At 69.5% G+C, this 114,574-nt stretch carries 100 protein-coding genes and 4 pseudogenes (2 of these 104 only partly in view); 41 read left to right on the forward strand and 63 right to left on the reverse strand.

The genetic code is table 11. The annotated features are described in order from the left end of the window. The 17 genes and pseudogenes from AB0H86_RS08135 to AB0H86_RS08215 form a co-directional block, all read right to left on the reverse strand. A protein-coding gene (locus AB0H86_RS08135) for an Nramp family divalent metal transporter (RefSeq protein WP_362434423.1) crosses the window boundary here: on the reverse strand, nt 1-104 show its 5' portion. The gene continues 1,327 nt to the left of window position 1, outside the view; only the first 104 of its 1,431 coding nucleotides appear in the window; its start codon is at nt 102-104; its stop codon lies off the left edge, out of view. A 148-nt stretch (nt 105-252) separates the two neighbouring features. Continuing rightward, the gene (locus AB0H86_RS08140) at nt 253-1,206 is read right to left on the reverse strand and encodes a phosphoglycerate dehydrogenase (protein WP_362434426.1); all 954 of its coding nucleotides are present in this window, start codon (nt 1,204-1,206) and stop codon (nt 253-255) included. Further along, complete coding sequence (locus tag AB0H86_RS08145; RefSeq protein ID WP_362434429.1) at nt 1,206-1,991, reverse strand: aldolase/citrate lyase family protein; 786 nt, start codon at nt 1,989-1,991, stop codon at nt 1,206-1,208. The genes AB0H86_RS08140 and AB0H86_RS08145 overlap by 1 nt, the downstream gene beginning before the upstream one ends. A gap of 31 nt (nt 1,992-2,022) precedes the next feature. Further along, entirely contained in the window at nt 2,023-3,003 is a 981-nt protein-coding gene (locus tag AB0H86_RS08150; RefSeq protein WP_362434431.1) for an aldo/keto reductase, read from the reverse strand. Nucleotides 3,004-3,521: 518 nt separating this feature from the next. Beyond that, nucleotides 3,522-3,647, reverse strand: a pseudogene (locus AB0H86_RS08155) (TetR family transcriptional regulator); the annotation flags it as partial. A gap of 162 nt (nt 3,648-3,809) precedes the next feature. After that, a complete protein-coding gene (locus AB0H86_RS08160; protein WP_362434433.1) occupies nt 3,810-4,973 on the reverse strand; it encodes an XdhC/CoxI family protein in 1,164 nt (387 codons plus the stop codon). A gap of 4 nt (nt 4,974-4,977) precedes the next feature. Then, a complete protein-coding gene (locus AB0H86_RS08165) occupies nt 4,978-5,748 on the reverse strand; it encodes an Asp/Glu racemase (RefSeq protein WP_362434435.1) in 771 nt (256 codons plus the stop codon). A gap of 70 nt (nt 5,749-5,818) precedes the next feature. After that, complete coding sequence (locus AB0H86_RS08170) at nt 5,819-6,301, reverse strand: MarR family winged helix-turn-helix transcriptional regulator (protein WP_362434438.1); 483 nt, start codon at nt 6,299-6,301, stop codon at nt 5,819-5,821. Between the two features lie 105 nt (nt 6,302-6,406). Beyond that, nucleotides 6,407-7,267 carry an alpha/beta hydrolase gene (locus AB0H86_RS08175; RefSeq protein WP_362434441.1) on the reverse strand — a complete coding sequence of 287 codons (861 nt, stop codon included), beginning with the start codon at nt 7,265-7,267 and terminating at the stop codon, nt 6,407-6,409. Continuing rightward, nucleotides 7,264-7,923 (reverse strand): isochorismatase family protein, encoded by a 660-nt coding sequence (locus tag AB0H86_RS08180; RefSeq protein ID WP_362434444.1) that lies wholly within the window; start codon nt 7,921-7,923, stop codon nt 7,264-7,266. Before AB0H86_RS08180 ends, AB0H86_RS08175 begins: the two co-directional genes overlap by 4 nt. Next, entirely contained in the window at nt 7,920-8,621 is a 702-nt protein-coding gene (locus AB0H86_RS08185; protein WP_362434446.1) for an SRPBCC family protein, read from the reverse strand. Before AB0H86_RS08185 ends, AB0H86_RS08180 begins: the two co-directional genes overlap by 4 nt. A 3-nt stretch (nt 8,622-8,624) precedes the next feature. Beyond that, nucleotides 8,625-9,245 carry a (2Fe-2S)-binding protein gene (locus tag AB0H86_RS08190; protein WP_362434449.1) on the reverse strand — a complete coding sequence of 207 codons (621 nt, stop codon included), beginning with the start codon at nt 9,243-9,245 and terminating at the stop codon, nt 8,625-8,627. Between the two features lie 5 nt (nt 9,246-9,250). After that, on the reverse strand, nt 9,251-11,602 hold the full coding sequence (locus AB0H86_RS08195) for a xanthine dehydrogenase family protein molybdopterin-binding subunit (RefSeq protein ID WP_362434451.1): 2,352 nt from the start codon (nt 11,600-11,602) through the stop codon (nt 9,251-9,253). Further along, a complete protein-coding gene (locus AB0H86_RS08200; RefSeq protein ID WP_362434454.1) occupies nt 11,599-12,447 on the reverse strand; it encodes a xanthine dehydrogenase family protein subunit M in 849 nt (282 codons plus the stop codon). Before AB0H86_RS08200 ends, AB0H86_RS08195 begins: the two co-directional genes overlap by 4 nt. Before the next feature lie 110 nt (nt 12,448-12,557). Then, on the reverse strand, nt 12,558-13,955 hold the full coding sequence (locus AB0H86_RS08205; RefSeq protein WP_362434457.1) for an MFS transporter: 1,398 nt from the start codon (nt 13,953-13,955) through the stop codon (nt 12,558-12,560). A gap of 129 nt (nt 13,956-14,084) precedes the next feature. Continuing rightward, nucleotides 14,085-15,353, reverse strand: a complete 1,269-nt coding sequence (locus AB0H86_RS08210; RefSeq protein ID WP_362434459.1) for an FAD-dependent monooxygenase — start codon at nt 15,351-15,353, stop codon at nt 14,085-14,087. 53 nt (nt 15,354-15,406) lie between these two features. After that, the gene (locus AB0H86_RS08215) at nt 15,407-16,438 is read right to left on the reverse strand and encodes a hypothetical protein (RefSeq protein ID WP_362434461.1); all 1,032 of its coding nucleotides are present in this window, start codon (nt 16,436-16,438) and stop codon (nt 15,407-15,409) included. A gap of 670 nt (nt 16,439-17,108) precedes the next feature. Here AB0H86_RS08215 and AB0H86_RS08220 point away from each other — a divergent pair. Then, nucleotides 17,109-17,279: pseudogene (locus AB0H86_RS08220) on the forward strand (NUDIX hydrolase); the annotation flags it as partial. A 210-nt stretch (nt 17,280-17,489) separates the two neighbouring features. Next, nucleotides 17,490-17,876, forward strand: coding sequence for a RidA family protein (locus AB0H86_RS08225; RefSeq protein WP_362435241.1), 387 nt, complete (start codon nt 17,490-17,492; stop codon nt 17,874-17,876). A gap of 255 nt (nt 17,877-18,131) precedes the next feature. Here the strand turns inward: AB0H86_RS08225 and AB0H86_RS08230 are convergent. From AB0H86_RS08230 to AB0H86_RS08275, 10 genes and pseudogenes are all read right to left on the reverse strand, one after another. Continuing rightward, nucleotides 18,132-18,245: pseudogene (locus AB0H86_RS08230) on the reverse strand (chloramphenicol phosphotransferase); the annotation flags it as partial. 61 nt (nt 18,246-18,306) lie between these two features. Beyond that, nucleotides 18,307-19,128 (reverse strand): fumarylacetoacetate hydrolase family protein, encoded by an 822-nt coding sequence (locus tag AB0H86_RS08235; RefSeq protein WP_362434464.1) that lies wholly within the window; start codon nt 19,126-19,128, stop codon nt 18,307-18,309. Further along, nucleotides 19,097-20,662 (reverse strand): HAMP domain-containing sensor histidine kinase, encoded by a 1,566-nt coding sequence (locus tag AB0H86_RS08240; RefSeq protein WP_362434466.1) that lies wholly within the window; start codon nt 20,660-20,662, stop codon nt 19,097-19,099. The genes AB0H86_RS08235 and AB0H86_RS08240 overlap by 32 nt, the downstream gene beginning before the upstream one ends. Continuing rightward, nucleotides 20,659-21,411, reverse strand: coding sequence for a response regulator transcription factor (locus AB0H86_RS08245; RefSeq protein ID WP_362434468.1), 753 nt, complete (start codon nt 21,409-21,411; stop codon nt 20,659-20,661). The genes AB0H86_RS08240 and AB0H86_RS08245 overlap by 4 nt, the downstream gene beginning before the upstream one ends. A 169-nt stretch (nt 21,412-21,580) precedes the next feature. Continuing rightward, nucleotides 21,581-23,248 (reverse strand): CotH kinase family protein, encoded by a 1,668-nt coding sequence (locus AB0H86_RS08250; RefSeq protein WP_362434470.1) that lies wholly within the window; start codon nt 23,246-23,248, stop codon nt 21,581-21,583. Then, complete coding sequence (locus tag AB0H86_RS08255) at nt 23,248-23,925, reverse strand: DUF4956 domain-containing protein (RefSeq protein WP_362434473.1); 678 nt, start codon at nt 23,923-23,925, stop codon at nt 23,248-23,250. Before AB0H86_RS08255 ends, AB0H86_RS08250 begins: the two co-directional genes overlap by 1 nt. After that, a complete protein-coding gene (locus AB0H86_RS08260; protein ID WP_362435244.1) occupies nt 23,922-24,764 on the reverse strand; it encodes a polyphosphate polymerase domain-containing protein in 843 nt (280 codons plus the stop codon). The genes AB0H86_RS08255 and AB0H86_RS08260 overlap by 4 nt, the downstream gene beginning before the upstream one ends. 266 nt (nt 24,765-25,030) lie before the next feature. Continuing rightward, nucleotides 25,031-25,969 (reverse strand): sigma-70 family RNA polymerase sigma factor, encoded by a 939-nt coding sequence (locus tag AB0H86_RS08265; RefSeq protein WP_362434475.1) that lies wholly within the window; start codon nt 25,967-25,969, stop codon nt 25,031-25,033. 3 nt (nt 25,970-25,972) lie between these two features. Then, nucleotides 25,973-27,346: a carotenoid oxygenase family protein gene (locus AB0H86_RS08270; protein WP_362434477.1), complete on the reverse strand. Its 1,374-nt coding sequence runs from the start codon at nt 27,344-27,346 to the stop codon at nt 25,973-25,975. A gap of 90 nt (nt 27,347-27,436) precedes the next feature. Beyond that, the gene (locus AB0H86_RS08275; protein ID WP_362434479.1) at nt 27,437-28,012 is read right to left on the reverse strand and encodes a hypothetical protein; all 576 of its coding nucleotides are present in this window, start codon (nt 28,010-28,012) and stop codon (nt 27,437-27,439) included. 768 nt (nt 28,013-28,780) lie between these two features. Here AB0H86_RS08275 and AB0H86_RS08280 point away from each other — a divergent pair. Continuing rightward, nucleotides 28,781-29,413, forward strand: coding sequence for a VOC family protein (locus AB0H86_RS08280; protein ID WP_362434481.1), 633 nt, complete (start codon nt 28,781-28,783; stop codon nt 29,411-29,413). A gap of 57 nt (nt 29,414-29,470) precedes the next feature. Beyond that, complete coding sequence (locus AB0H86_RS08285; protein ID WP_362434483.1) at nt 29,471-29,605, forward strand: hypothetical protein; 135 nt, start codon at nt 29,471-29,473, stop codon at nt 29,603-29,605. Nucleotides 29,606-29,714: 109 nt separating this feature from the next. Here AB0H86_RS08285 and AB0H86_RS08290 read toward each other — a convergent pair whose 3' ends face one another. The 4 genes from AB0H86_RS08290 to AB0H86_RS08305 are packed head-to-tail and all read right to left on the reverse strand — an operon-like array spanning nt 29,715 to nt 32,845. Beyond that, a complete protein-coding gene (locus AB0H86_RS08290) occupies nt 29,715-30,485 on the reverse strand; it encodes an SDR family NAD(P)-dependent oxidoreductase (RefSeq protein WP_362434485.1) in 771 nt (256 codons plus the stop codon). Further along, the gene (locus tag AB0H86_RS08295) at nt 30,482-31,243 is read right to left on the reverse strand and encodes a VOC family protein (RefSeq protein ID WP_362434488.1); all 762 of its coding nucleotides are present in this window, start codon (nt 31,241-31,243) and stop codon (nt 30,482-30,484) included. The genes AB0H86_RS08290 and AB0H86_RS08295 overlap by 4 nt, the downstream gene beginning before the upstream one ends. A gap of 48 nt (nt 31,244-31,291) precedes the next feature. Beyond that, the gene (locus AB0H86_RS08300; RefSeq protein WP_362434490.1) at nt 31,292-32,047 is read right to left on the reverse strand and encodes an SDR family oxidoreductase; all 756 of its coding nucleotides are present in this window, start codon (nt 32,045-32,047) and stop codon (nt 31,292-31,294) included. A gap of 36 nt (nt 32,048-32,083) precedes the next feature. Then, nucleotides 32,084-32,845 (reverse strand): SDR family oxidoreductase, encoded by a 762-nt coding sequence (locus AB0H86_RS08305; RefSeq protein WP_362434493.1) that lies wholly within the window; start codon nt 32,843-32,845, stop codon nt 32,084-32,086. A 190-nt stretch (nt 32,846-33,035) separates the two neighbouring features. Here AB0H86_RS08305 and AB0H86_RS08310 point away from each other — a divergent pair, with 190 nt between their 5' ends. Beyond that, nucleotides 33,036-33,896, forward strand: coding sequence for a helix-turn-helix transcriptional regulator (locus AB0H86_RS08310; RefSeq protein ID WP_362434495.1), 861 nt, complete (start codon nt 33,036-33,038; stop codon nt 33,894-33,896). 135 nt (nt 33,897-34,031) lie between these two features. Here the strand turns inward: AB0H86_RS08310 and AB0H86_RS08315 are convergent. After that, nucleotides 34,032-34,415, reverse strand: a pseudogene (locus AB0H86_RS08315) (phosphotransferase); the annotation flags it as partial. Nucleotides 34,416-34,770: 355 nt separating this feature from the next. Here AB0H86_RS08315 and AB0H86_RS08320 point away from each other — a divergent pair. After that, the gene (locus AB0H86_RS08320) at nt 34,771-35,463 is read left to right on the forward strand and encodes an alpha/beta hydrolase (protein WP_362434498.1); all 693 of its coding nucleotides are present in this window, start codon (nt 34,771-34,773) and stop codon (nt 35,461-35,463) included. Nucleotides 35,464-35,573: 110 nt separating this feature from the next. Here AB0H86_RS08320 and AB0H86_RS08325 read toward each other — a convergent pair whose 3' ends face one another. Next, on the reverse strand, nt 35,574-36,041 hold the full coding sequence (locus AB0H86_RS08325; protein WP_362434501.1) for a MarR family transcriptional regulator: 468 nt from the start codon (nt 36,039-36,041) through the stop codon (nt 35,574-35,576). A 166-nt stretch (nt 36,042-36,207) separates the two neighbouring features. Here AB0H86_RS08325 and AB0H86_RS08330 point away from each other — a divergent pair, with 166 nt between their 5' ends. From AB0H86_RS08330 to AB0H86_RS08345, 4 genes are all read left to right on the forward strand, one after another. Continuing rightward, nucleotides 36,208-37,428, forward strand: a complete 1,221-nt coding sequence (locus AB0H86_RS08330) for an MFS transporter (RefSeq protein ID WP_362434503.1) — start codon at nt 36,208-36,210, stop codon at nt 37,426-37,428. Between the two features lie 53 nt (nt 37,429-37,481). Then, the gene (locus tag AB0H86_RS08335; protein WP_362434505.1) at nt 37,482-37,898 is read left to right on the forward strand and encodes a heme-binding protein; all 417 of its coding nucleotides are present in this window, start codon (nt 37,482-37,484) and stop codon (nt 37,896-37,898) included. A gap of 158 nt (nt 37,899-38,056) precedes the next feature. Further along, nucleotides 38,057-38,881 carry an aldo/keto reductase gene (locus tag AB0H86_RS08340; protein ID WP_362434507.1) on the forward strand — a complete coding sequence of 275 codons (825 nt, stop codon included), beginning with the start codon at nt 38,057-38,059 and terminating at the stop codon, nt 38,879-38,881. A 236-nt stretch (nt 38,882-39,117) separates the two neighbouring features. Further along, a complete protein-coding gene (locus tag AB0H86_RS08345) occupies nt 39,118-39,912 on the forward strand; it encodes an SDR family oxidoreductase (RefSeq protein WP_362434509.1) in 795 nt (264 codons plus the stop codon). Nucleotides 39,913-40,185: 273 nt separating this feature from the next. Here the strand turns inward: AB0H86_RS08345 and AB0H86_RS08350 are convergent, their stop codons facing one another. Next, entirely contained in the window at nt 40,186-41,025 is an 840-nt protein-coding gene (locus AB0H86_RS08350) for a GntR family transcriptional regulator (protein ID WP_362434511.1), read from the reverse strand. Between the two features lie 270 nt (nt 41,026-41,295). Between AB0H86_RS08350 and AB0H86_RS08355 the strand changes: the two genes are divergently transcribed. From AB0H86_RS08355 to AB0H86_RS08375, 5 genes are all read left to right on the forward strand, one after another. After that, complete coding sequence (locus AB0H86_RS08355; protein WP_362434514.1) at nt 41,296-42,564, forward strand: extracellular solute-binding protein; 1,269 nt, start codon at nt 41,296-41,298, stop codon at nt 42,562-42,564. A 29-nt stretch (nt 42,565-42,593) separates the two neighbouring features. Further along, on the forward strand, nt 42,594-43,589 hold the full coding sequence (locus AB0H86_RS08360) for a sugar ABC transporter permease (protein WP_362434516.1): 996 nt from the start codon (nt 42,594-42,596) through the stop codon (nt 43,587-43,589). Beyond that, nucleotides 43,586-44,425, forward strand: a complete 840-nt coding sequence (locus AB0H86_RS08365; RefSeq protein WP_362434519.1) for a carbohydrate ABC transporter permease — start codon at nt 43,586-43,588, stop codon at nt 44,423-44,425. Before AB0H86_RS08360 ends, AB0H86_RS08365 begins: the two co-directional genes overlap by 4 nt. A 42-nt stretch (nt 44,426-44,467) precedes the next feature. Then, complete coding sequence (locus AB0H86_RS08370) at nt 44,468-45,982, forward strand: beta-N-acetylhexosaminidase (RefSeq protein ID WP_362434521.1); 1,515 nt, start codon at nt 44,468-44,470, stop codon at nt 45,980-45,982. Between the two features lie 63 nt (nt 45,983-46,045). After that, on the forward strand, nt 46,046-47,473 hold the full coding sequence (locus tag AB0H86_RS08375; RefSeq protein WP_362434523.1) for a cellulose binding domain-containing protein: 1,428 nt from the start codon (nt 46,046-46,048) through the stop codon (nt 47,471-47,473). 158 nt (nt 47,474-47,631) lie between these two features. On the opposite strand, the gene AB0H86_RS08380 is transcribed toward AB0H86_RS08375, so the two are convergent. Further along, nucleotides 47,632-49,101 carry an MFS transporter gene (locus AB0H86_RS08380; protein ID WP_362434526.1) on the reverse strand — a complete coding sequence of 490 codons (1,470 nt, stop codon included), beginning with the start codon at nt 49,099-49,101 and terminating at the stop codon, nt 47,632-47,634. A gap of 145 nt (nt 49,102-49,246) precedes the next feature. Here AB0H86_RS08380 and AB0H86_RS08385 point away from each other — a divergent pair, with 145 nt between their 5' ends. Next, nucleotides 49,247-49,813, forward strand: a complete 567-nt coding sequence (locus tag AB0H86_RS08385; protein WP_362434528.1) for a TetR/AcrR family transcriptional regulator — start codon at nt 49,247-49,249, stop codon at nt 49,811-49,813. 118 nt (nt 49,814-49,931) lie between these two features. Next, nucleotides 49,932-50,090, forward strand: coding sequence for a hypothetical protein (locus AB0H86_RS08390; RefSeq protein ID WP_362434530.1), 159 nt, complete (start codon nt 49,932-49,934; stop codon nt 50,088-50,090). Between the two features lie 64 nt (nt 50,091-50,154). Here AB0H86_RS08390 and AB0H86_RS08395 read toward each other — a convergent pair whose 3' ends face one another. Further along, the gene (locus AB0H86_RS08395) at nt 50,155-53,070 is read right to left on the reverse strand and encodes an alpha-L-rhamnosidase (RefSeq protein WP_362434532.1); all 2,916 of its coding nucleotides are present in this window, start codon (nt 53,068-53,070) and stop codon (nt 50,155-50,157) included. A 342-nt stretch (nt 53,071-53,412) separates the two neighbouring features. On the opposite strand from AB0H86_RS08395, the gene AB0H86_RS08400 reads away from it, so the two are divergent. After that, on the forward strand, nt 53,413-55,275 hold the full coding sequence (locus tag AB0H86_RS08400) for a glycoside hydrolase family 76 protein (RefSeq protein ID WP_362434535.1): 1,863 nt from the start codon (nt 53,413-53,415) through the stop codon (nt 55,273-55,275). Between the two features lie 209 nt (nt 55,276-55,484). Here AB0H86_RS08400 and AB0H86_RS08405 read toward each other — a convergent pair whose 3' ends face one another. From AB0H86_RS08405 to AB0H86_RS08450, 10 genes are all read right to left on the reverse strand, one after another. Further along, nucleotides 55,485-56,243 (reverse strand): VCBS repeat-containing protein, encoded by a 759-nt coding sequence (locus tag AB0H86_RS08405; RefSeq protein WP_362434537.1) that lies wholly within the window; start codon nt 56,241-56,243, stop codon nt 55,485-55,487. A gap of 348 nt (nt 56,244-56,591) precedes the next feature. After that, entirely contained in the window at nt 56,592-56,789 is a 198-nt protein-coding gene (locus tag AB0H86_RS08410; protein WP_362434539.1) for a hypothetical protein, read from the reverse strand. A gap of 161 nt (nt 56,790-56,950) precedes the next feature. Next, on the reverse strand, nt 56,951-57,769 hold the full coding sequence (locus AB0H86_RS08415; RefSeq protein ID WP_362434541.1) for a hypothetical protein: 819 nt from the start codon (nt 57,767-57,769) through the stop codon (nt 56,951-56,953). Then, complete coding sequence (gene dgoD, locus AB0H86_RS08420; protein WP_362434543.1) at nt 57,766-58,911, reverse strand: galactonate dehydratase; 1,146 nt, start codon at nt 58,909-58,911, stop codon at nt 57,766-57,768. The genes AB0H86_RS08415 and dgoD overlap by 4 nt, the downstream gene beginning before the upstream one ends. After that, nucleotides 58,908-59,645, reverse strand: coding sequence for a FadR/GntR family transcriptional regulator (locus AB0H86_RS08425; RefSeq protein WP_362434545.1), 738 nt, complete (start codon nt 59,643-59,645; stop codon nt 58,908-58,910). The genes dgoD and AB0H86_RS08425 overlap by 4 nt, the downstream gene beginning before the upstream one ends. Before the next feature lie 345 nt (nt 59,646-59,990). After that, nucleotides 59,991-62,060: an alpha-galactosidase gene (locus tag AB0H86_RS08430; RefSeq protein ID WP_362434548.1), complete on the reverse strand. Its 2,070-nt coding sequence runs from the start codon at nt 62,058-62,060 to the stop codon at nt 59,991-59,993. After that, nucleotides 62,057-62,905, reverse strand: a complete 849-nt coding sequence (locus AB0H86_RS08435; protein WP_362434550.1) for a carbohydrate ABC transporter permease — start codon at nt 62,903-62,905, stop codon at nt 62,057-62,059. Before AB0H86_RS08435 ends, AB0H86_RS08430 begins: the two co-directional genes overlap by 4 nt. Beyond that, nucleotides 62,905-63,840 carry a sugar ABC transporter permease gene (locus AB0H86_RS08440; RefSeq protein ID WP_362434553.1) on the reverse strand — a complete coding sequence of 312 codons (936 nt, stop codon included), beginning with the start codon at nt 63,838-63,840 and terminating at the stop codon, nt 62,905-62,907. The genes AB0H86_RS08435 and AB0H86_RS08440 overlap by 1 nt, the downstream gene beginning before the upstream one ends. A gap of 1 nt (nt 63,841) precedes the next feature. Then, on the reverse strand, nt 63,842-65,131 hold the full coding sequence (locus tag AB0H86_RS08445) for an extracellular solute-binding protein (protein ID WP_362434555.1): 1,290 nt from the start codon (nt 65,129-65,131) through the stop codon (nt 63,842-63,844). Between the two features lie 115 nt (nt 65,132-65,246). Further along, a complete protein-coding gene (locus AB0H86_RS08450) occupies nt 65,247-67,361 on the reverse strand; it encodes a glycoside hydrolase family 27 protein (RefSeq protein ID WP_362435247.1) in 2,115 nt (704 codons plus the stop codon). 372 nt (nt 67,362-67,733) lie between these two features. Between AB0H86_RS08450 and AB0H86_RS08455 the strand changes: the two genes are divergently transcribed. Beyond that, entirely contained in the window at nt 67,734-71,813 is a 4,080-nt protein-coding gene (locus tag AB0H86_RS08455) for a discoidin domain-containing protein (protein WP_362434557.1), read from the forward strand. Between the two features lie 56 nt (nt 71,814-71,869). On the opposite strand, the gene AB0H86_RS08460 is transcribed toward AB0H86_RS08455, so the two are convergent. Continuing rightward, a complete protein-coding gene (locus AB0H86_RS08460) occupies nt 71,870-72,787 on the reverse strand; it encodes a LysR substrate-binding domain-containing protein (protein ID WP_362434559.1) in 918 nt (305 codons plus the stop codon). A 140-nt stretch (nt 72,788-72,927) separates the two neighbouring features. Here AB0H86_RS08460 and AB0H86_RS08465 point away from each other — a divergent pair, with 140 nt between their 5' ends. Together AB0H86_RS08465 and AB0H86_RS08470 are read left to right on the forward strand one after the other, a co-directional pair. Then, a complete protein-coding gene (locus tag AB0H86_RS08465; protein ID WP_362434561.1) occupies nt 72,928-73,944 on the forward strand; it encodes an aldo/keto reductase in 1,017 nt (338 codons plus the stop codon). 35 nt (nt 73,945-73,979) lie between these two features. Continuing rightward, nucleotides 73,980-74,411 (forward strand): SRPBCC family protein, encoded by a 432-nt coding sequence (locus AB0H86_RS08470; RefSeq protein ID WP_362434564.1) that lies wholly within the window; start codon nt 73,980-73,982, stop codon nt 74,409-74,411. Nucleotides 74,412-74,475: 64 nt separating this feature from the next. On the opposite strand, the gene AB0H86_RS08475 is transcribed toward AB0H86_RS08470, so the two are convergent. Continuing rightward, nucleotides 74,476-75,864 (reverse strand): pyridoxal-dependent decarboxylase, encoded by a 1,389-nt coding sequence (locus AB0H86_RS08475; protein ID WP_362434566.1) that lies wholly within the window; start codon nt 75,862-75,864, stop codon nt 74,476-74,478. Between the two features lie 85 nt (nt 75,865-75,949). On the opposite strand from AB0H86_RS08475, the gene AB0H86_RS08480 reads away from it, so the two are divergent. Continuing rightward, nucleotides 75,950-77,323 (forward strand): PLP-dependent aminotransferase family protein, encoded by a 1,374-nt coding sequence (locus AB0H86_RS08480; RefSeq protein ID WP_362434568.1) that lies wholly within the window; start codon nt 75,950-75,952, stop codon nt 77,321-77,323. Nucleotides 77,324-77,407: 84 nt separating this feature from the next. On the opposite strand, the gene AB0H86_RS08485 is transcribed toward AB0H86_RS08480, so the two are convergent. Next, nucleotides 77,408-78,889: an MFS transporter gene (locus AB0H86_RS08485; RefSeq protein WP_362434570.1), complete on the reverse strand. Its 1,482-nt coding sequence runs from the start codon at nt 78,887-78,889 to the stop codon at nt 77,408-77,410. 69 nt (nt 78,890-78,958) lie between these two features. Between AB0H86_RS08485 and AB0H86_RS08490 the strand changes: the two genes are divergently transcribed. After that, nucleotides 78,959-79,618 carry a TetR/AcrR family transcriptional regulator gene (locus AB0H86_RS08490; protein WP_362434572.1) on the forward strand — a complete coding sequence of 220 codons (660 nt, stop codon included), beginning with the start codon at nt 78,959-78,961 and terminating at the stop codon, nt 79,616-79,618. Nucleotides 79,619-79,739: 121 nt separating this feature from the next. On the opposite strand, the gene AB0H86_RS08495 is transcribed toward AB0H86_RS08490, so the two are convergent. Continuing rightward, nucleotides 79,740-80,483 (reverse strand): class I SAM-dependent methyltransferase, encoded by a 744-nt coding sequence (locus tag AB0H86_RS08495; protein WP_362434575.1) that lies wholly within the window; start codon nt 80,481-80,483, stop codon nt 79,740-79,742. A gap of 423 nt (nt 80,484-80,906) precedes the next feature. On the opposite strand from AB0H86_RS08495, the gene AB0H86_RS08500 reads away from it, so the two are divergent. From AB0H86_RS08500 to AB0H86_RS08510, 3 genes are all read left to right on the forward strand, one after another. Beyond that, a complete protein-coding gene (locus AB0H86_RS08500; RefSeq protein WP_362434577.1) occupies nt 80,907-82,274 on the forward strand; it encodes a lectin in 1,368 nt (455 codons plus the stop codon). Nucleotides 82,275-82,301: 27 nt separating this feature from the next. After that, on the forward strand, nt 82,302-84,482 hold the full coding sequence (locus AB0H86_RS08505; RefSeq protein ID WP_362434579.1) for an RICIN domain-containing protein: 2,181 nt from the start codon (nt 82,302-82,304) through the stop codon (nt 84,480-84,482). Between the two features lie 86 nt (nt 84,483-84,568). Continuing rightward, nucleotides 84,569-85,273: an NPP1 family protein gene (locus AB0H86_RS08510; RefSeq protein ID WP_362435250.1), complete on the forward strand. Its 705-nt coding sequence runs from the start codon at nt 84,569-84,571 to the stop codon at nt 85,271-85,273. 441 nt (nt 85,274-85,714) lie between these two features. Here AB0H86_RS08510 and AB0H86_RS08515 read toward each other — a convergent pair whose 3' ends face one another. The 3 genes from AB0H86_RS08515 to AB0H86_RS08525 form a co-directional block, all read right to left on the reverse strand. After that, nucleotides 85,715-86,116 carry a nuclear transport factor 2 family protein gene (locus AB0H86_RS08515; protein ID WP_362434581.1) on the reverse strand — a complete coding sequence of 134 codons (402 nt, stop codon included), beginning with the start codon at nt 86,114-86,116 and terminating at the stop codon, nt 85,715-85,717. A 16-nt stretch (nt 86,117-86,132) separates the two neighbouring features. Continuing rightward, entirely contained in the window at nt 86,133-86,981 is an 849-nt protein-coding gene (locus AB0H86_RS08520) for an alpha/beta hydrolase (protein WP_362434583.1), read from the reverse strand. Nucleotides 86,982-87,055: 74 nt separating this feature from the next. After that, complete coding sequence (locus AB0H86_RS08525) at nt 87,056-87,547, reverse strand: helix-turn-helix domain-containing protein (RefSeq protein WP_362434585.1); 492 nt, start codon at nt 87,545-87,547, stop codon at nt 87,056-87,058. Nucleotides 87,548-87,925: 378 nt separating this feature from the next. Between AB0H86_RS08525 and AB0H86_RS08530 the strand changes: the two genes are divergently transcribed. The 7 genes from AB0H86_RS08530 to AB0H86_RS08560 all read left to right on the forward strand — a co-directional run bounded on the left by AB0H86_RS08530 (nt 87,926) and on the right by AB0H86_RS08560 (nt 96,274). Further along, the gene (locus AB0H86_RS08530) at nt 87,926-89,368 is read left to right on the forward strand and encodes an aldehyde dehydrogenase family protein (RefSeq protein WP_362434587.1); all 1,443 of its coding nucleotides are present in this window, start codon (nt 87,926-87,928) and stop codon (nt 89,366-89,368) included. Nucleotides 89,369-89,411: 43 nt separating this feature from the next. Continuing rightward, nucleotides 89,412-91,376 (forward strand): 3D-(3,5/4)-trihydroxycyclohexane-1,2-dione acylhydrolase (decyclizing), encoded by a 1,965-nt coding sequence (iolD, locus tag AB0H86_RS08535; protein ID WP_362434590.1) that lies wholly within the window; start codon nt 89,412-89,414, stop codon nt 91,374-91,376. Then, a complete protein-coding gene (locus AB0H86_RS08540; RefSeq protein WP_362434593.1) occupies nt 91,373-92,197 on the forward strand; it encodes an aldolase/citrate lyase family protein in 825 nt (274 codons plus the stop codon). Before iolD ends, AB0H86_RS08540 begins: the two co-directional genes overlap by 4 nt. Then, a complete protein-coding gene (locus AB0H86_RS08545) occupies nt 92,194-93,411 on the forward strand; it encodes a Gfo/Idh/MocA family oxidoreductase (RefSeq protein WP_362434595.1) in 1,218 nt (405 codons plus the stop codon). Before AB0H86_RS08540 ends, AB0H86_RS08545 begins: the two co-directional genes overlap by 4 nt. A 4-nt stretch (nt 93,412-93,415) precedes the next feature. Next, a complete protein-coding gene (locus AB0H86_RS08550) occupies nt 93,416-94,375 on the forward strand; it encodes an NAD(P)-dependent oxidoreductase (protein ID WP_362434598.1) in 960 nt (319 codons plus the stop codon). Further along, a complete protein-coding gene (locus tag AB0H86_RS08555; RefSeq protein ID WP_362434601.1) occupies nt 94,372-95,259 on the forward strand; it encodes a sugar phosphate isomerase/epimerase in 888 nt (295 codons plus the stop codon). The genes AB0H86_RS08550 and AB0H86_RS08555 overlap by 4 nt, the downstream gene beginning before the upstream one ends. Before the next feature lie 157 nt (nt 95,260-95,416). Next, on the forward strand, nt 95,417-96,274 hold the full coding sequence (locus tag AB0H86_RS08560) for a sugar phosphate isomerase/epimerase family protein (protein ID WP_362434604.1): 858 nt from the start codon (nt 95,417-95,419) through the stop codon (nt 96,272-96,274). Nucleotides 96,275-96,359: 85 nt separating this feature from the next. Here AB0H86_RS08560 and AB0H86_RS08565 read toward each other — a convergent pair whose 3' ends face one another. Both AB0H86_RS08565 and AB0H86_RS08570 read right to left on the reverse strand, forming a co-directional pair. Next, nucleotides 96,360-97,136: a GntR family transcriptional regulator gene (locus AB0H86_RS08565; RefSeq protein WP_362434607.1), complete on the reverse strand. Its 777-nt coding sequence runs from the start codon at nt 97,134-97,136 to the stop codon at nt 96,360-96,362. Continuing rightward, the gene (locus AB0H86_RS08570) at nt 97,136-97,330 is read right to left on the reverse strand and encodes a hypothetical protein (protein WP_362435300.1); all 195 of its coding nucleotides are present in this window, start codon (nt 97,328-97,330) and stop codon (nt 97,136-97,138) included. The genes AB0H86_RS08565 and AB0H86_RS08570 overlap by 1 nt, the downstream gene beginning before the upstream one ends. A 323-nt stretch (nt 97,331-97,653) precedes the next feature. Here AB0H86_RS08570 and AB0H86_RS08575 point away from each other — a divergent pair, with 323 nt between their 5' ends. The 5 genes from AB0H86_RS08575 (at nt 97,654) to AB0H86_RS08595 (ending at nt 102,826) form a co-directional block, all read left to right on the forward strand. Continuing rightward, nucleotides 97,654-98,673 carry a sugar ABC transporter substrate-binding protein gene (locus AB0H86_RS08575; protein ID WP_362434610.1) on the forward strand — a complete coding sequence of 340 codons (1,020 nt, stop codon included), beginning with the start codon at nt 97,654-97,656 and terminating at the stop codon, nt 98,671-98,673. A gap of 99 nt (nt 98,674-98,772) precedes the next feature. Then, nucleotides 98,773-99,789 carry a sugar ABC transporter substrate-binding protein gene (locus tag AB0H86_RS08580; RefSeq protein ID WP_362434613.1) on the forward strand — a complete coding sequence of 339 codons (1,017 nt, stop codon included), beginning with the start codon at nt 98,773-98,775 and terminating at the stop codon, nt 99,787-99,789. Next, nucleotides 99,789-100,868, forward strand: a complete 1,080-nt coding sequence (locus tag AB0H86_RS08585) for an ABC transporter permease (protein WP_362434616.1) — start codon at nt 99,789-99,791, stop codon at nt 100,866-100,868. Before AB0H86_RS08580 ends, AB0H86_RS08585 begins: the two co-directional genes overlap by 1 nt. Nucleotides 100,869-100,876: 8 nt before the next feature. After that, on the forward strand, nt 100,877-101,779 hold the full coding sequence (locus AB0H86_RS08590; protein WP_362434619.1) for an ATP-binding cassette domain-containing protein: 903 nt from the start codon (nt 100,877-100,879) through the stop codon (nt 101,777-101,779). Between the two features lie 27 nt (nt 101,780-101,806). Continuing rightward, nucleotides 101,807-102,826: a Gfo/Idh/MocA family oxidoreductase gene (locus AB0H86_RS08595; RefSeq protein ID WP_362434622.1), complete on the forward strand. Its 1,020-nt coding sequence runs from the start codon at nt 101,807-101,809 to the stop codon at nt 102,824-102,826. 65 nt (nt 102,827-102,891) lie between these two features. On the opposite strand, the gene AB0H86_RS08600 is transcribed toward AB0H86_RS08595, so the two are convergent. Genes AB0H86_RS08600 through AB0H86_RS08615 form a run of 4 tightly spaced genes read right to left on the reverse strand, consistent with a single transcriptional unit; the run spans nt 102,892 to nt 106,914 of the window. Further along, entirely contained in the window at nt 102,892-103,911 is a 1,020-nt protein-coding gene (locus AB0H86_RS08600) for a Gfo/Idh/MocA family oxidoreductase (protein WP_362434624.1), read from the reverse strand. Next, the gene (locus AB0H86_RS08605; RefSeq protein WP_362434626.1) at nt 103,908-104,912 is read right to left on the reverse strand and encodes a Gfo/Idh/MocA family oxidoreductase; all 1,005 of its coding nucleotides are present in this window, start codon (nt 104,910-104,912) and stop codon (nt 103,908-103,910) included. The genes AB0H86_RS08600 and AB0H86_RS08605 overlap by 4 nt, the downstream gene beginning before the upstream one ends. Before the next feature lie 30 nt (nt 104,913-104,942). Continuing rightward, nucleotides 104,943-105,719 carry an SDR family oxidoreductase gene (locus AB0H86_RS08610; RefSeq protein ID WP_362434628.1) on the reverse strand — a complete coding sequence of 259 codons (777 nt, stop codon included), beginning with the start codon at nt 105,717-105,719 and terminating at the stop codon, nt 104,943-104,945. 16 nt (nt 105,720-105,735) lie between these two features. After that, nucleotides 105,736-106,914 (reverse strand): phytanoyl-CoA dioxygenase family protein, encoded by a 1,179-nt coding sequence (locus AB0H86_RS08615; protein WP_362434630.1) that lies wholly within the window; start codon nt 106,912-106,914, stop codon nt 105,736-105,738. A gap of 108 nt (nt 106,915-107,022) precedes the next feature. Between AB0H86_RS08615 and AB0H86_RS08620 the strand changes: the two genes are divergently transcribed. Further along, entirely contained in the window at nt 107,023-108,069 is a 1,047-nt protein-coding gene (locus AB0H86_RS08620; RefSeq protein ID WP_362434632.1) for a LacI family DNA-binding transcriptional regulator, read from the forward strand. 47 nt (nt 108,070-108,116) lie between these two features. Here AB0H86_RS08620 and AB0H86_RS08625 read toward each other — a convergent pair whose 3' ends face one another. Then, a complete protein-coding gene (locus AB0H86_RS08625; protein ID WP_362434635.1) occupies nt 108,117-109,508 on the reverse strand; it encodes a hypothetical protein in 1,392 nt (463 codons plus the stop codon). Nucleotides 109,509-109,842: 334 nt separating this feature from the next. On the opposite strand from AB0H86_RS08625, the gene AB0H86_RS08630 reads away from it, so the two are divergent. Next, entirely contained in the window at nt 109,843-111,231 is a 1,389-nt protein-coding gene (locus AB0H86_RS08630; protein WP_362434638.1) for a PHB depolymerase family esterase, read from the forward strand. 132 nt (nt 111,232-111,363) lie between these two features. On the opposite strand, the gene AB0H86_RS08635 is transcribed toward AB0H86_RS08630, so the two are convergent. After that, nucleotides 111,364-112,092 (reverse strand): TetR/AcrR family transcriptional regulator, encoded by a 729-nt coding sequence (locus tag AB0H86_RS08635; protein ID WP_362434641.1) that lies wholly within the window; start codon nt 112,090-112,092, stop codon nt 111,364-111,366. Between the two features lie 89 nt (nt 112,093-112,181). Here AB0H86_RS08635 and AB0H86_RS08640 point away from each other — a divergent pair, with 89 nt between their 5' ends. Further along, complete coding sequence (locus AB0H86_RS08640) at nt 112,182-113,042, forward strand: SDR family oxidoreductase (protein WP_362434644.1); 861 nt, start codon at nt 112,182-112,184, stop codon at nt 113,040-113,042. Nucleotides 113,043-113,400: 358 nt separating this feature from the next. On the opposite strand, the gene AB0H86_RS08645 is transcribed toward AB0H86_RS08640, so the two are convergent. After that, nucleotides 113,401-114,021 carry a DUF6461 domain-containing protein gene (locus AB0H86_RS08645; RefSeq protein WP_362434646.1) on the reverse strand — a complete coding sequence of 207 codons (621 nt, stop codon included), beginning with the start codon at nt 114,019-114,021 and terminating at the stop codon, nt 113,401-113,403. Nucleotides 114,022-114,195: 174 nt separating this feature from the next. Then, nucleotides 114,196-114,574: the final stretch of a family 43 glycosylhydrolase gene (locus AB0H86_RS08650; RefSeq protein ID WP_362434649.1), read on the reverse strand. 944 nt of this gene lie beyond the right edge of the window; only the last 379 of its 1,323 coding nucleotides appear in the window; the start codon falls outside the window, past its right edge; it ends in the stop codon at nt 114,196-114,198.

Below are 114,574 nucleotides of genomic sequence, written 5' to 3' on the forward strand. Positions count from 1 at the left end.
AAGTTGTCGGGAGCCGGGCGGGCGTCTTCGGCGCGCAGCGCGTACGGGTCGGGCTGCGCGGGGGGCGGCGCCGCCGCGGCACCGTCGGTCGACGTGATGGCCATGTTCAGGTCCTAGGGGATCTTCCGGCGTCGTCACCGGAATTCGGCAGGGGGGAACAGATGTGTGTCGTGATGCCTGGTGTGTGATCTGGTGTGTGATGGGGAATCGGACTCGGCCGCCATTGGCCGGCCGGGCCTGGATCTGACGGGCTCAGCGGGCCTGGTGGTGTGGCGCCTCGCCTGCCAGTACGCGGACGACGTCCTCCGCCACCATCGCGCCCATGGCCTGGTTGGCCTCCGGAGTGCAGGCGGCCATGTGCGAGGTGAGGAGGGCGCGGGGCGCCTCGCGCAGGGGGTGGCCGGCGGGCAGAGGCTCGATGCTGAAGGCGTCGAGGGCCGCGGCCCCGAGGTGCCCGGAATGCAGCAGGGCGGCGAGCGCACTCTCGTCGATGAGGCCGCCGCGCGCCGCGTTGACCAGAACCGCGCCCGGCCGCATCGCCTCGAGGCGGGCGCGATCCAGCAGCGGCGTGCCGGACGGGTCGGGCGGGGTGTGCAGGCTGACGGCGTCGGCGCGGGCCAGCAGGTCCTCGAGGGCGGCCGGTTCGGCGCCGTGCGCGCGGATGTCGTCGCCGGGGACGTACGGGTCGTGGGCGAGCACATGCATCCCGAAGGCGCGGGCGTAGCCGGCGAGCAGACGGCCGATGCGGCCGAAGCCGACGATGCCGAGCGTCCTGCCGTGCAGTTCGGGGCCGAACAGCTTCGGCCAGCCGCTCGCCGCCACCTCGGTGTGCGAGGCGGTGATGGAACGCGTCGCCGACAGGAGCAGACCGAAGCTGTACTCGGCCACCGCGCGGGAGTTGCTGCCCGGTGCGCACACGACCGGTATGCCGCGCGCGTGGGCCGCGGCCACGTCGATGGTGTCCACGCCGACGCCGTGTTTGGCGATCACCTTGAGGCGCGGGGCAGCGTCCAGTACCTGGGCGGTGATGGGGTCCATGCCGACGATCAGGGCATCCGCTTCGGCGGCGTGGGTGAGGAGTTCGGCGGTGGGCAGGGCCGCGTCGGCGCAAGGGCGGAGCGGTCCCGCCCCGGCCTCCTCGAGGATCTGCCAGGGGCGCGCCGAATGCCGTGCGAAGGTGGGCGTCGTGATGAGCGTGGTCGGCATCAGTACGCTCCACCGCGCGCCGCATCGAGGTGGGACGTGGCGACCTGCTGCAGGTGGACGATGTCGGCCGCGACCGTGGCGAACGTGTAGCCCTCGGCGAGGCGGCGGGCGGCGCTCGCGCCGTCGGCGTTGTGGATGCCGGCCGCGATGCCCGCAGCCTCGGCCGCCTTGCTGATACGGGCCAGGGCGTGTTCGAACTCCTCCTGTACGGACGGGTCGGTGGACGTCGCGCCGCCGATGGCCAGGCGCAGGTCGGACGGGCCGACGTAGATGCCGTCGAGGCCGGGCGTCGCGCAGATCTCCTCCACGTTGGCGAGGCCGTCGGCCGTCTCGATCATGGCGAGGACGGCGGTCTGCTCGTGGGTGTCGGCCGGGTCCGGGCCGATACGGAGTTGGGCGCGCATCGGCCCGTACGAGCGGCGGCCCAGCGGAGGGTAGCGGACGGCGGCGACGGCGTCGGCGGCGTCCTGCGCGTTGTCGATCAGCGGGACGATGACGGCGGTCGCGCCGGCGTCGAGCGCCTTGCCGATGTAGGTGAGGTCGTTGGCCTCCACGCGCACCATGCCGACGGCGGTGCTGCCCTTGGTGTCGGTGGCCAGGAGGTTGCCCAGCATTCCCTGGTAGCCGAAGAGTCCGTGCTGGGCGTCGAAGGCGAGGTAGTCGTAGCCGACGCGGGCGAGGCGCTCGGCGGCGATCGGCGAGTCGAGCAGGGACCAGTAGCCGATGAGCTGCTCGCGGGCGCGCAGGGCGGCGGTGAACTCGGCTGAGGTGCGGCCGGTTGCCATGGATGTCTCCGTAATGGTGAGGGTGGGGAGGTCAGCGGTTGTAGGCGGGCATCGGGCCGCGCAGGCGGGAGCCCACCTCGTCGCAGGCGGCCAGGACGTCGGCGGGCAGCTCTCCCGCGGCGGCGGAGGCGATGTTGGCCTTGAGGTGGTCGACCTTCGAACCGCCGAGCAGCAGCGCGTCGGTGGAGGGGCGGGACAGCAGCCAGCGCAGGGCGAGGGCGGTCAGCGGCAGGCCCGCGTCGGCGGCTATCCGGGTGAGGTCGGTGACGGCGCGGAACAGGTCCTCGTTCCAGTAGCGTTCGCGGTACATCGCGGCCAGTTTGGAATCGCCGAAACGGCCGCTTTCCGGGGCCTGTTCGAAGGTGTGGCGGCCGGTGAGCAGGCCGCCGCCGAGCGGGTTGTAGACCATCGTGCGCAGGCCGGTGACGGCGGCGTACTCGACGTACTCCTCCTCGATGCGCCGCGCGAGCAGGTTGTGCAGCTGCTGGGCGACGACCGGGCGGGGCGCGCCGACCTCGTCGGCCACGCTGCTGAGCTCGGCGATCTGCCAGGCGGCGAAGTTGGAGACGCCGAGAGCGAGGACCTTGCCCTCCCGTACGAACTCGGCGACGGTCGCCAGGGTGTCGGCCATCGCCGTCGCACGGTCCGGCTGGTGCAGGTAGAAGAGGTCCACGTGGTCGGTGCCCAGGCGCTTGAGGCTGCCGTCGAGCGCGGCGCGCAGGCCCTCGGGGGAGAGCGGCGCGTGGTCGCCCTGGTCGGGGTGCGGGATGCCGGCCTTGGTGGCGAGGACCATCCGATCGCGGCGGCCGGGCAGGAGCTCGGAGAGGATGCGCTCGCTCTCGCCGCCCGCGTAGCCGTTGGCGGTGTCCACGCCGGTGATGCCCGCCTCGAGCGCGGCGTCCAGCATCGACGCGGCCGTCGTGCGGTCCGCGGTGTCGCCGAAGGTCATCGTGCCGAGGACGAGACGGGACAGCGGGACGGGGACGTGCGGGAGTTCGATGCCGACGGTCACGGCGTTTCCTTCCGGGGCGGGTGGTGCGAGCGGTGCCAGTGGTGCGATGTCGGGTGCGATGCGCGTATCGCGGGTGGTGTCGTACGTGAGCCGATTCGGCGGCATGCCGGGGTGCGGTCCGGCGATGCGATGAGGGCTGGGGCGGGACGCGGGCGGGTGGTGCGTCTGATACGCGACTGTCGGACGCCTGGTGTGCGTCTGACGTGCGCCTGGCGCGCGCAATGCGCAAGTGGCGTCGCCGTCCGGGGTGACAGGCGTCGGCGCCACCAGGAACGCTCGCATGACTGCACGAATCACGCAAGGGTTCTCGCGCGTTCCGCGCAACATGTGCCATCATCCGAGCCGGATCATCACCCCATGCACGGCGCCGACTGCTCCGGGCGTGGGCGCCGCCGACCGAGGTGGTCGCGCCTCCGCGTGGCGGCACCGCAGAACTGCGCGAGGAACTTCTCGAGCGGGCGGCGGAGACAGCCGAGGTTGCAGGCCGGTTCGAACAGGCCGTGGACGCCCGGGTCCTGACGCAGGGCGGCGGCGACCAGGCCTTCGAGGGCCTCGCGCGGTACTTCGCCGCCGCTGACCAGCCGGTCGAAGACCAGTCCGTCGATACAGGTCAGCAGGATGCGAGAGCGATTCTCGACGTCCGTCGCGGTGCGGGGAGAATACGGGCGGCCCTTCCTGGCGTACGCAGGGTTTGGGGGCGGATCGGTGAACGGCCGCCTCCTGGTCGGGGTCGACATTGCGGAGCCCGTCCGGCGCCGCCGACGTCCTGCGGCTTGCGCCCCTGGGTACGTCGCCAAGGGCGGGCCCTATCGAGGACTGCCCGGGCCCTGGGCCGTCAGCCCGTCCGGCACCCGGCGTGGGTGGATGGACGCGGTCGTCATCGTGCTCAGGGCGTGTCCCATGGCGCCCGAGCGCAGCGCGATGATCTCCGCCACGATGGACACGGCCGTCTCCTCCGCGCTCCGGCCTCCCAGGTCGAGGCCGATCGGGGAGCGCAGCCGTGCGAGAGCCGCATCGGGCACGCCGGCCTCCCGCAGGCGGCGCAGCCGGTCCTCGTGGGTGCGGCGGCTGCCCATCGCTCCCACGTAGGCGGCTCCGGTGCGCAGCGCCACCTCCAGCAAGGGGATGTCGAACTTCGGGTCGTGCGTCAGTACGCAGATGGCGGTGCGCTCGTCGACCTCCGCGCCGGCCAGCCAGCGGTGCGGCCAGTCGACGACGACCTCGTGTGCGTCCGGGAAGCGGGCGTGCGTGGCGAACACGGGCCGTGCGTCGCACACCGTCACCCTGTGCCCGAGGAAGGCGCCGAGCCGTGCCAGGGCTCCCGCGAAGTCGATCGCACCGAAGATCAGCATGCGTGGGGGTGGGGCGAAAGACTCGACGAGGACACGCGTCCCGTCCGCGAGGCGGCGCGTCGTGGCCCAGTCGGTCTCCCCGCCGAGGCGCGGGCCCGACAGCCCGTCTCCCGTGGCAAGCGGGCGTAGCAGGTCCGTGGCCTCCGCCTCCCGGTTCCGCCCGCCGAGCGTGCCCATGACGCCGGCGTCGTCCAGCACGAGAAGGCGCGCTCCGGCCGGCGCGGGACCCGACAGCACCGTCACCGCCGCCGCCCCACGGCCGTGGCGCACCGCGTCCGCGAGGGCTGACCACTGGGCGAACTGCCCGTCACCCACGGGACGTACGGTGATCTCCAGCGAGCCTCCGCAGGTCAGACCCACCGCGAAGGCGTCGTCGTCACTGACACCGAAGGTCTCGCCGGACGGCTCCCAGGTGTTGAGGGCCTGCTGCGCCAGCTCGTACACCGCGCTCTCGACGCAGCCGCCCGACACACTGCCCGCCACCTCGCCGTACTCGGACACGGCCATGGCCGCGCCGGGCTGCTTCGGCGACGAGGACCAGGTGCGGACCACACTGGCCACGGCGAAGCGGGTGCCCGCCGTGCACCAGGCGTCGATCGTCTCGAGGATGTCCCGCATCGGATCAGACGGCCGCGGGGCTCGGAACGCGGCCGCTCAGCAGGCTGCCCGCGTCGGGGACGACCGTGGGCAGGCCCAGCTCGGCCAGGAGGCAGTACGCCGTGGCGGTGGCCGCCGAGAGTACGGGCAGGCCGGCCGCCTCCTCCACCGGCTGGATCGACGACAGGGAGGGCATCTGGACGCACGCGGACAGGACCAGCGCGTCGGCCCGGGCGAGGTTCAGTCGCCGCCAGTGCTCGCGCAGGTCGGCGGGGTCGAGGCGGGCGACGGCCAGATTGTCCGGCACCTCCAGGCTCAGCGCGTCCACGACCTCGATGCCCGCGTCCTCGATGTAGTCCGCGACCAGCTGCGTGAGCGGCTTCATGTACGGCGTGAGGATGGCGACCCGCCCGGCCCCCAGGGCCCTGATGCCGTCGAGCAGGGCGCCCGCGCTCGACACCACCGGCGCCTCCGCGCCCTGGGCCCGCAGCACCCCGGTGATCTCGTCCTCGGCGGTGCAGTGGTGCCCCGGGCCCTGCGCCATGATCGCCACGAGGCAGGCCGTCGCGACCACGTCGGGCCGGGCGTCGGCGAGTTCCAGGGCCGCGCGTTCGGTCTGCGCGTTCATGGCGCGCAGTTGCTCGGGGGTGACGTGCTGCATGCGCATGCGGCTGCTGTGGAAGACGAAACGGTCTTCCGGGACCACGGATTCGCGCTGCCGCATCATGCGCGGCAGCTCCGTCTCCATGGTCAGGTTCGAGCTGGGCACGATCATGCCGATGTGGTGGTCGGTCACGGGATCCTCCGGGTGTCCGGCGTACGTACGGTCGTCGGTGACCGGGGATCCGCTGCCCGCCGCGGCGGGGTCAGAAGTCCTCGGTCAGTCCCTCCCAGTGGTCGGCGAGGGACGTGAGCAGGTGCATGATTTCTTCGCGCCGCTCGGGTCCGAACGGCGCGAGGAGCCGTTCGTCGAGCCGCCGGGCGCGGAGGTTCGCGTCGTGGAGGGTCTGCTTGCCCTCCTCGGTCAGATAGAGCAGCTTGCGCCGGCCGTCGTCCGCGGCCGTCCTGCGGACGATCAGGCCCCGGGTCTCCAGCCGCCGGGCGACGTCGGCCATCGTGGACGTGTCCAGGGCGACCGCCGACGCCATGGACCGCTGGTCGTGCCCCGGTGCCGCCTCCACGGCCTGGAGCACCGCGAACTGCGGCCCGGTGAGCGTCGGGTCGACGGCACGGATCCAGACCGCGAGGTACGCCTGGTAGAGGCGGCGGACCTGGTAGCCGGGCGCTGCGGTGAGCGCGGGGGGCGGCCCGGGAGGCGTGGACGTCGTGGTTGCGGTTTCGTCACCCATGGAGCCCACTTAAGCACGGCACTTGATCGGATCGGCAGTCCGGTCGGCAGTCGGATCGGCCATCGGTTCGACGGTCCTCCGCCTCCGGAAACTCGCACGCCGCCGTCAGCCCAGCATGGAGTGCAGTGCCTCGCGCAGGGCCGCGAGTGCGGTGGGCGGGTTGTCCCAGAACAGCATGTGTCCGGCGGCCGGGATCTTGGTCAGTACGGCCGAAGGCAGCAGCCGGGCCGCCTCCGCGGCGCCCTCCGTGGTGACGACGGGACTGTCCGCGCCGTACAGCAGCGCCGCGGGGCCGGGGACCGAGGGCCACCAGTCGAAGAAGTCCTCGTTCTCGAAACCGCGGTGCGTGGCCGCGACGGCATCCGTGTCGCAGCTCGCGAGCCAGCGGGCCCGCAACTCCTGCTCACGGCGCGGCCAGCGCGGCCAGGACCGGGACACCTCGTCGGCGTCGGTGCCGCGCCGTGCCTGTGCCAGCTGGTCCAGGAAGGCGTCCAGGGCGGTGGGGTAGGGCCCGCGCCCGGGCCCGCTCATCGGGGGATCGCCCAGCACCGTGCCTCGTAGCCCCACCTTCGCCCGGACAGCGGTGACGGCCGCGATCCGCGCGCCCATGGAGTGCCCGAAGAGGACCGGCCGGTCGAGGCCGAGGCTCGTGACGACGGCCTCGGTGTCCTCGGCGTACTCCTCCAGTCCATATGAGCCGCCGCCGTCGGACAGTCCTCGCCCGCGGACGTCGACGACCAACGGCCTGACGAGACCCGTCAATTCACGTGCCACGAAGTCCATGGTGACGGCGGGGCTGGTGATGCCGGGCAGCACGACGAGCGGGACGTTGTCACCCCCGTAGTCCAGGACGTGCAGACGCGTGGCGCCCGAACGCACCCAGCGACTGGTGGCGGGAACGTCGGCCAGATCGGCGAGGGCGGGCTGCGCCAGCAGCCGGGTGGGCGAGGGCAGCGGCGGGGTCATGTTGTGCTCCGTAGTCCGTCGAGGTACGAGACGGCGTCCTTGACGCCGATCACGTCGCCGTACTTGGCCTGGATGTCGAAGAGGTTCGCCTCGTGCGGACCCGGCGCCCGGTCCCCGACGCACTCCCGGGGCACCAGCACCGAGAACCCGGACTGCACGGCGTCCACGGCGGTGGCCCGTACACAGCCGCTCGTCGTCGCCCCGCACACCAGCACCGTGTCGCAGCCGGCCCCGGTCAGCAGGGCGGCCAGAGAGGTGCCGAAGAACGCGGAGGCGCCCTTCTTCACGATCAGGTGGTCCTTCGGACCTCGCGACAGCCGCGGATCGAGGGCGACCTCCTCGCTGCCCTCGGCCATGCTCCGCATGCCCGGAACCTTGTCCAGCCAGGTGACGGCTTCGCCCGTCGCCTCGGCCGGCGTGTAGGCGATCGTGGTGAACACGACCGGCACCCCGGCCGGACGCGCCGCCGCGATCAACTCGCCCGTGGCACCGACCACGTCGGTGAGATCGGCTCCCGAGGGGAAGCCCGCCTCGGTGAAGCCGCGGGTGAGGTCCACCACGAGGACGGCGGGCCTGCTGCCGCGGCGCACGGGCGCGCCGAATCCCGCCCGCTGGTAGGTCCGCTCGGTCTCCCGCCCGTACCGCGCGCCGCTCATGACGCCCTCCGCAGGGTCCGCAGCTCCCGCGCCTGGGCGCCGAGCCGGCCGAGCAGCCAGCCTTCGAGGAGTCCGAACGCGAACGCCCCGGCCACCAAGCCGTACTTCGCGGCCGAAGGGCCGAGCAGCATCGCCAGGCCGTCGAGGTCGGAGTCCGCAGCGAGGGCCGGCCGCGCCACGGCGGGAGCTGTTGCGGACGCGGACGAGAAAGGCACGGGCGAAGGGGCCTCGGGCAGGGAGGTCCCGGTGACCCGGTCCTGGTCCAGCAGACTCCCCAGGTTCCGCGCGAACTGCTGGAGGATCCGCTCCGACACCGTGACGATCGCGCCCTTGCCGAACTGGACGATCTTGCCGCGGATCACGAGGTCCGTGGAGAGCTGGAGCAGTGCTCCCTCGGGCGCCGCGAGCACTTCGAGGGAGACCTCGGCCTCCGCGTCTCCACTGCCGTGGATGTCGGCACCGCGAGCCTGCGCCCGCAGCCGCCGCCGCTCGGCGTCGACCTCCAGGAAACGTACGGTGCCGGCGTAGGAGGAGCTGATGGGGCCCACCCGGATCTTCACCTTCCCCCGCCAGGCGTCGCCATCCTGCCCGTCGAGTGCGGCGCCCGGCATGCAGGAGGCGACTCGTTCGACGTCGTTCATCAGGGCGAAGACCTCGTCCGGGGAGGCCTCGACCAGCACCGTGTTGGTGAGCCGCATGGGTCAGTGCTCCTTGCTGTCACAGGGCTGAGCGCAGGTCTGAGTGCCAGGCTGAGCGCAGGTCTGAGCGCCGGGCTGAGTGCCGGGCTGAGCGCCGGGCTGAGCGCAGGCCCGGCGCCGAGCCGTCGCGCATCCGTCGATCGCCTCGACGATGGTCTGGTAGCCGGTGCACCGGCACAGATTGGCTGCGACCACCTCGCGGATCTCCTCCTTGGTCGCCTCGGGCCGCTCGGCCAGGAACCCCTCGGCGAGCATCAGGAACCCGGGCGTGCAGAACCCGCACTGCAGCGCGTGGTGCTCGCTGAACGCCCGTTGCAGATCGCTCAGTTCACCCCCGCCGCCACCCGCTCCGTCCGACAGCGACTCGACCGTTCGGATCCGGGCTCCTTCGGCCTGCGCCGCGAACATCAGGCAGGCGCGGACGGGCGCGTTGTCGACCAGGACCGTGCAGGCCCCGCAGATGCCGTGCTCGCAGCCGACGTGCGTACCGGTCAGCCGCAGTTCGTGACGCAGTACGTCGACGAGGGTGCGGCGGGGCTCGGTGACCACGTCGTACTGCATGCCATTGACGTCGAGGGTGATGAGCTGCAGCTTCGGCTGCACCGTCAAGGCGTCGTTGTTCATGAGGCTCACGAAGGCAGCTCCAGGTTCAGGGCGCGGTGCACGGTCTCGGGAGTGACCGGCGTGTGGTCGAGCTCGACACCCGTGGCGCGCAGGGCGTCGTTGACGGCGTTGAGGACGGCGGCGGGTGCCCCGATGGTGCCGCCCTCGCCGACGCCCTTCGCGCCGGTCTCGGTGAACGCGCTGGGCGTCTCCAGGTGGTGGATCAGCACATCGGGGATCTCGTGGGCGGTGGGCACCTTGTAGTCCATGAAGCCGGTCGCCGACGGCTCGCCCTGTGCGTCGTACGTCACCTGCTCGAACAGCGCGCCCGCGATGCCCTGCGCGATGCCGCCCCGGCACTGCCCGTCCACGACCTGCGGGTTGATGGCGACACCGCAGTCCTCGACGCACACGTACCGCAGGATCTCCACCTGCCCGGTGCCCTCGTGGAGTTCGACGACGCAGCCGTGGGTGGCGTTGGAGAAGGTGCCGTCGGTGAAGACGTCGAAGGCGGCGGTGACCGACAGGCCCGGCTCGATGTCCTTCGGCAGCAGATGGGCCCGGAGGTAGGCGATGTCGGCGATCTCCTCGTAGGTGAGGACGCCAAGGGCGTCGCGGCGGCGGGCGGCGCCGTCCGCCAGCTCCACCTCGGCGGGGGCGACGCTCCAGCGGGCGGCTGCGATGGCGCGCAGCTTGTCGCCGAGCTTCGCCGCGGCGAGGCGGACGGCGCTGCCGCCGATGGTGATGGAGCGGCTGGCGAAGGTGCCGAAGCCGTAGGTGATGCGGTCGGTGTCGCCCTGATGGAGCCTCACCTTGCTGATGTCCAGGCCGAGTTCGTCGGCGACGATCTGCGCCATCGTCGTCTCGTGGCTCTGCCCGTGGTTCATCGTGCCGGTGGTGAAGGTGACCGCGCCGCTGGTGTCCATCCGCATCTCGGAGATGTCGAATCCGGGCACCACCTGCATCTTGCGCTGTGCGAAGGCCGCCGATCCGTAGCCGGTGCGCTCGCTGAAGCACGAGTAGCCGATGCCGAGGTGCCGGCCCTCGGCCGCCGCCGCTGCCTGTTTCTCGTACCAGCCCTCCTCCCGGACGAGCCGCTCGCACAGGTTCAGTGACTCGAGATAGGAGCCCGGGTCGTAGGTGATGTTGTTGACGCCCGTGTACGGGAATTCCGTGATGACGTTGCGGCGGCGGATCTCGACCGGATCCAGGCCCAGTTCGCGTGCCGCGCGCTCGAACAGCCGCTCCACGACCATCACGTACTGGGGCCGGCTCACCCCGCGGTACGGCCCGGTGGGCGCCTTGTTGGTAGTGACCGCCCTGCCCCGCACCCGGTACGCGGGCACCTTGTAGACGCCTGGCATCTCGGCGGCCGCCATCAGGGGCTCGATGCCCGCCGTGAAGGGGTAGCAGGAGTACGCGCCCATGTCGCAGACCACGTCCGCGTCGAGCGCGAGGATCCTGCCCTCGGCGTCGAAGGCCGCGCGCGCCCGGTAGTGCTGCTCGCGGGCGAGGAACGACGCGGACAGGGCGTCCTTGCGGTCCTCGATCCACTTCACCGGCCGCCGCAGGTGCAGCGCGGCCGCGGCAGCGGCGATCTCCTCGCGGCCGACGACGCACTTCTGGCCGAATCCGCCGCCCATGTCGGGCACCACGACCCGCACGGCGCGCTCGTCGAGGCGCAGGCAGCGGGACGCCACCGTGCGCACCTGGTGGGGAATCTGGGTGCAGGTGTGCAGGACGAGCTGTTGCTCGCGGTCGTCCCAGTCCGCCACGACGCCACGGGTCTCCAGCGGCAGCGCGTTCTGCCGTCCGGTCCTCGTGTCGACCTCGACGACGCACAGCGCGGACTCGAAGAGCTGGTCGATGCCGTCGGTCGCGAAGAGCGAGACGTCCACCAGGGTGTTGTGCGCGGCCTCCGCGTGGACGAGCGGGGCGCCGTCGGCGAGCGCCGCCTCCTCGGACATGACCGGGGGCAGTGTGGCGTACGAGACCTTCGCCGCCTCCAGGCCGTCCTCCGCGGCGTACGCGTCGTGGGCCACGACGACGGCGATCGGCTCCCCGACGTAGCGGACCTTGTCGCGGGCGAGGACCGGCATGGCTGTCGGGACGAACTCCGTGAGCGGGCGCCCCAGTTGAGCGACGATGTCATCCAGCTCCAGGTCTTCGGCCGTGAACGCCGCGACGACGCCCGGGACTTCACGCACCGCGGACAGGTCCACCGAGGCGAGCTCGGCGTGCGCGACCGTGCTGCGCACGAACTGGGCGTGCAGCATGCCGGGCAGCGCGATGTCGTCGACGAACCGGCCTCGCCCGGAGACCAGCCGCGGATCCTCGCGGCGGCGAACCGCCTTGCCCACCAACTTCGGTTCATTCATGGGTACATGGCCTCCTCGCAGGCACGACGGACCAGGGTCCGGACGAGTTGCTTGCGGTAGTGCGTGCTGCCGGACGCGTCGGCGGGCGGCTCGACGGCCTCCGCCGCGGCGGACGCGCACGTCTCGAAGGAGCCGCCGTCGGCCAGTACGGCCTCCGCCTCGGGCACACGGACAGCGGCGGACGCCACCCCGCCGAGTGCCACCCGTCCGGAGCGCACCTCACCGTCCTCGACGTCGAGGTCGACGGCGGCGGCCACGAGGGCGAAGTCCCCGCGCCGCTCGGCGAATTCGGTGAGCGCGGCGTGCGGTGCGGGACGGGGGAAGACGACCTCGACGAGGAGCTCGTCCGGATCGAGGGCCGTCGTGTAGTAGCCGAGGAAGAAGTCCCCGGCCGTGATCGTGCGCTCTCCCCGGGGCCCGCGTGCCACGAACTCCGCGCCGAGCGTGACCGCGAGCAGGCACCACTCGGCGGTGGCGTCGCCGTGCGCGATGCTGCCGCCGACCGTGCCGCGGGTGCGGATCGGCAGGTGCCCGATCCAGGTCATGGCCTTCTTCAGGACCTCGAAGCCCGCCCCCAGCACCCCGGCCGGGTCGGTCTCCACCGTGTGATGGGTGGTGAGCGCCCCCATGCGCAGTCCGCCGTCGGCGTCCCGGTGCATCCGGTCCAGTTCCCGCAGGCCGCCGATGTCGACGAGGTGCCGCGGCCGGGCCAGCCGGTAGTTCATCATCGCGACGAGACTCTGCCCGCCGGCGATGACCTTGGCGTCGTCGCCGAGCTCGGCCAGCAGCCACGCCGCTCCGTCGACGTCGCGGGCCCGGTGGTACTGGAAGGGGGCGGGCTTCATGGTCCTCCTTGCGTGCGTTCCATACGGGTCGTGCCGTTCAGGTGCCGGGCGGTCCTCACGAGGCCGGCCGGTCCCGGTCCTACCCGCGTGCGGGCGGTGTCCCGGAGGCCTCAGAGCGCCGCCTGCTCGGGGACTCCCCGAGTCGCGACGGCCACCGTCTCCTCGTCATCGGCGTCGAGGACCCGGCCCTTGGTCTCCGGTGCCGCGAACGCCATCCACACGACGGCCAGCAGCACCGCGAACCCCAGTACCGCGAAGGTCATCGGCAGCCCCAGCACGGGCCACATGAGCGAGCCGAACAGCATCGGGGCGAATCCGGTGAGCGCCCGGCTGACCGACGAGGCCCAGCCGAAGCCGCTGGCCCGCAGCTCGGTGGGGTACAGCTCCGAGGCGTACGCGTACAGGACGGGAATGGTGAGCTGGATCAGGAAGCCGAAGACGGCGATCGCCACGACGGACCCCGTCGGCATCTCCATCACCAGCGCGAACACGACCAGCGCGAGGGACGCGACCGGCGCCGAGATCCCGATGAGCCACTTTCGGCCGACGATGTCGACGAGGGCCGTGGACACCAGCACACCGACGATGCCGACCCCGCTCATGAGGGTGGTCTTCATGAAGGCCGCCGTGTCACCGAGACCCTCTTCCCGCAGGATCGTCGGCATCCAGCTCAGGGCCGCGTAGTAGACCAGCATGATGGTGGCGAACAGCAACCAGGCCGCGGAGGTGATGCGCGGGCTGAAGCGCCAGATGCGGCGCAGCTGCTCGGCCGCGGCGGCCACCCCGCGCGGCCCGGTCTCGGCGACGGGCTCCGGGATCGTGTACGGCACGACCGGGGCGCCGGTGCCGGCGACCAGGTCGTCGATGACCTTCCGGGCCTCCACCTCGCGGCCCTTCTTCGTCAGGTAGATGGGCGACTCCGGGATGCCACGGCGCGCCCAGAACAGCAGCAGCGCGGGCAGGACCATGGTCGCCAGCATCCACCGCCAGTTCCCGTTGACCGTCAGCAGCGCCGTCGACACGAACCCGCACAGCGTGACGCCCACCGGCCACCACACATCGAGCCCGGTCAGCACCCGGCCCCGGTACTTGCGCGGCGAGAACTCGCTCACCAGCGCGTAGTCCACCGGGATACAGCCGCCGAGACCGACGCCCGCGAGGAAGCGCAGTGCGAGGAAGACGGGGTACGTGGGCGAGAGGGCACCGAGGACGGAGAACAGGGCGAAGATCAGCAACGTGACGCTGAAGGCCTTCTTCCGGCCGATCCGGTCCGCGACCGAGCCCCAGGCGATGGCGCCGACGGCCATGCCGACGAGGTTGGCGGTCGCGACGAGCCCGCGATCGCTCAGCGAGAGGTCGAACTGCTCACCCACGAGCGGCATGAGGAAGCCGTTCAGGGCGATGTCGTACGCGTCGAAGAGGTACCCGAGGCCACCGATGATGAAGATCTTTCCCTGGACGGGCCATTTCCAGGGGAGTTCCTGAACGATCTGATCGCCTGTTTTCACGTTCGCTCCACGGTGTTGCGTGTCTGATACGTGCCGCACGATTGCGGACGCGTTTTTCGCGGGGCTCCGGCGTGCGGGCCGGGGTTCGTCAGGGGGGTGGCGGTCTCGAGGGGGGATGGGGTGGCAGGTTTACTGGGCGAACTGGTAGGAGAACGCGCCGAGGTCCGGGTCGTTGAGCGGGGTGCCCGACCACAGCCAGTCGTAGGACAGGTCGGATTCCCCGTCGAAGTTCCTGAGCTTCTCGTCCCTGGCCCGCTGCTCGGGGCCGTCGGGCAGGTGGTAGAACGTCTTGTTCCGCAGCGACGCCTCCTGGACCATTCCGGCGTGCTTGGCGCGTCGGTCGACGTAGCGGCGCAGCGCTCCCTCGACCCCGGCGGCCGTGACCGCGCCGAGCTCCTCGGCCAGTACGGCGGCGTCCTCCATGGCCTGTGAGGCGCCCTGCGCCTGGTAGGGGAGCATCGCGTGGCAGGCGTCGCCGAGGAGGGCGACACGGCCGTCCATCCACACCGGGTCGCGGCGCCGGTGGTAGAGCGCGAAGGCGGAAACGTCCTCCTTCGCCTTGGACAGCATGGCCGGTACCCGGTCGTCCCAGTCGGGGAACGCGTCCACGAGGTCCTGCGCGGTCGCGGTCACGCTCCACTTCTCGGCGACCTCGTCCGTGCAGGGCACGCATGCCACGACGTTGAGGTACTCGCCGCCGCGGATCAGGTAGTGGACGAGGTGCCGGTCGGGCCCGTACCAGATGGTGCTCTGGAATCGGTCCATGAGCCAGCGCGTCGCCGGGTCGGCGGCGATGAGATCACCGGGGATCAGTGCCCGGTAGGCCATCTCACCGGAGAACACCAGCGTGTCGGCGAGGCCCATCAGGTCACGTGTTCGCGAGCGGATGCCGTCGGCGCCGATGAGCACGTCGCCGGCGTGGCGGCGCCCGTCCTCGGTGACGGCCACGGGACGCTCCGGGTCCGTGCGGTCCAGCTCGACGACCTTGCTTCCGGTGTGCACCGCGACGACGGGGCCGGGGCCGGCGGGGTCGACGCACGCGTCCAGCAGGACGCGGTGAAGATCGGCCCGGTGGTAGTGCCAGTAAGGGGCGTTGAACTCGTCCTTGCAGCGCTGCCCCAGCGAGGTCAGACCGACGACGCTGCCGTCCTTCCACCGGCGCCGCACCTGATCGAGCGGCTCGGTGTGAATGGCCTCCATCTGCGGGCGCAGCCCGAGCCCCATCAGCACCCGGCTCGCGTTGGGCGCCGTCTGGATGCCGGCGCCGACCTCGCCGAGTTCGGCCGCCTGCTCCAGGACGGTGACCCGCAGACCGCGCTGCCGCAGGGCCAGCGCTGCGGTCATCCCGCCGAGGCCTCCCCCGACGACGGTGACTTCGTACGACTGACTGGACGCCACTCTTCCTCCAACTCGCGGGCGTGTACGGGTACTTCGTGCGAAGGCCGCTGTGGTCAGCCGTCGACGAGCTTCCCTCCGGTGACGACCTCGACGTCGTCGACAGTGACCGTGCAGCCGCGCATCGCGATGTCGAGGTGGGCGTACGACTCACGCCCGAGGACCGGGTGCGGTCCGGTCGACCACAGGAAGTTGCCGGCGAAGGCGCGGGCGTCCATGCCCATCAGGTCGTCCTTGCCGTACATCGCCGTGGCGAACCAGTCGGCCGTACGCATCAGGCCCCAGCCCATGTGGGAAAGGCTGCGCGCCCACTGGTCCCGGGCGTCTTCGAAGAACGTCGAAAGCAGCTCGGCCTCGGCGCCGCCGGACACCTTCTCGATGTGCCCGCCCGAGATCTGCAGGGTGACGGGAGACCGGACGTACTCCTTGAAGGGCAGCAGGATGTCACCCTCGGCGAGCACGATCTGCCCTTCGGAGATCTCCGGCCAGCACAGCACCATGGTGCTGGGCCAGTGGTCCCAGCGGCCCGGATCGTCGGCGAAGCCGCACTGGAACTCCGGCTTCGATCCGGCGAGCTGAACGGTCAGGTCGGTCCCCGCGTCCGAGGTGACGCGCATGACGGACGACCGCTTCAGCAGGTCGACGCCCGCCAGCACCTCGTCTTTGTCGCCCTCCTTGGGCAGATTGCGGATCAGCACGTCGGGGGCGTCGCAGACGAAGATGATGCGGGTGCCGGCGCGCAGGATCTCCTGCTGGACCGGCGCGTGGATGAAGCCCTCGCGGGTCAGGTCGACGACCAGGTCGGCCGACTTCAGCAGGTCCTGCGCGGTGCTGTCGTTGAGTACGGAGACCAGGCCCGGGCCCGCACCGGTGTGGGTGCTGGGCATAGGCGCGGGGCTGCCGCCCGGCACGGTCGCGGCGATGACATGCGCCCCGCACGCCTTGGCCGCGCCGAAGGCGGCCGCCACGTAGTCGCCGCGGCTGCCGGGCTCGGACAGCACCACGACATGCTCGCCGCTGCGTAGCTTGCACAGTCGCAGCTCACGTGTGAAGGCGTCGAGCAGATCGACGGACGAAAGATCGAACACGAGGTTCCTCCCGGGGCTTGCTGACGGGTTCCCGTCGCGCTCCTCGCACCGGAAACCGGGCATGGCGCAGCCGTGCTCCGGGCACGGCGACGGAAGGGCGAGGGAAGGAGGGGGACGGGAGCGGTGGGCAGGTTGGAGACACGCCGCCGCATTGGGGTTGAGCAGCGGATTCGGAACGGTGGCGTGCTGTCCGACCGAGATAATCCGAACACGTACTATCTCGGCTTGGCAAGGGGGTGTGCGCCGAGTTAACACGGTTCTTTCGTGACGCACCGTCAAGCGAAGCGCACATGTGCGGCCTGACCTCGGCTTCGCGCTTACGGCGCTGTTCAGCTGAACGAAGCCGAGCGGAAGGGCGGGGTTTCGCAGCGTGCCCAGGTTGTAGCCGCCGATGGTGAAAGCCAGGGCCGAGGTCTCCGACGGGTCCGGCCGCACGATCCGACGGGTGATCGCGGACATCCCGAAGACACAGACTCCGACTGCCCCGCGCCGGCAGCGGGCTCCGGCCGGCGTAAGGAGCGCAAGCCCCCGGGGCGCCGACCACACCGCCGACTACACCGCGCACAGCGGCTGCCACCAGCCCCCGCATCCGCCGCGGAACCGGCGATCGCTCCCCACCGTCAGCTTGAACACCGCGATACCTGCTCTGCGACCTTCGAGAGGTGCTGACATGCCGCCCACCCGATCCGACATCAGCACCCTCGCGCAGACGTACCTGGTCTGCCACCTCACGTGCAGTGCCGTGGTGATCGACCGGGACCGGCGGGTGCTGCACATCCACCACAAGGCGAGCGGCCTGGTTCTCGTCCCCGGCGGCCGTACCGAGCCAGGGGATTGCACCCTGCTGGCCACTGCGGTACGTGAGGTGGGCGAGGAGGCCGGATCAAGCCCGGCGACCTGTGCCTCACCCTGCAGCTCCTCGGGGTCCCGATCGACATCGACGTTCACGACATCGACGCCCGCCCGGACAAGAATCAGCTTTCCCTGTGCCCTGCGCGTGGACGAGGATCGGTCCGCAGTTTCCTCATCCGTCCAGAGAGCGAGGCAGTCGATGGAACTCGTGCCCCACAACCCGACCGAAGGTGTCTACGCGGCAACCGACGACTACGTGCACGCCATGGAGGTCCGAGGCGCCGGACGGCTGCTGTTCGTCGCCGGCACCATGGGGCTCGACCCGGCCGGGAAACCCGGGGCTGACCTGGCGGAGCAACTCGAGCTGATCTGGTCGAACATCCGCGCCATCCTCACCTCGGCAGGTATGACCGTCGACAACATCGTGCGCCTGACCAGCTATCTACGAGACCCCGCCTACGCTGAGGCCAACGCCGCCGCCCGGACGGCCGCGCTCGGGGGCAGGCGTGTCCCGACAACCGCGATCGTCGCCGCCACGCTGGACAACGACTGGCTCGTCGAAATCGAGGTCATTGCCGCGGGGTGACATCCCGCACGCTTGGACGTCGATGTGGCGCGTACGGTAACCGCGTGGGCAGGGACGGGGTGCCCCGGCTGGGGCTGGTCGTGGTCGCAAATAAGGCCTCGCACATGGGCCGCCGCGGTCGCGGCAACGGAGGCAATCACCTGCTGGGGGACCCGGCTCGTGATCTGGTGAGTGCCTCGCGCTGGAGCGCGGAGGTCGGGCGGCTCGGGCCGACCTGTCGGGGCGGCGTCGCCGAACGCTTGACGGCTGCGCGTCGAGCGATTCGGCATGGGTGGTGTCGACCTCCACGTCGTACACGACGCCCTTGTGGACCGACTCGGCCTGCTGGGCAGCCATGCCGGGCACCCGGTCGCCCCGGTGGCTCAGCCGGGCGGTGGGGTCCGTACAAGGCCGGCCGGCCGGGGTAATGGCGCCTGCCACTCGCGCTCCCCTACGTGCGCGCTTCTGGCGCGTAGGTGGCCGTGAAATGGGTGTCGATATCACCCAGGCCCTTGATGGCGACGTGGAGGCTCTGGCCGGGGGCGAGGGGGTGGTCGAGGGTGCCGCCTGGTGTGCCGGTGGTGATGAGGTCGCCCGGATGCAAGGTGGTCACGGTGCTGGCGTGGGCGATGAGGGTGGCGACGTCGAAGTGCAGTTCGGAGGTGTTGGCCTTCTGGACCAGCCGGCCGCCGAGGGTGGCCGTCAGCGTCAGTCCCCGCCCTCCTGTGGGGAGTTGGTCGGGGGTGACCAGAGTCGGCCCGATGAGGAGGATGGAGCGGGACTCGGGCGGCTGCGCGGGGTGGTCGGTGGTGTGCAGGTGGTTGATGACGGCGTATCCGGCGATGTGGCGGTGGGCCGTGGCCGTGGTGATGTGGTGGGCGTGGTGCGAGATGACGACTCCGAGTTGCACACCCCAGTCCGTGCTTCGGTCGGGTGGTACGGGGAGTGGGACGGTCGTTTGTGTGCCCGCGGTGGTGCTCGGGCGGGCCATGCTCAGAGTCGGCGCCGGGGGGTGCTGCTGGTCGAGTTCTTTGATGCGTGTCGGGTAGTTGGGTCCGACGCTGATGACCTTGCCGGGAGTGAGCGGAGGCAGCGTCGTGGCGGTGGGGAGGCGGAGCTGTTCGCCTCTGTGGGTCGCGGCGCGCTGTGCCCAGTCAGGGCCCGATGCGATCAGGGCGCCCACGTCGGGGTGGGGCAGGAGGGTGAGGTGTTTCTTTTCGATGCGGGCTGCGGCGGTGCGGTCACGGGTGACCCGGATCGTGGTGAGCCTCATCGGTGTCGTCCTTCGGCGCGGTTGTCGAGTCGGGCAGAAGCAGGCGGAAGGTGCAGCCGTCGCCGGGGCGGTTGTCCAGTTCGAGGCGTCCGCCGTGGGCGGCGGCGATGGCCGCGGCGATGGCCAGTCCGAGGCCGGAGCCGGGTTCGGGAGCGGCTTTGAAGGCGGGTTCCGTCGGCTGGTCGAGTGGGGTCGCGCGGTAGAAGCGGTCGAAGACGTGGGGTGCCTCGTCAGGCCTGATGCCGGGGCCGTTGTCGGTGACCTCGATGACGCAGACTGGTGTGCCGGGCGGCAACGGCCGGCCGCTGCCGAGGCTCCTGCCTGTGTGGGTGCGGGTGGCGCCGACTCGGACGGCGATGCTGCTGCCGGCGGGAGTGTGGGCGCAGGCGTTGGACAGCAGGTTGCCCAGAACTTGGGCGAGTTGATGGGGGTCGCCTGGTGTCTCGATGACGTCGAGGTCGCCTTCGGGGCCAGGAGGATATGTCGCGAGGGGTTCCAGGCCGATGGCTCGGCAGGGGTGGCGTATCGCCGTGCTGGCGATGGCGTCGGCCGTCAGGGAGAGGAGGTCGACGGGTTCCCGGTGCGACACGGGTGTCTCGCCGAGCTTGGCGAGGAGGAACAGATCGTCGACGAGACGGCTCATGCGGTCGGCGTTGTGGGCGATCAGAGCGTGTGCCTCCCGACGCCGCCGGCCGGACATCTCGGTGTCGTCCAGGAGGAGTTCGGCGAAGCCCTGGATCGCTGTCAGCGGGGTGCGCAGCTCGTGGCCGGCGTCGGCCATGAAGTGGCGCATCCGCGCCTCTGAGTTCTCCGTGCGGTGCAGGGCGGTGCGCAGGCGGTCGAGCATGGTGTTGAGGGCCAGACCGAGCCGGCCGACCTCGGTGTCCGGGTCCGCCACAGGGACGTTGAGTTCCAGGGCGCCCCTGGTGATGTGCTGGGCGGTGTGCTCGACACGGGTGAGCGGGCGCAGTCCGAGGCGGACGGCGAAGTTGCCCAGGACGACCACGCCGGCGGCGACCGCGGCGCCCAGGCCGAGGCTGAGCCAGAGGAGTTTTGTGGTGGCGCCGTCCACCGTGTCCAGTGAGAGGGCGACGACGGTACTCATGTGGTCGGGGCCGGAGTAGACGATCACCCGCCAGCCGGAGCCCTCGGCGCGAACGGTGCTCGGCCGCCCGGTGGGCAGGTGGAGGTCGGCCGCCTGCTGCGGTAGAAGGGGCCCTGGGCCGTCACTGCTTCCCAGGGAGGTACGCAGCAGATGTCCGTCCTTGTCGTAGAAGTAGGCGCGGTAGTCCGAGGGCAGCGCGTTGTCCGAGGTCGGCGGCGGCCGCATCGTTCCGTCGTCGGCTATGTCTTCGTAGACACGGCCCGGCGGCTTGAAGTGGAAGAGCCGACTGTCGACCTGGTCGGTGAGCCAGCCGCGCAGCACGGTGAGGCCGGCGAGTTGGCACAGAAGCACGGCGCTGGTGGCCAGGAGACAGGCGATGAGGACGAGGCGGCTGCGCAGGGAGCGCGGACGCCGGCGGGGCCACTTCACCGGGCGGCCGTGCGCGTCTCGTCACGCGGCAGGCGCAGGCAGTACCCGACGCCGCGCACGGTGTGGATCAGCACGGGTGGATCATGGTCGATCTTGCGGCGCAGGTTCTTGATGTAGGTGTCGACGATGCGGGTGTCGCCTGAGAAGCCGTACTGCCAGACCTGCTGGAGGATCTCGGCCTTTTCCAGGACGTGTTCCGGGTGGGCCAACAGGCAGGCCAGCAGCCGGAATTCGGTCGGCGACAGTCTCAGCAGGTGGTCCGCGCGCCGTACTTCGTACGTGGCCTCGTCCAGGGTGAGGTCGGCGTAGCGCAGGGGTGGGCGGCTGCCGGTGGTGGAGGCCGGTGCGTTGCTGCGGCGCAGGATGGCGCGGATGCGCAGGAGCACTTCCTGGACGTGGAAGGGCTTGGTGACATAGTCGTCGCCACCGGCGCTCAGGCCGATGATGCGGTCCTCGACTCCGGTCCGGGCGGTGAGGAACAGCACCGGCGTGTAGACGCCCTGGGTGCGCAGGTCGCGGGTGAGCTGGAAGCCGTCGGTGTCGGGCAGCATGACGTCCAGGACGATCAGGTGGGGTCGGCGGCTGCCGGCCTCGAACATGGCTTCCTGTCCGCTGGCGGCGCTCGCCACGGCGTAGCCGGCGGCGGTGAGCGCGGAGGTGAGCAGGGTGCGGATGCTGGCGTCGTCCTCCACGACCAGGACGGTGTACCCGGCGGCGGGCGTGCGCGGGAGGGTGTGCTGCTCGATCACGTTCTGGCACCTCGGGGTACGGGCAGGTGGAGTCGTCAGAGGGGCGGATCCTGGTCGTGGGAGGCGCCATGGTAGGCAGCGAATCTGTGGATGAGTGTCGTCACAGGGTCTGATCCGGCATCCCGGGCGGCGCTTTCGGGGGGCAGGGCGGCCCAGGATGCCGGGATTTTCAGCCGGTCACTTCCTTGTCCTTGGCCAGGGCCGCGGTCCGGTCGGTGACGGTCTTCGCGAGCTTGGTCACGGCGGTGGTCAGTTCCTCGGAGTCGGCTCCGGCGGCGCGTGCCTGTTGCGCGATGGCCTTCAGCTCCTTCGCCGCCGTGCCCGAGCCGTAGAACTTCTGGTACAGCTCCTGGTACGCCTTCTTGTAGACGGCGTCGAGGGCGTCGGCCTCGAGGAACCTGCTCTTCAGGGCGTGCTGCATGGAGCCCCCGCCCCTCGCGTCACCGCCCCCTTGTTGACCGCCGGGCATCCCTTCCGGCATTCCTTCGGGCGTGCCGCTGGGCTGGGCTTGGGGGGCACCAGAGGGTGCCGTACTGCCTGCGGGCGGCTGCTGCGCGTTGTTCCCCTGACCGCCGGCGCCTGCGCCGCCGCCCGGCATGCCGCCGCCCATGCTGATCGAGTCGTCCGGCCCGGCCGTCGCGTCTCCGCTGAAGGTCAGGTTGTAGTCCCAGCCCAGGACGGAGAACTTCTTGGTGTCCAGGTCGTACCACAGCAGGTAGTTCTTGCCGGGGCCGGCCATGTCGTCGAAGTTCAGCAGCAGGTTCTGCCCGGCGACATAGGCGGCCAGCGAGTCGACATCGACGTACTTGTCGAGATCGCGGGCGAACTCCTTGTCCGAGGCGCTGTCGACCCACTTGATGAGCTTCATCACCGGTTCGAGGTCCTGACTGCCCTTCTTGTTGAGCTGCTTGAAGGAGCTCTCGTACTCGGTGGGGTCCTCACCGCGGTACTCGAAACTGCCGCCGGCCCTCGCCTTGTACAGCACGCCGTTGCCGTCGGCGTAGTCGGTGTCGGGCGCCTCGACCATGAGCCGGCTGACGGCGGGCCGGTTGTTCACCTTCAGCTCGGTGAAACCGTACCGCTCGGCCTTCTGCCCGCTCCCCTTCGTCAAGGACAGCGCCAGCGCCTCGTTGAGGGGCACTTGACCGTTGCTGCCGGGGCGCAGAGAGATCTTCCGCTCACCCTGGTAGGCCCGTCCTTCGACATACTCGTCGATCTTGATGAGCCAGGGCAGCTCCTCGGGCTTCGTCTCGGACAGGTTGAACTGCACCATCCCGCCCCCTCCGCCGCCTCCGCCTGCTCCGCCGGGACCGCCGCCTGCCGTCTGGCCCTGGCCGCGGTCCCGGCCTCCGGCCCCGCCGGCGGCGGCGCCGGCCGGAGCGCCCTGCGCGTCATCGGGCAGATCCCGGCCGCCACCGGGCATGCCCTGGCTGCCGCGCAGGGACGACAACGTGGAATTCCCCTTGAGACGGATCCCGACGTCATTGAGGTAGACGCCGTCGATGACGAGGTCGGCCTGGATGTAGTCCTTGGTGCCGTCCTCCTTGAACTCCTTCATCATCTTGTCGAAGTCGGTCTGCTGGAAGGTGAGTTGGACCGAGTGCGACGCCGAGGTGTCGTACAGGTCCACCGTTCCCTCGACGTTCTCCGTGATGGCGTCCGCCTCGACCTGCGAGGACGACGTCACATACGGGGAGATCCGCACATCGCCGAGGAAGACGACCATCGCGGCGAGCCCGACACCCAGCGCCGCGCCAGGCTTCCAGTGCTGACGCAGCCGGACGGGAAGGCGGTCCCGCAGCCGCCGCCCGCGCCGCACGGTGTTCTCACCGCTCATCACAGGTCCGTCGTGTCGTAACCGGTCAGGACCGTCACCCGCTGACCGGCGGTCCGTTCCTGCAACGCGCTGACCAGGTCGCCGGGTTCGGCACCCTTCTTCAGGCGCACCGCGTAGAACACCTCGGTCAGTGCGCCGCCCCGGATCGTCTCGGTGCTCACCAGCTCGAACTCGCTGGTGTACTTGATCAGGACGTCGCGGATCTGCGGGGTGTAGTCGTCACCGGCCGGGACCTGGACCTTGACGACCTGCCGCTGGACGTTGAGGGCGAACCAGTTGAACTTGAACATCACCAGGACGACCGTGCAGATGACCACGGCTCCGACCGCGGCCAGCGTGTAGAAGCGGGCGCCGCAGGCCATGCCGATCGCCATGGCCAGGAAGATGAAGCCGACGTCCCTGGTCTCCTTGACCGCGTTGCGGAAGCGGACCACGGACAACGCGCCGACCAGCGAGAACGCACGGGCCAGGTTCGAACCGACGACCAGCATGATCAAGGCGACGATCATGCCGACGATGACCAGGGTCTGCACGTAGGACTGACTGTAGGAGACGTTGCGGTGCGTGTACCGGTACACGTAGCCGATCAGAGTGGACAGGATGAACGACAGCGCCATCGCCGCCACCACGTCGGTCACGCTGAACGTGCCGCTGAGTTCCTGTAGGTTGAAGTTCACTTTGCTCCAATCTTCAACGACGCATCGTCCTGCGCCGGCCGCTGCTCCAGCGGCTGCTGTTCGGTGGGGGCGGGCGGGGGGTAGCCCGCCTCGTTGACGTGGAAGATCGAACGCGGGGCCAGCCCGAACGCCTCGATGGACTGCACGTACTTCGAGATCCGAACGAGGTTGAGATTGCGCCGCGCGGCCAGGTCGGTGATCCAGTGCGGGGTGCGCTCGTTCACCTTGATCTCCATGACCGACATGTGCGGCGGGATCGTGAACCGGTTCTCCGGCGTCTCGGTGCCGAAGTGGAAGTCCCGGTCCCGGCCGCGGATACGCCGGTCGAAGGTGACCCGCAGTCCGGTGTCCGTGTGCCGCCCGACCAGGGCTTCGCGCTGATATCCGGTGATCGCGGCGGGCTGGAGGTTCAGCCGTACGACCAGCTCGAGGACCTCCTGGATGAAGGCGCTCTCCTTCGCCGAGTGCTCCACCATCTCCCGGCCGTCGCACAACCGGCGTGCCGCACCGTAGGGAAGAGTGATGCGGCGCTTCTGCGTGACCCGGTTGACTCGCTGCTTGATCTCCACACAGACCGGCGACTCGTCGGTGACCCCGTCGAGATTGCCGTAGTGGCGGATGCGCAGCTTGCGCCGGAACTTCAGGCCCTCGATCTTCTCCCAGTAGAAGCGCAGTTGGGGAGTGTCGTAGTACAGACTCCACACTCCGTACCCGCCGACCGGGCTGTGCAGGTCTCGGTCCATCCGCTCGGAGAGCTCATCCCGGATCTCCGCGGCCTGCTCCACCGGGACCAGGTACTTCAGCTCGAACCGGTTGAACGCATGCAGCCGACTGGCCACATGCAACGGCTCCGCGTCCTCCAGATCCCCGGTGTCATGTGCCCGGGCCTCTTGTGCCCGGCCCTCGCGCGCCGCGGCTGCCTTCGACAGGAACACCATGCGCCTCCTCCATCTCGTACGTTGCGGACCGACCGGCCTGGAACACGCAACCAACGGCGGATGAGGAGCCCATGAGAATCACGGGTTGATTCCACGAGTCTTTTACGAGACGAGAAGGTGAACAGAAAACGACGGGACGGGGACCCAGGAGGCTCGGAGCGGCGTGCTCACCGCGTCGGCTCGGGAAAGACCACCCGGAGGGTGCGAACCCTTCTGTCGCTACGGACCATGAGCCAGGCCAGGGTTGGCGGGCAGGGGCTGATGGCGCCGGGTGGGTTGGTGACGTCCATCTCCCAGATGGTGATGTCCCGGCTGGCCACGACATGGCGCAGGTGCTGGCGCACCCCGGCATCCAGGTTCTGCCGCATGGCCGGGATGGGATGGGTGCGTTCTCCCGGCCGGCTGAGCCGGCCGAGCAGTTCGGTCTCCGCCGGCCACAGCTCGGCTATCTCCCGGGGCAGGCTGCCGCACACGGAACCCTGCAAGGTCACCAAGGCCTCCTGCCTGCTGTCCTCGGTGAGAACGGAAGCGTCGTCGTGCGCCTGCTCCGCGGTCGACAACAGCACATCGGCCAGCTTCGCCCGGGCCTGATTGAGTCGGCTGCGCACCGTGCCGACCGGTATCTCGCACGCCGCGGCGATCTCGTGGTACGAGGTGATACCGCTGAAATGCCGCAGCATCAGCACCAGTCGCAGTCGCTGCGGCAGTTCCTCCACCGCGTCCCAGATCCAGTCCCGCATCGCGTGCCGCTCGACGACACGCTCGGGGTGCGACGGCTCGTGATCACACGGGTACAGGTGGTCGAGGTCGTCCAGTCCGGGCGTCTCCCATGTGGCGCGCAGCCGCATACGGGCGCTGTTGCGCACGATCGCCCGCAGCCACGCTCCCACGGCAGCGGGATCCCGTACGTCGCCGATACGTCGCAGCGCGGTCAGCGCCGCGTCCTGCATCGCGTCCTCCGCGTCGGGGCCGTAGCCGAGCAGGCTCAGCGCCACCGCGCGCATCGGCGCCTGATGCCGGGCCAGCAGCAGCCCGAGGGCTCCGGTCTCACCGGCTTGCGCCCGGCGAGTGAGTTCCTCGTCCGTGGGTGGGCTGAGGGGTGTCATATGTCAATGCCTCCGCGGCGATGCGTCACGGTGAACGTCCGGCAGCCAGCTTCCGTGGAACCCGGCAGGCACGGGGTGAGGCAATTCCACCACGGCCTGGACGGAGAGTTCCGCGGCGTCCAGCACGAGGAGTTCCCCTGCCTCCCCGTCGTCGTCCGATACGAGCGTCAGCAGCCAGCCCTCGTCCTCGCCGGTGCCGTCCGCCGCCGGTACGAAGACCGCCTCCCCGGCGTAACGGCTGCCCGGCGTCTCATGGGTGCTACCGGTGCCGTGGGTGAGATCGTGTTTGGCGATGCCGTCATTTGAGACGGTGTACAGGTAGCGGTGAGGGCGCCCGGTGAGGGACTCGTTGTGCGTGGGGAACTCGGCTGCCCGGTCGTCCAGTTGGGATTCGGTGACGCGGCCCGTGGCCGGGTCCAGCAGCCAGCGGTGCAGAGCGGCCGGGGTCCGCGAGTGGTCCGGTGCCAGACTGCTCGGCCCTGTGGGACCTCCGATGTCCGACCAGCTCCGCTGGAATTCGGCAGGGTCGTAGCGCACCGCGTCCAGGACGATGCGCCCCTGCGTGTCCTCGTAGGCGTTGCCCACATGAAACACATAGCAGGGATCGATCTCGTACCACCGCACGTCGGTGCTGCCGGGCGTGCGGGACATGACCCCGAGGCGTGCGCCGTACGCCTCGTCCCACCGGTAGGGCATGCCGCCGCGCCCGGCCAGGGCGGGCTCGAAGACGACGGGCAGGTCCATCCAGACGATGTGCCGCTCGGTGATGGCGAAGTCGTGCATCATCGTCGGGCCCGGCACCTCGATCGGCCGGCTGTCGAGCAGGGCCCCTTCCGCCGTGACCCGGTGATAGGTCAGGTAGGGCGGGGCGAACCCGGTCCCGAACAGGTGGAGTTCACCGGTGACCGGGTCCTCCTTGGGGTGTGCGGTCATCGCGGTGCGCAGCCGGCCGCCGAAGTCGTACGGTCCCACCGTCTCCAACTCAGGGGTGACCCAGTAGGGAAGGCCGACCTCGCACAGGGCCAGCACGGTGTCGGCATGCCGGATCACATGGGTGTTGGCGGGCGTCGCGGCCAGGTCGATGGTGAAGTCCTCGCGGACGAAGGGGTGTCCCTCCAACTCCCGGGTGCGCACCCACCGGTTGCGGTACCACTCGGCGCGTCCGCCTCGCAGCCGGATGCCGTGAAGCATGCCGGGGCCGGTGAACCAGTGCCCCTCGTCCTCACCGGGCAGCGGGTTGGGGCCGTTGCGCAGATAGCGGCCGTCCAACTCGGGCGGCAGCGAACCCCGCACGGTGAGATCGGTCGCGGTGTGCTCCTCGGGTACCGGGGCGAAGCGGCCCCGCAGATACAGGGGAAGAGTTGTCTCGTCGGTCATGCGGCTGTCCTTGTCGGGTCGTTTGTGGCCCCCGCCGGGAACCGGACCTGGTCAGCGGTCGGGTTCCCGGCGACGTACTGGAAAGCAGGTCTATCGAGGAAGGGCCGTTGCCGGCGCCTGGGCCTGCATTCGGGCCTGGACCCGGGCGGGGTAGACCTTCGTGAAGACGGCGGGACCGAGGAGCCCGACGACATGGGCGGTGATGCCCACCCAGGCCGGGGCGTCCATCGCGCCGCAGATGAGCAGGCTGACGCCGATGACGGTGAAGCCGACGCCCCACACACTGGTGATGTGGTTGTTGACCTGGACGAACTCCGGCATGTCCCAGTACTCGCGCGGCGTCTGCCGCTTGGCGATGCCCAGCGTGAAGGGACGACGGATCGCCAGACTCCCCCAGGCGGTGGCGGCCAGCCAGCCGAAGGAGATGACGTCGGTGTGCTCCGACAGGCCCGAGTCCGGACTGACGACGGCCACTGCGCCGACCACGACGAAGTAGGCGATGGTGGCGATGTCCAGGACCAGAGCGTCGATGGCAACTCCCCGCCTGCGGTCCTGCAACAGGAGAAGCAGGCCCGAGACGAGGCCCCCGATCGCACCCCAGCGCCAGTCGAAGGACGAGACGACGCCCGAGACGATCCAGGGGATGAAGCCGCGCATGTAACCCATGTGTTCGTTCCTTGGTGAAGGGTCAGTTGTCAGACGCGTACTAGATGCATGGCGTGTGTCGAAGTTCGAAGGCTTGAGGGTGACGCTCGTCACAGGCTCTGCGTCACAGGATCTGCGATGAACCCTCTGCCGGAGACCTCGCCTACTACACGGTCACGCCCCGCCCGCCACACCGGACTTCGAACCAGACCCTGGATACCTGGTGCCGAGGCGTGACCGATGAGCAACCGGTGAGCAACCGGTGAGCATCAGAGCGGGTTGAGGCGGGCCTTGAGAAAGCAGAACTCCGAACCCCCCGTTACCGAGGCCGAGTTCGAGCTGACCCTCACTGATCTCGTCGACGACCAGCGTCCTCCGCGAGGCGCACGGGATCCTCCAGGGGCGCGATTACCAAAGCACGGCGATGTGGCCGCCTCGACGTGTGCGCGCACACGGCGGTGACCGGGAAAAGAGGCAGGAGAAGGGTAGGCGAGAAACGCGCGAGGGCTCGTCAGGACCCGCAACCGAGCGCGCGGGAGCGGCCGTACGTCACAGACGGCGGCCGCAGGTCAGGCGCGACAAAGGGTGCCGGAGACGCCCAACAGGTCGATGTGCCGACGCAGGGCACGGTCGAGGCCGACGAGACGGATGGCGGAGCCGTGCATGGTGGACGTCACGACAGCTCCTCCCAAACAGACTTTCGGGCTCGATGCGTTGTGACGTCATCCGCGTGCTCTCCGTGACGCCAAGACTTGAACGTATACACGCGTGTACGTAACCTCCCCAAGGGTGAACGCCCTTCCTGCACACCTCGACCACGTCGTCCATGCCACGCCCGAACTCGACGTGACACTCGCCGACTTCGCCCGGCGCACCGGCGTCGAGCCGGCCCCGGGCGGTGCCCATCCCGGTCGCGGCACCCGCAACTACCTGGTGTCGCTGGGCGGTTCCGGCTATCTCGAAATCATCGGCCCGGATCCGGACCAACCCGAGCCCACGCTGCCGCGCCCCTTCGGGATCGACGGCCTGACCGGCCCGCGGACCGTGACCTGGGCGATCAGTCCCCCCGACCTGGACGAGACGGTGACGCACGCCCGCGCGGCCGGCTACGACCCCGGGCCCGTGTTCCCGATGAGCCGCCGCCGCCCGGACGGCACCGTGCTGGACTGGCGCCTGACCTCCTCGGAGACCGCGGATCCCTCCGGCCTGGTCCCGTTCCTCATCGACTGGACCGGGTCGGCCCATCCCACCGAGGCGGCCCTTCCGCGGACACCCTTGCTGGAGCTGTCGGCCCAGAGCCCGGCCCCGGACGCCATCCGTCCCCTGCTGCTGGCCGTCGGCACCGAACTACCCCTGACCACCGGCCCGTTGAAGCTGTCGTTCACCATCGACACCCCACGGGGGCCGGTGACCTTCGCATGAGCGGGTACGACTCCGCCGCCGCGCAGTACGAGGCCATCCGCACGATGGTCGTGGGCGGTGAACTCCCGCCCGGGTCTGTGTTACCGCAAGCTCGGCATCACGCACTTCGTTCTGTCCGACACGCCGTACAAGCAGGAGATCGGTCGTATCGGCGACCAACTCCTTCCCAAACTCCGCGAGGCGTCCGAGTGACGAGCGGGATCTTCGACCGGCACCACCACGGTGAGTGCGGCTGCGAACCGGTGTCGTGAATGTGGCAGAACCGACGCCTTGATCAGTACGCGGCGGCCTGGTGCGGTGTTCAGAGCTGGGTCTGGCCGCCGTTGACCTCGTAGACGGAGCCAGTGACGAAGGCGGCTTCGTCCGAGAGCAGGAAGCTCACCACGCCTGCGACCTCGTCGACCTGGCCCACGCGGCCCATCGCGGTCTTCGCGGCGATGGAGGCGCGGGCCTCCGGCGGGAGTGCTCGTGCCGATGGGGCGTCGATCGGGCCGGGTGCCACGGCGTTGACGCGGATGCCGCGCTTCGCGTATTCGACCGCGGCAGAACGGGTGAGGCCGACGATGCCGTGCTTGGCGGCCGAGTATGCGGCCCGCCCGGCGTGGGCCATCACCCCGGCGGTGGAGGCCATGTTGAGGATGGTCCCACCGCCGGCTTCGAGCATGTGGGTGATCTCGGCCTTCATGCTGTGGAAGACACCGGTCAGGTTGATGGTGATGACGTCGTTCCAGTCGTCGGGAGCGATGTCGTGGACCTCGACCAGGCCGGGCGTGATGCCGGCGTTGTTGAAGGCGATGTCGAGGGCGCCGTAGGTCGCCACAGTGAAAGCGACGAGCCGCTCGGTGTCGTCGAACGAGCGGACGTCCGCGGCGAACGCGGATGCGAGATGTCCGGCGGCGCGGAGTTCCGCGGCGACGCGTTCGGCGGCCTCTGCGTCACGGTCGGCGACGACGATCCGCGCACCGTCCGCGGCGAGTCGCCTGGCGGACGCCTCGCCGAGCCCAGATCCTGCGCCGGTGACGAGCCCGACCTTGCCGGTCTTGTCGCGCTTGGCGTGGGTGCTGGTGGTCATGCGACGGCCTCCTCGGTGGTGAGCTGGACGAGTGTGAATACGGCGCCTGCGGGGTCGAGGAAGACCGCGATCGTGCCGATTTCGATCGGCGTCGGCGGCATGAGCCGGGTGCCGTTGTGTTCGGTGGCGGCCGTCACGGCGGCCTCGATGTCGTCGACGGCGAAGTAGACATCCCAGTACGCGGGGGTCTCGGCAGGCATGGCCAAAGGCCGTGGCAGGAGCCCGGAGAAAGGTCTGCCGTGTGTCTGCCACTCGCGGCGGCCGAGGGGACCAGTCGGCTCCGTGAGCTCCCACCCGAAGGCGCCGTGGTAGAACGCTGCGGACGTGTCGACGTCGTCGGTGATCAGTTCGCCCCATGCGAGGGTGCCGTGTGCGGGCCGCTCGCCGTGCCGTGTGGTGGGCGCGCGGAGTGCGAACCGCGTTCCGTTGGGGTCGATCACGACCGCGGTCCCGGCGGAGCCGCCGGCGGCGAGGACCGTTCCGGCGGCCGTGGAGACGGCAGTCAACGCGGTTTCGGGGTCGTCGACGTCGAAGTGGATGAGCCATCCGGGGGACCCGTCGACCCCGGTGATGTCGACGATGTCGGCCACCGGCGTGCCCGCGACGGCTGCGGTCAGCCGACCGTCAGTCTCCGTGATGGCCCAGCCCAGCACGGCCGTGTAGAAGGAAGCGACGGTGTGCGGGTCGGCCGAGGCGAGGCTTGCCCACCTGGGCCCTACGGCGGTCTGGGACGCGTCGTCAGTCGTGGTCGTAGTCATGGTCATGCTCCGTTCAGCGTGCTGCGGTCCACGCGGGCTTCGGCACGGTCACTGGAGTGCGCCCCCGCTGATCAGGAGGCTCTGCCCGCTGACCCAGGCCGCGAGGCCGGAGGCGAGATACTCGGCGGCGTCCGCGACATCGTCGACTGTCCCCATCCGGCGGCCGATGCGCCCGGGCTGGTTGACGAACTGCCGGACCGGGTGGTTGGGGTCCGACTCGGTGAACACGCCGGCGCCCTCGATCGCCGTGGGAAGGATCGTGTTGACGGTGACTGCCCGGTCAGCGAGTTCCTGTGCCAGGACCTGTACGGCGTAGCGCGGTGCTGTCTTGCTCGACCCGTACAGTCCTTCGCCGCGGACCGGCTCGGTCGTCGTGCTCGAACCGACGTAGATGATCCGGCCGCCGTTCACGACGTGCCGCGCTGCCGCCTGCAGGGTGAAGAAGGTGCCCCTGGTGTTGATGGCGAAGAGACGGTCGAACTGTCCCTCGGTGATGTCGAGGAAATCGATGCCGATGAGCTCGACACCCGCGTTGGCGACAGCGATGTCGACCTGCCCGAAACGCTCGGTGGCCTCGGTGAAGAGGCGCTGGATGTCGGGTACGACGGACATGTCGGCCTGTATGGCGATCGCCTCCGCGCCCAGATGTTCCATCTCGGCGACCGTGGCGGCGGCCTCCTTGCCGCTGGAGGCGTAGTTGACCACGATGTTCGCGCCGAGGTGCGCGTAGCGCAGGGCGATCGCCCTGCCGATACCTCGGGCAGAGCCCGTGATCACGGCCGTCTTGCCGGTCAGGTCATTCATGGGACCAGTCATCGGAATCGTTGTCCTCACCGCTGCTCACAGGCTCTGTCCGCCGGAGATCTCGATGCGCTGCGCGGTGACCCACTGGTTCGCATCCGAGAGAAGTGCCGTCACCGCGCCCGCGATGTCGTCGGGTTCGCCCACGCGTCCCAGCGCGACCTGCGAGGTGAGGTAGTTCCGGACCTGTTCGTCGTGCATCATGCCGCCGCCGAAGTCGGTCGCGGTCGCACCGGGCGCGACGGTGTTCACGCGGATACCACGGCTGCCGAGCTCCTTGGCCTGGTAGCGGGTGAGGACCTCGACCGCGCCTTTCACGGCGCCGTAGGCGGAATGCCCCGGGACGGCGAAACGGGTCAGACCGCTGGAGACGTTCACGATGGCGCCGCCGTCGGCAAGCGCCGGCAGCAGGGTCTGGGTAAGGAAGAACACGCCCTTGAGGTGTACGTCCACCAGGTCGTCGAAGTCCTTCTCGGTCGTCTCGGTGAACGGGGCGGTCAGGTCGGTGCCGGCGTTGTTGACGAGGAAGTCGAAGGTGGTCCTGCCCCAGCGCGTCTGGAGCTCGGTGCCGAGTCGCTCGGCGAAGTCCGCGAAGGTGTTGACGACGCTGGTGTCGAGGCGCAGCGCGACGGAGGAACGTCGCAGATCCGTGACGGCGGACACGACCTCCTCGGCCTCGGTCCGGTTGCTTCGATAGGTCACCACGACATCGACACCTGCCCTGGCGAGGTGCAGTGCGTAGGCGCGTCCGAGACCTCGGTTGGCTCCGGTGATGACGGCGATCTTCTGAGTGGTGCTCACGATGACTCCTTGGTCGCTGGTCGCTCTGGAGGGTTCGAGGTGCTGTTGTCGAACCCGATGACCAGTTGACGCGCGAGCCGAGAAGCCATCCAGTGCCTGCTTGTCCACTGCTCGCCGATCCCAGGCTGAGGGCTCAGCCTGGGATCGGCGGGCAGTGGATAGCCCTCTCCTGGTGAGGCACAGTGTCGATATGGATCAGAGCGGCCTGGCGACATTCCTCCGTAGGCGTCGAGAGGCGCTGCAACCCGACGACGTCGGCGTTCCTCCCGGGCAGCGCCGACGCACGCCGGGGCTACGACGCGAAGAGGTGGCCGCGCTGTGCGGCATGTCGACGGACTACTACAGCCGTCTCGAACGCGGCCGCGGACCACAGCCCTCGGAGCAGATGATCACCGCGATCGCTCGTGGGCTCCGGCTCACCCTTGACGAACGCGATCACCTCTTCGTCCTCGCCGGCCACAACGCGCCGGCCCGCACCACACGCGACGACCACGTCAACGCCGGCATGATGCGCATCCTCGACCGCCTCGAGGACACTCCCGCGCAGGTCGTCACCGCCACCGGCGAGACGATCGTGCAGACCCCGCCGGCGGTAGCCCTGCTCGGCGACCAGACACGCTTCACCGGGCTCGCGCGAAGCATCGTCTACCGATGGTTCACCAATTCGAATGAACGTACGAACTATGTGTCGGATGACCACCCGACGCACAGCCGCGTCTACGTGGCCCAGCTCCGCACGGTCGCCTCCCGCGAAGGCCGCGGCTCACACGCTGCCGCGCTCGCCGACCGTCTGTGCTCGGAGAGTTCCGAGTTCGCGGAACTGTGGGCCCAGCACGAAGTCGGTATCTCCTACACCAACCGCAAAAGGATCCTGCACCCGCAGGTCGGACTGATCTCCGTGCACTGCCAGACACTCGTCGACCCGGACCAGGCCCAATCGCTGCTGGTGTTCACGGCGGTCCCCGGCACCGAGGACCACGACAAGCTCCGACTGCTCTCGGTCATCGGAAGCCAACGGCTCGGGGCGTCCACCACGGCGGCCTCCGACTGAGGACCGGTCGCTGCGCCGGCAGGTCGCCCACGCGAGAGAGGCACTCGCGACTCGAAGCGTTTGCTCCAGCTGTGTCAGGCAGCTGTCGAGGAGTGATGTTCCCTGGGACTTCGCCAGCGGCAGTGCCTCCCAGGCCCAGCACTCGTGGTCGGCCGTATGTCTCATGAGACACGCTGAGCGCGAAGAACAGGTCCAGGCCAGGTATCCGACGTCCTCCAGGCGGTTTCCCGGGGTGGCCTCGGAGAAGTCGATGAACGCCACGGGCGCCCCGTCTTGGAGGACCGTGTTGTTCGGCCCGGGATCCTGGTGGCACAGCACATCGAACCGGCCTGCCGGCGCGGAGTCGTGGGTGGCGTCGTGCATCCCGCGCAGCAGCCGGGCTGTGACCGCCCCTGGCCCTCTGACCAGGGGCGGAAGCGGTCGGGCAGGTGGCCCTCGACGAAGGTGAGGATGTCCGTTCCGCCGGCCTGGCCGAGGTAGCGCGGAGCGCCACCGAAGCCCTGCTGCTCCAACAGCCACAGCAGGCGGGCGATGAAAGCGGAGGAGACGTCCGCCGACCTGTGCAGGGTGTCGCCCAGCCGGATCACCTGCGCAGCCATACGCCCTCCGGTTGAGGCGATCGCATGCTACGGCGCATCGCTCACGTCAGCCTGCTCTCGTCTCGCCTTTTTCCTGCCGGCTCGTCAAAACCTGTCACGCCGGCCCACGCAGCCGCCGCAGCAGGCGCGGTCGCCAGGCGCGCCGATCGACGATCCCGCTCCTCCCGATTCCGGACCGGCGGGCGGACCGGTCATCCGACAGCAGGCGGCTTCCACCGAACGGGCCTAGCGTCGTCTTCAGGTCCCTCACCAGACCGGCAGACCTGGAGGTCAGCATGAACACGGCACGAAACGTGGTCCTGGTGCACGGCGGATTCGTCGACGGCTCCGGCTGGCAGCGGGTCTACCAGCTGCTGCGCCAGGACGGGTACAACGTCAGCGTCGTGCAGAACCCGACCCTGTCGCTGGAGGGCGACGCCACCGCCACCCGGCAGATCCTGGACCGACAGGACGGCCCGACCGTCCTGGTCGGGCACTCCTACGGGGGCGCGGTCATCAGTGAGGCCGGTACCCACCCGACTGTCGCGGCCCTCGTCTACATCGCCGGGTTCGTGCCCGACAAGGGCGAGTCCGTCAACACCCTCATCGCCGACCCGCCGCCCGGCGCACCCGTTCCGCCCATCCTGCCCCCGCAGAACGGCTTCCTGTTCCTCGACCGCGACAAGTTCGCCGAGTCGTTCGCCGGCGACCTGCCCGCCGACGAGGCACAGTTCATGGCCGACTCGCAGGTCCCGTGGGGTGTCGACGCGCTCGGCGGCGCGGTCAGCGAGCCCGCGTGGCGGACGAAGCCCAGCTGGTACCTCCTCACCACGGAGGACCGTATGATCCCCCCGCCCGCCCAGCGGTCCATGGCCGAGCGGGCAGGCTCGACCATCGCCGAGGCACGTGGCAGCCACTCGATCTACCTGTCACAGCCGCAGGCCGTCGCCACCCTCATCAAGCAGGCCGCAGCCGGCGCCGCCGGCTAGCACGACACCTCGCCCGCGGGTGCTCTGCCCGGGGCAGCGCCACACCCCGGCAGAGAGCTCGCACGCCAAATCCTGCCGGAGCCAGAGAAGTCCGTACGCCGACAGGAACGTCAGACAGCGGCCGGTCGGCTCTGCAACTGCTCGATCGCGTGGACGAGGGGGGCGAGTTCGGGTGCGGCGGCTGCCTCGTCGAGGGCCTCGCGCAGGGCCGTGTTGTTGGTGGGGCGGGCTTCTTCCAGCAGGAGCCTGCCCTTGTCGGTGACGTCGGTGTAGATACCGCGCCGGTCGGTGGGGCACAGGTAGCGGGAGAGCAGGCCGCGGTTCTCCAGCCGGGTGACGAGGCGGGTGGTCGCGCTCTGGCTGAGGACGACGGAGTCGGCGACCTGGTGCATCTGCAGGTGGCCACCCTCGCCGTCGTGCTGCCGGCTGAGGACGTCGAGCAAGGAGTACTCGCGTGCGCTCAGGTCGTGTGCCGACTGGAGCGCGCGTTCGATGCGGCTCTCGATACGCCCGTGCAGTAGGGAGAGCGCGGACCAGCTGTGGGCGAGAGCGGTCAGCGCGGGGTCTGTGGCGGTCATGTCGGTTTCCTCGGTCCGGACGGTGACTGGGCGCACCGCGGAAGGGCACCCGTAAGTCGCGTACGCCACTATACCGCGTTTGCCATATACGGCGTGTGCAACTATTGTCGATGCTCGTAAGGCGCTTACGCGCAACGTCTTCGTCTGCATCGTAAGGACACACGTCATGCCGCTCGCACTGCTGGCCCTGGCCATCGGGGCCTTCGGGATCGGTACTACGGAATTCGTGATTATGGGGCTGCTGCCCCAGGTCGCCGGAGACCTCGGAGTCTCCGTGCCGACGGCCGGCCTGCTCGTCACCGGTTACGCGCTCGGTGTCGTGATCGGGGCGCCCATCATGACGGTCCTCGGTACCAGGATCTCCCGCAAGAACATGCTCATGCTGCTCATGGGCCTGTTCATCGTGGGGAACGTCATCTCCGCCGTGGCTCCGGTCTTCGCCGTCATGGTCATCGGCCGGGTCGTGGCCTCGATGGCCCATGGCGCCTTCTTCGGCATCGGCGCCGTGGTCGCCGCCGAGTTGGTGGCACCGGAGAAGAAGGCCGGGGCGATCTCCCTGATGTTCACCGGGCTGACCGTGGCCAACGTGGTCGGCGTCCCGCTGGGCACGTTCGTCGGCCAGAGCGCGGGCTGGCGCGTCACCTTCCTGATCGTCGCGGGGTTCGGTGTCGTCGGCCTGGCCGGTGTCGCCAAAATGGTCCCGGACCTCCCCAAGCCCGCGGACGTACACCTGCGGCAGGAGGCGGCGGCGCTCATGAACCCCCAGGTGCTGCTGGCCATGGCGATGACCGTGCTCGGCTTCGGAGGTGTCTTCGCCGCGATCACCTACATCGCGCCGATGATGACCGAGGTCAGCGGCTACGCGGGCTCCTCCGTCACCTGGCTGATGGTGCTCTTCGGACTGGGCATGGTGGCCGGGAACCTCACCGGCGGACGGTTCGCCGACCGCCGGCTCATGCCGATGCTCTTCACGGCCCTGGGCGGTCTCGCGGTCGTCCTGGCGCTGTTCACCTTCAGTGCGCAGAACAAGGTCGCGGCGGCCGTGGCCGTCTTCCTCATCGGCGCGCTGGGCTTCGCCACCGTCCCCCCGCTCCAGAAGCGGGTCCTGGACTACGCGCACGCGGCGCCCACCCTGGCGTCGGCCGCCAACATCGGTGCCTTCAACCTGGGCAACGCCCTCTCCGCCTGGCTCGGCGGCATCGTGATCTCCGCCGGGTTCGGCTACACCGCTCCCAACGCCGTGGGCGCCGTACTCGCCGCCGCCGCTCTCGTCCTCGCGGTCGTCTCGCAGCGCCTGGAGAACCGCTCCAAGCCTGTCACCGCCCGGTCGCCGCAGCCTGCCACCGGACGGGCGAACACACCGGTCGACGAAGTCGTCCACCACTGACCCCCGGCGCTCGACGCAGCACCGGAGCACCCTCCACGCAAGGAAAGAACCACATGAGCACCACCGCAGTTGCCCCGCTGACCACCGACGAGGCCGACGCGCTCGTCCTCGCCGCCCGCCGCGCCGCGGACACGGCCGGTGTGCCCGTCAGCGTCACGGTCCTGGACGCGGGCGGCCACCTGCTGGCCTTCCGCCGGGACGACCGTGCCGTGCTGATCTCGGGCGAGACCAGCACCCGTAAGGCGTACACGTCCCTCCAACTCAACGCCCCGACAGCCGACTTGGTGGATCTGGTCAAGCCCGACGGCCCCTTCCACTCTCTCCCCACCGCTCTGGACCGGCCCCTGCTGTTCATCGCGGGCGGAGTGCCGATCCACCGCGACGGACGGCTGGTCGGCGCGCTCGGGCTCGGCGGCGGCGCCCCCGAGCAGGACCACGGCATCGCCACGGCCGCTCTCCAGGCGCTCTGAACCAACCTCGGCCACTCTCGGCCGCTCTGGAAGGCGAGAGATCCGCGTTCACCACCGAACAACCTCGTCTTCCTCCAATCTCCTGAACCTCTTCGCGCATCTCCCGAGCCTCTTGGGCACCCGGCGCGAGAAAGAACATCCCAGAAAGGACCTCCATCATGACGTCGATTCCGAATGTGACGCTGAACAACGGTGTCGCGATACCGCAGCTGGGCTTCGGTGTCTTCCAGGTCCCCGACGACGAGACCACTGCCGCGGTCAGCAGCGCCCTGGAGGCCGGCTACCGCAGCATCGACACCGCCGCCATCTACGGCAACGAACGCGGAGTCGGCCGCGCGCTGGCCTCCTCCGGCATCAAGCGCGAGGAACTGTTCGTCACGACCAAGCTGTGGAACGACGACCAGGGCTACGACGCGACCCTCGCGGCCTTCGACGCCTCCCTGGAAAAGCTCGGCCTGGACCACGTCGACCTCTACCTGATCCACTGGCCCACTCCGGCCCGTGACCGGTACCTCGACACCTGGCGCGCCTTCGAGAAGCTGCTCGCCGACGGCAGGACCCGCGCCATCGGCGTGTCCAACTTCCAGGTGCCCCACATCCAGCGCCTGCTGGAGCACACCGGCATCACCCCGGTGATCAATCAGGTCGAGCTGCACCCCGCCCTCCAACAGAGCGAGCTGCGCGCCTTCCACGCGGAGCACCAGATCGCCACCGAGGCATGGAGCCCGCTGGCCCAGGGCGCCGTCCTCGGTGCCCAGCCCATCGTGGACATCGCCGGCAAGTACGGCGTCACACCCGCCCAGGTGGTGCTGCGCTGGCATCTCCAAATCGGCAACGTGGTCATCCCCAAGTCGGTCACCCCGGAGCGCATCCGGCAGAACCTCGACGTCTTCGGCTTCGAGCTGAGCGACGACGACATCGCCGCGATCACCGGCCTCGACACCGGCACGCGCACGGGCCCGGACCCCGACAGCCTCAACTGATTCACCACATCGACCGCCCCACTGATCACGCATATGCACTCATCGGGCAGTCCGCGCATCACCATCCGCTGCCACCCCGGCAGGCAACGCCGCGCCGGGGACTCCCTGCCACCGCGTCCGCCCATCGGCAGGCCAGAGGGAGTCCTCGGCGGGGTACACACCTACACCTGTCGAGCGCTCCTGCGGCAGTCGCATCCCCGGGCGCTCACCGCTCACGTTCCAGAGAGGATCGCACCGTGAACATCGACCTTTCCGGCCGGACCGCGCTCGTCACCGGCTCCACCCAAGGCATCGGATACGCCATCGCCGCCGGTCTCGCCCGCGCCGGCGCGCGCGTCGCCGTCAACGGCAGGCGCGCCGAGACGGTCGAACAGGCCGTGCGGAAGCTGCGCACCGAGACGGACAGCGACGACATCGTCGCCGCACCCGGTGATCTGGCGGACGAGGAGGGCACACGAGCCGTCCTGGACGCCGTTCCGCAGGTGGACATCCTCGTCAACAACCTCGGCATCTTCGGCGCGGCCCCGCCGCTGGAGATCGACGACGCGGAGTGGCGCCGTTACTTCGAGGTCAACGTGCTCTCCGCCGTGCGACTGATCCGTGCCTACCTGCCCGGCATGAAGGAGCAGGGCTGGGGCCGCGTACTCTCCCTCGCGAGCGACTCCGCCGTGGTCATCCCCGCTGAGATGATCCACTACGGCATGACGAAGACCTCGCTGCTCGCGGTCAGCCGCGGTTTCGCCAAGGAGGCCGCCGGTACGGGTGTCACCGTCAACTCCGTGATCGCCGGGCCCACGCACACCGGCGGGGTGGAGGACTTCGTCCGCCAGCTCGTCGGCGACGAACTGCCCTGGGACGAGGCACAGCACCAGTTCATGGTCGAGCACCGCCCCCAGTCCCTGCTCCAACGCCTCATCGAGCCCGAAGAGATCGCGAACATGGTGGTCTACCTCAGCTCCCCCTACGCCTCCGCCACCACCGGCGGCGCACTGCGGGTCGACGGCGGCTACATCGACGCGATCCTGCCCTGACGCCACCGCCCAGCCCCGTAGCGGCGGGACCCACCGCAGGGCTTGACGCACCAGCTTGTGGCCGGACATCACCGTGATGTCCGGCCACACGTGCTTCTGCGGGCAAGGGTGCTTCTTCGCGCAGCGGCCGCCCGTCATCGTCCATGGCCGACTGGGCATGGATCGCCACAAAGTGGTCACGCGCCTCACGTCATGCGTGCGGCGTTGACGACGAACTTCCGCTGTCCGATCTTGTGGCCTGCGGAATCGACGGCGATGGGAACCCGCCCTGGTTCACGGTGCCGACTGGATGTCCCCGTGCGTGGAGGACGTGATGGTGTCGCGGTGGGCGAAGTCGCCCGGGGGGATGCCGGGATGGTGTCCGAGCCGGGCAGTCGGCACCGTGGCCGAGGGGCCGAGGGTGAGCCGGGAGACGATGCGGTAGCGGTCGCCGCGGTAGAGCGAGTGGACGTATTCGACGGGCCGGCCCGTGGTGTCCGAGGTGAGCCGCTCGAAGAGCAGCGCCGGTGACAGCTCGGGCACGTCGAGCAGTTCGGCCTCGGCCCGGGTGACGACAGTCGGCTCGATCGCCTGTACGGCCTCCTGGACGTGCACGCCGTGCTGTTCGCGCAGGTGCTCGTACAGGTCGCCTGTTTCCAGTTCCTCGGCGGACAGGGTGGGGACCAGATCGGCCCGGATGTGCAGGTGCTCGATGGCCATCGGGGCACCGTCGACCAGGCGCAGCCGTGCCACGTACACGATCTCGGCGGCGGGTGAAAGGCGCAGCTTACGGCCCACGCGCGCGCCGGCCGGGATGGTGGTGAACTCCAGTAGGCGGCTCGACCAGGTGCCGGAAGCCTGCGGCACCGTCATGGCCTGGTGACCGGACACGAGTTCCTGAGTGATCTTCTCGGGTGCCACGAACATGCCGCGACCGTGTTCCCGTACCAGGAGACCCGCGGCGACGAGCTCGTCGACCGCCGCGCGCAGGGTCGGGCGGGACACGTCGAGGCGGGCGCACAGGGAGCGCTCGGAGGGGATCGCGTCCCCCGGGCGGAGTGACTCGACGAGGTCGAGGATGAAGTCGCGGACGCGCTCCCGTTTGAGCACCGCACCTGGTTCGTCGGCCTTCATGTTGCACTCCCTCATGCGCGGAATCCCCAGCTGACCACTTGACCAGTTGACCAGTGGTCACCCGCAATTGCCCTCTTGGTGAGGGAAGTGTAACTGCCATCGAACCGTGATCGTCCAGATCTTGGCTGACGCGCGCGCCAAAACCTCCAGAAGCACAAGGGGTTGACGCCCACGATTGGTCTATGCCACCTTCATCCCCACATCAAGAGGTGAGCTGTCCAGTGGGCTTCACTGGTCAGGTGGTCAGGTCATGTCCTCCAGAGGTGAACCGTGAAGCTCCGCTTGTTTGCCGGTGTGTCCGTGCTTGTGATGACGGCCGGGCTGAGTGCCTGCAGTAGCTCCTCCGATGCCTCCGACGACAGCTCCGGCGGGAGCACCACCATCGACGTCTGGCTGATGCGCGACAGCGTCTCGGACCAGTTCCAGAGCGACTTCGTCAAGGGCTTCGAGACCGCTCACCCGGACATCAAGGTCAAGGTGCAGATCCAGGAGTGGGACGGGATCGGCGAGAAGGTCACGGCGGCCCTCGCCAGCAACGACGCACCGGACGTCATCGAGACCGGCAACACCCAGGTCGCCCAGTTCGCGCAGAGCGGGGGGCTGCGCGACCTCAGCGACAAGGTCGACGACCTCGGCGGGAAGAACTGGCTCAAGGGCCTGGCCGAGCCGGGCTCCTACGAGGGCAAGCAGTACGGCATCCCCTACTACGCCGCCAACCGCGTCGTCATCTACCGCACCGACCTCTTCAAGAAGGCAGGCGTCGACGCGGCCGCCATCAAGACCCGCGACCAGTGGGTCGCCGCCACCAAGAAGCTCAACACCGGTGGCACACAGGGCGTCTATCTGCCCGGCCAGAACTGGTACACGCTCTCGGGCTTCGTCTGGGACGAGGGCGGCGACCTCGCCACCGAGTCCGGCGGCAAGTGGAAGGGCAGCCTGGACTCCGCCGAGGCGATCCGCGGCATGGAGTTCTACAAGCAGCTCCAGGCCCTCGGCAGGGGTCCCAAGGACGCCGACGAGGCCAACCCCCCGCAGGCGGACGTCATGGCCAAGGGGAAGGTCGCCCAGGTCATCTCGTCACCCGGCGGCGCCAACGTCGTCATCCAGAACAACCCCGCCCTGAAGGGCAAGCTCGGCTTCTTCCCGATTCCGGGGAAGACCGCCGCCACACCCGGCGCCGTCTTCACCGGCGGCTCCGACCTCGTCATCCCCACGGCCTCCGGCAAACAGGACGCCGCCTACACCTTCGTCAAGGAACTCACCGGCGACACCTGGCAGAAGAAGCTCGCCGTCGCCATGAGCTACGTCCCGAACAAGACCACCCTGGCCGGCGCGGTCGCCTCCGACCCGGGCGCCGCGGCCATGGCGGTCGGCGCCGCCCAGGGCCACGCCACACCCAACACCCCCGGCTGGGCGGCCGTAGAGGCCAAGAACCCGATCAAGGACTACATGACGGCCGTTCTCACCGGAGGCGACGCGCAGAAGGAAGCCGCCACGGCATCCGACGCCATCACCACGGCCATGAACTCCGGCTCCTGAACCGTCCACGCATCGGAACGAGGAGCGCCATGTCGGCCGCCGTCCGAGAGCAGACCGCACCCCGCCCCCCACTCGGCACCGGGCCACCCCGGCGCTCCACCACCGGCCCGGGACCGCGCCACCCGTCGAAGACCGCCGGCCGCGCGATCTGGCCGTACGTCCTGATCGCGCCCGCCGTCCTCGGCACGCTCTACCTGCTCGTCTATCCCCTGGTCCGCGCCGTGGTGATCTCGCTGCAGGACTTCGGCCTGCGCCAACTCATCGTGGGCGACGCCCGGTTCGTCGGACTCAAGAACTACGCGACGCTGCTGGGCGACGGCCGCTTCTGGGAGGTCGTGCGCCGCACCTTCCTCTTCATGGCGGTCAACGTCGTACTGATCATGGTGCTGTCCACGCTGGTCGCGCTCATGATCGAGCGGCTCGGCCGGTTCGGCCGGACCGCGGTCCTCAGCGCGCTCGTGCTGACCTGGGCGATGCCCGTCATCGCGGCGACCACCGTCTTCCAGTGGCTGTTCCACTCGGAGTTCGGCATCGTCAACGCGGTCCTGACCGACCTGGGCTTCGACTCCTTCCACCGCTACCCCTGGTTCGCGCACGGTCCGGCCGCCTTCGCCATCGTGGTCACCCTCGTCGTGTGGCAGTCCGTGCCCTTCGCGGCGATCACCCTGTACTCGGCCCTCACCACCGTCCCCACCGAGCTGTACGAGTCGGCGCGGCTCGACGGGGCGTCGGGGCCGCGGATCTTCCGCTCCATCACCCTCCCGATCGTCCGGCCGATCTTCCTTCTCGTGCTCTCGCTCGAAGTGATCTGGACGTTCAAGGCATTCGTGCAGATCTGGGTGATGACCAACGGCGGGCCCGGCGACGCGACCACGATCCTGCCCGTGTACGCGGTACAGACCGCCCTGTCGAGCCAGCGCTACGACCTCGGCTCGGCGGCCTCCATGGTCACCGTCGTGCTGATGTCGGGCGTGCTCGTCCTCTACTTCCGTCAGATGTTCCGCCAGGAGGACGAGCTCGCATGACCACGACCCGGCCCCGCGTCCGCCGTCTGCCCCTGAACGCCGCCGCCTTCATCACGGCCGCGGTCTGCCTGTTCCCGGTCTACTGGATGGTCGCGACCGCGTTCACCCCGACCCGTGACATCCGGTCCGACAACCCCCGTATCGTCCCGGAGAGTTGGACGCTCGATCACTTCCGCACCGCCGTCGGCGCCGACGGCTTCGGCCTGTTCTGGCGCAACAGCATCCTCGTCACGCTGAGCGCTGTCCTGCTCGCCCTCGTCATCGCGCTCGGCGCCGCCTACGCGGTCGCCCGGATGAGGTGGAAGGGGCGCCGGCAGTTCATGCTCATGGTCTTCATCGCCCAGATGGCGCCCTGGGAGTCACTGATCATCCCGGTCTACATCATCTCCCGGGACACCGACTTGCTCGACCGGCTGCCGACCCTGACCCTCGTCTACTTCATGATGACGCTGCCCTTCACGGTCATCGTCCTGCGCGGCTTCATCGGCACGATCCCTCCGGAGCTGGAGGAGTCCGCCCAGGTCGACGGCTGCACCCGACTCGGCGCGTTCCGGCACGTGGCGTTCCCGCTGCTGGCACCGGGGCTGATGGCCACCTCGCTGTTCGGCTACATCACCGCCTGGAACGAGTTCACATACGCCAACTTCCTGATCATCAAGCAGCAGGACAACCGCACCCTGCCCGTATGGCTGTCCTCGTTCCAGAACGTCTTCGGCACCGACTGGGGCGCCACCATGGCCGCCTCAACTCTCTTCGCCGCCCCGGCACTTGTGGTGTTCCTGCTGCTCCAACGCCACGTCACCTCCGGCTTCGCGGCCGGCGCAGTCAAGGGCTGACCACCCCCCATACCCCCCGCGACCCCGTTCCGGAGGCGATCCATGCCCACCCTCGTGCCCCGTCCCACCGAGGCCGCGTTCAGGGCCGGCCACTTCACACTTGACCGCAGCACCACTCTGCGGCTCGGCGCGGGCACCGAACCGGCCGCGGAACTGCTGCGCGACCTGCTCACCCCCGCCACCGGACTCTCTCTACGGCCCTCCCCGGACGGCCAGTTCACCCTGGCCCTCGACCCCGGCCTCGGCGACCTGGGCGAGGAGGGGTACGTCCTCGCCGTCGACCCGCACGCCGTGCTGCTGCGCGCCGCGCACCCCACCGGCCTGCTGCGCGGCATCCAGACGATCCGCCAACTGCTCCCCCCACAGGCCCTGTCGGCGATCCCGCAGCGCGGTACGCGGTGGCTGCTGCCGTGCGCCGACATCACCGACAGCCCCCGGCACCCCTGGCGCGGCGCGATGCTGGACGTGGCACGCCACTTCCAGCCCGTCTCCTACCTGCGCCGGTACGTCGACCTGCTGGCCCTGCACAAGATCAGCGTCTTCCATCTGCACCTCACCGACGACCAGGGCTGGCGCATGCCGATCGCCGCCTTTCCCAAGCTCACCGAGATCGGCGGCAACCGCGCCGAGTCGCAGAAAGGCCCGGCCGGCAGCGGCACGTACGACGGCAACCCGCACGGTGGCGCGTACACCCGGGCCGAACTCGCCGACCTGGTGCGCTACGCGGCCGCTCGCGGGGTCACCGTCATGCCGGAGATAGAGATGCCCGGGCACGTACGCGCCGCCCTCGCCGCCTACCCCCAGCTGGGCAACCACCCGGAGCGCACCCTCGACGTCTGGACGCGCTGGGGCGTGTGCGACACCGTCCTCGGCGTCCACGACGAGGTCCTCGACTTCTGCCGCACCGTCCTCGACGAGGTCATGGACGTCTTCCCCTCGCCGTACATCCACGTCGGCGGCGAGGAATGCCCCACGGCTGAGTGGACGCACAGTGCCGCCGCACGCGAACGAGCGGCGGCGGCGGGACTGCCGGGCCCTTCGGCCCTCCACGGCTGGTTCCTCGGGCAGGTCGGCGACTTCCTCGTACGGCACGGACGCCGCCCGGTCGGCTGGGCCGAGACCGGCGCCGAACTGCCCCTCGACTTCACCGTGATGACCTGGCGCGACTCGTCCCACACCCTGACGGCGGCCCGTCGCGGCCACCCCGTCGTCAGCGCGAACCACAGGGCCACCTACCTCGACTACGCCCAGTCCGACGACCCGCACGAGCCGCCGGCCCAGCCCGGAGCCGTCGTCGATCTGCGCGCGGTCCACGGCCACGACCCCGTACCCGAGGACGCGGACGCGGACATGGCCGGGCGGGTGCTCGGCACCCAGGCCCAGCTGTGGACCGAGTTCGTCACGACGCCCGCCCACATCGAATACCTCACCTACCCGCGGCTCTGCGCCCTCGCCGACCGCGGCTGGAGCGGCGCGACCGACTGGGCCGCCTTCCGTTCCCGCCTCGGCGAGCACACCGCCCGGCTCGACGCGCTCGGCGTCCAGCACCGCCCCTGACAGCTCCATGCCGGCCCCCGTCCCATTCCGGAATCACCCCCACCCTTCTGGAGAGGAACAACGATGAGATTCGTGCACAACCGACTGCGTGCCACCGCATCCGCCGCCGTCGCGGTGGCCATGGGCGCCGCCGCGCTCACCGCACTCCCGGCCACCGCGAGCGCGGCCGCCGACGGGCTGAGCGTCCAGTACCGTACGAGCGCCACCGCGGCCACCGCCGACCAGGCCGAACCCTGGTTCAAGGTGAAGAACACCGGTGCCACGAGTGTGCAGTTGAGCGGCGTCAAGATCCGCTACTACTTCAAGGCAGACTCGGCGAGCGCCACCTATCGCTTCGCCTGTTCCTGGGCCGTCAAGGGCTGCGCCAACGTCACGGGCACCTTCGGCACGCTCGCCAACCCGACCGCCACGGCCGACCGCTACCTCGAGATCGGCTTCACCTCCGGTGCCGGCTCGCTCGCACCGGGCGCCGACACCGGCGACATGCAGCTGCGTTTCTACCAGTCGACGTGGGCGTCGCTGAACCAGAGCGACGACTACTCCTTCGGCGCCTCCCAGACGTCGTACGGCGACTGGTCCAAGGTCACGGCGCAGCTGGCCGGCACCACTGTGTGGGGCACGGCCCCCGCGGGCAACGAGCCGACGGACCCGCCCACCGACCCGCCGACCGATCCTCCGGCCGACGGCGCCACGCTGTTCGACGACTTCAACTACAGCGGCTACAGCGACCCGAAGATCTCGGCGAACGGCTGGAGCGTGCGCTCCAACTCCGGCGGCCCCGGCGTGCCCGGCGCCACCTGGGCGCCCCAGAACGTCACCTTCTCCACCACGAGCGGCAACTCCATCATGAACCTGGAGACCTCGACCGCCGGTACTGGGGAGAGCACCAAGCAGACCGAGATCCTCACCAATGCGAGGAAGTTCAAGAACGGCACCTACGCGGCCCGGGTCAAGTTCAGCGACGCACCCAAGTACGGCCCGGACGGCGACCACCTCGTCCAGACCTTCTTCACCATCAACGACCTCACCGCCCCCATGGCGGACGACTACGCCGAGTACGACTTCGAGTACCTGCCCAACGGCGGCTGGGGCGAGACGTCGAACATCCTCTACACGACGTCCTGGGAGACCTACCAGGCCGACCCGTGGGTGGCGGTCAACCAGCACACCGAAGGCCGCAGGAGCTACAACGGCTGGCACGACCTGGTGCTGACCATCGACAACAGCACCATCAAGTACTACATCGACGGACAGCTCTTCGGCACCCATGACTCCGCGTACCTGCCGGAGCGGCCGATGTCGATCAACTTCAACCAGTGGCTGATCGACCTCGCGGGCCAGACCAGCAGCACCGCGCGGGCGTACGACCAGCAGGTCGACTACGTCCTGCACGTCAAAAACCAGGTCCTCACGCCGACGCAGGTCGCCACCAAGGTGACGGCGTACCGCGGCGCGGGCACCACGTTCGAGGACACCGTCCCCGGCAGTTGATCCCAGTTGCCCGATGAAGGGGAGCGCGCACGTCGGCGCATGCACGCCGAAGTGCGCGACCCCTATCGTGGCGGCACGGCAATCCGCATCTGAAGGGGGCGCTGTTCGGGGCGGCGCGCACCCGGGCAGCGTCCTCCCGGCCAAGCTCGGTGTCGCCGTCAACGGCTGTTCGCGGATGCCTCGTTCGAGGTGGTGACCGCACCTGGATCGGTGGAACGTTGCGGCGCCGCGGAGCCTTCCGCGGGCTTGGACCTCGCCAGCCACAGGCCGGTGAACACGGCGGTGGCCAAAGTGACGGTGCCGGCAGCGAGGAAGGCGCTGTTGAGACCGGTCTCGAAGGAGGCGCCGCCGGATTGCCGGGTGCGGACGATCGCTCCGAGTACCGCCACGCCGAGCACCGCGCCGATCTGCCGGGTGGTGCTGCTGATGCCTGATGCGAGGCCGCCTTCCTGCGGGCTGACCGCTTGGATGGCGGCGCCTGTCAGTGGGGACATGGTCAGGGCGAAGCCGATGCCGACGACTCCCAGCCGCCACCACACGTTCCCGTAGCCGGTGTCGGCGTGCACCATACCGAGCGCCAGCAGTCCCAGGCCGGCCAGGGCCAGGCCGGTGGTAACCACGATTCGGAAGCCGTACCGGGCGGCGAGCCGGCCCGCGTACGGGCTGACGATCACCATGGCGAGGGACGCCGGCAGGGTCTGCAGGCCGGCGCGCAGGATCGAGCTGCCCTGGACGTACACGAAGAACTGGGAGAAGAAGAACGACGAACCCATGAGCGCGAACCCCACCACGACCATGGCGGTGTTGGACACGGTGAACAGGCGCTGCCGGAACAGCCGCAGCGGCAGCATCGGAGCGGAACGACGCGCTTCGACGGCGACGAAGGCGGCGAGGAGGATCACCGCGGCGGTGAAGCTGCCCAGGATCACCGGCGACGTCCAGCCGCGGGCACCACCCTCGATCAGCCCGTAGGCCAGCGCCCCCACCCCCAGAACGGACAGCACCGTCCCCGGGACATCGATCGCGGGGGCGCTCGGATTGCGGGCCTCTTCAAGGCTGCGCAGACCGACCAGCAGAAGGACCACGCCGATGGGCAGATTGACCAGGAAGATGGCTGGCCAGCCGAAGGCATCTGTCAGCACGCCGCCGGCCACGGGGCCTGCGGCCAGACCGATTCCGCTGAATCCGGCCCACAGCCCGATCGCCTTGATTCGTTCTTGCGGCACGGGATAGGCGGCGGCGAGCAGGGCGAGCGAGGCAGGGCTCAGCGCCGCGGCCCCGATGCCCTGCAGCACCCGGCCGGCGACCAGCCAGCCGACCGAGGGCGCGAGGCTGCACAGCACCGACGCGGTGGTGAACACCGCCACGCCGGTCAGGTACACCCGCTTGCGGCCGAACCGGTCGGCGAAGACACCGCCGGACAGCAGCAGCATGGCGACCAGCAGTACGTACGCGTCGACGATCCATTGCAGACCGGTCAGCTGAGTGTGCAGCCGGTGCTGCATATCGGGCAGCGCTGCTCCAACAATCGTGTTGTCGAGCAGGACCATGAATTGGCCCAGGCAGGTCACCGCGAGCAGCACGGCCCGGTTCGGTCGACTGCCTAAAGCCGCAGGCGATGCAGCCATCGGGATTCCTCTCAATCGTTGGTTGCGCCTCTCCACGGCCTACGTGGCCAGCCTCTGGGCGCTCTAAAGCAGTCCGTGGCTGCGTTAGGCGACTGTAAGGAGGGTTGCTCGCAAACGCAAGTCACGACTGCGTTAAGGTGAGGGCATGAACGAGCGACAGCCAGCCCGGCGGCCCGGCGGGCGCAGCGCCCGCGTCGGTGCGAAGGTGCACCAGGCCGTCGCCGACCTGATCAGCGAGCGCGGCTACGGCAACTTCACCGTCGGCGAGGTCGCAGCCCGCGCGGGCGTAGCCGACAGCAGCATCTACCGCCGGTGGGGCAGCCTGGAAACCCTGCTCACCGACGTGGCGCTCGCCCGCCTCAACGCGCGGTCGCCGATGCCCGACACCGGGAGCCTGGCCGGCGACCTGCGCACTTACGCGGCGAACGTGGCCCGCGAGATCACCGGACCCGACGGTCTGATGCTGCTGCGCCTGGCCGTCGCCCTGTCGAGCAACGGTCAGCAGGGCCTGCAGGCTGGTGCCGACCTCCGCGCCGAACGCACCCGGCAACTGCAGTCCATGCTCGATCGCGCCCGCGACCGTGGCGAGCACGCACCCGACGCGTTCGGCGTGCTGGACCACATCCTGGCCCCCATGTATATCCGCGTCTTGTTCGGCATGGGCCCGCTCACCCCGGACTACGTCGACGGGCTGGTCGACCGATTGCTGTGACCTCAACCCGGTCCCGGGATCAGCCCTCAGGCACCCGGCCCTCGGCCGGCTCACGCGGCCTGACCAGCCGTCGGCCGGCGGGCCGTCGCCGGCGCTCGGGCTGAAGTTGGAACGCCAGTTGGCCAACCTCAGGGGCAGCCACGACGGGAAGGGCGCCATCTTGCGGGGCGCCGTGGTCAACGGCCCCAACGAGGCTTCGATGCTGGAGGAGTTGAACGGCTTCCCGACGATGAAGAAGTGCACGGCCGCGCCCCCGGCAGGAGCCTGGAGCGGCTGACGGCGCTACTGGCCTTCGCCCTGACCGCGCAGGCCGAAGACCAGTAGTCCTGTCCTGGCGCTCCTCAGGGGGTCAGGTAGCAGGTCTTGCTCACGCCGGGCAGCGGATCGGTACCGAATGCCGCCGTCGTACAACCGGTGCCGCCGGTGGACGACTTGTAGATAAAGCGGCCGCGTGCGCCGTAGGCGACGGTCTGCTGTCCGCTGAAGGCGCACGTGCCGCCTTCGGCGGAGCAGGCGCTCGCGTAGCCGGCCGGGCCGCCGGTGGCGGTGTAGCAGGCCTTCGACTCGCCGGGGATCGGGTCGCCGAACGTGGCGTCGGTGCACGGGGTGTTGCCGGTGGCCGTGATCGTCGTGAACGCACCGAAGGCTCCGTACATCACCGGCTGTCCCGCGGCGGCCGAGCAAGTGCCGTTCTGGTCCGCGCACTTGGTCCAGCCACCGGGCGGTCCCCCGGCCGGCGGCAGGTAGCAGGACTTGGCGACGCCGTCGATGGGATCGCCGAACTGCGCGTTGGTGCAGGCGACGGAGCCGTTGGCGACCTGGTGGGCGAAGTTGCCGTTGGCGCCGTACGCCACGTCGCGGTTGTAGCCGGGCACGGAGCAGGTGGCACCCTCGGCGGCGCACACGGTGTATCCGGGCGGGCCGCCCGCGTCGGCGACGTAGCAGGACTTGAGGAGATTGGCCGCCGGGTCGCCGCCGAAGGAGGCGTTGGTGCAGGCGGTGCTGCCGGCCGCCGTCTTGTACGTGTACGTCCCGGCCCCGTAGGCCACCGCGCGGCTGCCGGTGAAGGAGCACGTACCGCCCTCACCCGCGCACCGGGTGAAGCCCGCGCGCAGAGCGCCGGTACCCGGTTCGGCGGGCGGAGCAGGATTGCCCAGTCCGTTGGCGGTCACGCTGTAGCTGCCCGGAGCGACACCGGTGAGGTAGACGTAGGTGTCGTCCTGGCTCGCGCCGGCGATTCCCGAGGTGGGCGTGAAGGTTCCGTTGCTCCAGACGACGTTGCCGTTCACGGACACCGAGACGTTGCCGCCGCCGAACTTCGGGACTCCGATGCGGCCGGTGGTGCCGGCCGGGCTGGTGAGGCGCGCGGCGTAGGTGCCGGCGGCGGGGACCCGGGACCAGGAGGCGTTGACGGCGCCCTGCGTCATGGTGATGCGGCCCTCGGCGCTGGTCAGGTCGCCGGGGTGCGGGACGAAGCGGTACGCGCCGGTCGCCGACTCCGGCGCCGTGCCGAGCACGTCGAAGGTGAGCGTGGAGGTGGGCGCACTGGACCAGCCATGGGCCAGGCTCATGAACGAACCGCCGTAGGCGAGGCCGCCGTCGGCCTTGACGCCCTCCCAGAAGGTGCTCTTGGTGCCGATGTCGCTGTTCAGCATGTGTCCCCAGGTGCGGCGGATCTGCGCCAGGGCGCCGTAGTCGTCGTTGGCGGTGAAGCGCGCGTTCAGCTCCATGCCGCCCACGAAGGGCGACACGTTGCCGCCCCACTCGGGGGTCGTCGGACCGTAGGTGCCCCAGCGGGTTCCTAGCTGGGTGACGATGCTCCGCGACTTCGCCGTTGAGTCGGTGAGCCCGTACCAGACGGCGAGCGAGTTGCCGTCCTGCGGGTACAGGCCGCTGGTCGGGTTGTCCTTGTACATGCCCTTCGAGGCGTCCCACAGGCGGGAGTTCGCCGCGCTCTTGAGGGCGGCCGCCTTGTCGGCCCAGCTCGTGGCGAGCGCACTGTCGCCCTTGACCGTGGCCAGAGTGACCCCGCCCCTGAGGGCCGCGTACAGCAGCGCGTTGGCGGAGATGTTCTCGCCGCCCTGGCCGGAGCGGGCCCAGTCCTGGGTGGCGGTCACATTGAGAAGGTTGTTGCCGTTGATCTTGTTGATGATGAAGGCCATGCCGCGCTTGTAGTCGGCCCATTCGGAGTCCAGCCACGTCCGGTCGGCCGTGTACGTGTAGTACGTCGCCGTGCCCAGCAGTGTCCAGGTGTGGTAGGTGTCCGAGCCCTTGAGGTTGAACGGCGGTCCCGACCAGGGGATTTCACCCTCGGCGGACTGCGCGTCGTACATCGTGGTGAGCGCGTTGCGGGTCGAGGTGAGGTCGCCCGAGTACGCGTACTGCGTGGGTACGGCGATGCCCAGGTCGCCGGGCCACACCGTACGGTCGCGCTTGGCCCCGTCGACCAGGACGGACTCGCCCACGCCGACGGTGGCGCCGTTGTCCCACTCCGAGGCCGGCGGGGGCCAGGCTCGGCCCTGGTCGGAGGCGATCGTGTTGAGCTGCACGGTGTACGCCCCCGCGTACCAGATGCGGTTCAGCAGTTCGTCGCTGGAGGAGAAGTAGTTGGCGTAGTCGGCCGGGTTGGCCTTGCCCGGAGCCGCGGTGAATTCGAGGCTGACGCCGTTGAGGTCCACCCAGCCCGAGCTGTCGAGGAAGACGGTGAGGTAGCGGAAGCCGCCACGCTGTCTCGCGGTGGGCATCGTGTAGGTGCCGTTGGCGGAGGCCGTGGTGTAGAGCGCCCCGTCCTCGCCGTCGCGGCCGCTGCTTCGGTCGCTGTTGGTGCCCACGTACAGGGACGACTCGCTGAAGGCCAGGCCGACCCGTTGGCCGCTGTTGCTGGTGGCACCGAAGGACAACGTTGTCAGACCACCGACCTCCTTGCCGAAATCGAGGGTGATGGCCGACTGCGAGCCGGAGAGCCGCGTCGACTGTCCGCTGAGGACGTTCTGCGGGTTCGCGACACTGCCGGACGTCCGGAAGACGGCGGTCGGCTTGAGAGTGCGGGACGTCGGCGAGTAGTTCGGGACGTCAAGGGCGGCTCGGGGTCTGGCCGCCGTGGCCGCCACCGTGGTCGCCGACGTCGCCGCGGACGTCGTGACGGAAGCGCCGGCGGCCGGCACGGGTGCCACGGCCAGCGCGGAAGCCGCGATCATGGCGAGGCCGAGCAGACGCCCTGGACAGGGCATTCGGTTCAGCAGGGGGCGGCGGCGCATGAGTACCTCCCGGATCGGTGGGGAAACAAGATGTCTGAATCGATTCAAATCGATCGCCCGTGAAGGCCTGGGAATGGATGGGACAGTGAGTCTGCGAGGCGCCTCGCCGAAGTTTCACCGATGATGGGCGCCCGGTAGAGGACTGTCAAGCCATCGCGACTCTCGTGAACTCCACTGAAAAAACCGCGTGTTGCAGCATTGACAGGGCCACACCAAAACGATTCACTGCCACCGAGACAGGTATGGACCAGTGCTCGATTCCTGGCCGGCCCAGCAGGACTGTCGGTTGACCGACGCGCCGGCCGACCAGCCCTCCCCCATGGCGAATCCGAGGCGAGTTCAATGACCTTGCGCAGCTTCGACATCGTTGTCAGACCACGGCTCCTCAGCTTCCTGCCGGCGGCCGCTCTCGCGTGTGCGGCGCTGGTCCCGGCCGCGACGCCCGCGGCCGCCGCCACCCCGGTGTGCGTACTGGCCTGTGACACGCTGGACCCCTCACAGGCCCGGCAGGAGAGTTTCCCGGTGCCGGCCGAGAACCTCAACGGCCGTCGCCTCCAACTGCACGTCTCCGACGCGGACGACATGGCCTGGGCCAGCATCGACGACGGTGTGACCGGCGATTCGGTGTGGCTGGACCGCTCCTGGGACGGCGGCGCCACCTGGGAAGGGCTCCTCGGCAAGGCGAGCGTGCCGAACTCCTGGACCGGCACCAGGACGCTGATGTACAACATCACCGATCCCCGTAACCACAGACGCGGATTGGTCCGGGCCTGCGGAGACGCCGCCACCGTCGGCTGTACGAACTGGGTCTACCCCACCGTCTGCGACACGCTCTGCGACGGCACCGGCGCCGGCCAGGCGGCCGGTGACGACCAGCCCGTGCCGTCGACCACCCTCTACGGCCGCACGATCCGCTTGCACGTCGACCAGAAGAACTCCATGGCGTGGGCGAGCATCGACACCGGTGGCGCCGGCGACGAGGTCTGGCTCGACCGCTCCTGGGACGGCGGCTCGGCCTGGCCCGACGGCTCCTCACTCGGCCGCACCAGCACCCCGTCCGGGGCCACCACCACCCGTACCGCCATGTACGCCACCCGCGACCCGCGCGGCCTCCTCTACGGCGGCGCGGTCCGCGCCTGCGGCCGCGAGGCCGGCCACCAGGAGGGCAGCTGCACCGCGTGGGTCAGGCCCGCGCCGACCAGGGCACGCGCGGCGGCGGACGCGCTGATGACCTCGTACGACCCGTACAACGGCTGGTGGCCCAGCAGTTGGTGGAACTCGGCCGCCACCCTCACCTCCCTAATCGACTTCGCGAAGACCACCGGCAGGCACGACTACGACTGGATCGTGGCGCGCACCTTCGAGCAGAACAAGGGCGTTTTCCCCTCCGGTGTGCGCAGCACGGACGCGATCGAGGGCCACTTCGTCAGCCGGTCCATCGACGACTCGGCCTGGTGGGCCATCGCGTGGCTCGACGCGTACGACTACACCGGCGACTCCCGCTATCTCGACGAGGCGGTCACCATCGCCAACTACGTCCACCAGTACTGGGACACCGGCAGCTGCGGCGGTGGCGTGTGGTGGGACCGCGAGCGCACCTACAAGAACGCCGTGACGAACGGGCAGTACCTCTGGCTGACCGCGGCGCTGCATCAGCGCATTCCGGGCGACAGCGTATGGCTCCAGCGGGCGAAGGCGTCCGCCGCCTGGTACAGGTCCAGCGGGATGATCAACTCGTCGGGTCTGGTGAACGACGGGCTGACCTCGGCCTGCGCCAACAATGGCAGCACTGTGTGGAGTTACAACCAGGGACTGGCCATCGGCGGCTTCACCGAACTGTGGCGGACGACCGGGGACAGCTCGCTGCTGACCACCGCACGCACCCTGGCCGACGCCGCCGTCAGCAGCCCGGCGCTGACCCGGGACGGCGTGCTCACCGAGTCCTGCGACCTCGGCTCCGCGTCCTGCGACGACAACCAGAAACAGTTCAAGGGCATCTTCATGCGGCACTTCGCCGACCTCGCGAAGGCGACCGGCTCCAGCACGTACCGGAGTTACGTCCAGAAGCAGGCGGACACACTGTGGGCGCGCGACCGCAACTCCCTCAACGTCCTCGGCGAACGCTGGGCCGGAGTCGGCCCCAACCAGACCGACTGGCGTACCCAGAGCAGCGCCCTCGGAGCGCTTACCGCTGCCGCGGGCTGAGCGCGAGGCGGGTGCGGTGCACCTGGCCGGTCGACGGTGGCGTAGTCGGCGAGCGTTAGCTTGCCCGGTGGGCCGGTGGGTGTCGACGAGGCTCGGGGCCGGATGGTGCCGGAGGCGTCGGCGACTCGACGACCACGGCACCGTCCGCCGTCCGCCGTCCGCCGTCCGCCGTCAGGTTCGGTGCCACAGCCTCGCGCGCACGCGCGTGTTCAGCCCTGGCCACCGGCCTTACCGCACTCCGCGTAGAACGTGCGCAGGCCGGAGGTGGGCATGTTGGTCGGGGTCTCGTCATCGGTCTGGTCCGCGTAGACGCTGTACTTGCTGGTGTCGGCGGTCCTGTCGGCGAGTCCCGTGTCCCTGTCGCCGAGGCGCGCCTCCGTCTGATACACGCCGTCGCCGGCGTAGGCGAACACCGCCAGGTCGGGAGATGAGTCGTGATCGTAGTCGGCCACGGCGATGCCACGTGTCTCCCCGAGGTCGAGATGGCGGGTGTGCTGCCCCCGGCCGGAGGCGGAGAAGGGGCCTGACACCAGCTCGGCCACGGTGGGCTCGATCGCGTCGTCTCCCTGCTTCTGCCCGGTGGCCACGACGACCAGGTCGCTCCAGCCGTCGCCGTCGAAGTCGGCCACCGCCGCCAGCACGTCTTTCTCTTCGGCACCGGAGCCGTCGATCAGCTTCCGCACCCCGACCGGAGTGCCGTAGCCCGCCTTCTTCCCGAACGCGACGGCCAGTTGAGCACCGGTGTGGGAGGGGTCGGCGACGCGGTCTGTGCGGCCGTCGCCGTCGATGTCGGCCAGCAGATCCCCTGACGGCGTCACGCACGAGGGGACCGAGGGTCTGCCCGTGGGACGTGATGGTGCGCCTACGACGGACTCACCGCAGGCGCCGAGCAGGGCCGCGACTGCCGCCAGCGCAGCCGCCTGCCCCAGCAGCTGTGTACGCCCGCGCGGATGGCTCACTATTCGCATGACTGTGACAAGCACCTTTCAAACAACAGGAATGATCGGCTGAAGCTCCGAGCGTAGGCGGCAACGGCGCCGGAAACGGCCAGACCTGCCGCCTCGCCCCAGGCGTCGACGCCAGGGGTTGAAGCCTCACTCCGTGGCCGGCCAGGACCGTCAGCATGCCCAGGGTGACCGTTGGCGGTCCTGCGGGGCCAGTTGCACCGGGAAGGTCAGCCGAGCTTCATGCGTAGCCCGCGTGATGGAGCAGGCCGACCACTTCCAACAGCCCGCGCCGCACGGTGGAGGCGGAGACGTAGTTGCCGCCCGCCATGTCGGAGAGCCGCTGGTCGTGGCGTAGGACCGCCAGGACGATCAGAGCGATTCGGCCGGTCCGGAGCTTGCGCCAGCGGGATCGGCCTCGGCGGCCGGGAAGGTATTCAGTGCGGCTGTGCCGAAGGGGGCGTGCGGCCAGATGTCGGCGGAGGTCGTCACGCCGGCCAGGACCGGCAGGCCGAGCTCGTGTGTCGCGCCGATGCCACCCCCGAGTGCGGGGGTGACCGCGAAGTTCACGCCGGCCCGCTCGGCGCGCGAGCGTCGTCGGCGGTCAGGACCGTACCGGCGCCGAGGGACGGTCGGGGCCGGGTGCTGCGCGCGCCTGCTCGATGGCGGACAGGGCGTCCTGACCGCTCAGGGACGATCCATGTGACGGGCTCCATGCCATACAGGTCGGTTCAGGTACACCGGCAGTGGGTGGTCAGCGTCAGCCTCCACCGCACCTCGCCCGAGGCGGGTACGCGCGCGGCGTCGCCGGGGCCTGCCTCGGCGAGGTCGAAGACGCGGCCGAGCATCGGCTCGACGCCCGTGCTGCGGTAGGGGCGCGGGGCGGGAAAGCCGCCCAGGTTGCGCCACAGGGCGATGGACAAGGGCTGGCCGTCGGCTTCGAGAGCGAGTGACAGACGGTCGGCGTGGTCGTGGACGCAGCAGCGGGAGGCGTCCACGACGGCTCCGACGGCGGTGCCGTCGTCCGGACCGAGCCGGTCCAGGCGCAGTCCGCACGGTGCGGGCCAGCTGTCTTCCACCCATGGGGCGCCTTTGGGCCACGCCCGGTCCAACAACGGCGCCGACTCGGGGAAGAGTCGGGTGCGCGCTCCGTCGCGGATGTGCAGCCTCGCACGGTCGGAGAGGTCGAGCAGGGCGTGGGCGGCCCACACGAAGCGGAAGCCCGGGTCGGACGTCAGTACGTAGTCGACCTCGGCTCCGTCGGTGGTGCCGCGCATCGTGCGTGTCAGGGTGAAGCGGTCGCAGTGGACGAAGTCCATCTCCCCTTCTCGCGTCCACGGCCGTGACCAGGCGTCACCGTGGTCGGGGGTGCCGCGGACCGTGGGGACGCACTCCTCCAGTCCGCCCGCGTCCAGGAAGGTGTCGCCGGGTGACACGTTCTCCCGCTCGGGTGCCTCACGCCGCCACAGCCATTCTTTCTGCTCTGTGCGCAGCGAGGTCCAACGGCCGCCGTGGGCAAGGTCGGTGACGATGTCCAGCGGCACGCTCACCACTCCGCGAAGGAACCGTCGGGGTGCCGCCACACAGGGTTGCGCCAGGCATGACCGGTGTGGTCGGCGGCGCGTACGGCGGCCTCGTCGACGGTGATGCCGAGGCCGGGGGCATCGCCGCGCACGGCGTGGCCGTCGACGAACCGGAACGGCGCGGGGTCGACGAGGTAGGAGAGCAGGTCGGCGTCCTTGTTGTAGTGGATGCCGCGGCTCTGCTCCTGGATCAGGAAGTTCGGGGTGGCGAACGCGACTTGCAGACTGGCCGCCAGCGCGATCGGGCCGAGAGGACAGTGCGGGGCTAGCTGGGCGCCGTAGGTCTCCGCGAGCGAGGCGATGCGGTGCACCTCCGAGATGCCTCCGGCGTGGGACAGGTCGGGCTGCGCGACCGCCACGCCCGCGGCGAGCGCGGGCAGGAACTCCGCGCGCCCGTAGAGGCGTTCACCGGTGGCGAGCGGTATCGGGCTCGCGGCGACGAGCCCGGCCAGGAGGTGGCCGTGCTCGGGGAGGACGGGTTCCTCCACGAACAGCGGGTGCAGCGGGGCGAGTTCGGCGAGGACACGGCGGGCCCCGGCGGCGGTGAACCGGCCGTGGAAGTCGACGGCCACGTCGCGGTCCGGGCCGAGTGCCTCGCGGGCGGCGGCCACGCGGGCGACGATCGCGGCGGTCTCGGCGGCGGTGGGGATCGGCGAGGTGGCTCCGGCGGCGTTCATCTTCACCGCGCTGAACCCCGCCTCGACCTGGGCGGCTATCTGTTCGCTCAGCTCGGCGGGTTCGTCGCCGCCCACCCAGGCGTAGACGCGGACGCGGTCACGCACCGGGCCGCCGAGGAGGGCGTGCACGGGAGCGCCGTACGTCTTCCCGGCGATGTCCCACAGGGCCTGGTCGAGGCCGGCGACGGCGCTGGAGAGGACCGGGCCGCCCCGGTAGAAGCCGCCCTTGGTCAGTACCTGCCAGTGGTCCTGGATGCGCAACGGGTCCTGGCCCACAAGGTATTCGGCCAGGACATCGACGGCGGCACGGACGACCTCGGCGCGCCCTTCGACGACCGGCTCACCCCAGCCGACCACGCCCTCGTCGGTCTCGACGCGGCAGAACAGCCAGCGGGGCGGGACCAGGAAGGTTTCGATACGGGTGATCTTCACTGAGACCGGGAGCCTTCCGTCTGTTCGGAGTCGCCGAGGCGGTCCAGATCGCGGCCGGCCTGGTCGAGCAGGGCACGCATCGCGGCCTCGGCGGCCTGCGGGTCCTGGTCGCGTACGGCGTCCAGGACGGCGCGGTGGGCCGGAACCGGGTCCTCGCTGTGCGGGGAACTGTGCACGATGCGGTCGCGGTGGGCCAGACCGGACTCGATCACCATCTCCATGCGTTCGAGGAGTTCGTTGTGGGTGGCGGCGAGCAGGGCACGGTGGAAGGCGAGGTCGGCGTCGACGGCGTGGGCGGCGTCGGCTTCCTGCTCCCCCATCGCATCGAGGGCGCCGCTCAGGGCGGCCAGGTCCGCGTCGGTGCGGCGCTGGGCGGCCAGGCGCACGGCGGCGGGTTCGATGATGGCGCGCACTTCGGCGAGGTTGTGCAGCAGCGCCTGGTCGGACTCGGTGGTGGAGCCGCCCTCGAACTGCCAGCGCAGCACGTCGGCGTCGAGCAGGTTCCACTCGGCGCGAGGGCGTACGAAGGTGCCGCGCCGCTGGCGGGCGTCGACCATGCCCTTGGCGGCGAGCACCTTGAGCGACTCGCGCAGAGCGGTCAGGCTCACGTCCAGCTCGCTCTGCAGCGCCACCAGATCCAGCGTGGCCCCCTCGCGGATCTCGCCGCCCAGGATGCGGCGGGCGAGGACTTCCACGGTCTGGCCGTGCACGCCGCGACGGGCATAGGGCGTCATGTGGTACAGCCTTTCTGCTGTGTGGGGAGCGTGGTCGTGCGGAGGCCTTCACGACGCCCCAGCCGCCGTCCACGACGCGACTCGTACCGGTGATGCAGGAGGCTTCGTCTTCGCTGAGGAACGCGACGACTCTGTCCCCAGCAGCTGTCAGGACAGGTCCCGGCAGGACGGCGTACGTGTACCTCGGGCCCGTACTCGACGGCCGTGGCGGCTCCGATGCCGGAGGCTGCTCCGGTGACCACGGCCGTACGGTCGCCGGTGAGGCGGGCGCCGTGTCGTCGTGCGGGCTGGTCCATCGTGGGGTTCGACTCCTTTACCGGAGGGACGAGGGAAACATATGCGGTCCTACTGACGTATCAACACCACCAGCTCGGCGTCGTGCTCCGCGCTCCACGCGAGCGGCAGCCCGTGGTGGAGCAGATGAGCTCCGCTGTACGTCGCCCCCGTCGCGGTGTCGCGGTAGCGCGCCGTCGGGTCCAGACCTCGCAGCCGCAGCCGGTCGGGCCGCCCGGGCAGGAGCGGGGCCCCGTCCAGGAGACCGGTGCCGAGCGCGGCGACGACCGTACGGTCGTCGAGGTCGTACTGCACTCCGCAGGTGCTGTCGGCCGGCTTGCCGAGGAGCCGGGCCTCTCCCCGGTGGACGACGTCCCGCACCTTCTTGTACCGGTCGATCCACCCGGCGGCCTCGGCCCGCTCCTTCGGCGTCCATGCGCGCAGGTCGGCTCCGATGCCGAGGACGCCGCACATGGCGTTGACGAAGCGGAAGGCGAGGCTGCGCGGGCGCGGGTCGAAGACGCCGGGGGTGTCGGTGACCCACGAGCTCATGACGTGCGGGGCGTGGGCGTGCAGGAAGCCGTACTGGATGGACAGCCGGTCCAGCGGGGCGGTGTTGTCGCTGGGCCACACGACGTCGGTGCGGGCGAGGGTCGCGTGCTCGACGCGTCCGCCGCCGCCCGCGCAGCCCTCGACGGTGACGTCCGGGTGGGCCGAGCGCAGGTGGTCCAGCACGCGCAGGTATCCGGCGACGTGCTCGGCGTCCAGGTCGAGCCGTTCGGCGGGTCCCGCACCCGGGCGGCCGCGTTCGGTGGGCGGCCGGTTCATGTCCCACTTGAGGTAGCTGACCGCGTGGTCGGTGAGCACCCGGTCGAGCGTGCCGATGACGAAGTCCTGGACGTCCGTGCGGCCCAGGTCGAGCAGCAGCTGGTTGCGGACCAGGCGAGTGGCACGGCCGTCGATCCGGTAGACCCACTCCGGGTGTTCGGCGTAGAGGCGACTGGTCGGGCTGACGGCCTCGGGCTCGACCCACAGGCCGAAGTCCAGCCCGAGCGCGCGGATGTCCTCGACGAACGCGCCGAAGCCCTGCGGGAACGCGGCGGGGTCCGGGTACCAGTCGCCCAGGCCCCCGGTGTCGTCGCCGCGGCCGGTGAACCATCCGTCGTCGACGACGAACAGCTCGGCGCCGATGTCGGCGGCCCGCTTGGCCAGTTCCAGTTGTCCGCTCGCGTCGACGTCGAAGCCGGTGGCCTCCCAGGAGTTGTAGAGCACCTTGCGGGGGCGGTGGATCCGCTCGCCGGCGAGGTGGCGTTCGTAGCGGTGCCAGACGCGGGAGAGCCCGTCGAGGCCGTCCGGGCTGAAGGCGCACGCGAGCCGAGGAGTGGTGAGGGTCTTGCCCGGTGCCAGGACGACGGCGCCCTCGTGAGGGACCCGTCCGGCGCGGACACGCACGGTGCCGCCCGGCTCGGCCTCGGCGGTGATGTGCCAGTTGCCCGGCCATTCCAGGGCGATGCCGTAGGCCGCCTCCGCCTCCCCGTCCTGTACGGCCAGCCAGGGGGCGTACGCGTGCCCGGGCGCGCCCTGAAGGCTGCCCATGGTGAACGTGCCCCTGGTCAGGTCGAGTTGGTGGCGCTGGAACTCCTGCGACCACTGTCCTGCGAGGTACGTCAGTCTGGCCGGGCCTGCGACGGGGACGGTCACGGCGGCCGAGTCGAGGCGCTCCAGGCGAAGTTCTTCCGTGCCGGTGAATTCGGTCCACCGCAGGATCACGTCCGTGCCCGGCACCGACTCGTAGCACAGGACCGTACGCAGGCCCAGGACGTCGTCGACGAAGGCGAGGCGCAGGCTCCCCTCCCCTTCCTGAGCGCCGTCGAAGTCCCACCACACTCCACGGTCCCCACCCGGACGCGACGCCACGAGCTCGGATCCGGTGAACGGCCGTAGCCCGTACGGCAGATACTCGGCGGGCGCCGCGTCGGCGGGCGTGATGAAGTGGGTACGCCTCGACCAGTCCAGTGCGGACGGACCGTCCTCGACCCCGAGTGGCCCCCACGCGTCGAGTTCGGCCCACGGGCCGTCCGGCGACAGACGCACGGTGTAGCCGGTGTTCTCCGTGCGCAAGGTCCAGCGCTGGTACGTCACTTCACCGCCCCCAGATTGAGCCCGGCCACGAAGTGCCGCTGGAACCTCAGGAACACGGCCACCGTGGGCGCGGCGGCGATGACGGAGCCGGCGGCGATCACGTTCCACATCGACACGTACTGTCCCTGCAGTCCGATGAGGGCCGCGGTAATCGGCATCTTGGTGTCGCTGCGCAGCACGGTGATCGCCCACAGCAGGTCGTTGAAGATCCAGGTGAAGGACAGGGCGCTGAGGGCCGCCAGGGCGGGGCGGGTGAGCGGCAGGATGATCCGCCAGAAGACCTGCCAGGGGCCGGCGCCGTCGACGACCGCCGCCTGCTGGATCTCCACGGGTATCGCGCGCATGAAACCGTGCAGGACGAAGACGTAGAAGCCGACGCCGAAGCCGATCTGCACACCGATCAGCGCGGGCAGGGTGTCGAAGACGCCGATCAGCTCGCTGAGCTTGGAGACCGGGATGAGCAGGATCTGCGGCGGGAGCAGGTTGCCGCCGAGCATGAGCAGCAACAGGGAGCGGCGGAAGCGCATTTCGTAGCGGCTGAGCCCGAACGCCGCCATGGCGGCCAGCGCGAGCGTCACCAGGACGCAGGGCACGGTGACCAGCAGGCTGTTGATCAGGGCGCGCTGCTGGCCGCCGTCGGTCCAGGCCTGGCCGAAGTTGTCGAGGGTGAAGGAGCGCGGCCAACTGCCCAGGCCGTGCGCGGCGATGTCGTCGAAGGAGCGCAGGCTGGTCACCAGGACCAGGACGATGGGCAGCAGCCACAGGACGGACAACGCGCCGGCGCCCAGGTGGAATCCGGCGGTCGCGGCCCGCTTGCGGCGCAGCGCCGTGGACGTGGCGGACATCAGTCGGCCTCCCGGAACGCGCGGACGAGGTAGGAGCAGATGACGCCGAAGGCCAGAAAGAAGATGACGACGGCCAGGGCGGAGCCGTAGCCCAGACGAAGGGACTGGAACGCGGTGGAGTACATGTAGGTGCTCAGCAGCTCGGACGAGTGGTAGGGGCCGCCACGGGTCAGCGACCACACGACGTCGAAGGAGCGCAGTGAGTCGATCACGATGACCGACAGGACGACGGCGTTGACGCTGCGCAGTTGGGGCAGGGTGACGTGCCGCAGGCGCTGCCAGGCGCTCGCGCCGTCGACCTTGGCCGCCTCGTACAGGGCCGGGTCGATGCCCTTGAGGCCGGCGAGGTAGAGGACCATGACGTAGCCGATCTGCCTCCACAGCGCGGGCACGATCACCGCGTACAGGGCGGTGTCCTGGTCGGCGAGCCAGGCGTGGCGCAGACTGCCGAGGCCGACCGATTCCAGGAGTTGGTTCAGGACGCCGTCGGGCTGGTAGACCGCCTGCCAGACGAGCGCGGTGGCGACCAGGGAGAAGACGACGGGCAGGAACAGGGCCGCCCGGTAGAAGCCGACACCGCGCCGCTCCTGCTGGAGCAGCAGCGCGGTGGCCAGACCGAGCAGGGCGGACAGGCCGCCGAAGAGCACCAGCCACAGCACGGTGTGGCCGGCCGCGCTGCGGAAGACGTCGTCGTGGGCCATCTCCTGGAAGTTGTCCAGGCCGACGAACTGCGGTGCGGAGACACCGTCCCAGCGGGTGAGGGCGAGGTAGAAGCCCTGCAAGGCGGGCCAGAACACCCACAGTGCCTCGACCAGCAGCGGGACGAGGACGAACGCGAGTACCAGCGGGGGCGTACGACGTGGGCCCCCGGTCCGCCTGCCGCGGGGCGACGGCGGGGCCGGGGACTTCCGCTCGGGCGCGGTCAGAACGGCCACGTCAGGCGTTCCAGATCTTCTCGGCGTCGCGCTGCCAGTCGGTGAGGATGCTGCCGATCGACTTGGGCTTGGCCAGGAACTTGGTCAGTGCGGTGTCCGCGGTGGGCTGGAGGGCGTCGCTGGAGTCGCGGTTGAAGAACTGCGTGATCTCGGCGGCGGCCGCGATGTGTTTGCGGCCCTTCGTCACGAGCGCGGTGCCGGCGTCCTTGGCGTCGGGGTTGCACGGCAGGACGGTTCCGGACGAGCCCTTGATGTAGATCTCCTGCGCCTCGGCGGTGGCCAGGTAGCGCATGAGGTCGAAGACGTGGTCGCGGCGGCCGGTGCGGGCGCTGGCGAAGTAGCCGTCCGTGGGCGCCTCTTCGGCCAGCGGCACCTTCGCGTCGATCACGGGGAAGCGGAAGAAGTCGATGTCGTCGAGGGCGTCCTTCGGAGCCGCGTCGGCGAAGAAGGTGCCGATGAGCATCATGCCGCTGCGGCCGTTGAGCAGGGCGGTGGTGGCGTCCTGGAAGGGGACGGCGGCGCCGTTCGGGTCGAAGTACGGCAGTACTTCCTGCCAGCGGTCGAAGACCTTGCGTACCTCGGGGTCGTCGAACCGGTGCTTCCCGGCGAGGAGTTCACGGTGGTACTGGGCCCCGTTGATGCGGATGTCGAGGTAGTCGAACCAGGCCGACGCCACCCATGCCGTGTTGCCGCCCGCACCGAGTCCGATCGGGGCGACGCCCTTGCTCTTGATCTTGTCGCACAGGTCGAGGAAGTCGTCCCAGCTCTTCGGCTCGCTCACGCCCCACTTGGCGAAGTTGGACTTCCGGTAGAACATGCCCCACCAGTAGTAGGTGGTGGGGACGAAGACCTTCTTGCCGGAGCTCGCCGTACACAGCGAGTTCAGTGCCTTGGAGTAGCGCTTGAGGTCGGGTGACGAGGTCCACACCTCGTCGAGGTCGAGCAGCAGCTTCTTCTTCGCGTAGGCGTCCGCCACCGAGCCGGGGTACCAGGTGTACACATCCGGCGGGTTGGCCGAGGTCAGGTACGTCGGCAGCTGGGTGCGGAAGGTCTCCGACGCGACCGTGTTCAGGCTCGCGCTCCCGGAACCCTTCTTGCCGTAGGCCGCGACGATGTCCTCCATCGCGGCCTTGGCCTGCGGAGCGGAGAGGTTGGACTGGAGGGTCACCGCGCCCTTCGAGGAGCTCTTGGCGGAGGAGGTGGAGGTGACGCAGCCGCCGAGCAGTGCCGTCGTCCCGGCGGCGCCGAGTCCGGCGAGGAACCGGCGTCGGCCGGTCTGTTGGTTCGTCATGGATGACTCCCTGCGGATCCCGCGCGGGCGGGGCGGGCCGTTCTGGCGGCCGGTCCCCGCTCGCGCTGACCCAGATTCGCGTGGCGCTCGGGCCACGTCAAGAATAATTACTAATTTATTTGAACTGGGTCCGGTGAACGTAGCCGTCGACTCCGCGGAACACCGCGTCGACCGTTCCGCCCGGCCCGGCCACCGCTCCGAGCGCACCGTCGAAGGCCGCGCTGGGGAACTCCTGCCGCTTGGTCCAGCCCTGCCAGGCACCGTTCTCGTACCGCTGCTGCCAGAGCGTGTAGTCGGCGGCCCGCGCGTAGAGCACCACGGCGTCTGCGACCGCTACCAATGTCGGGCTGCCGCTGACGGTCCCGCCGATCGACGCCCACTGCGACCACTCCCCCGACGCCTCCCGGGTTCGCGTCCACACATCGTCCGCCGCGGTGCGCACGGCCACATGCACCCGCCCCTGGGCGTCGACAGCGGCGGACGGCCGCCCGTACACGCGCCGGCCATCAGGTGCGCCGAGCGAGGACCAGCCGGACGAGGGGCCGCGCTGCACGACCTGACCGTCGGAGCCCGTGGCGAACAGTGCCCAGTGCGCGGGGTCGGTGAACGCCACCGACGGCGCGTCGGCCACCCGACCGCCCAGGCTTTGCCACGCGCCCCAGCGGCCGTCGGTGAAGACGCGCCGGTACACCTGGGAGTCCGCGCCGCGCACGAAGACATCGATCCGACCGCCGGCCGAGGCGTACGCGGCGGGCTGGCCAAGAATCGTGCCCTTCGTGGGACCGCCGAGATCCCGGAGCCGGGCCCCGCCGCTGCCGTCGGCGGAGGCCGTGTGCTGCAGGAGGGAGCCGTGCGGTCCGCGCAGGAATGTCGTGAGCGTGTCTCCGTCGCGCACCACTGCCGGGCTCGCCGTGGCTCTCTGCCCCAGGCTGGTTCCGGGCAGGGCGTCGGGGCCGGACAGCTTCAGGAACGCGGCGCCGTGCGCGGGAACCTGGACCGTGTAGGCGTCGGTGTGGACACCCCGGTCCGCCCGGGCCCGCAGGTCACGGACCCGCACCGGGCCGCCGAGCCCGACGTCGGAGAACCGGACAGTGCGCTCGGCCGGCTGGTCGGAGCGGTTGAGCAGCACCACCGCGCGCCGGCCGTCACCTGTGAGGACCTTGCTGTAGACGTCGCCGACGGAGTCACTGGCCACCCGTACGCCCTGGACGGCGAGGGGGTCCTGGTCGACGGCGATGATCTCCGGGTTGCTCAGCGTCTCGATCATCGACTCCGACAGGGTGCGCGGGTCGGATCCCAGGACGAGCGGCGAACCCATCTCGGCCCACATCACGAGCTGTGTGGTGGACTCCTCCTGCGTCAACTCCAGGGAACCGTCGGCCATGCGCCGCATGGGGATGAGGTAGTCCGGGTCGTTGTAGTGGCCGGGGCCCTGCGCCTCGGGGTGCCAGGCGTTCGCGTCCATGTTGCGCAGCACATTGGGCCACTGCCCGGGGCTCGCGCTGCCCCAGGCGATGTCCGTTCCGGTGCGCCAGGAATCGGCGGTCGTCGGACCGTAGACATACGAGTTGTGCGCGTCCTGCTCGGGTGTGTGCGGCAGGCCCCAGTCGTCGGTGAGCGGGTTGCACAGATTCAGCAGCATCTTCCGGCCGGACTTGGCCACCGCGTCGCTGAACTCCTTGAACGCCGGGCCCGGATCCAGCTTGGCGCCGATCCCGCACAGGAAGTCGACCTTGATCGCGTCGATCTTCCAGCCGGCGAACTGCCGCGCGTCCTCCTCGTAGTGGCCCCTGCTGCCGAGTCCGCAGCTCTTGCCACCGTCGTAGGCGCCGGCGTCGGTGTAGATGCCCGCCTTCAGGCCGCGCTTGTGAAGGTAGGAGACCAGCGCCGGGATGCCGGAGGGGAAGCGGTCCGGATGGGCGACCAACCGCCCTTCCGCGTCACGTGGGTTGTCGGCCTGCCAGCCGCCGTCGAGCCACACGATGTTGTAACCGCTGTCCCGCAGACCACTGCTGACCAGCTTGTCCGCGACGCTGCGCACTTGGTCTTCGGTGGGTGCGCCCAGTCCGTAATACGTGTTCCAGCCCATGTACGGCGTCGGTGCGAGACCGCTGTCGTAGTACGCGGGCGCGCCCTGGTCGACGGCCGGCTGTGCCGTGGCCAGCGGGGCCGCGGTCACCGCCAGGACCGTCGTGATCGCGGCCGTTGTGGCACTGCGTTTCAGTCGCAACGCCGCGGGTGAATGGGTCTGCGGGTGTGAAGTCACTTGCCTCTCCCGAGGTTGGGAAGCATGAGGACGTGACGCGAGCCGCACTGCGACAGGGGGCCGTCGACGCCACGGCGGAAACTGTGGCGCGCGGCCGAAACCCTGTCAATATTAATTCCTAATTTAATAGAAAGACGTGCTGTGGCGCTGCGCAGGATGCGTCCGTGCCCCTCGCCGGCAGGGGGTCGGCACCAGGCCTCGTGCGACAAACTCCGCACCAGGGGTTGACACCACTCCCCTCGCGTCCCAACCTTTGGCAACGTTGTCAGTCCGGGTATCACCCGCGCCGTGTCGTATCCGGCCCGCGCCGCTGTCTTTTGATTGGGACACACACTCATGACAGATCAGCCGAGTTCGCCACGCTTGTCCAGACGCTCCCTCGTCACCACCGGCTCCACCCTGCTGGCGGGGTTCGGTCTTGGTTCCCTGCTGCCCGCGTCGGCCGCTGCCGCCGCCGGCGTCGACACGTCGGCCGTGCCTTCCTCGCCGGGTGACCTCGCGCTCCACCGCCCCGTGGCCGTCTCTTCGACGGCCTACGCGCCCACCCCGGGTTCGTTCGTGGTGGACCGGCTCGCATCGCCGGGAGTGCGGGGCAGTGGATGGCGCGCGGCAGCGGGCGACCCGCAGTGGATCTCGATCGATCTGCAGGCCGACTGCGACGTCACGTCGATCCGTCTCACGTTCGAAGCCGATGCGAGCGACCCGGTGTTCACGCCTCCCACCTCGGGCAATCCGGCCTCCGGCACCACCGGCAAGGAGATCCAGTCGAGCTACTCGGTCGAGTACGTGGTCGAGACGTCGACCGATCACACGTCCTGGACCAGCGTGTACCGCACCACGTCGGGCACGGGCGGAGTGGTGAACATCCAGCCTCCTCGCCCGGTCACCGCACGCTGGGTGCGGATGACCTCGCGCAGGCGCTCCAACCCCAATCCACTCGGTCTGAACGGCTTCGAGGTCTACGGCACCGCCAAGGGACATCGCCCGTCGGCCACGGGCTGGACGGACTGGGGCACTCACTCCGGGCCCGCGCCCGAGCTGGTGGTGGCCGAGGACGGCACGGTGCCGGTGGAGTCCGGCTGGCGGCTGACGCTCGACGACTGGGCCGGCGCCGACGGCACGAAGCTGTCGAAAGCCTCCGTCGACACCAGCGGTTGGCTGCCTGCCACCGTTCCCGGTACGGTGCTGGCCTCCCTCGTGGACCAGGGCAAGCTGCCCGATCCCGTCCTCGGACTGAACAACCTCCATGTGCCCGAGGCCCTGTCGCGGCACTCGTGGTGGTACAAGCGGGACTTCGAGCTGCCGCACGGTCTGCGCACCGGGGCCGGGCGCCGGACATGGCTGGAGTTCGACGGCATCAACCACACGGCTGACATCTGGCTCAACGGTCGGCACGTGGGCGGCCTGACGTATCCCTTCGCCCGCTCGGCCCACGACGTGACCGAGCTGCTGGCGACGGACGCGGCGAACGCGCTCGCGGTGAAGATCACGCCGATGCCGGTACCGGGCAGCCCCGGCGACAAGGGCCCCGCCGGTGAGTCCTGGGTGGACGCGGGCGCCAACCAGATGAATCTCAACTCGCCCACCTACCTGGCTTCCTCGGGCTGGGACTGGATGCCGGCGGTACGCGACCGGGCCGCCGGCATCTGGAACCACGTCCGGCTGAGGAACACGGGCCACGTCGTGATCGGTGATCCGCGCGTCGACACCGTCCTGCCGGACCTGCCCCAGGTGTCGCTCGCCGAGCTGACCGTCGTCGTCCCGGTCCGCAACGCCGACACCGCCGACCACAGGACGACGATCTCCGCGGCCTTCGACGACGTGCGGGTCAGCAAGGTCGTCACCGTGCCTGCCGGCGAGAGCGTGGACGTCACGTTCACCCCCGACGTCTTCTGGCAACTGCGGCTGCGCGACCCCGAGTTGTGGTGGCCCAACGGGCTGGGTGACCCGGCCCTTCATGAGCTCACCCTGGTCGCGTCGCTAGACGGCTCCGAGAGCGATCGCCGCACCACCCGGTTCGGCATCCGTCAGTTCGGCTACGAGTACAAGGTGCCGCTGCCGTTCGCCGCCACCGGTGACGCCTACACCCAGTCGGTGACCTTCGACCGGCGACAGGCCCGATACGTACGCGTCAAGTGCCTCACCAGGGCCTCCAGTTGGGGCAACTCCCTGTGGACTCTGTCCGTACGCGACAGCGCCCGGCCCTCCGTCGACCTCGCCCTGCACGCGCACGCCGACGCTTCGAGCACGGACGCGGATGACCACGCCGCGGCCAACGCGACCGACGGCGATCCCGGCACCCGCTGGTCCTCAGCATTCGAGGACGACCAGTGGATCCGGATCGACCTGGGATCCCCGCAGTCCTTCGACGGGGTCGACCTGGTCTGGGAACAGGCGTACGCCAAGACCTTCGTGGTGCAGGTCTCCACCGACAACGCCACCTGGGCCGATGCCGCGTCGGTGGACAACAGCGCGGTACCGCTGCCCTTCAACAACGGCAACGCCAGCCTCCAGGTCGAGGACTTCGCTCCCCGCACCGCCCGCTACGTCCGCATCGCCTGCGGGGTGCGCAACACCAGCTGGGGCAACTCCCTGTGGTCCCTCGGCGTCCTCGACAGCGCCGCCCCCGGAACCGACCTCGCCCTGCGTCAGAGGACGACCGCCTCCACCGAGGAGCCCGACCACCCGGCCGCCCACGCCACCGACGGCGACCCGGGAACCCGCTGGTCCTCACAGTACGAGGATCACCAGTGGATCCAGGTCGACCTGGGAGCCTCGAAGAGGTTCGACCGGGTCGCCGTCCTGTGGGAGTCGGCCTACCCCAAGACCTACGTGATCCAGGTGTCGGACGACGCGAACACCTGGGCCGACGTGAAGTCGGTGTCCAACACCCCTGACCCACTGAAGATCAGCGTGAACGGGGTGCGGGTCCTCGCCCGCGGTGGCAACTGGGGCTGGGACGAGTTGCTGCGCCGGATGCCGCCGGAGCGGATGGACGCGGCCGTACGGATGCACCGCGACATGAACTTCACCATGATCCGCAACTGGGTGGGCACATGCGACCGGGAGGAGTTCTTCGCCGCCTGCGACGAGCACGGAATCCTGGTGTGGAACGACTTCCCCAACGCGTGGGGCATGGACCCGCCGGACCACGACGCCTTCCTCTCGATCGCGCGGGACACCGTCCTGCGCCACCGCATCCACCCCAGCGTGGTCATCTGGTGCGGGGCCAACGAGGGCAACCCGCCGGCCGCCGTCGACCAGGGCATGCGCGAAGCCGTCGAACAGCAGGTCCCCGGCATCCTCTACCAGAACAACTCGGCCGGCGGCATCATCACCGGCGGCGGACCGTACGGCTGGGTCGAGCCGGAGAAGTACTTCGACCCGTCCACCTACGGCAGCAAGGACTTCGGCTTCCACACGGAGATCGGCATGCCCGTCGTCTCCACCGCCGCCAGCATGCGGAACATGACGGGCGACGAGCCCGAGTGGCCCATACGCGGCGCCTGGTACTACCACGACTGGAGCGAGCGCGGAAATCAGGCACCGCAGACATACAAGGCGGCCGTCGAAGCCCGCCTCGGCGAGGCCGGAGACCTTGACGACTTCGCCCGCAAGGCCCAGTTCGTCAACTACGAGAACACGCGCGCCATGTTCGAGGCATGGAACGCGAACCTGTGGGACAACGCCAGCGGTCTCATGCTCTGGATGTCCCACCCGGCGTGGCACAGCACCGTCTGGCAGACCTACGACTACGACTTCGACGTGAACGGCACCTACTACGGCGCCCGCACCGCCTGCGAGCCCCTGCACGTTCAGGCCGCCCCCGACGGACAGGTCCTCGCGGTCAATCACACACGGACCGGCCTGAAGAACGCCATCGCCTCCGCACGGCTGCTCGACCTGTCGGGTCGGCAACTCGCCAAGAGCAAGAGCGCCCGACTGGACGTGGCGCCGGCCACCACCGCCAAGGCGTTCACCGCCGCCTGGACCGACGACCTGCCCGACCTGCACCTCCTGCGCCTGACGCTGGAGAACAGCGACGGCCGCGTCCTGTCACGCAACACCTACTGGCGCTACCGCACACCGGCCGCCATGCGGGCGTTGACCAAGGCACCGCGGACGAAGGTCTCCGCAACGGCTACGCGCCTGTCCCGTTCCGGGACCCGTCAAGAACTGACCGCCACCATCCGCAACCACGGTCCGGCCGTCGCCGCCATGACCCGGCTCTCCCTGATGGACGCCACGACCGGCCACCGTGTGCTGCCCACGCTGTACAGCCACAACTACCTGTGGCTGCTGCCCGGCGAGTCACAGACCGTCACCTTGTCCTGGCCGGTCAGGGCCCTGAGGGCACACCAACCGCTCCTGAAAGTGGAGGCATACAACAGCAGCTCCTCGACGGCGCGCCCCTAGGGCCCTCCCCGGGGCGGTGGGACCGGACATCGGCGGACAGGTCATCGTGGACCGGCTCAGGCCAGTGCCTCCGCCTGCGGGGCGCCCCGGCCATCGAGGATCGTTTCGCGGAATGCGGCCACCACGGGCCGCAGATCGACCCGGTGCCAGGCCGCCCACAGCTGAACTGACCTGTCGTACCAGGGCAGTTCGCGTACGGCGACGCCGTCGCCGGTGCCGCGCACCATGCTCTTCTGGATGAGCGCGAGGCCGAGACCGGAGGCGACCAGGCCCAGCGCGGTGAGGGGGTCGGCCGCCTCGAGTCGGATGTCCGGCGTGAAGCCGGAGGCGACGCACGACGCGACGAACCTGTCGCGCCACGCCGGGTCCTGGGCGTCGCGAACCGCGATCCAGGGCTCTGAGTCCAGAGCGTCGGGTGTCAACTCCGCCCGCTGGGCGAGAGGATTTTTCTCGGGCAGCACGAGCAGCAGCGGATCCTTCAGCAACGGGGCCGCGTCCAGGTCCGGATCATCCTCGGGCGGCGGTGTGCGCACCAGCGCGATGTCCAGGCTGCGCTGACGCAGGCCCTCGAACTGCTCGGCCGGGCCCTGGTCGTACAGAGCGACGTGGATGCCCGGGCGCTGCTCACGTAGTGTGCGCAGGGCGGTGGGGAGGGTGCCGGTGTGCATGGCGTCGGCGACGTAGCCGATGCACAGGCCGCCCTCCTCTCCTCGGCCGAGCCGTCGGCCGAGGTTCTCCAGCCGGCTGGCGTGGCGCAGCAGGGCACGTGCCTCGGTCAGGAAGATCTGGCCGTCGGAGGTCAGCCGGATGCGTTGCCGGCCGCGTTCGAAGAGGGTGAGTCCCAGACTTTTCTCGAGCTGGCTGATCTGCCGGCTGAGGGGGGACTGCGAGATGTGCAGCCGCTCGGCTGCGCGGCCGACGTGTTCGGCCTCGGCGACGGCGACGAAGTAGCGGAGTTGACGCAGGTCAAGCATGTGGGACCTCGGAGGACTCAAGTGTGGCCGAGTAAGTCTTGGACAGTCTCGTATAGGGATCCTAGCCTCGAACACGCAATGCAGACGGATCGCATGTTCCAAGGCGTATCCGTCCGAATCACCACTGTGAGGGATCCCCCATGACCATCAAGCCCCTCCTGCCCGGCAAGCTCGGTTTCGGTACCGCGCCGCTCGGCAACATGTTCCGTGCCATCCCCGACGAGGAGGCAGCCGCCACCGTCGAGGCCGCCTGGGACCAGGGCATCCGCTACTTCGACACCGCACCCTTCTACGGCTCGGGACTCTCCGAGATCCGGCTCGGCGAGGTCCTGGCACAGCACCCGCGCGACGAGTTCGTCCTCAGCTCGAAGGTCGGCCGCGTCATCTTCGACGAGATCGAGGACCCCGCCGCCCGTGACCTCGGCGAGAAGGGCGGTCTCTTCGAACACGGCCGCCCGAACAAGATGGTCAACGACTACACCGCAGATGCCACCCTGCGTTCCATCGAGGACAGCCTCAAGCGCCTGCAGACCGACCGCCTCGACATCGTGTGGGTGCACGACGTCGCGCAGGACTTCTACGGGGACGAGTGGCTGTCCGTGTACGAGAGCGCCCGCACCGGCGCCTTCCGTGTCCTGCAGAAGCTGCGTGAGGAGGGGGTCATCAAGGCATGGGGTCTGGGTGTCAACCGTGTGGAACCCCTGGAGCTCACCCTGGACCTGGATGAGCCGAAGCCCGACGCCTTCCTCCTCGCAGGCCGCTACACCCTGCTCGACCACGATCGTGCCCTTGAGCGCCTGCTGCCGGCCGCCGCGGCCCAGGACGTCGACATCGTGGTGGGTGGCCCGTACAGCTCGGGCGTCCTGGCCGGAGGTACGCACTTCGAGTACCAGGAGGCGCCCGCGCACATCCTCGACAAGGTGGAGCGGATCAAGGCGCTCACTCAGCGGCACGGAATCGGCATCAAGTCCGCCGCGCTGCAGTTCTCCCTCGCCCATCCGGCGACGGCGGCCGCGATCCCCGGCGCCACCAAGCCGAGTCGCATCGCCGAGGACATCGCGGCTCTCGGCGAGAGCATCCCGGCCGAGTTCTGGGCGGATCTGCGCAAGGAGCAGTTGATAGCGCAGGACGCCCCCGTACCGGCAGCCGCCGCCTGACCGCGGTCGGCCCGCACATTTCCCAGGAGGTCCCCGTGGCCACGACCACCGCGTCCATCGACGTCGACGTTTCACCCGACCGCGTCTGGCAGCTCATCGGCGGCTTCGACTCGCTGCCCGACTGGCTCCCCTACATTCCCGTCAGCGAACTCAGCGAGGGCGGACGCGTGCGTCGCCTCAAGAACGAGGGCGGCGAGGTGATCATCGAGCGTCTCGAAGCCTTCGACAACGAGGCCCGGACGTACAGTTACTCCATTCTCCAGGCCCCGTTCCCCGTCGGCGGCTACCTCTCCACGCTCACGGTGCACTCAACGCCCCGTCCGGGCACGGCCCGTGTGGAATGGTCCGGCTCCTTCACGCCCGACGGCGTCAGCGACGATGACGCCGTCGCCCTGTTCCACGACATCTACACGCAGGGCCTGGCCGCGCTGGACCACACCCTCAGCACTCCCCCGGCCTCGAAGTAAGAGGGCGTTTCGTGGTGATCACCGTCGTTCGGTCCTTGCCGCAGATGGGGTGCCGGTGACCGGCTCACACCTTGTGCATCGCGGCTTGCAGCGCCGCGATGCACCGGTGGGTGTCGGTTTCGGTGGTCTGCCAGTTGCTGAAGGCGGCGCGCAGGGCGGGAACGCCATCGAGGACGGTGGGGGTCAGGAAGACCTCGTCGGCGAGTTGCCCGGTGAGCGCGGCAAGACGTTCGGTGGTGGGGTTGTCGGCGAGGGTGAAGCAGACGACGTTCAGCCGGACCGGTGCCAACAGCCGCAAGCCGGGAGTGCTGCCGATCGCGTCGCCCAGTGCCCGTGCGCATCGGATGCATCGCTCGGTGATCTCCCGGTGGCCTTCCTGCCCGTAGGCCCGCAGGGTGAACCAGGCGGCGAGGGCGCGCAGGCGGTGGGAGTTCTCCGGGGTGAGGTGGGCCGTGTCGGGGGTCTCTCCGAGGGGGCCCAGGTAGGCTGCCGCGTTCTGGAAGACGCCCGTTTGCAGGTCGGGGCGACGGGTGAACTGCACGGCGCTGTCGTAGGGGACGTTCAGCCACTTGTGCAGGTCGACGCAGATCGAGTCGGCCAGGTCGAGGCCGTCGACCCAGTGTGCCTGATCGGGTGACAGCGCTGCGAAGGCGCCGAAGGCGGCATCCACGTGCAGCCAGAATGAATAGCGTTCACGCAAGGCGGCGATGGCGCGCAAGTCGTCGAAGTCGCCGGTGTTGACGGTACCGGCGTTGGCGACCACGATGCACGGGCCGTCGGCCTCGCCCTCGCGGAGGGCGTGCTCCAGCGCCGACACGTCGACGGCTTCTCGCCCGGGCAGGGTCCGCACGGGAATCAGGGCCTGGCGCCCCAGGCCGAGCATCGACAGCCCCTTGGCCACGCTCGAGTGCGCGGCGCCCGACAGCACTCGTACCGTGCCGAGTGCGCCCGCTCCGGACTCCGCGGGTGAGATGCCCTTCTTCTCTCCGAGCCATTCGCGGGCGATGGCGAGGCCGACGGTGTTGGACATGGTGGCGCCGCTGACGAAGGTTCCGTGATGCTGGTCGGAGAGGCCGAAAAGGGTCCGCAGCCAGGCGATCGTCTCGCGCTCCAGGTGCTGTCCCGTCGCGTCCAGGGACGAGAAGGAGTTCTGGTCCCACGTCGCGGTCAACCAGTCGCCGGCCAGCGCGGCCGGCGTCACCCCGCCGGTGACGAATCCGAGATAGCGCGGTCCGGCGCTCGACGACAGCCCCGGCTCCCAGCGAGCGGCGAACTCCTCCAGCGCTGCCTGCAGCCCTGCCCCCCGCACGGACAGGGGGCCCGGTTCCGGCAACGGCGCCGTGGGGACGACCTCCCGTTCGCAGACCCGGGCGAGCACGTCGGCAGCGTGCTGCTGGACGGCCTCCAACAGGTGTGTCAATTCGCCGCGGTCAGTGGCAAGTTGCGGGTGCATGGCATGTCTCCGTTCGTGTCGTGTGATCACGACCGTACGGAGCCTGCCGGTCCGGCGCCTGGTCCAATCATGGGAAACTGGACCAGTGCGGATACGGGACGACCAGCTGGTGCAGGCTCTGGGGCCCTGGCGGAACACCGAGGCGCCGCTCGGCGCGGCGCTGGCTCGTGCGGTACGGGAGGCGCTGCTCGACGGCCGTATCCGCGCCGGGAGCGAGCTGCCCGCCGAGCGCCGTCTGGCCGCCGCTCTGGGGGTGAGCCGTGGCACGGTGACTGCCGCCCTGGACCGGCTGCGCAACGCCGGATGGGTCCGCACCCGGCACGGCAGCGCCAGCACGGTGCAACTCCCCCCGGCGGCTGCGGAACGGATCGCCCCCTTCTCGGCGACCGGCGAGGCCGGCCCCCTGGTCGACCTGCGCCGGGCCGTTCCTGCCGCGCCGCAGGAGCTCTACCTGGAGGCGACGAGGCGAGCCGTCGCGCGGGCAGGGCCCTTGCTGGCCGAGCACGGCGAACCAGGGCCAGGCATCGCGGAGTTGCGTTCTGCCATCGCCGCCAGGTACAGCCGCGAGGGCACCGCGACACGGCCCGAGCAGATCCTTGTCACCAGCGGAGCCCGGGGCGCACTGACCCTGCTCGCAGCACACTTCCGGCCTCGCGTCGCGGTGGTGGAGATCCCTACGTTCTTCGACGCGCTCCGGGTGCTGCGCGCTCCCGGTACGAGGCTGGTGGGCTGCGGGGTCACCACCGACGGCTGGGACCTGGACCAACTGCGGGACGCGTTCGCCGCCGCGCGCGGCCAACTCGCGTACCTGGTGCCCGACTTCCACAATCCGACGGGAGCGCTGATGCCTCCGCACACCCGCCGGACCGTGACCCGGCTTGCCGCCGAACATCAGGTGACACTTGTCGTGGACGAGACCATGCGCGATCTCGACCTACGCGATCAGCCGGACCCGCCGCCCCGCATGCGCGGCGCGCTGCTGATCGGCTCAACCAGCAAATCCATCTGGGGCGGCCTGCGCATCGGCTGGATCCGGGCCCCTGCCTCGCTCGTCCGCGAACTGCAGGGCCATCCTCTGGCCGGGCCGCTGTCCGCGCCCCCGATGCAGCAGCTCATCGCCGCCGAACTGCTCGCCGACCTGGAACCGGTGCTCGGACGACGCCGACGCGAGTTGCGGCAGCAGCGCGACCACCTCAGCAACCTGCTTGCCGGCGACCGCCGTTGGCACTTCACGCTCCCGTCCGGCGGACTCGCCCTGTGGCTGCGGCTGACCACCGCCCTCGGCGACACCGTCGTGGAACGAGCCTGCCGTAACGGGGTCGCACTCGCGGCAGGCCCGCACTTCGCGGCCGACGCCACTCTCATCCACCATCTGCGCGTGCCCTACACCCCACCCCACCACGTACTCGATCAGATCGCCGCTGTCCTCGACGACGCCTGCCGGGACGGAGCACCGTGAAACCTCACGACCCGCTCCCTCCGTACGTACGCAGGCCGCAGGGCACCGCTTGCGGTGGTGACGTCCACTGGTCCCCGCCCCGCCTCAGGATGTCCCCGAGCCGGCCGGATCGGGTGTCCGGCGGAGCCGTCGGGCCATGAGCATGCCGATCAGCGCGAGCGCCGCGGTGAACGTGAAGATGCCGAACAGGGCCGTGTGGATGGTGGCTTCGTAGTGCCGTGCGATGGCGATGGCCACCCCGCCCAGACCGGCGATCAGGCCGGTGGCAAGAGTCTGCGCGAGTTGCAGTGCTCCGCTGACCTCACCCTGCCGCTCGGCGGGGGTCTGCTCCAGGGTGTCGGTGGTGGCGGCGTTGAACGCGACGCCCATGCCGAAGCCACCGACTCCCCAGCCCAGTACGGCGATCCAGCCCGGGACCGATTCGGTGAGGATGGCCAGAGCGATGATCACCACGCCGACCAGCAGCGCGGCGAAGCCGAGCGCGACGCTGCCGGTACGACTGCCCTGCCCCTTGCCGTCCCGTTTCGCCTGCAGCGCGGAACCCAGCACCCAGGTGATCGCGCCCGCGGACAGCCCTAGACCGGCCTCCGCGGAGCTCATGCCGTGCGCCTCCTGGAGGCCGAGTGGCAAGAACGCCTCGCTGCCGAAATAGACGCCGCAGAGGACGCCGCGGATGACGACGCCGGCGCCGAGGCCGGCGCGCGCGGTCAGGGTGCCTTCCGGGGTCACCCGGCGCAGGGCCGGCAGCGCGATGGCCACGCCGGCCAGGGCGAGCGGGACGAGCAGGGCGAGGTTCTCCAGCAACAGCGCCTGGAGCAGCAGGGCGGTGCCCGCGGTGAGGAGGACGGCGCTGGCCGGCGGCCCCTTCCACCAGGGCGGCGCGGGGGCGGCGGCCGGGCCGACCCCGGTGTTTTCAGGGCGGTTCAACCTGTGCAGGACAGGAATGGTCAGGAGCGCGGCGATGGCGATGAGCGGCAGTATGAGCAGGAAGACCGCACGCCAACTGGTGTGGCCGGCGAGAGTGCCGGCGATGACCGGGCCGATGAGTGACGGGAGGGTCCACGCGGAGGAGAGCAGCGCGAACATACGGGCCCGAAGATGCTGGGGATATGCCAGCCCGATCACCGTATACGCCATAGCCATGACAGCGCCGACGCCAAGTCCCTGTGCGCATCGGCCCAGGAGGAACAGCGGCCAGGACGTGGCCGCACCTGCCACCGCGCAGCCCACGGCGAAGACGAGCATGCCGATCGCCGCGGCCCGCCAGGGACCGCTCCGGTCGGCGGAGCGGCCCGCGAGAACGGTGCCGACGATGTTGGCGAGCATCAGCGCGGACAGCCCCCAGCCGTAGGCGCCGAGGCCGTCCAGCTTCCGGGCGATGTCGGGCAGCACGGTGGCCACGCCGAGCGACTCGAACGCGACCATGCTGACCGACAGGATCACGCCGAGCGTGAGCGCACGGTACCGACCGCCGAACACGCTCTCCGCAGGCTCCGGTTCCGCGCCGCCCGGCGGCGCGAGGGGCTTGCGGAGGCCTTCTGACGTCTCGTCGGCTCGCTGCGACATGCATGAACTCCTTGCGCGAGATTTACGTTCCGTTGCGGAACGGAACTGAATGGTACCTATACTGGCGCCATGGTGAACACCCCAGGCGACGCGGCCGCCGCTACGCGATCCGCCACCAAACGCTCCGGAAGGCCGCGTGACGCACGCATCGACGCGGCCGTGCCCGCGGCGGTGATGGAGATCCTCGGCGAGGTGGGCTACGCGAATCTGACGTTGGAAGCGGTCGCAGCCCGCGCCGGTACGAGCAAACCCACCCTGCGCCGCCGCTGGCGGTCCCGGCAGCACCTCGTCGTGGACGCTCTCGCCTCGCTCGTGGGCGTCGAGCCCACCCCGGACACCGGCTGTACGCACTGCGACCTCATCTCCGGGATCGGCGGCCTGGGGCAGGCGGTCACCAGCACCATCATGGGGCGGCGCGTACTACCGGCCCTGGTCGCGGACCTCGCCGGCGACCCGGAGCTGGAATCGGCCTTCCTCGAGAGGTTCTTCCACCCCCGCCGGGCGTCGACGGCCGAGGCCCTGCGGCGTGGGATCCGCAGGGGAGACATCCGCGCGGACGCCGATATAGACCTGCTTCTGGACGTGCTGGCCTCGACCACCTACTACCGAGTGCTCTTCGGGCACCTGCCCGTCACGACCGCACTCGCCGAGGACGTGGTCGAAATAGTCCTCGCGGGGGTGGCGACCGACCAGTGGCGCATCCGGCACGGACGCGTAAAGGACTCGTGACGCATCATCAGACCGACGGCTCAGGACTGCCGTAGAAGGCGAGGGGTGTCGGGACTCCCCCTGCCCCACGCCTTCCCACGCGTTCCCACGGGCGCCGGCCTCGTAGCCGGCGCCAACGGAGCTACCGCGTCTGCGGGATTCGGTAGACAGAGACGTGAGAACGCGACTCAGCAGTGAACTCGGTGCCGGCCCAGTCCGCGTGCCTGGCCTCCAGTTCAAATCCAGCCAACTGAGCCATGAGGTCGAGTTCGGCCGGCCAGATGTAGCGGTGGGGGCTGCGGAACAGCTGTGCCTGCTTGGTCTCGTCGAATCGGAAATGATGCGATACGACGTGCTGGCGCAGGATGTCGTAGGTGTCCAGGCCGATATAGCCGGGCTCGGACTGCCAGACGGTGGCGGTCTGGCCCGGGGGGAGCTTACGCAGCTCGGGCACCCAGAGCTCGACCACGAACCGGCCGCCGGGTGCGAGGTGGCGGGCGGCGTTGCGGAAACACTCGACCTGCTCGGCCTGAGCAAGCAGGTTGGAGATCGTGTTGTAGACGAGGTAGACCAGGGCGTGTTCCCCGGCCGCGAAGCTGGTCGTCATGTCACCGATGATCACTGGGATCGTCGACTCGTCCGCCTTGGTGCGCAGTTGCTCCACCATCGGCAGTGACAATTCGATCCCGGTGACCGGGATCCCCCGCTCCGCGAGCGGAATGGCCACCCGACCCGTCCCGATGGCGAACTCGAGCGCTGCCCCCTCTCCTGCTAGCTGCGCAAGGCGTTCCACGGTCGGGCCCAGAACATCCGGTGCGAACATGCCGGATCCGGGTGTGTCATAGCGCTGGGCGGTGTCCGCGTCCCAGATGTCCTCTTGCTCCATGCCACCAACGCTGGCCGCTGGTCCGAGTACTGTCCAGCGAAGATCGCCTCCGAAAGTGGCCTGTAGACGTCGCCCCGGCGAGGTCCGTGACGCAGTTGCCGACAGGCCCGTGGGGGTACGAGATCAAGCCACGGACAGGGTTTCGTGCTATCCCACGACAAGACGTCGCGTGTGCGACGTGAACACACATGGAGTGATCGACTCCGGCCGCCCCGGCGTCGCGTCGTCGCAGAACAGCACGTCGAAGGCGCCTCGCTCACAGACAGACCAACTACCTTGCCTCAACTCTTACTTCACGTCTTGACGAAACTGGTCCGTACCTTTAACTTCACCGGGCGACCCCACCTCATGTGTGCACTCGACCGTTCGCAAGATGAACGTGCCCCCTGAGCGCCTCACCCCCCACGAAAGGCCGCCCCCCGCATGGCCAGACCCAGGCCCCTCTCCGCATCCGCCGCTCTGGCGGTCACCGCTCTCACCCTGTCCACCGGCCTGCTCTCCGCGCCCCCCGCCCAGGCCGCCACCGGCACGATCACCGGTCTCGCGGGCAAGTGTCTCGACATCGCCGGGGCCAACTCCGCGGACGGTACGGCCGTCCAGCTCTACGACTGCAACGGCACCTCCGCCCAGCAGTGGACCGTGGGCACCGACGGCACGATCCGCGCGCTCGGCAAGTGCCTTGACGTCACCGGCAGTTCGACGGCCGACGGCGCCAAGCTCCAGCTGTGGACCTGCTCCGGCGGCGCCAACCAGAAGTGGACCGTGACCGCCGCGAAGGACATCGTCAACCCGCAGGCCGACAAGTGCCTTGACGTCACGGGCAACAGCTCCGCCAACGCCACCCGGATACAGATCTGGAGTTGCAGCGGCGGCGCCAACCAGAAGTGGAACGCGCCCGCCGCGGGCGACACCACGCCCTCCTCGCCGATGGCCGTGGCGCCGTACCTCTACAACGGCTGGGGCAGCCCGCCCAGCCCGACCACGATCACCAACGCCACCGGCGTCAAGTGGTTCACTCTCGCGTTCGTACTCAGCAACGGCTACTGCAACCCGCAGTGGGACGGCAGCCGTTCACTGACCGGGGGTGTGGACCAGCAGACCGTCAACACCGTGCGGGCGAACGGCGGTGACATCATCCCGTCGTTCGGCGGCTACAGCGGCAACAAGCTGGAGAGCTCCTGCTCCAGCGCGGGCGAACTCGCCGCCGCCTACCAGAAGGTCATCAACGCGTACGGACTCAAGGCCATCGACATCGACCTCGAGGCCGATGCCTACAGCAACCCCACCGTCCAGCAGCGCACGGTCGACGCCCTGAAGACCGTCAAGGCCAACAATTCCGGCCTGAAGGTGTACATCACCATCGGCACCGGGCAGAGCGGCCCTGACACCAGTCTGATCAACCGTGCGGCCTCCTCCGGGCTGACCGTCGACGCCTGGGCCATCATGCCCTTCGACTTCGGCGGTGCCGGCCAGAACATGGGCAACCTCACGGTGCAGGCGGCCGAGGGCCTCAAGACGGCGCTGAAGAACGCCTACGGCTACAGCGACGACCAGGCCTACCGGGACATGGGTATCTCGTCCATGAACGGCATCACGGACAACAACGAGACCGTCACGGTGGCCGACTTCCGCACCATCCTCGCCTACGCCCAGCAGCACCACCTCGCGCGGCTGACCTTCTGGTCCGCCAACCGCGACCGCCCCTGCACCGGCGGCGTCGCCGACAGCTGCTCCGGCGTCGGCCAGTCCGACTGGGACTACACACGCGTCTTTGCCGCCTACACCGGCTGAACCCCCCACTTCCGGCCAGGAGAACCCATGCTTTCCCTACCTCGTCGCGGCCGATCCGCCGCGGCCGCACTGGTGGCCGTGACGGCCGCGTCGCTGCTTTCCGGCGCCCCCGCGCAGGCGGCTGCCTCCGCCCTGCCCACCGGCTTCGCCACCGTCATGAACGCCGCGAGCGGCCGATGCCTCGACGCCAAGGCGGCCGCCACCACCAACGGCACCGTCGTGCAGCAGTACACGTGCAACAGCACCACGGCGCAGCAGTGGAGCTTCACCGCCACCAGTGACGGATACGTCCGTATCAACAACGGCATCGACACCAATCAGGTCGTGGACGTCGCCGACGTCTCCACCGCCGACAACGCGTTGGTCCACCTGTGGAGTTATGGCGGCGGGACCAACCAGCAGTGGCTGCCGGTGGACGACGGGGGCGGCGCCTACCACTTCGTCAACCGCAACAGCGGCAAGTGCCTTGACGACCCCAGCGCCTCGACGGCTGACAGCGTGCAGTACGTGCAGTACACCTGCAACGGCTCCGCCGCCCAGCGTTTCCAGGTGGTCCCCGTGACCCAGTCGGGCACCAACCCCGACCTCGGCCCGAACGTCGTCGTCTTCGATCCCTCGATGTCGTCCTCGACGATCCAGAGCAAGCTGACCTCCATCTTCCAGCAGCAGGAGACCAACCAGTTCGGCTCCCAGCGCTACGCCGTCATGTTCAAGCCCGGCGCCTACAGCGCCGACGTCAACGTCGGGTTCTACACCCAGGTGCTGGGCCTCGGCCTGTCGCCCGACGCGGTGACGATCAACGGGGCCGTGCACGCCGAGGCGGACTGGTTCCAGGGCAACGCCACCCAGAACTTCTGGCGCGGCGCCGAGAACCTGTCGGTCAACCCGGCCAGTGGCAGCGACCGTTGGGCGGTCTCGCAGGCGGCGTCGTACCGCCGGATGCATCTGCGCGGCAACCTCGCCCTGGACGACGGCGGCTGGTCCAGCGGCGGCTACCTCGCCGACAGCAAGGTCGACGGGCAGGTCAACTCGGGCAGCCAGCAGCAGTGGGTGACCCGTAACTCCGAGCTGGGCAGTTGGACGGGCTCCAACTGGAACATGGTCTTCACCGGCAGCCAGGGCGCCCCTGCCACCAGCTTCCCGAACCCGCCGTACACGACGGTGGCGCAGAGCCCGGTCACCCGGGAGAAGCCGACCCTGTACGTCGACGGATCCGGCGCCTACCAGGTGTTCGTGCCGTCCCTGCGGTCCAACTCGACGGCGACCAGCTGGGCGAGCGGCACATCCGGCAGCTCGCTGTCGCTGGACACCTTCTACGTCGTCAAGCCGGGCGCCACCGCGTCCCAGATCAACACGGCCCTCGCCGCCGGCAAGAACCTCCTGGTCACTCCGGGTGTCTATCACCTCGACCAGACCCTTCAGGTCACGCGGGCCGACACGGTCGTCCTCGGTCTGGGTCTGGCCACCTTCGTCCCCGACAACGGCATCACCGCGATGAAGGTGGCCGACGTCGACGGCGTGAAGATCGCGGGCCTGCTGTTCGACGCGGGCACCACCAACTCGCCGAGCCTGCTGGAGGTCGGACCGTCGAACGCGTCCGCCACCCACGCGGCCGACCCGACCTCCCTGCACGACGTGTACTTCCGGATCGGCGGCGCGGCCGTCGGCAAGGCGACCACCAGCCTCGTCGTCAACAGCGACAACGTCATCGGCGACCACATGTGGATCTGGCGCGCCGACCACGGCAGCGGCGTCGGCTGGACCAGCAACACCGCGGACACCGGTCTGATCGTCAACGGCGACAACGTCACCATGTACGGCCTGTTCGTCGAGCACTTCCAGAAGTACCAGACCATCTGGAACGGCAACGGCGGCCGCACGTACTTCTACCAGAACGAGATGCCGTACGACCCACCGAACCAGGCCGCCTGGATGAACGGCTCCACCCAGGGCTACGCCGCCTACAAGGTCGCCGACTCCGTCACCAGTCACCAGGCCTACGGCCTCGGCAGTTACTGCTACTTCAACGTCAATCCGAGTGTGACGGCCGCGCACGCCATCGAGGCACCGAACAACAGCGGCGTCCGCTTCACCAGCATGGTGACCGTATCGCTCGGCGGCACCGGCACCATCAGCCACGTCGTCAACAACACCGGCGGCCCGTCCAACTCCAGCACCAACGTGGCCAACCTGACCAGCTACCCGTAGGAGTTGACGTGCGTAACCCACTGTCCCCGGCGAGAAGACCCCGCAGAACGGCGCTCGCCGCCGTCCTCGGCGCGGTGGCTCTCGTCATGGGGGTCCCGGCGCAGGCCCACGCCGACGTGCTGCAGTCGCTGCCCCAGAACGCCGACGGCCTGGAGCAGACCTTCTCCCCCGCCTACGACTACGACGGCGACGGCTGCTACGCCACCGCGGGCATCGGCGTCGACGGCACCATCAATCCAGGCCTGAAGCTGGGCGGCGACGTCAACGGCCACTGTCACGACTACGCCCAACTGGCCGGCGCCAACACGTACTCACGTGAGAAGTGCGACAACGACTGGTGCGCCGTGATGTACGCCAGCTACTTCGAGAAGGACCAGGCGACTCTCGGCCCCCTGGCCATCGGCCACACCCACGACTGGGAACACGTCGTGGTGTGGACCAACAACAACCAGGTGCAGTACGTCTCGGTCTCCCAGCACAGCAGCTACCAGGTGGCCGCCGCCTCGGCCATACGCTTCGACGGCACGCACCCGAAGATCGTCTACCACAAGGACGGCGTCTCGACCCATGACTTCCGCTTCGCCAACTCGGGCGACGAGCCACCGGAGAACGCCACCGGCGGCTGGTTCTTCCCGCGCCTGGTGGGCTGGAACGGTTATCCCGCGGGCTACCGCGACAAGCTCATGAGCGCCGACTTCGGCTCCGCCACCATCAAGATCAAGGACGGCGACTTCGAGTACGCCCTCGCCAACTCCATGCCCGCCGGTATCCCCTTCGACCCGTATGCCTGACGGCGCCTGCCCGATGCGGCGCGTGCGCGGCAGATGATGCGGCTCGGTTTCGACGTGGGTCGCGTCGGTCAGGACGGCCCGGTCGTGACCGACTCGGGTGGCCGAGGCCCACTTCGATCGGCCGATCCAGGGCGGTCGTTTCTCGGGGCATGACTACTGCCGGGGATCGTTGACTGATCCCCGGCAGTGCGGCGAGCCGAATCGCGCTTGTCCTGTCCGTCCTCAGTTCCGAGGCCTGGGCCACCAGCGGCCCGGCCTCGGAGCCAGTGCCGTGGGGGGGGAGGTTTTTGGGCCCCCCCACCAGGTGAAACGAAAGGGTGGGGGGGTTTAGGGGCCGCCGGGGTGGGGGGAGAGCCGCGCGCCGCCGACGGCGGGGCCCCGGGCGGCCGGGCGGCGGTCCTTGGGGGGGGGGGGTTATTTTGGCCCCCCCACGGCACTAGGTCACATCACGGCGTCGGTCTGAAGCGGGCCCGCGGTGATGCGGATCGCCCGGACACGGACCGGCTCTTCCCGGTCGAGATAGAAGATGTGCATGAACGGGGCCCGCACCACCTTGTCCGGGTCGCTCTTCTTGGCCATGGTCGCCTCGCCGCGCAGCAGGCGGACGCCGTCCTCCGCGGTCCAGAACTCCAAGACCTCATGGGTGATGATCAGCGGCGCGTCGATCTTGACGAAGAACGCCTTGATGGCCTCGGCGCCGTGAATGTGCTCGGTGCCGAAGTACATGTCGGTGTCCTCGGTCAGTGGCGCGAAGCCCTCACCGAACTCCAGGGTGTCGATGGCGTCCATGAACTTCAGGACCCAGCTGGGCACGGCGGTCGCTTGTGCGGTGTTGTCTGTCATGGTGATGGTCTTCCGATCAGGCTGCGGCAGGCAGGGCGGTGAGGAAGGCGTCGATCTCCGCGTTGACACCTTCGGGGCTCTCGCGGGCGGCGAGGTGGGCGGTGTGCTGGAGCACGCGGAAGGTACTGCCCTCGATGGCGTCGGCCATCTTCCGCACCACGTGCACGGGGAACTGGCTGTCCTCCTCGCCGGCGATGATGAGGACGGGCACGTTCTTGATGGTGCCCAGGCGGCGGTGCTCGTCCTTGCGGCCGATGAGGATGCTGCGCAGCGCCCACGCGACCGACTTCGGGTCGTCCCGCAGCACGAACTTGGTGAACTCGACGAACTCCGGGTTGGTGGCCTCGGCGGTAGGGCCGGCGAACGCGGCGCGCGCGGCCTTGGCTGCCAGCGGCGGCATCTTCGCGTGCAGCGACAGGAACGTGGACAGCGCGCTGGCCCAGATGCTCTCGACCGACGTGGGCAGGGAGGCGGTGCAGTTGATGCCGATGGCCGCCGCGGTCCGCTGCGGGTAGTAGGCCGGGAAGACTCCGGCGAGCATGCCGCCCCAGCTGTTGCCCACCAGGACGCACTTGTCGATGTCGAGCGCGTCGAGGATCTCGACGAGCGCGTCGGAGCAGTCCTTCAGATCGATGATCTTGCGCAATGCGTCGGACTTGCCGTGTCCGGGGCTGTCGATGAGCACGACGCGGTGAGTCTCGGCGAAGTGCTCGTACTGGTACTGCCACATGGTGCCGTCCATCATCAGGCTGGGCCAGCACACCATGGCCGGGCCTTCGGCACGGCCGCCCACGCGCACGTTGATCAGCCCCAGTGAGGTGGGAATCAGCTTCTCGGTGAGCCCTTCTTGCCAGTTCATGGTCATGATCTGTCCTCTCCGTGATTGAGGAGGCGTTCAAGGATTACTAGTAGCGTAACACTACTAGTTTCAACTCGCTACTAGGTAGAAGCAGCTCCCCCCGCACCCCTCCCCTGACCGGCGCCGCCTTCCTCGGCGGACATCGGCCGCAGGGTCGAAGCCTCGACTGGTTGATGGCAGTTGCTGCACGCGAGGTACGGATTGGTCGGGTTGCCACACACCGTGTGCTTCAGCGGGTGATGCGTGTCACCGTCGGTCGCATGGGTCTCGGCCCAACGCGTGATGGCCGCGATGGCAGGAACGACGAGTTCGCGGGCACTGTCGGTGAGCTCGTACTCGAACCACGGCTTGTCCGAGCGGTAGGCGCGCTTGGTGAGCAGGCCCAACTCGGTCAGGCTGTTGAGCCTCGCGGTGAGGATGTTCGCCGAGATGCCCAGGGCTCGCTTGAGTTCACCGAACCGGCCGACACCGAAGAACACCTCCCGCAGGATCTGGTAGTTCCAGCGCTCAGAGATCGCGGCCAGGAACTCCTGCCCATGCTGGAAGGTGACGTGACTCTGACGGTCGGACACGACTTCTCCTCTCCGGTGGTCCCGCTAGTGGTATTGAATTGAAAGTAGTTCTGAAATGTTACTAGTAACCCCTGCCCCCGGTCCAGCGCACTGCCGCCGTACGCGCGGGCCAGCGGGAGGGGGACGTTACGACGGCGTAATGATCCACTCCGTCTGAGCGCATCGGCGGCACAGATGATGGAAAAAAGATGTGTTCAATGACGTGATAATGATGGATCCCGCCCCTTCAGTAATGCCCTGCGGCCGACCTACCGTTGCGCCCATGTAAACGACCTGGCCGTGGGCTGATCAGTACTTCTTCGACCTTGTTGAGAGGTCTTCCGGAAGCTTCTCGAAGAGCCGCGGACCAGCCTTGAGGGTTTCTGAAGGGAGAAGGCAATGGCGCCTACGGAACTACTCATCGGAAGCCGGTGGCAAGCGTCGTCAGGGGCGGGACAGACCCGGGACGTGATGTCGCCCTTCGACGGCAAGACCGTCGGTACCGTGGCGGTGGCCGGCCCCGAGGACGTCGAGGTGGCCCTGGCGGCGGCGGAGCGGGGTGCCGCGGTATGGCGGCGCACACCCGCTCACGAGCGGATGACGATCCTGCTGCGTGCGGCGGACCTCGCCGACCAGCGAGCCGCCAAGATCGCGCAGACCATCAGCTCGGAGTCGGGCAAGACCATCACCGAGGCCACCGGCGAGGCGTCACGATCCGGGGATCTGATCCGGCTCGCGGCCTTCGAGGGCACCCAGCTCTACGGCGAGACCCTGCCGTTGGACGCCAACCGCGGTACCGGACAGGACAAGGTGGGCTTCACGCTGCGCCAGCCGTGCGGAGTGGTCGTGGCCATCACGCCGTTCAACTACCCCGCCCTGCTCGTGCTGCACAAACTGGCGCCCGCGCTCGCGGCGGGCAACGCGGTCGTCCTCAAGCCGGCCACCTCGACGCCGCTGACCGCGCTGGAGCTCGCCGAGTGCTTCGTGGACGCCGGGCTTCCCGAGGGCGTGCTGTCGGTGCTCGTCGGCTCCGGCGGGGTGCTGGGGGACCTCCTCGTCACCGACCCCCGCGTACGGAAGATCTCCTTCACCGGCTCCACTACGACCGGCGAGCACATCGCGCGGGTCGCGGGGGTGAAGAAGCTCTCCCTCGAACTGGGCGCCTCCTGCCCGGTCGTCGTCCTGCCCGACGCCGATCTCGAACTGGCCGCGAGCGCCGTGGCGTTGGGCGGTTACGTCAACGCCGGGCAGGTATGCATCTCGGTCCAGCGAGTGATCACGCACCCCGACGTCACAGCTGACTTCCTCGACGCCCTCGTCCCCAAGGTCCGGGCCATCCGGACCGGGGACCCGTCGTCCCCCGACACGACCATGGGCTCCCTGATCACGACGGCCGAGGCGGAACGGGTGGAACGGGCCATCGCACAGGCCGGGGCGGACGGCGCACGCGTACTGACCGGTGGCGAGCGCGACGGCGCCGTGGTGCAGCCCGCTGTGGTCGCCGACGTGGATCCCGAATCGCCGTTCAGCCAAGAGGAGTTGTTCGGTCCGGCGATCGCCGTAAGCTCGGCCGCCGACTGGGAGTCCGCCATCGCCCAGGCCAACGGCACCGCCTACGGCCTCGGCGCGGGGATCTTCACCTCCGACGTGGCCGGCGCTGTCCGGGCCATCCGGGAGATCGACGCCGGTTCCGTCCACATCAACTGGACGCCGCTGTGGCGTGCCGACCTCATGCCGTACGGCGGCCTGAAGGGCAGCGGCTACGGCAAGGAAGGCCCCCGCGCCGCCGTCAGCGAGATGACCGAGGTCAAGACCGTCGTCCTGCACGGCCGCCCCTGGTGACCCGGCCGCGTCCCCGTACACATCCCCGATCAGGAGCCGACTCATGACCGACCGGACGCAACAGGGCACGGTGCGCCTCACCGTGGCCCAGGCCGTCGTCACCTACCTCTCCCGGCAGTACTCCGTGGCCGACGGTCACCGCCGTCGTCTCATACCGGCCTCGCTGGGCATCTTCGGCCACGGCAACGTGGCCGGGCTCGGCCAGGCCCTCGACCAGCTCAGCGACCAACTCCCCTTCGTTCAGGGCCGTAACGAGCAGGCACTGGTCCACATCGCGACGGCCTACGCCAAGGCATCGCGCAGACACGCCACCCTGGCGGTCACCGCCTCCATCGGGCCGGGCGCCCTCAACATGGTGACCGGCGCGGGCCTCGCCACCGTCAACCGGCTGCCCGTCCTGCTGCTGCCCGGCGACACCTACGCGACCCGCCACCAGGGGCCCGTACTCCAGCAGTTGCAGCACCCGGTGGAGGCCGACGCCTCGGTGAACGACGCCTTCCGGCCGGTCTCCCGGTTCTTCGACCGCATCACCCGGCCCGAGCAGCTCCTGACCGCGCTGCCCGCGGCGATGCGGGCCCTCACCGACGTCGACACCGGCGCGGTCGTCGTCTCCCTCCCGCAGGACATCCAGTCCCACGCCTACGACTACCCGGCGGAGTTCTTCGCCGAGCGAGACTGGCCGATCCGCCGCCCGGCGCCGGACATCGACGAGGTCGCGGTGGTCGCGCGTCTGCTCGCCGAGGCGGAGAAGCCGCTGGTCATCGCCGGTGGCGGGGTCGTGTACTCCGGTGCCACCGAGGAGCTGGAGGCCCTCGCGGACGCGGCGGGCATCCCCGTCGCGGAGACGTTCGCGGGCAAGGGCGCCGTCCAGCGCCGCGCCTGGTGGCAGCTCGGCGGCATCGGCCTCGAAGGCACTCCGGCGGTCAACGTCCTCGCCAGGGAAGCCGACTTCGTGCTCACCGTGGGCTCGCGGCTGACGGACTTCGCCACCGGCTCGCACTCCGTCTTCCAGAACCCTGACGTGCGCTTCGCGAGCATCAACGTCAACGTGCACGACGCGAGCCGCCTGGGCGCGACCGGCATCGTGGCCGACGCCAAGCGGGCCCTGGCCGCGCTGACGGACGCCGTACGGGCGAACGGCACCACCACCCCGGCGGGCTGGCAGGAGAAGGTGCGCGCCCTGGACGAGCAGTGGCGGGAGCAACGTGCCGCCGCGCTCGACCCGGACTCCTCCTTCGACTTCGCGTCGCTGCCCGACGACTCCGACGTCGTACGCGACACCGAAGCGGCCCTCACCCAGGGCCAGTTGATCGGACTGCTGCAGGAGCACGCGCGGTCCGGCGACACGATCATCGCCGCCGCCGGCGGTCCGCCCGGGGACCTGCAGAAGGTGTGGGACGCCACCGAGGGGCGCCACGCCCACCTGGAGTTCGGGTTCTCCTGCATGGGCTACGAGCTGCCCGCCGCGATCGGCGTCCGCTTCGCCGAGCCGGACCCGTCGAAGCGGGTGCTGTCCCTGCTGGGCGACGGAACCTTCCTCATGGCGCCGACCGAACTGGTCACGGCCGCCCAGGAGCGGCTCCCGATCACGATCGTGATCCCGGAGAACCACGGCTACCAGGTCATCCACCGGCTCCAGATGGTGCGCAGCGGACGGGAGTTCGGCAACGAGTTCCGCTACCGCGACGGCAGCCTGGAGATCGGCTCGGGCAAGCCCGCGCGCCTGGAGGGCGACTACCTCCAGGTCGACCTCGTCAAGATCGCGGAGGGTCTCGGCGCTCGTGCCCTCCGCGCCACGACTGCCGACGAGGTACGTACCGCGCTGGCCGAGACCCGCGACCACGGCGGCCCGGTCGTCCTGGTCGTCCCCGTGATCCCGCACGCCGACCTGCCGGGCTCCGGCGTGTGGTGGGACGTCGCCCCGGCCGAGGTCTCCGAGCAGGAAACGGTCGCGCAGCTGCGCGGCGAGTACGAAGAGGGTCTCGCGTCCCAGAGGTGGTACGGATGAATCACTCTCCCCTTGATCGTTCTCCCCTGGATCACGGCCGCCTGCGGGCCCGGCTCGCCGCCGGCGAGGTCACCCTGGGCACGTTCGTCGGCACCGCCTCCGCGGTCACGGCCGAGGTGTGCGCCGCGACCGGCCCCGACTGGCTGCTGCTCGACCTGGAACACGGCGCGGGAGGCGAGGAGCAGGCCCGTACGACCGTCCCGATCGCGGCGGCCTACGGCGTCCCGACCGTCGTACGGGTGGAGTCCGCGGCTCGCATCCGCATCGGCCGCGTCCTCGACCTGGGCGCCGCCGGGATCATGCTGCCGCGACTCGACACGGCGGCCGAAGTCCAGGTGGCGCTACGGCACTTGAGGTACCCGCCCGCAGGGGACCGGGGCGTGGCCACCTACAACCGGGCCTGCCGCTTCGGACTCGACGCGGGGGCTCTGGACCGGGAGGGCGAGCTCGTCGGTGTGGTCCAGATCGAGTCGGCGGCCGCCCTGGCGGAGGTCGAGGCGATAGCGGCGCTGGACGGCGTCGACGTCCTGTTCGTCGGCCCCCGCGACCTCAGTCACGACCTCGGCGTGCCCGGCGAGTTCACCGCACCGGTCTACCGGGAGGCTCTGGAGCGTGTCCGCAAGGCCGCCGCCGCACACGGCAAGGCCTGCGGACTGCTCGTCCCCGACGGTGCGGCCGCTGCCGCCAAACGGGCCGAGGGCTGGACGTTCATCGCCATCGGCTCCGACTCGACCCTGCTCGCGGCAGCCCTGTCCGCCGCGCTCGGCGAGGCCCGGCCCCAGCTCCAGGAGCTCCAGGATTCTCAGGAGGCACGATCATGACCCCCAACACGCCGGGCGCCGCACGCGAGATCGGCGTCGGACTGATCAGCGTCGGCTGGATGGGCAAGCTCCACAGCCGCGCCTACCAGGCCCTGCCGTCCGTCTACCCCGAGCTGGGCATCAAGCCCCGCCTGGTGCACGCCGCCGACACGGCCGAGGACCGCGCGGCCTACGCCCGTGACGTCCTCGGCTACGCGAAGGCCACCACCGACTACCACGCCGTCCTCGACGACCCGGACGTCGAGGTCGTCTCGATCTGCGCGCCCAACCTGCTCCACCACGAGATCGGTATCGCCGCCGCCAAGGCCGGCAAGCCGTTCTGGATCGAGAAGCCCGTCGGGCGCGGCGCCGAGGAGACCGCCGAGGTCGCCGCCGCGGCCCGCGCGGCGGGAGTCGTCACCTCCATCGGCTACAACTACCGCCACGCCCCCGCCGTCGAGCGGGCCCGCGAGCTGATCGCCGAGGGGCGACTCGGCCGTATCACCAACGTGCGCGCCACCTTCTTCTCCGGCTACGCCTCCGAGCCCAAGGGCGCCCTGTCCTGGCGCTTCAAGCGGGACCTGGCCGGGCATGGCGCGCTCGGCGACCTGCTGAGCCACGTCGTGGACCTGGTCAGCTACGTCGTCGCCCCGATCGACGAGGTCTCCGCCCTCACCAGCACCGTCTACACCGAGCGCCCGATCCTGCCCATGGGCTCGGGCACGCACTTCGCGGTGATCGAGGACGGTGAGATGGCGACCGTGGAGAACGACGACTACAGCGCCGCCCTCGTCCGCTTCAGCGGCGGAGCCGTCGGCACCCTGGAGGCGTCCCGCGTCATCGTCGGCCCGCAGTGCGGCATCGGCTTCGAGATCTACGGCACCGACGGCTCGCTCACCTGGAACTTCGAGCGCATGAACGAACTGCGCGTCGCCCTCGACCGCAGCGGCCCCCACCAGGGCTACACCACCGTTCTCGGCAACGGTCATATGGGCGACTACGCCAGCTTCCAGCCCGGCCCGGGCAACAGCATGGGCTACGACGACCTCAAGGTGATCGAGGCCAAGAAGTTCCTGGCCGCCGTGGCCGGCGTCGAGCACCACAACTCGACGATCGAGGACGCGCACGCCGTCGCCGAGGTGATCGCGGCGGCAGCGGCCTCCGCGGCGAGCGGCTCCTGGCAGCCGGTGCCCGCGGTACCGGGGGCGAACTTCGGTCATCCAGTGCGGAGTTGATCGTATGTCCGAGCATGTCACCGAGCACGTCGTAGTGGCCCTCGGCCCCGTCGACATCGACACGGTGGCCCCCGTCCTCGGCGAGCGGGTCACTTTCGTCACCGATCCCACGCCCGATGACCTCGCGGTCGCCGAAGGCGCCATCGTGCGTGCCGACCGGCGGGTCGACGAGGATCTCCTGCGGCGGGCGCCGCGGCTGCGGGTCATCGCCCGCACCGGCGTCGGCGTCGACCTGGTCGACGTGGCGGCGGCCTCCGCCCGTGGGATCGCCGTGGTCATCACCCCGGGCAGCGGCAGCCGGGCCGTGGCCGAGGGCGTCTTCGCCATGGCCCTGCACCTGACCAAGCGCCTGAAACCGCTGACCGAGCTGGTACGGCAAGGCCAGTGGGCCGAGCGCAACGCCGTACCGGTCGGCGACCTGGACGGCGCCACCCTGGGCATCGTCGGCTACGGCCGCATCGGCCGCCGGGTGGGCGAACTCGCCGCCGCCTTCGGGATGCGGACGCTCGCCTACGACCCGTTCAGCCCCCCACCCTCCGAGTTCGCCTGCGCCGACCTCGGTGAACTGGCCGAGTCGAGCGACGTGCTCACCCTGCACGCGCCGCTCGTCGAGGAGACCCGGCACCTCGTGAACGAGCGGCTGCTGTCCCGCGTCAGGCCGGGAGCGATCCTGATCAACTGCGGCCGCGGTGGCCTGCTCGACCCGGACGCCACCCTGGCCGCCCTGGAGACGGGCCGGCTGTCGGGCGTCGGACTGGACGTCTTCGACCCCGAACCGGCCCTCTACCACCCACTGTTCGACCACCCCGACGTCGTCCTCACTCCCCACTTGATGGGCATGACGCGCCGGGCGATGACCCTGACGTTCGTCGACGCGGCCCGCGGTGTCGCGGACGTCCTCGCGGGCCGCTCACCGGCCGCGGTCGCCAACCCCGACTGGAACCAGCGAAAGGCCACGGCATGACCACCTCCCCCCTGAACAGGATCGCCGGCGCGCCCATCTCCTGGGGCGTGTGCGAAGTCCCCGGCTGGGGCTACCAGTTGACGCCCGAGCGCGTACTGAACGAGATGCGCGAAGTCGGCCTGGCCGCCACCGAGATCGGCCCCGAGGGCTTCCTGCCCGGCGAGCCGGACGCCATGGCCCAGGTCCTCGCCCATCACGACCTGCACGCGGTCGGCGGCTTCACCCCGCTGCTGCTGCACGTGCCCGGCCACGACCCGCTGCCCGCGGTCGAACAGCTCCTGGAGAGCTACGCCGCCTCGAAGGCGGAGGTTCTCGTCCTTTCGGCCGTCACCGGGCAGGACGGCTACGACTCCCGCCCCGAACTCGACGCCGACGGATGGAAGCTGCTGCTCTCCAACCTTGACCGGCTCTCCTCGCTGGCCGCCGAACGCGGCGTACGCGCCGTCCTGCACCCGCACGTCGGCACGATGATCGAGAACGGTGACGAGGTCCGCCGCGTCCTGGAGCACTCGGCGATCTCGCTCTGCCTCGACACCGGACACCTGCTCATCGGCGGCACCGACCCCGCCGAGCTCACCCGCCAGGCGCCCGAGCGCATCGCCCACACCCACATGAAGGACGTGGACGCCTCCCTCGCCGCCAAGGTCCAGTCCGGACAGCTCAGTTACACCGAGGCCGTGCGCAAGGGCATGTACCGCCCGCTCGGCGCGGGAGACGTGGACGTCCAGGCCATCGTCACCCACCTCAGCGCACGCGGCTACGACGGCTGGTACGTCCTGGAACAGGACGCCATCCTGACCGAGGAGCCCAAGGAAAAGGGGCCGGTCGAGGATGTGTGGGCCAGCGCCGAGCATCTGCGTGCGGTGCTGCGCGGCGTCGCGTAGCCGTATACAGGCCTGATGTGTATTTGATGTCTCCTGAGGGGTTGACCGGCGCGTGCGGGCATCCAAGAATGCCGAGGCGGCTTGCTGCCTGTTCTTGGAATTTCCATTCATAGCGTGCCGGCGTCTTTTCCGAACGTGAGGAATCCAGAAAACAGAAATGACCGCTGACCAATTCCTGGCCACGTGTTGGACCACTGCGGGCGACGCCGCTCCCGATGAGCAAGACCAGCGCAGTCCGTTGAACCTGCGAGAACGGGTGGAAGCGGCGCGCGACGCCGGATTCACGGCCTTCGGGCTGCTGTACTGGGACTTGGTGGAGGCCGAGCGCGAGTACGGGCTCGCCGGCATCCGGTCTCTCTTCGCGGACAACGGTATCGACCACGTCGAGTTGGAGCTGCTGACCGACTGGTGGGCCGACGGACCCCGACGGGTCGCGTCGGACGCCGTCCGCGTCGAAATGCTGCGGGCCATCGAGGCGCTCGGCGCACGCACCTTCAAGATCGGCCCGGACCTGGCGGACGAACCCTGGGACCTGGACGTCTGGGCCAAGGAGTTCGCCACGCTGGCGGCACAGGCCGACGGGGTGGGCGCCCGGCTCGGCGTCGAGCCCCTGCCCTGGTCCAACCTCAAGACCGTGCACGACGGACTCCGGCTCGTCGAGACCGCAGGTCATCCGGCGGGCGGGCTCATCATCGACGTCTGGCACACCGAGCGCGCCCATACCCCGCCCGCCGACCTGGCGGACGTACCCGGGTCACGGATCGTGGGCGTGGAGCTCAACGACGCCGACCCTCAGGTCGTCGGCACGCTTTTCGAGGACACCGTCCATCGCCGTCGCCTGTGCGGAGAGGGCTCCTTCGATCTCCCGGGCATCGTCAGCGCCCTGCGTACGGCCGGCTGGAGCGGTCCCTGGGGTGTGGAGATCCTCTCCGACACGCACCGTGCGCTGCCGGTGCGGGAGGCCGCCGCAGCGGCGTACCGGACTGCGGCGGCACTGGTGGAGCAGGTGAGGTAAATGGCGCAGGGGTGGCTGGGTCGAAACCACGGTCGCCCCCGCCACCCCTGTCTCCTGCTGCCGACGCGGGTCGGCTGCTCAAGGCCTACCTCCGCATGAGCAAATGGAACTCGAACACGTAGCGCGCCGCGTTGTAGAGATGCGTGCCGCACTCCACGGCCTCCCCGGCGGCGTTGTACGCCGTGCGCCGCAGGGTGAGGAGGGGCACGCCCTCGGGTTCGCCGAGGGCGTGCCCCTCCTCGGCGGTGGCCGCATGGGCGCCGATCTCCTGGTGCGCTCGGTACAGACTGATGCGGGCCGCGCGCAGGATCCGGTACAGCCCGGTGGCCTCCAGCAGCTCCGTGTCCAGGTCGAGCAGCAGGTCGGTCGGCAGGTAGTTGCACAGGAAGGCCACAGTGAGTCCGTTCGCGTACCGGATCCGCTCCAACCGGATCACGCTGTCGCCCTCCCTGATCCCCAGAGCCGCGGCGACCTCGGCGGACGCGGGCACGACCTCGTTGCGTACCACCCGTGTGCTCGGTGCCTGCCCGGTCTCCTCCAGGTCGTCGTAGAGGCTGGTGAGTTCCAGAGGGCGCCTGACCGTGCTGCGCACGACCTGGGTGCCGACGCCCCGACGCCGTACCAACAGTCCCTTCTCGACCAGGGTCTTGATGCCCTGCCGGACGGTCGGCCGTGACAGACCGAGTCGTTCGGCGAGTTCGATCTCGTTGCCGAGCAGGGCGCCCGGGAGGAGCAGGCCGCGCTCGATACCCTGCTCCAACTGCTGGGCGAACTGGTGGTACAACGGTACCGGGCTCATGCGGTCGATGGCGATGTCGAGCACAGTCGTGCCGTCGGCTGCCTTCCGGCGTCCGGTCTTCATCAGAGGGTGCGCGGGAAGCCCAGGTCGACGCCCGACGGGGCGTCGGCCGGGTCCGGCCGGCGGGTGGGGACGGCCTTGCCGCGGGTGGAGAAGCGCGTGCCCTCGTTGCCGTGGATGTGGTGGTCGCGGAAGAGCGAGTCCTTCCTGCCGTCGAAGGCAGGACCTTGCCGAAGCTCTCGGCTCTTTCGACCCATGGTTATTACATCAAAGGAAGCTTTCATTCGCGGATCTCCTGCATGGGGGCGTGCGTCTCCCCGTCGCGATCAGGAAGGCGAAGGAAAATGGCCGGGGACGCCCAGCCATTTCAGGTCTATAGGTCCCGCGCAACCAGCGTCAAGTAATTGTTCTGACATCTTGCCTTGATGGGCAAATGATGTCATTACAAACATTGACCTCAGGGTGGCGTGACTGTTCTATCTCGTCATAGGCACAGCGGTGTTAACAGCATGTGATCCGCAGTGTTCGCTCAATCAGCCACTTCTCCCTTTCCCCTGCAGCACAGTGAGGTGCCGGAAAGATGGACCGTTCGTCCCACCCCCGCTCCCGCAGAACCGTCCCCGCCGTCGCAGCGGTGGCCGCCGCTGCCCTACTCGTCGCCGGATGCTCCAGCAGCTCCGGAGGCAAGAAGGCCGACGAGGCTGGGAACAACATCTCGGCCGGCAAGGCCACCACTCCCCGTATGACGGTCGCGATGATCACGCACGCCGCGCCCGGCGACACCTTCTGGGACACGATTCGCAAGGGCGCCCAGGCCGCGGCCGCCAAGGACAACATCAAGCTGGTCTACTCCAGCGACCCCAACGGCCCCAACCAGTCGAACCTGGTCCAGAACGCCATCGACCAGAAGGTCGACGGCATCGCTGTCACTCTGGCCAAGCCGGACGCCATGAAGTCCGTGGTCGCCCTGGCCGAGAAGGCCGGCATCCCCGTCGTCGGCTTCAACACCGGCGTGCAGGACTGGAAGAAGCAGGGTCTGCTCGAGTACTTCGGCCAGGACGAGAGCATCGCGGGCGAGGCGTTCGGCCGCAAGCTCAACGAGGCCGGCGCCAAGCACACCGTCTGCGTGATCATGGAACAGGGGCAGGTGGCCCTGGAGGCCCGCTGTGCCGGCGTGAAGAAGACGTTCCAGGGCAAGACCGACATCCTCTACGTCAACGGCACCGACATGCCGTCGGTGAAGTCGACGATCAGCGCCAAGCTCAAGACGGACTCCTCCATCGACTACGTCACCACGCTCGGCGCCCCGTTCGCGATGACCGCCATCCAGTCCATCGAGGAGTCCGGCGGCAAGGCCAAGCTCGCCACGTTCGACCTCAACAAGGACGCGGTCGGCGCCATCAAGGACGGCAAGCTCCAGTGGGCCATCGACCAGCAGCCCTACCTCCAGGGGTACCTGTCGGTCGACTCCCTGTGGCTCTACAAGACGAACGGCAACTACAGCGGCGGCGGCGAGGCACCCGTGCTGACCGGACCGGCCTTCGTCGACAAGACCAACGTCGACAAGATCGCCGAGTTCGCCGCGAAGGGAACCCGGTGATCGCCGAGACGCGGACCACGGCACCGGAGACGGGCTCCCCGTCTCCGGCACCGGAGAAGAACCACGCCCATCCCCCTTCCGCACAGTGAGGTGCCGAGGATGAACCATTTGTCCCGCCCCCGTTCCCGCAGAATCACCCCCGTCGTTGCCGCAGCGGCGGCCGCCCTCCTGGTCGCCGGATGTTCCAGCAGCTCCGGAGGCAAGAAAGCCGACGAGGCCGGGAACAACATCTCGGCCGGCAAGGCCACCACCCCCCGTATGACGGTCGCGTTGATCACGCATGCCGCGCCCGGCGACACCTTCTGGGACACCGTCCGTAAGGGCGCCGAGACCGCCGCCGCCAAGGACAACATCAAGCTCGTCTACTCCTCCGACCCGAACGCCGGCAACCAGGCCAACCTGGTGCAGAACGCGATCGATCAGAAGGTCGACGGCATCGCCGTCACCCTCGCCAAGCCCGACGCGCTCAAGAGCGTCGTCGCCAAGGCCGGGCAGGCCGGCATACCCGTCGTCGGCTTCAACTCCGGTGTGAGCGACTGGAAGAAGTTGGGCCTGCTGGAGTTCTTCGGGCAGGACGAGACAGTGGCCGGTGAGGCGTTCGGCAAGAAGCTCAACGAGGTCGGCGCCAAACACACGGCCTGTGTCGTCCAGGAACAGGGCAACATCGGCCTCACCCAGCGGTGTGACGGACTGAAGAAGACCTTCTCCGGCAAGACCGACATCCTCTATGTCAACGGCACCGACATGCCGTCCGTGAAGTCGACGATCACCGCCAAGCTCAAGCAGGACAGCTCCATCGACTTCGTGGCGACCCTCGCCGCCCCGATCGCACTCACCGCGTCACAGTCGTTGTCCGAGTCGGACAGCAAGGCCAAGCTCGCCACCTTCGACCTCAACAAGGACCTGGTGAAGGCCGTCCAGGACGGCAAGATCCAGTGGGCCATCGACCAGCAGCCCTACCTCCAGGGCTACCTGTCGGTCGACGCCCTGTGGCTCTACAAGAACAACGGCAACTACAGCGGCGGCGGTGCTGAGGCCGTGCTGACCGGCCCGGCCATCGTCGACAAGTCCAACATCGACAAGGTCGCCGCATTCGCCGCGAAGGGAACCCGGTGATGACCATGACCCAGACCACGGTTCCGGCGACGGGCTCCCCGTCGCCGGCCCCGCCGGCCGATGACAAGGACGGCCGCACATCTGAACGGCCACTGGCTCTCCGGCTGTTGGCACGGCCCGAGGTGGGTGTCTTCCTCGGCGCCGCCGCGGTGTACGTGTTCTTCCTGATCGCCGCTCCGCCGGTGCGCGACGGCAGCTCGATGGCCACGGTGCTGTACCAGTCGTCGACGCTCGGCATCATGGCACTGCCGGTCGCGCTGCTGATGATCGGCGGCGAGTTCGATCTGTCGGCCGGTGTCGCCGTGATCACCTCGGCCCTCACCGCGAGCATGCTCGCCTATCAGCTGAGCGCGAACGTCTGGGTCGGTGTGCTCGTGGCACTCCTGGTGTCACTGGCCGTCGGCTTCTTCAACGGCTGGATGGTCGTGAAGACCGGGCTGCCCAGCTTCCTGGTCACCCTGGGCACCTTCCTGATCCTCCAGGGCGTCAACCTCGCGGTGACCAAACTGATCACCAGCAACGTGGCGACCGACGACATCAGCGACATGGACGGCTTCGGCCAGGCGCAGAAGATCTTCGCCAACTCGTTCGACATCGGCGGCGTCCAGGTGAAGATCACCGTGTTCTACTGGCTGGTCTTCGCCGCTCTGGCCACCTGGGTCCTGCTGCGCACCAAGTACGGCAACTGGATCTTCGCGGTCGGCGGCAACAAGGAGAGCGCACGGGCGGTCGGCGTGCCCGTGACCTTCACGAAGATCTCGCTGTTCATGCTGGTCGGCCTGGGCGCGTGGTTCGTCGGGATGCACCAGCTGTTCACCTTCAACACGGTGCAGTCGGGCGAGGGCGTGGGCCAGGAGCTGATCTACATCGCCGCGGCCGTCATCGGCGGCTGTCTGCTGACCGGCGGCTTCGGCTCCGCGATCGGCCCGGTCTTCGGCGCGTTCATGTTCGGCATGGTCAACCAGGGCATCGTCTTCGCCGGTTGGAACCCGGACTGGTTCAAGGCTTTCCTCGGCGTGATGCTGCTCGGCGCCGTCCTGATCAATCTGTGGGTCCGCCAGTCGGCGAACAGGAGGTGACCGACCCCATGACATCCAACAACGAATCCGGCACACACGGCGCGATCCTCATGGACGATGCCACGGACAAGGACAGCGCCACGGTCGAACTGCGCGGCGCCGGCAAGACGTACGGCAACGTCCGCGCCCTGCACGGCGTGAGCCTGAAGGTCTTCCCCAGCCAGGTGAGCTGCGTGCTCGGCGACAACGGCGCGGGCAAGTCCACCCTGATCAAAATCATCTCCGGGCTGCACCAGCACACCGAGGGCGACTTCCTCGTCGACAACACCCCGGTGCGTTTCTCCACCCCGCGTGAGGCCCTCGACAAGGGCATCGCCACCGTCTACCAGGACCTCGCGACCGTCCCGCTGATGCCGGTGTGGCGCAACTTCTTCCTCGGCTCCGAGATGACCAAGGGCCCCTGGCCGATCCGCCGCCTCGACATCGAGCGGATGAAGAAGACCGCAGACCGCGAGCTGCGCGAGATGGGCATCATCCTCGACGACCTCGAACAACCCATCGGTACCCTCTCCGGCGGCCAGCGGCAGTGCGTGGCCATCGCCCGCGCCGTCTACTTCGGCGCCCGCGTCCTCATCCTGGACGAGCCCACCGCCGCACTCGGCGTCAAGCAGTCCGGCGCCGTGCTCAAGTACATCGCCGCCGCCCGCGACCGCGGCCTCGGCGTCATCTTCATCACCCACAACCCGCACCACGCCTACATGGTCGGCGACCACTTCAGCGTGCTGCGCCTGGGCACCATGGAACTGTCCGCCGCCCGCGACCAGATCACGCTGGAGGAACTGACCAACCACATGGCCGGCGGCACCGAACTCACGGCTCTCAAACATGAGCTGGCGCAGGTCCGAGGCGTCGACGTCGAGGGACTCCCCGAAGAGGAAGCACTTCAGGTCGGCGCACCCCAGGCCAACTGACCTCACCAACCGCGGAGACATCAGAACATGACATCTGAGCGAGCACTCGGCGTTGCCGTCGTCGGCACCGGCAAGATGGGCGCGGACCATACGCGCAGACTTCATCATCTCGTCAGCGGGGCTCGCGTGACCGCCGTCGTCGACATCGAGACGGAGCGCGCCAAGACGCTCGCCGACGCCATCGAGGGCTGCACGGCGTACACCGAACCCGCCGCGGCCATGGCAGCTCAGGACGTGGACGCCGTCCTCATCGCTTCCCCGGGGCCCGCCCACGAGGCGGCCCTGCTCGAAGCCCTCGACCGTGACCTGCCGGTTCTGTGCGAGAAGCCGCTCACCCCCGACGCGGCCTCCGCCCTTCGCGTCCTGGAGGCGGAGCAGCGGCTCGGGCACCGGCGTATCCAGGTGGGCTTCATGCGGCGATACGACACCGCATACATGAAGCTGAAGCGGCTCCTCGACGGCGGGGAGCTGGGCAGGGCACTGATGCTGCACCACCAGCACCGGAACCCGTCCATGCCGCCGTGGTTCACCAACGAGATGCTCATCAACGACTCGGTGGTGCACGAGATGGACGTGACCCGTTGGCTCCTCGACCAGGAGATCACAGCGGTCACCGTGCACAAGCCGACATCGACGTCGCATGCCCCGACCGGTATGAACGACCCTCAATTCGTGCTCTTCGAGACCGAGTCGGGTGCCCTCGTCGACGTCGAGATCTTCGGCCACTGCGGCTACGGCTACCAGGTGCGGGCCGAAGCGGTCTGCGAACGCGGCACCGTACGGATCGACGACGAACACGGCCCGCGGCTGACCGCCGAGGGCCGTTGGGGCGGCCGTGTCACACCGGACTACCTCGAGCGTTTCGAGGATGCCTACGACCGCGAGGTTCAGACCTGGGTGGACGTCACGCGGCGCGGTGAGACCGCCGGCCCCAGTGTCTGGGACGGCTATGCGGCCGCGGCCGTGTGCGAGGCGGGCGTGCTGTCCCAGCGGGAAGGGCGGCGCGTCGAGGTCGAGTTGATCGAGCGACCCGCTTTCTATCAGTAGGCGGCACGCACAGCGGGAGAGGGCGGTACCGGACCGGTACCGCCCTCTCCCGTTTCTGTCTCTCCTCAGCCGGTGGCCGGAAGCACCGTACGCGGCCGGACCGGGAACCCGGCCGCCTGGTAGCACTCGTCGACGAGACGCATGGTGGTCAGCGCGTCGTCCGCGTCGAGAACCAGTGGCGCGTCGTCCCGAAGGTGGGCCGCGAAGGCCTCCAGCTGGAAGGTGTACGACGAGCGGCGGCCGAGTTCCTCGGTGCGCTCGCCGGCGGCCGTGCGCACCACCACGCGGTCGTCCAGGTGCGGCTGCACGAAGTTCATCACCGTGGCCTCGCCCCGCGTGCCCACGACCCGGCAGCTCATCTGCCACTTGTCGTACGCCATGTGGCAGTTGGCCGTACCGGTGGCCCCGCCGGGAAACTCCACGTCGGCGTACAGCCACTCGTCGACGCCCGTGGTCCCGTCCTTCTCCCCGCCGCGCGCCGCGACCAGCCGGGGCGCCCCGCCCGCCCAGGGCGCGAGCATGCGCTGGGCGTGCAGGCTGTAGCACCCGAGGTCCATCAGCGCGCCGCCTGCCAGCGGGAGCGACCACCGTACGTCGCTGTCCGGTGGCGCGGGCATGGCGACCATGGTCTCGACGTGCCGGAGGTCGCCCAACTCGCCGCTGCTCAGCAGCTCGTGCAGGCGCAGGGTGACCGGGTGGAACAGGTAGTGGAAGCCCTCCATGAACACCGTGCCCGCCTTGGCGGCGGCCTCGTGGACCTCGGCCGCCTCCACCGCGTTGCTCGCGGACGGCTTCTCGGTGAGGACGTGCTTGCCGGCCTGGAGGGCGGCCAGGTTCCACGGGCCGTGCAGGCTGTTGGCCAACGGGTTGTAGACGACCTCGATCTCCGGGTCGGCGACAAGGTCGGCGTAGGAGCCGACCACGCGTTCCACGCCGTGCGTGGCGGCGAAGGCCTCGGCCCGGTCTCGGTCGCGGGCGGCCACCGCGACGAGGCGGTGACCGGTCGCACGAGCAGGTCCGACGATCGACAGCTCGGCGATCCGGGACGCGCCCAGGACGCCGATCCGCAGGGGCTCGTCCGTCATCCCTTGCGCACCTCGTCGAGTCGTACGGGCCGGTGCTCATGGAGCGACAGGGTGCACGCCTCGGCGATCCAGCTCGCCTCGATGGCGTCCGCGACCGTGCAGGGGGAGGTACGGGTGCCGGCGACGACCTCGGTGAACGCGGTGAGTTCGGCGCGGTAGGCGGCGGCGAACCGGTCCATGAAGAAGTCGTGCGGGGTGCCCGCCGGGAACGTGACACCCGGTTCGACGGACCGCAGCGGCAGCTTGTCCTCCAGGCCGACCGCGATGCTGTCCTTCATGCCGTGCAGCTCCAGGCGCACGTCGTAACCGCGGGCGTTGTGGCGGGAGTTGGAGATGACGGCGATGGTGCCGTCGTCGAGGGTGAGCAGGGTGGACGCCGTGTCGACGTCACCCGCCTCACGGATGTACTCCGCGCCCCGGTTGCCGCCGGTCGCGTAGACCTCGACCACCTCGCGGCCGGTCACCCAGCGCACGATGTCGAAGTCGTGCACGCTGCAGTCGCGGAAGATGCCGCCGGAGACGGCCACGTAGGCGGGCGGCGGCGGGGCGGGGTCGAGGGTGGTGGACCGTACGGTGTGCAGGTCGCCGAGTTCGCCGCTCACCACGGCCCGGCGGGCGGCCACACAGCCCGCGTCGAAGCGTCTGTTGTAGCCGATGTGCACCTCGACGCCACTGCCCTCCACCGCGCGCAGCACCTCCAGGCTCTCCTCGACCCCGCGTGCCACGGGTTTCTCGCAGAAGACGGGGATGCCCGCCTTCACGGCGGCGAGGATGAGGTGGGGGTGCGCGTCGGTCGCGGCGGCGATCACGACGCCGTCGACTCCGGCGGCTAGCAGGGCCTCGGGAGAGTCGGCGGCGGTGGCCCCGAAGCGTTCGGTGGCCTTGGCGACGGCAGCGGCCACCGGGTCGGTGACCACCAGGGAGTCCACCGCGTCAAGACCGGCGAGGGTCTCCGCGTGGAAGGCGCCGATGCGGCCCAGCCCCATGAGTCCTATGCGCATGAGATCGTGCTCCTTCTGCCCGAGGGCGGTTCAGTCCTGGCCGCCGAAGACGTTCTGGTCCCAGTCGATGACCGAGCCGGTCACCACGCCACTGCGGCCGGAGAGCAGGAAGACGACGAAGTCGGCGATCTCGTCGACCTGTCCGAGCTTGCCCATGGGCTGTGACCGGGCGGCCTTCTCCCGCCAGTCGTCGCCCGCGTCGTGGAAGGCGCGCTGCGTGGCGTCCTCGCCCTCGGTGTCCGTCCAGCCGATGTTGAGGCCGTTGATCCGGATCCTGTCCCAGCGGTGCGCGTGGGCGGCGTTGCGCGTCAGGCCCGCCAGTCCGGCCTTGGCCGCCGAGTACGGGGCCAGGTGGGGCGGCCCGCCGTGGGCGCAGTTGGAGATGATGTTGACGATGGTGCCCGGCGCCTTGCGGGCCGTCATGTCGGCCACCGCCGCCTGCATCGCGAAGAACGGCGCGCGCAGATTGATCGCCATGTGCTGGTCGAACAGTTCCGGCGTGGTGTCCAACAGCGAGCCACGCGACGTCAGTCCCGCCGCGTTGACGAGACAGTCGACGCGCCCGTGAGCGGCGACGGCCTGTACGACGCTGTCGCGCGCCTGCGCCGGATCGGAGAGATCCGCCCGCACGAAGCGCGCGCCCGTGTCCGCGGCGAGCTTCTCACCCACCTCGGCCCGGCGGCCGGTGAAGACGACGGTCGCGCCCTCCCGTACGGCCGCCCGCACGATGCCCGCGCCGACGCCCTGGCTGCCGCCGTTGACGAGGACGACCAGGTCTTCAAGCAGCGGAGTCTCAAGCAGTCCCATGTGTGCTGTGTCCCTTTCAGCTCCGGCGGCGCTTGGCGGCCGCCTGCAGTTCCTGGCGCAGTCTCGCGGGGTCCCAGCCTTCGGCGACGGCCTGCCAGACGGTGTCCGCCTGGGAGGGCGGGGCGAGCCCGTCCACCGGCGGGTCGAGGTCGAGGTTGGCGGGGAAGGGGTAGCCCTCGGCGGTGGCCGTGACCACGCGGCGCAGCCAGTCCTGTGAGGCGCCCTCGGCCTTGCGACGCAGCAGCACCGGGAACAGCGCGTTCGCCATCGCTTCGTGGTCCACCGCCTCCATGGCGCGGCCGAAGGCGGAGGAGATCTGCAACAGGTTCGCCATGCGCCTGATGTCGGCCGACCGGTTGTGCCCGGCGGCATGGAAGAGCGCCGGGTTGAAGAAGACCGCGTCGCCCTTTGCCAGGGGGAGTTGGACGTGGTGGGCGTCGAAGTACTCGACGAACTGCGGGAGTCGCCAGGCGAGATAGCCGGGCTCGAACTTCTGCGAGTGCGGCAGGTACAGGGTCGGGCCGGACTCGACGGGCATGTCGCAGTGGGCCACCGCGCCCTGCAGGGTGAGCACAGGCGAGAGGCGGTGGATGTGCGCCGGGTAGGCCGCGGCGCGCTCCTGGGAGAGGAAGCCGAGGTGGTAGTCGCGGTGGACCTTCTGCGCCGCGCCGCCCGGGTTGACCACGTTGACCTGTGAGGTGACCTGGTAGGCGGGGCCGAGCCATGCCTCGGCGATCAGTTCCAGGGAGTCGTTGGCGTAGTAGTCGGCGAACACCTCGGGCGCCCGTACGGCGACCTTGTCCAGGGCGTTCCAGACCCGGTCGTTCGCGCCCGGCTTGGCGAAGTGGTCGCCGCGGGCCGTGCCGCTCGCGCGCTCCTCCTCGATCAGTGCGCGGAAGGCCTCGGACGCCCGGTCCACGATGGCCGCGTCGGTGAAGGCGCCCTTGAGGACCACGATGCCGGGCCCGTCCAGCAGAGCCCGGACCAACTCGTCCTGCACGCTGCGACGGCCCTTGGGGGAGGTCGCCAGAGTGCGGAGCCGATCACTGTCGTAGAGCGGGACGTTCTGTTCGATCCGCTCGGCCGAGGGGTGGTCGGCGGGGTCGGTGCTCTGCTCCACGAGTGAGCGGAACGCGTCGAGATCGCAGTCCGCCTCGGTCAACCAAGTTCGCGCTCCCGCGGCTGGGGGAGACATCCGGGTCCTTTCGCAGTCCGTGCATTTCTGCCAGTCTTGAGAACCTGAACCCATCATTCAATGCTTTCCAGTACATCAAAAATCCATCACCTGCCCTTGGGATCCGTCATGCGACACCGCTACCCGATCAGGGAAATCGCCCGTCAGGCCGGACTGAGCACGGCCACGGTCGACCGCGTCCTCAATCAGCGGGGCAACGTGACGGAGAGCACCATCAGGGAGGTACAAGAAGCCATCAACGATCTGGACCGGCAGCAGAGCCAGGTCCGGCTCGGGGGCCGCACCTTCATGGTCGACATCGTGATGCAGACGCCGCAGCGGTTCTCCACCGCCGTCCGGGAGGCGCTCGAAGCCGAACTGCCCTCCCTCCATCCGGCTCATGTGCGCTCGCGCTTCCACTTCCGCGAGACCTGCCCTCCCGTCGAACTGATCGGAACCCTCGACAAGATCGCGAAGCGTGGTACTCAGGGCGTGATTCTCAAGGCCCCCGACGAGCCGGAGATCGCAGCCGCGGTGGGCCGGCTGGTCGCGGCCGGCATACCGGTCGTCACCCTGGTGACCGACCTGCCCCACAGCGCACGCCTGGCGTACGTCGGCATCGACAACCGCGCGGCCGGCGGCACCGCCGCCTATCTCCTCGGACAGTGGCTGGGCAAGCGGCCCGGCAATGTGCTCACCACCATCAGCCGGGGCTCCTTCCGAGGCGAGGAGGAACGCGAGATGGGCTTCCGCAGCGCGATGCGCCTCGCCGACCCCCGACGATCCCTGGTGGAGGTCACCGACAGCGACGGCCTGGACGCCACCCAGCACGATCTTGTCCTGCAGGCGCTCAAGCGGGACGAGGACATCATCGCCGTCTACTCCGCCGGCGGGGGCAACCTCGCCACCCTCGATGCCTTCGAAGCGCTCGGGCGGGAGTGCGCGGTGTTCATCGCCCACGACCTCGACCACGACAACACCCGCCTGCTGCGCGAGCGCCGCCTGTCCGCGGTTCTCCACCATGACCTGCGTCAGGACATGCGCCGCGCCTGCCAGATCATCATGCGCGCCCACAAGGCACTACCCGACGACGGCCCCTCGCTGCCCTCGGCGATCCAGGTGGTCACGCCGTTCAACATGCCCCCGAGTGCGCCGACCCTGATGGTCTTCGACTGAAAAACCCCATGGTGAGCCTTCGCTGGGGTGTGCGCTCCTTCAAAGGGTCAGGCGCGCAGGGAGTGCAGCATGGCGCCGATCTTGGCGGCGACCGTCTCGGCCGAGCCCTGGGCGTACGACGAGTCCATCGCCTCGTACGTGATCCGGGCGTAGCTCTGTGCCTCGGCCATGTTCTTGGAGCCGCCTTCGAGCATCGACAGGACGGCGGTGTGCGGGAACGGCGAGTGCTTCTTGATGGCCAGCGCGGTGTCGGTGGACAGTTCCGGCGCCACCCCCACGAACACGCCGTTCCCGACCTGGAGGATCCAGATCGGTACGTCGGCCGTGCCGTCCGGGGTGAAGTCGTACGTCTTCGTCGGCCCCGTCGGGTGCCCCTCGACCACCGTGCCGACCGTGACGGAGTCGGTGAGGAGGCGCACCGCCGAGCCCGAACCGCCGTCGGAGGTCCTGATGGTCTCGCTGACCCGGACGGCCTCGGTGCCCAGCCGCTCACCCTGCACCGTGAGAAGCAGCCAGCCGGCGTCCTGGGCATCGACCTGGGCCCACTTCTTGTCCTTGTCGATGGTGTACCGCTTCGACCTGAACGCCGGTGACTGGTCCCCGCAGGAGCCGACCAGGAAGAACCCGACGGCGGCACCGTCGTACTGCTTCTCCACGTGCTGCACCGCCGCGCCCGCCAGGTCGGCCGTGATCGGCAGGTCGCCGCCTGCCATGACCGACTGCATCATGACCGAGGACTGGACGCTGTAGTTGATGAGGACGGCGATGGGGTCGCCGTCCAGGTCGTCGAGGCGGGTGACGCCCACGCTCTTGTCGGAGGAGCCCGTCTCGCCGGTGCCGAGCCACCAGCCGTCGGCGGTGCGGACATCCCGGTTGACGTTGACGTCGCAGGTGCCGGTGCCGAAGCCGACCCGCGCGGACCTGAGTCCCTTGACCGCCGCCGCGGTCGCGGTCGCGGCGGCCTTCGTGATCTCCTGCACATACTGGGCCGCTGCCGTCGACGTGCTGGTCGCCCGCACGTGTGGGGCGGAGAACGTGTGCGTCACGGTCACGACGATGTCGGCCGTCGCCACGCCGGAGGCCTTCGCGATGGTCGTCCTCATCGCGGCGATCGCCTCCGCACTGATCGACGTCAGGTCGAGGACAGCGAGGGCGCAGCGGCGGGAGCCGTTCTCCAGCAGCAGGATCCGTACGTAGAGGTCGTCGTGGACCGTGGTGAAGCCGTCCAGCGGCAGGAGGGACGCCGGGATACTGATCGCCGCCCGGCCGGCCCCCGCCCTCAGCCCTGTATGCGTGCCCTTATGCGTGGCGGCGTCCGCCGTCGTGGCATCTCCGAGGGACATCGCCGCCGCTGCCGCCGCAATCGAGCTCCCCAGGAACGACCGCCGGTGCAGCGGGCTGCCGAGCCGAATGTCCTCTTTCTCATTCTTGGGAACCACAGCTTTCTCCTTTGAATTCAAGCCACGCAGTCAGAATTCAGCGAATTTTCGCCGTCGACGAAGTGAGATAACATGCCTGGTCAGGGCCCACAAGCCGAGCCGGGAGTGGGTCGCTGGCCAATCTTGCGGCACAAGGGATCGTCACACCGGAAATTTAGGGCGTCAACAATTGAAGCGCGTTATCTAAGGTTGCACGCCGCGAATTCATGTACGCGACCAGGAAACCTTTGAGAAACCTGTGAAAAAAGGGCTGCTTTCTCGAAGTGCTTCACAGCATGGGGCGAGAGGGTGGCACTCGCAGCCCTGACAACCACTCTCGAAGGAGCTCACCTTCATGGACAGGCGTACCTTCATGGCCGGATCCGCGACCGCGACCGCCGGCGCCTTGGCGGTGTTCGGCGGCGCAACACCCGGCTCGGCCGCTGAGGAAGACGGGACGGGCTCGGGGGGTGACCACGTGCGGAGTGTCACCGCCGTCACGCAGGTCTTCGGCGTCGGGCAGAAGCTGGTCGCGGTGGCGGTCGAATACGACAGCGACATCGACGGCTCGACCCTGTCGACGTCGACGTTCGCGGTCACCGATCGCACCGTGACCAAGGTCTACGCGAACCGGACGGCCGACCTCGCGCAGCGGGGCAGGGACGGCCGCTACGTCATCGTGGAGCTGTCGCCGGACGACACCGCGGCGGCCCTGTGGGTGACCAAGCAGGGTCCCGGCACACCTCCCGACGACGGTTCCGACGACGGCGGGTCGGGCGATGACGGCGGCGGGCCCGGGGCGGGGGGCCCGGTGGTCGGCGACACCACACCGGGCGGAACCATCGTCGCGGCGAAGGCCACGGTGACCCAGACGGGCACCGTCACCACGACCCGTGGCACCCGTTACGCCGCGGACGCCACGGCGCGGACCACCGAAGCGGTGGTGAACCTGATCGTCGACGACTTCCAGCAGCTCTCGTTCAGCGACCCCGCCACCGGGCAGACCCTGAGGTACAACCTGTTCGTCCCCAAGAACTACGACGACCGCAAGAGCTACCCGATGGTGCTGTTCATGCACGACGCGAGCGTGGTCAACGTCGCGACCGAGGGCCCCCTGGTCCAGGGCCTGGGCGCCGTGTGCTGGGCGAGCCCGGAAGACCAGGCCCGCCACGAGTCCTTCGTCCTGGCCCCCGAATACGGCTCCGTGGTGATCGACGACACCTACGAGCCGTCGACGCTCTTCGAGGCCACCGCCAACCTCGTCCAGTCGGTGACGCAGCAGTACAGCATCGACCGGGACCGGCTCTACACGACCGGGCAGTCGATGGGCGCGATGATGTCGCTGGGTCTGAACATCAGGTACCCCGACCTGTTCGCGGCCGCGTTCATCGTCGCAGGCCAATGGCCGGCGACCCAGGCCGCGCCGCTGGCCCGGAAGAAGCTGTGGATCCTCGTCTCCGCGGACGACACCAAGGCATACCCCGGCGAGCAGGCCATCACCGAGGTCATCCAGGACCAGGGCACACAGGTCAGCACCGCCCTGTGGGACGGCCGGTCCACGGCCGCGGAGTTCGCCGCGGACGTCCGGAGCATGAAGGCACAGAGGACCCCGGTGAACTTCGCCGCCTTCGAGACCGGCACCGTCGTGCCGCCCGGGTCCACCACCAGCGCGCACATGGCCACCTGGCAGACCGCCTACGCCATCCCCGGCATCCGGGACTGGATCATGCGCCAGTCCCTGTAGACACCGGCTCGCTCCGAGCGCCGTCGCCCCGACTTCCGCTTGTCCGGGTGACGGCGCGAGCGCGTTCATCGACAAGATCGGGACCATAAGCGGGCCAACATCCCTTCCCTCACGAGGGCGCCTGACGCGTGATCAGGCATGTGGCGCGCCACCGTCCGCCGCCAGGCGCGTGAGCCACTCACGCAGCAGGCGCTGCTCGGCGTCGCTCAGGACATCGGCACTGTCGGGGAGGGCGGCGCGCAGCGCGCGGGCCGCCGCGGAGGGACCGGACTCCGAGGCGGGGACCACCGGCTCGGCGCGAGTGACAGCCGCGACCATGGACTCGCGCAGGACGGTCAACAGCGCCGGATTGCGGCGGTCCGCAGGGGTGGAGTGCCAGGTCGTGACCGCGCCCTGGCCGGTTGCCTGGATGATCTGGGCGGCCAGCTCCTCGTCCACCCGCAACCACCCCCTGGCCGCCAGCCGACGCACTCGCCCGTGGAGGATCTCCAAGCCCGCGCGGTGTGCTGCGTCCGATCCCCGGCCGAAGGCCCGGTTCATCACCGCGAACAGCTCGGGGCGGGTGACCCCGAACTCGACCACCATGTCCCAGCCGCGGCGCAGCTCCTCCACCGGGTCCTGTGGCGCGGGGTCGAGCTGCGCGCGCTTTCTCTCCAGGAACTGCGCGTAGCCGTGCTCAGCGACGGCCTCGAGAAGCCCCTCCTTGTCGCCGAAGAGGCGGTAGATCGCCGGCGGCTGCATTCCGGCCGCGGCCGCGACCGCGCGGGTGCTCACCGCGTCAGGGCCGCCGTTCTCCAGCAGCTCGACGGCGGCCTCGACGATGCGGCGCCGAGGGCTGTCGGTTGAGTCGCGCGTAGCCATGAACCGATGGTACCGAGGATCTGGTTCCATCGGAATTTCCAGTGTTACCGTTACTGTGATTCCACCGGAAACAGTGTACGGAGAACTCAATGATCATCGTTACCGGAGCCACCGGAAAGCTCGGCCGCCGCACCGTCGAGCGCCTCTTGGAGCGTGTCCCCGCCGACCGCGTCGGCGTCAGCGTCCGTGACCCCCGCAAGGCCCAGGACCTCGCCGACCGCGGCGTCCGCGTCCGGCAGGGCAGCTTCGACGACCCCACCTCGCTCGGACACTCCTTCGAGGGCGCCGAGCAACTGCTCCTCGTCTCCCTAGACCGCACAGGCCAGGAATGCGTCAGCGGCCACCGCGCCGCCATCGACGCCGCCGTGCAGGCAGGCGTCGGCCGCATCCTCTACACCAGCCAGATGGGCGCCGCCCACGACGCCCGTTTCCAGGCATGCCGGGACCACGCCCAGACCGAGGACCTGCTGCACGCCACAGGCCTGCCCTGGACCGCGCTGCGCAACGGCTTCTACGCCTCCAGTGCCGTGCAGTTCCTGGAGTCCTCCCGCCACACCGGCGACATCGCCCTCCCCGCCGACGGCCCCGTCGCCTGGACCGGCCACGACGACCTCGCCGAGGCCACTGCGGTGATCCTCGCCGAGAAGGCCCGCTTCGAGGGGCCCACCCCGCCGCTCACAGGCCCGGCGGCGCTCGACTTCGAGACCATCGCCGAGATCGCGTCCGAAACCACCGGACGGCCCTTCACCCGCACCGTCGTCCCCGACGACGTCTTCCGAGAGCAGGTCCTGGCGCACGGCGCCCCGGCCCCGATCGCCGACCTGATGCTGAGCATCTTCGCCGCGGCGCGGAATGGTGAGTTCACCGCTGTCGACTCGACGCTGGCCGAGCTGATCGGGCGAAAGCCCGCCGGCTTCCGTACCCAGCTGGAGCGTGCCTGGGCCGAATAGATCCAGCGGGGCGCGCAGACAGCCCGGCCTGACGCGCCGCCCACAAAGGCTCGTCCTCTGTCGCCCGAGGGACGTCGATCACCAGATCAGCGGCCTCGGGCACAAGCCAGCGGCCTCGGGCACAAGCCCAGGCCCGGACCTCGACAAGGTCCTGATACGCCGCTGGCAGCACCGCCACCGCGATACCCGGGCGCCACGGCGGCACCGTCAGCACCCCACCCCGACCCGCGACGCATCCGCGGTCACCGGGCCAGACGCTCCTCGGCCCCCACCAGACGTTCGTTCAACGCGTCGATCTCACGCCGGAGCCCGGCCGCTTCGCCCCGCGCGGCCGCCTCCCGCCGATGCAGCTCTTCGATCAGCGAACGGAGAAAGAAGGGCGCCGAGGCCCGAGGCCGCCGATGAACTCCGCGGACGCGAAGAGCTCCGGCGTCAGATGTATGCCGGTGATGCGGTGGGCGAGGGCGAAGGCGGCGAGGAACTGTCCGCCGCAGTCCAGGTCGCCGGACCCGCTGAGGTCGAAGCCGGATTCCCGCATCTCGGTGAGGAGTCCATCCGGGTGGCTGCCGTCGCGGTCGTCGGGGAAGAGCTGGTCGAAGTCCAGGAGTATGGCGCCGTCGCGGTACCAGCAGAAGCGGCACGCCCCAGCGATGCCGTGGTGGTTCGAGACCACCGTGCGTCCACGCGAGAGGGGGAGCATGACCTCATCCGTGGCGCCCAGATAGCCGTCGGGCTCGAACATCAGCGACCAGCCACCGAGGGAAGTGGCCCCCGCGAACTCCCGGTGGTGGTGGAGCACTGAGTCCTGTGACGGCTTGATCAGTCCGTCCACGCCGGTGATCCGCATTCCGGACTCGACTCCGAGGGCCTGGAGCAGTTCCTCGGGGGTAAGCCCTTGGACGAGCGTGACGCAGTACTCCTCGTACTGGTCCTGCTCCCGGATCCACGCGTAGTCGGCGGCGGTAGTTGTGTCGGTCATGCGCTCAGAATGGCAGCCGCCACTGACAGTGCCCGCCCAGAACCGTTCCGGGTTCGGAACAAGGGGTAGGCCACCGTGCAACTCTCCCTACTAAAACGCCAGTTCAAGCGGTGGGAGTGCACGATGGCCGTGTCACAGTCCGACTTGACTTGTGCGAGCCCCTGTCCCTCTGCCTTACCTGCGCCGGACGTAGAGGCGATCGCCCTCCGGGCCCGTCCACTCCAGGCGTACGACGCCCGGGACGGCGGCGTTCGCGATGCGGGACGGGTGGGACCAGTATCCGGCGTTCGGGTTGCGGAAGAACGTGGCCCAGAGGCCGCCCCCGTGGTCGGTGAAGAAGTTGTTGTGGCCCGCGCCGACGCCCGCGGTCCACCGCCGGGAGTACGGGCCCTCGAAGCGGTCCGCGACGGCGACGACCGCGTCGTACTGGTATTGCGTGCGGCCGGCGCCCGGCGGGTCATAGGCGTAGTGCGTGCTGCCGTCCGGGGCGACGGACGAGCGGTTCCAGGCGGCCTGGAGGAGGTAGTACTTGCCGCCGTGCTTGAAGACGTAC

The sequence above is a fragment of the Streptomyces sp. NPDC050997 genome, from assembly GCF_040660135.1.
GTDB lineage: Bacteria > Actinomycetota > Actinomycetes > Streptomycetales > Streptomycetaceae > Streptomyces.

Coding starts and splice junctions, on each gene's coding strand:
- AB0H86_RS08140 (WP_362434426.1), bottom strand. CDS start 1,206: ATGCCGACCACGCTCATCACGACGCCCACCTTCGCACGGCATTCGGCG.
- AB0H86_RS08145 (WP_362434429.1), bottom strand. CDS start 1,991: ATGGCAACCGGCCGCACCTCAGCCGAGTTCACCGCCGCCCTGCGCGCC.
- AB0H86_RS08160 (WP_362434433.1), bottom strand. CDS start 4,973: ATGCGGGACATCCTCGAGACGATCGACGCCTGGTGCACGGCGGGCACC.
- AB0H86_RS08170 (WP_362434438.1), bottom strand. CDS start 6,301: ATGGGTGACGAAACCGCAACCACGACGTCCACGCCTCCCGGGCCGCCC.
- AB0H86_RS08175 (WP_362434441.1), bottom strand. CDS start 7,267: ATGACCCCGCCGCTGCCCTCGCCCACCCGGCTGCTGGCGCAGCCCGCC.
- AB0H86_RS08180 (WP_362434444.1), bottom strand. CDS start 7,923: ATGAGCGGCGCGCGGTACGGGCGGGAGACCGAGCGGACCTACCAGCGG.
- AB0H86_RS08185 (WP_362434446.1), bottom strand. CDS start 8,621: ATGCGGCTCACCAACACGGTGCTGGTCGAGGCCTCCCCGGACGAGGTC.
- AB0H86_RS08190 (WP_362434449.1), bottom strand. CDS start 9,245: ATGAACAACGACGCCTTGACGGTGCAGCCGAAGCTGCAGCTCATCACC.
- AB0H86_RS08195 (WP_362434451.1), bottom strand. CDS start 11,602: ATGAATGAACCGAAGTTGGTGGGCAAGGCGGTTCGCCGCCGCGAGGAT.
- AB0H86_RS08200 (WP_362434454.1), bottom strand. CDS start 12,447: ATGAAGCCCGCCCCCTTCCAGTACCACCGGGCCCGCGACGTCGACGGA.
- AB0H86_RS08225 (WP_362435241.1), top strand. CDS start 17,490: ATGGAACTCGTGCCCCACAACCCGACCGAAGGTGTCTACGCGGCAACC.
- AB0H86_RS08235 (WP_362434464.1), bottom strand. CDS start 19,128: ATGAGGCTCACCACGATCCGGGTCACCCGTGACCGCACCGCCGCAGCC.
- AB0H86_RS08250 (WP_362434470.1), bottom strand. CDS start 23,248: ATGAGCGGTGAGAACACCGTGCGGCGCGGGCGGCGGCTGCGGGACCGC.
- AB0H86_RS08265 (WP_362434475.1), bottom strand. CDS start 25,969: ATGACACCCCTCAGCCCACCCACGGACGAGGAACTCACTCGCCGGGCG.
- AB0H86_RS08270 (WP_362434477.1), bottom strand. CDS start 27,346: ATGACCGACGAGACAACTCTTCCCCTGTATCTGCGGGGCCGCTTCGCC.
- AB0H86_RS08275 (WP_362434479.1), bottom strand. CDS start 28,012: ATGGGTTACATGCGCGGCTTCATCCCCTGGATCGTCTCGGGCGTCGTC.
- AB0H86_RS08290 (WP_362434485.1), bottom strand. CDS start 30,485: ATGACCACCAGCACCCACGCCAAGCGCGACAAGACCGGCAAGGTCGGG.
- AB0H86_RS08295 (WP_362434488.1), bottom strand. CDS start 31,243: ATGACTACGACCACGACTGACGACGCGTCCCAGACCGCCGTAGGGCCC.
- AB0H86_RS08300 (WP_362434490.1), bottom strand. CDS start 32,047: ATGAATGACCTGACCGGCAAGACGGCCGTGATCACGGGCTCTGCCCGA.
- AB0H86_RS08310 (WP_362434495.1), top strand. CDS start 33,036: ATGGATCAGAGCGGCCTGGCGACATTCCTCCGTAGGCGTCGAGAGGCG.
- AB0H86_RS08320 (WP_362434498.1), top strand. CDS start 34,771: ATGAACACGGCACGAAACGTGGTCCTGGTGCACGGCGGATTCGTCGAC.
- AB0H86_RS08325 (WP_362434501.1), bottom strand. CDS start 36,041: ATGACCGCCACAGACCCCGCGCTGACCGCTCTCGCCCACAGCTGGTCC.
- AB0H86_RS08330 (WP_362434503.1), top strand. CDS start 36,208: ATGCCGCTCGCACTGCTGGCCCTGGCCATCGGGGCCTTCGGGATCGGT.
- AB0H86_RS08335 (WP_362434505.1), top strand. CDS start 37,482: ATGAGCACCACCGCAGTTGCCCCGCTGACCACCGACGAGGCCGACGCG.
- AB0H86_RS08340 (WP_362434507.1), top strand. CDS start 38,057: ATGACGTCGATTCCGAATGTGACGCTGAACAACGGTGTCGCGATACCG.
- AB0H86_RS08350 (WP_362434511.1), bottom strand. CDS start 41,025: ATGAAGGCCGACGAACCAGGTGCGGTGCTCAAACGGGAGCGCGTCCGC.
- AB0H86_RS08360 (WP_362434516.1), top strand. CDS start 42,594: ATGTCGGCCGCCGTCCGAGAGCAGACCGCACCCCGCCCCCCACTCGGC.
- AB0H86_RS08365 (WP_362434519.1), top strand. CDS start 43,586: ATGACCACGACCCGGCCCCGCGTCCGCCGTCTGCCCCTGAACGCCGCC.
- AB0H86_RS08370 (WP_362434521.1), top strand. CDS start 44,468: ATGCCCACCCTCGTGCCCCGTCCCACCGAGGCCGCGTTCAGGGCCGGC.
- AB0H86_RS08375 (WP_362434523.1), top strand. CDS start 46,046: ATGAGATTCGTGCACAACCGACTGCGTGCCACCGCATCCGCCGCCGTC.
- AB0H86_RS08380 (WP_362434526.1), bottom strand. CDS start 49,101: ATGGCTGCATCGCCTGCGGCTTTAGGCAGTCGACCGAACCGGGCCGTG.
- AB0H86_RS08385 (WP_362434528.1), top strand. CDS start 49,247: ATGAACGAGCGACAGCCAGCCCGGCGGCCCGGCGGGCGCAGCGCCCGC.
- AB0H86_RS08395 (WP_362434532.1), bottom strand. CDS start 53,070: ATGCGCCGCCGCCCCCTGCTGAACCGAATGCCCTGTCCAGGGCGTCTG.
- AB0H86_RS08400 (WP_362434535.1), top strand. CDS start 53,413: ATGACCTTGCGCAGCTTCGACATCGTTGTCAGACCACGGCTCCTCAGC.
- AB0H86_RS08405 (WP_362434537.1), bottom strand. CDS start 56,243: ATGCGAATAGTGAGCCATCCGCGCGGGCGTACACAGCTGCTGGGGCAG.
- AB0H86_RS08425 (WP_362434545.1), bottom strand. CDS start 59,645: ATGACGCCCTATGCCCGTCGCGGCGTGCACGGCCAGACCGTGGAAGTC.
- AB0H86_RS08435 (WP_362434550.1), bottom strand. CDS start 62,905: ATGTCCGCCACGTCCACGGCGCTGCGCCGCAAGCGGGCCGCGACCGCC.
- AB0H86_RS08445 (WP_362434555.1), bottom strand. CDS start 65,131: ATGACGAACCAACAGACCGGCCGACGCCGGTTCCTCGCCGGACTCGGC.
- AB0H86_RS08455 (WP_362434557.1), top strand. CDS start 67,734: ATGACAGATCAGCCGAGTTCGCCACGCTTGTCCAGACGCTCCCTCGTC.
- AB0H86_RS08460 (WP_362434559.1), bottom strand. CDS start 72,787: ATGCTTGACCTGCGTCAACTCCGCTACTTCGTCGCCGTCGCCGAGGCC.
- AB0H86_RS08465 (WP_362434561.1), top strand. CDS start 72,928: ATGACCATCAAGCCCCTCCTGCCCGGCAAGCTCGGTTTCGGTACCGCG.
- AB0H86_RS08475 (WP_362434566.1), bottom strand. CDS start 75,864: ATGCACCCGCAACTTGCCACTGACCGCGGCGAATTGACACACCTGTTG.
- AB0H86_RS08485 (WP_362434570.1), bottom strand. CDS start 78,889: ATGTCGCAGCGAGCCGACGAGACGTCAGAAGGCCTCCGCAAGCCCCTC.
- AB0H86_RS08490 (WP_362434572.1), top strand. CDS start 78,959: ATGGTGAACACCCCAGGCGACGCGGCCGCCGCTACGCGATCCGCCACC.
- AB0H86_RS08495 (WP_362434575.1), bottom strand. CDS start 80,483: ATGGAGCAAGAGGACATCTGGGACGCGGACACCGCCCAGCGCTATGAC.
- AB0H86_RS08500 (WP_362434577.1), top strand. CDS start 80,907: ATGGCCAGACCCAGGCCCCTCTCCGCATCCGCCGCTCTGGCGGTCACC.
- AB0H86_RS08505 (WP_362434579.1), top strand. CDS start 82,302: ATGCTTTCCCTACCTCGTCGCGGCCGATCCGCCGCGGCCGCACTGGTG.
- AB0H86_RS08510 (WP_362435250.1), top strand. CDS start 84,569: ATGGGGGTCCCGGCGCAGGCCCACGCCGACGTGCTGCAGTCGCTGCCC.
- AB0H86_RS08515 (WP_362434581.1), bottom strand. CDS start 86,116: ATGACAGACAACACCGCACAAGCGACCGCCGTGCCCAGCTGGGTCCTG.
- AB0H86_RS08520 (WP_362434583.1), bottom strand. CDS start 86,981: ATGACCATGAACTGGCAAGAAGGGCTCACCGAGAAGCTGATTCCCACC.
- AB0H86_RS08530 (WP_362434587.1), top strand. CDS start 87,926: ATGGCGCCTACGGAACTACTCATCGGAAGCCGGTGGCAAGCGTCGTCA.
- iolD (WP_362434590.1), top strand. CDS start 89,412: ATGACCGACCGGACGCAACAGGGCACGGTGCGCCTCACCGTGGCCCAG.
- AB0H86_RS08540 (WP_362434593.1), top strand. CDS start 91,373: ATGAATCACTCTCCCCTTGATCGTTCTCCCCTGGATCACGGCCGCCTG.
- AB0H86_RS08545 (WP_362434595.1), top strand. CDS start 92,194: ATGACCCCCAACACGCCGGGCGCCGCACGCGAGATCGGCGTCGGACTG.
- AB0H86_RS08550 (WP_362434598.1), top strand. CDS start 93,416: ATGTCCGAGCATGTCACCGAGCACGTCGTAGTGGCCCTCGGCCCCGTC.
- AB0H86_RS08555 (WP_362434601.1), top strand. CDS start 94,372: ATGACCACCTCCCCCCTGAACAGGATCGCCGGCGCGCCCATCTCCTGG.
- AB0H86_RS08560 (WP_362434604.1), top strand. CDS start 95,417: ATGACCGCTGACCAATTCCTGGCCACGTGTTGGACCACTGCGGGCGAC.
- AB0H86_RS08565 (WP_362434607.1), bottom strand. CDS start 97,136: ATGAAGACCGGACGCCGGAAGGCAGCCGACGGCACGACTGTGCTCGAC.
- AB0H86_RS08570 (WP_362435300.1), bottom strand. CDS start 97,330: ATGGGTCGAAAGAGCCGAGAGCTTCGGCAAGGTCCTGCCTTCGACGGC.
- AB0H86_RS08575 (WP_362434610.1), top strand. CDS start 97,654: ATGGACCGTTCGTCCCACCCCCGCTCCCGCAGAACCGTCCCCGCCGTC.
- AB0H86_RS08580 (WP_362434613.1), top strand. CDS start 98,773: ATGAACCATTTGTCCCGCCCCCGTTCCCGCAGAATCACCCCCGTCGTT.
- AB0H86_RS08585 (WP_362434616.1), top strand. CDS start 99,789: ATGACCATGACCCAGACCACGGTTCCGGCGACGGGCTCCCCGTCGCCG.
- AB0H86_RS08590 (WP_362434619.1), top strand. CDS start 100,877: ATGACATCCAACAACGAATCCGGCACACACGGCGCGATCCTCATGGAC.
- AB0H86_RS08595 (WP_362434622.1), top strand. CDS start 101,807: ATGACATCTGAGCGAGCACTCGGCGTTGCCGTCGTCGGCACCGGCAAG.
- AB0H86_RS08600 (WP_362434624.1), bottom strand. CDS start 103,911: ATGACGGACGAGCCCCTGCGGATCGGCGTCCTGGGCGCGTCCCGGATC.
- AB0H86_RS08605 (WP_362434626.1), bottom strand. CDS start 104,912: ATGCGCATAGGACTCATGGGGCTGGGCCGCATCGGCGCCTTCCACGCG.
- AB0H86_RS08610 (WP_362434628.1), bottom strand. CDS start 105,719: ATGGGACTGCTTGAGACTCCGCTGCTTGAAGACCTGGTCGTCCTCGTC.
- AB0H86_RS08615 (WP_362434630.1), bottom strand. CDS start 106,914: ATGTCTCCCCCAGCCGCGGGAGCGCGAACTTGGTTGACCGAGGCGGAC.
- AB0H86_RS08620 (WP_362434632.1), top strand. CDS start 107,023: ATGCGACACCGCTACCCGATCAGGGAAATCGCCCGTCAGGCCGGACTG.
- AB0H86_RS08630 (WP_362434638.1), top strand. CDS start 109,843: ATGGACAGGCGTACCTTCATGGCCGGATCCGCGACCGCGACCGCCGGC.
- AB0H86_RS08635 (WP_362434641.1), bottom strand. CDS start 112,092: ATGGCTACGCGCGACTCAACCGACAGCCCTCGGCGCCGCATCGTCGAG.
- AB0H86_RS08640 (WP_362434644.1), top strand. CDS start 112,182: ATGATCATCGTTACCGGAGCCACCGGAAAGCTCGGCCGCCGCACCGTC.
- AB0H86_RS08645 (WP_362434646.1), bottom strand. CDS start 114,021: ATGACCGACACAACTACCGCCGCCGACTACGCGTGGATCCGGGAGCAG.